This window comes from Asanoa hainanensis, assembly GCF_900188485.1.
Taxonomy (GTDB): domain Bacteria; phylum Actinomycetota; class Actinomycetes; order Mycobacteriales; family Micromonosporaceae; genus Asanoa; species Asanoa hainanensis.
On sequence record NZ_FZPH01000024.1, the window covers coordinates 1 to 96,253 of the forward strand.

The window sequence follows — 96,253 nt, forward strand, 5'->3', positions numbered from 1 at the left end:
CGTCGCGGAACGCTTGTGCGGATCTACACCGATAACAACCCGAGCCATGAACGACAACGCCCTTCCCCTGGAACCCGACAAAACAGGCCGATCGGCGGGAGGGCAACGCTACTTCGAGCCGGGCAGTCCCCTCTTGAGCCTCTCCACACCCCGGTGACCGGCAGGGTCCACGCCGGGAGAGAGCCACACCCCGCCATATGGGTGGGCAGCCAGAGACAGAGCACCCCTACCAGTCACCTCGACCAAGCCTGGCCGGGCCACGGTCGTAACACCATCCTCAACAAGTAGCCGGAGACCGGGCCGGGCCCTAGGGGGCCCGTCCCTGCCAGGCCCGCGGCTCGACCAGCCACACCCATGACAACCCCGAACACCCAAGATCTAGGGAATCAATCGCACCTGGAACAACAACCGTTTATGGCCGGGGTGCGCGATGCGCATCGCGCGCCGGGCGCGTGGGACCTGCGCGAGCACGCGCATAGCCCCTGCACCGCGGCCCGGTCCTGCGGCGACGGAAACACCCAGCCAAGCCAGGGGGATCCACATCAGCCCGCGACGCCCGCGGCCGGGGGTGGTGCGACCGCCGGGGCCGGTGAGACGGGTGCGGTCGGCCGTGACGGCGTCACCGTCGGGTCGTCGATGTCGAAGAAGCGCGGGCGGTCGTGGCGCCGGGTCAGCTGCAGGACCCGGACCAGGCGCCGGCGGCGGGCCGCGTGCGCCTCGCGGGCCAGGTCGTTGTGCACCTGGCGGGCCAGGCCCAGTCGCCGGCTCGCCGAAATCACGGCGTCCTCACGAGGCTCGTCCGGTGACAGCGCCACCGTGCGCAGCTGCCGGGTCAGGTCGTTCTCCGCCGCCTCGCGCTCGTCCGGCGCCGCGTCCAGGGCGATGCGGGCCGCCGAGTACAGCTCCGGCGCCTGGCGTTCCTCGGCCAGCACCGCGGCGGCGGCCGCGCGGCGCATGAGGTGGGCGTCGAGCGAGCGGGCGGCCGCGGCGGAACGCGCGTGCAGGCGGTCCACCCGCTGCGCCGTCCACGTCAGGTACGTGGCCAGCACCGCGACCACGGCGACCACGACTACGACCCACCACATTCTGCGCATCGTAGTGCGCGCACCTCGGCGGCGATCAGCTCACCGCCAGGACTGCCGTCAGCGGGGCTCCGACCACTCCACGTCGATGACCCGCCCGTCGGTGGCCTCGATCGCCGCCGCGTACACCTCGAGCACCCGCAGCGCCACCACCGGCCAGTCGTAACCGGCGACCGCCGACCGCGCCGACTCGACCAGCGCAGCCCGCGCGGCAGGCGCGTCCAGCAAAGAGCCCAGCGCCTCCTCCAGCGCCACGGCGTCACCGGTGGGAAACAGCCGACCCGCCCGGCCCCCGTCGAGCACCCGCCGGAACGCGTCGAGGTCGCTGGCCACGACCGGCGTACCCGCGGCCATCGCCTCGGTCAAAATCATCCCGAACGACTCGCCGCCGGTGTTCGGTGCGACGTAGACGTCGACGCTGCGCAGCATCCGGGTCTTGTCGGCCTCGGACACCAGCCCCAGATACGTGACCCGGTCGTGCAACGAGACAGGGATCCCCGACAGCAGCTCGTCGAGGTCACCCGGCCCCGCCACCAGCAGCCGCAGCCCCGGCCGCGCCGACGCCAACGACACGAACGCGTCCCGCAACACCGGGAAACCCTTGCGCTGCTCCGTGAACCGGCCGAGGAAACCCACCGCGCCACCGGCACCGGGCCAGCCTGGCAAAGGCGAAGCGGAGGCGAACCGCGCGACGTCCACGCCATTAGGAATCTCGACCGCGCCACCGTCAAGATGCTCGACCTGCACCTTGCGGGCGAGCTCGCTGACCGCGATCCGCGCGGTGATCCGCTCCAGCACCAGCCGCAGCGCACCCTGCGCCGCCGACAGCGCCCGCGAGCGGGTCATCGCCGTGTGGAACGTGGCGACCACCGGGCCCCGGCTGTTGAGCACCGCGAGCATCGACAGGCTCAGCGCCAGCGGCTCGTGCACGTGCAGCACGTCGAACTCGCCACGGTGCAGCCACCGCCGGACCCGCGCACCGGACACCGGGCCGAAGGCGATGCGCGCCACCGATCCGTTGTACGGGAAGGGAACCGCGCGACCGGCGGGCACCACGAACGGCGGGAGCGCGGCGTCCTCGTCCGCGGGCGCGAGCACGCTGACCTCGTGTCCCAGCCCGATCAACGCCTGCGCGAGGTCGAGGATGTGGTTCTGTACGCCGCCCGGCACGTCGAGGGAGTAGGGGCTCACGATGCCGATCCGCATCCTGCCCACCTCCTCAGACCTCCGGGGTCCGGGGCTCGTCCAACCAGACCCGCTGGAGCATGTGCCAGTCCTGGGGGTGCCGGGCGATCGCCGCCTCGAACATCGTGGCCATCCGTTGGGTCACGACGGCCACCCGTTCCCGCAACGTTCCCGTTTCCGGGCCGGGTATCTCGACCGGCGGGTTCACGTACCCCCGGGTCGACTCCTCGTCGTACCACACGTCGATCACCAGCAACGGCGCTCCCGTGCGGATCGCCAACAACGCGGGACCCGACGGCATTCGGGTACGCCCACCGAAGAACTCGACCTCGACGCCCCGCTTGGACAGGTCGCGGTCGGCCAGCAGCGGCACCGTCGCGCCTGCGCGCAGCCGGTCGACCAGCAGGTCGAACGGCGGTTGCTCGCCACCCGTGAGCGGGATGATCTCGAAGCCCATGCTGCGGCGGTATTCCACGAACTGCTCGTAGACCGACTCCGGCTTGAGCCGCTCCATCACCGTGGTCAGCTTCCAGCCCATCGCGGTGACCCAGGCGCCGGCGACGTCCCAGTTGCCCGAGTGGCTCAGCGCCATGATCACGCCGCCCTCTTCGAGCAGCTTCTTCAGCAGGTGCCAGTTGGCGACCCGGAAGTCGTCGAGGTGTTGCTGGTGCGTACGCGACGGCAGCCGGAACGCCTCACGCCAGTAGCGGGCGTACGAGCGCAGGCCGGCCCGTACCAACGCGTCGAGCTCGTCGTCCGGCATGTCGGGGCCGACCACGCGACGCAGGTTGGAGCGCAGCCGCTGCGTACCCTTGCCGTCTTTGCGATGTGCGTAGTCGGCGGCCGCGGTGAACAGCCCCCGCGCGGCGGGTTCGGGCATGCCACGGACGAGCTTCCAGCCGGCCGCGTAGCCGAGGTCGGCAAGGTTCACGACGGCGACTCGGCGCGGTCGGCGGCGTCGAGGACCTTGGCCTGCTTGTAGACGTACGCCAGGCGCTGCCCGACCGTGATCGTCGAGAGCGCGGCCAGGAACCAGACGGCCGCGGCGAAGCCCCACGCGACGCCGAAGCCGGCCAGCAGCCCGCCGACGCCGATGATGATCAGACGTTCGGCGCGCTCGGCGATGCCGACGTTGGCCGTCATGCCGAGACCCTCGGCCCGGGCCTTCACGTACGAAACGGCCGCGCCGAGAACCAGGCAGACGATGCCGCCGACGACGCCCCAGCGGTCTCCGCGCTCGGCCAGGATGTAGATCACCGTGCCGACGATCGCGCCGTCGGCGATGCGGTCCATGGTCGAGTCGAGCAGCGCGCCGAACCGGGTCGAGCCACCGGACAGCCGCGCCATCGTGCCGTCGACCAGGTCGACGAGGGCGAAGACGGTGACGACCAACGCACCGGCGACGAAATGCCCCGTCGCGCCCAGTCCGATGGCGGCGCCGACCACGCCGAGGGTCCCGGCGACCGTCACCTGGTTGGGTGTGACACCCCAAGCGATCAGTCGTCGGGCGATGGGTTCGATGACGTGGGCCATGGTGGCCCGCGCTGACACCTGGAAGATCTTCGCCATGGCGGTCCCACGATAACGGTGTGACGCCTCGGACGATACGGTGACCCGCTGTTCCCGGGCGGGTCGCCAGTCACTCGCTCACCTTTGGCGTCGGGCTTGTGTACAGCCGGTTGCGGGTGTGGGATCGAGAGATGACGTGAGCTAGCTCACCCAGGGAGGTCCCCATGGCTCAAAAGGGTCCGGAGAAGGGAGTCACCGGCCCCGCGCCGGTGGTGGACGAGCCCGGCAGGGTTCGCAACGTGGTGCTCGTCGGCCATTCAGGGTCGGGGAAGACGACCTTGGTCGAAGCACTGCTGGCCGCGACCGGCACGATCAGCCGTGCCGGCTCGGTGACCGAGGGCACCACGACCTGTGATCACGACCCGGCCGCGGTCAAACAGCAGCGGTCGGTCAGCCTCGCCGCGGCGCCGTTCATGCACAACGGCGTCAAAGTCAATCTGCTCGACAGCCCCGGGTACGCCGACTTCGTCGGTGAGCTCCGTGCCGGGCTGCGCGCCGCCGACGCGGCGCTGTTCGTGGTGCCGGCCGCCGACGGGATGGACGCGGCGACCGCGACGCTGTGGGAGGAATGCGCCAGCGTCGGCATGCCGCGCGCGGTGGCGGTCACCCGGCTCGACCACCAGCGCGCCGACTTCGACGAGACGGTCGCGCTCTGCCAGCGGGTGTTCGGCGACAACGTACTCCCGTTGTATCTGCCCATGCTCGGCGACGACGGCGTCTCGACCGTCGGCCTGATGGGTCTGATCACGCAGCGGGTCTTCGACTACAGCAAGGGTCACCCGCCCGAGGTGCGCGACCCCGATCCCGAGCACCTGCCCGCGATCGCCGAGGCACGCAACGAGCTCATCGAAGGGATCATCGCCGAGAGCGAGGACGAGACGCTCATGGAGCGTTACCTCTCCGGCGAGGAGATCGAGACCGAGGTGCTCATCAACGACCTCGAGACGGCGGTCGCCCGCGGCCACTTCTATCCGGTGATCCCGACCTGCGCCGAGAGCGGCGTGGGCATCGACTCGCTGCTCGAGATGCTGACGTCGGCGTTCCCGTCGCCGCTCGAGCACGACCTGCCGGTGGTCACCGGAATAGACGGTTCGCCGCGCCCGCCGCTGACCTGCGACCCGAACGGGCCGTTGGTGGCCGAGGTGGTCAAGACGACGATCGACCGGCACGTCGGCCGGGTCTCGCTGGTGCGGGTCTTCTCGGGCACGCTGCGTCCGGAGTCGGCCGTGCACATCTCCGGCCACGGCATGGAGCAGCGGGGCCACCCCGACCACGACTCCGACGAGCGGATCGCGCACATCTACTCGCCGCTCGGCTCGTCGCTGCGCGAGGTGCCGTCGTGCATCGCCGGCGACATCTGCGCGATCACCAAGTCGGGCAGTGCGGAGACCGGCGACACGATCTCGTCCAAGGAGAACCCGCTGCTGGTCGCGCCGTGGGAGATGCCGGAGCCGCTGCTGCCGGTCGCCGTCGTCGCGAAGACCCGCTCCGACGAGGACACGCTGGCCAAGAACCTCGGCCGGCTCGTCGCGGGCGACCCGACGATGCGCCTCGAGCGCAACGCCGAGACGCACCAGATGGTGCTGTGGTGCATGGGCGAGGCGCACGCCGACGTCGTCCTCGACCGGTTGCGGGGCGGTGGGGCCGAGATCGACACCGAGCCGGTACGCGTAGCGCTGCGCGAGACGTTCGTCACCGGCGCCAAGGGCCACGGGCGGCACGTCAAGCAGTCCGGCGGCCACGGGCAATACGCGGTGTGCGACATCGAGGTGGAGCCGCTGGAGCGCGGTGCGGGCTTCGAGTTCGCCGACAAGGTGGTGGGCGGCGCGGTGCCGCACAACTACATCCCGTCGGTGGAGAAGGGCGTCCGCACGCAGATGGAGCGGGGCATAATGGCCGGCTACCCGCTGGTCGACGTGCGGGTCACGCTCTTCGACGGCAAGGCGCACAGCGTCGACTCGTCCGACGCGGCGTTCCAGACGGCGGGGCAGATGGCGTTGAAGGACGCCGCCGAGAAGGGGCTCGTCTCGCTGCTGGAGCCGGTGGACGAGATCATCATCCGGATCCCGGATGCTTATGTGGGCGCGGTCATGTCGGACATGTCGTCCCGGCGTGGGCGGGTGCTGGGCACTGAGCCCGATGCGGCCGGCGGCGAGCGCACGCTGGTGCGGGCCGAGGTGCCGGCGACCGAGTTGGTGCGCTACGCGGTCGAGTTGCGGTCGATGACCTCCGGCGCGGGCACGTTCGGGCGCACGTTCGCCCGCTACGAGCCGATGCCCAGCCATCTCGCGGAGGCGGTGCGCAAGGAGCACGCCTGAGTGTTTGTTTCGCGGCGCGGCGGCCTCTCGGTCGCCGCGCCTTTTTGTCGGTGGTCCTTTCTAGACTCTGGGCGTGGAAGCAGCGGAGATCGGCCCCCGGCGGTTGCGCCAACAGCACCTGGCCGGGCCACCGTGCGCCGACCCGGTCACGGTGGTCCGGCGGCTCGGCTGCGTGCAGTCACAGGAATACGCGGTGGCCAAGTGGTCGCTCGCCCAACGCTGCGCGCCCGGCCTCGTCGACGCCGACCTCCAGCGCCTGTTGGACGACGGCACCATCCTGCGCACCCACATCCTGCGGCCGACGTGGCACTTCGTGCTGGGTGCGGACCTGGGGTGGATCCAGGCGGCGACCGCGCACCGGGTGCACGTCTTCAACCGCTACTACTACCGCCAGCACGGCTTCGACCCCGACACCGCCCCGGCCAGCGCCCGGGTGATCACGGATGCGCTGGCCGGCGGCAACCACCTGACCCGCAACGAGCTGGGCGCGGTCCTGGCGGCGGCGGGCTTCCCGGCGACGGGCAACAAGCTGGCCTACCTGGTGATGCTGGCGGAGCTGTCGGGCCTGATCGCCAACGGGGTGATGCGCGGCAAGCAACACACCTACGCCCTGGTGTCCGAGCGAGTGGCGGCGCCGGTCTCCCTGTCTCCGTCGGAGGGCCTGGCGGAGCTGACGCGGCGCTACTTCACCAGCCACGGCCCGGCGACGATCAAAGACTTCACCTGGTGGTCGAGCCTGACGGTGGCCGAGATCAAGCAGGGCATCGCCGCCTGCGGCGGCGCCCTGTCGAGCGAGGTCGTCGACGGCCGCACGCTCTATTTCGCGAGCGACGCCCCACCGCCGTCTCCCCCACCGGCAGCCGCGCTGCTGCAGGGCTACGACGAATACGTGGTGGCCTACAGCGACACGAAGTTCGCCTACAACCTGGCGGGCAACGCGCCGGCGCCCGGTCTCTACGCGGAGAACACGATGCTCCACCCGGTCGCCTTCGACGGCCAGGTCGGCGGCTTCTGGCGGCGCAAGGTCAAACCGAAAGGGATCGCCCTCGACATCGACCTGCTGATCGACCCGACAGCCCGCCAACGCAAAGCCCTGACCGAGGAGATCGACCGCTACGCGGCGTACGCGGGGGCGCCGGTGACCGTGACCTACGTCTGACCCGACCCACCGCCGCTCGCCCGGGGTGGGCACGGCCCGGGGGTGGGCACGGCCCGGGGGTGGGCACGGCTCGACGCCGGCGCGGCCCGACGCGGCGCGGCCCGACGCGGCGCGGTGTTGGGCGGAGGCGGCGCCTAGCATCGTCGCGATGACTACTTCTGAGATGCGACCTCGTGACGTCCGTGCCGACGAGGACCGCGTCGAGGAGGCGCTGCGGTTGCTCTCCAGGCCGCCGGTCGCGCTCGAGGTCGCCGCCAAGGGGCTTGGGCGGGGCGGTGGGGTCTATGCCTGGTGGGCCGCTCATTCGGTGTTCCCCGAGCTGGCCGGACCGCCGAACGTGAACGTCCCGTCGCTGCGGCTGCTCTACCTCGGTCGGGCGACCAACCTGCGGGGTCGGGTCCTGCGCAACCACCTCAGGCGCTCGGGCAGCTCGACACTGCGCCGCACGCTCGCCGGGCTGCTCGGGTCCGAGAGCTACCGGACGACCTGGACCGACCGCGTGGTCCTGGTCCCCGAGGACGAAACGCGGCTTACCGCGTGGATGCACGCGCACCTGCGCTTCACCTGGGCCGAGGACCCGGAGCCCGAGGCCGTCGAGGCGGTGCTCGTCCGCCGCTTCCACCCGCCGCTCAACGTGCACGGCGTCGACCCCGAGCACGTCCAGGCGGCGGTGGTCGCCGCCAAACACGCCTATAACACCAGCAGCCGCGATCCCTCACTCGGTACGTGAGGTCGTCGCGCATCCGCTCCAGCCTGGCGATCCGGTCGTCGAGGGCCGCGCGCCAGCATTCCGAAGCCCGCTCCCAGAACTCGCGGGTCGGTGGTTGGCCCTCCGGCAGGAAGGCGAGCACCTCCGCGACCTGGGCCAGCGGGATGCCGACCCGCTGCGAGGCGCGGATGAAGGCGATCCGGCGCAGCGTGGAGCGGTCGTACCGCCGCTGGTTGCCGCTCGTCCGTTGGCTGAAGATCAAGCCCTGGCGCTCGTAGAAGCGCAGCGCCGACTGCGGCACGCCACTGCGACCCGACAGGTCCCCGATGGTCAGCTGTTTCGTCGGTGGCACCCGACGAGACTAGCTTGACCTGAACAAATGTTGAGGTTCGAGGCTGAGGGCATGACCATCCTCGTGACCGGCGGCACGGGCAACATCGGCCGCCACCTCGTCGACCACCTGCACGCCGGCAAGACCGCGTTCCGGGTGCTGGCCCGGCGGCCCGCCGCGGCCAAAGCGCTCCTGCCGACGGGCACGGACGTACACCCCGGCGACCTCAACGACCCCGTCAGCCTCGCGGCCGCACTGACCGGCGTCGATCAGGTCTTCCTCCTCTGGCCGTCGCTGAGCCCGGACGGGATCGAGAACGTCGTCGCGGCCTTCGCCGACGCGGGCGTGCGCCACGTCGTCTACGTGTCCGCCATGCAGGTCACCGACGACAACCGCCGCACCATCGGCGTCTGGGGCCAGGTCGAGCAGGCCGTGGTCGACGCCGGCCTCGGCCATACCTTCCTGCGCGCCTCCGGGTTCGCCACCAACACGCTCGGCTGGGCGGCCTCGGTCCGGGCAGGCGAGCCGGTCCGGATCCCGTACCCGGAGGCACGTCGGTCCTTGATCCACGAGGCGGACATCGCCGCCGTCGCGGCGGTCGCCCTGGCCGGAGAGCAGCCTCGAGGGTCGTGCGTCCTCACCGGGCCGCGGGCGATCAGCCAGGCCGACCAGCTCGCCGCGATCGGGGCCGCGACCGGCCAACGCGTTCGCTACGCGGAACAGCCGCCCGACGAGGCGAGGGCCGCGATGGCGACCTGGGCCGAACCGGCCTGGGCAGAGCAGGCGGTGGCCTACTGGGCCTCGCTGGTCGACCGGCCAGAGCCCGTCACCCACACCGTCGAGGAGATCCTCGACAGACCCGCCCGCACCTTCCGGCAGTGGGCGGACGACCACGTCGACGACTTCCGCCCGCTACCCACCCGGCAGGTCGCCGAACGTTACGTACGGGCGTTCCGAGAGGGGCGGATGGACCGGGCCCTGCGGTTGGCGGCGCCCGACATCGTGCGGGTGGCACCGCTGGAGGGTCCCGAACGGCGCGGTCTCGACGACATCATGGCGCACAGCCAGCAGCTCACCACCGACCTGGAGATCCACGCGGTGACCGTCGACGGTCCGTTCCTCGGCCCCGACCGCTTCGCCGTGCGGTTCACGTTCGACGAGACCGACCGGCGCGACGGCCGGCGCCGCACGACGACCAAGATGTCGCTGTACACCGTCGCCGGCGGCGCCATCACCCGCGAGGAGGTGCACTACCTCACGGCGCCCGCGTGACGGTCAGATCCAGGCCCTTGGCCGGGTCGTACGTCCAGGACGCGCTCGTGCCGAACCACGTGCCCTCCTGGCGCCCGTCGCTCGGGCGCGTCGAGAACATGTCCTGCTTGACCGCCTCCGGAACGTTGAGCTGCTCCAGGATGCACTCCAGCGTGACCAGGTCGACCCCCACCTTGTCCTTGCTGCCGCGCATGTCGACGAGCAGGGTCGAGCCGTCGTCCTGCAGCTTGGTGCCGTTGCTGCTGGCGTCGCACACCGACTGCGCCGACTGGAGGGTGTTGACGTTCTCGGGTTCCTCGCCGGACGAGACGACGACCGCGACCAGGCCGATCAGCGCGAGGGCGACGATCGCGGCACCGCCGATGATCAGGGCGGCTCGGCGGGCCCTACGCGGCGACGACTCGGGTGCTTCGGTCTGCAGATACATGCGGCCTCCTCGGATCAGGGACGACCGAGCCCGGTCCCCACGATCCGGTCGCCTGTTCCGCGCAACGACCACCCGGCCTCGGGGTTACGCCACCGGCGCCAAGACCGTCAGGACGGTGCGGCCGCCAGGCCGGTGCAGCGCGACGCGACGCGGAGCTTGTCCTCGATCCGCTTCTTCGCGGCGCCGGAGACCAGCACCGGCTGGCCCGTGCCCGACACCGTCGCCGGGAGGAACCTGTTGGAGACCACGGCCCCGTCGCGCACCGTCAGCTTGAGCACGCCCGAGTCCGTGCTGTGCGAGTTGCCGTACCACAGGAAGTTGCCCAGTCCGTAATGGACGTAGGTCGAGCCGATCCAGCCGTCGGTGAGCAGCGTGTGCGCATGCGTGCCGAGCACGATGTCGGCGCCGTCGCGGGCCATCCGTTTCGCGAACGTCTTCATCTGGCCGCTCGGGCACGAGCTTCCCTCGACGCCCCAGTGCATGAAGACGATGACCAGGTCGGCCTGGGACCGCGCCGCCTTGACCGCCGCCGTCGCCCGTGCCGCGTCGAACGCCATCGCCACACCGGGCCGCGAAGCGGTCGGCTTCCACGACCCCGACAGCTCCGCCACCTGCGACATGCCGAGCACCGCGATCCGCACACCCTTGACCTCGGTGACCCACGGCGCGTACGCGTCATCGACGTTGCGACCCGCCCCGAAGATCGGATAGCTCGCCGAAGAAGCAGCCGACAGCGTGTCCAGCAGCCCGACCTGGCCGTAGTCCAGCGTGTGGTTGTTCGCCACCGACGCCGCGTCGATGCCGGCCGCCCGCAATGCCGCGAACGCGCTCTTCGGCGCCCGGAAGTGGAACCGCTTCGGCTCGGGCGTGCCCCGCCCGGTCACCGCGGTCTCCAGGTTGACGATCGTCAGGTCCGCGTCGGCCAGGGTCGAGCTGATCTTCCCGAACGCCGTGGCCGGCTCGTCGAGCAGCCCCAACGTACGGCCGGTGAAGTGCACGTCCCCCGCGAACGCGAGCGTGATCTCGGCGGGCGACGGAGCCACCGAAGTCGGTGCGGCCGAGGGAGCCGCCGACGACGGCCCGCCCCGCCAGCGCGCCCCGGCCGCCTCACCCCCACACCCGGCCAGCAGCGCACCGGCCGCGACCAGCACCAACGCCGCGCGAGTCCGCCTCATGACGAGAGGGTACGAGAAGGTCGCTCACTTTCCCGCCCCCGAACGGCCGGGACCCCACCTCAGCCGGCCGGCCAGGCCTCCGACAGGAGGTCGCGGGTGTCGGTGAGGAGCTCGGGCAGCACCTTGGTCTGCCCGACGATCGGCATGAAGTTGGCGTCGCCGCCGAACCGGGGCACCACGTGCTGGTGCAGGTGCGCGGCGATGCCGGCGCCGGCGACCGAGCCCTGGTTCAGGCCGATGTTGAAGCCGTGCGCGCCACTGACCCGGCGGATCGTGCGCATGGCGTCCTGGGTGAACGACGCCACCTCGGCGACCTCCTCGTCGGTGAGGTCGGTGTAGTCGGCGACGTGGCGATAAGGGCAGACGAGCAGGTGCCCCGGGTTGTACGGGTACAGGTTGAGCACCGCGTAGACCACCTTGCCGCGGGCCACCACCAGACTCTGATCCGGAGGCAGATGGGGTGCCCGGTCGAACGGGCACCCGTCATCCGCTTTGTCCCCGCCGCCCTTGATGTAGGCCATCCGGTGCGGCGTCCACAACCGCTCCAGGCCGTTGGGCTCGCCGGGGTTGCCCAACATCAGGCCGCCGACGGCGACACGTTGGTGCGCGAGCGGACCACCTCGACCACGTGCGCGACGGCTTCGGCCAGCGGCACCCCGTTGCGCTGCGACCCGTCCCGGTAGCGGAACGACACGGTCGAACCGGACACGTCGTCGTCACCGGCGATCGCCATGAACGGGATCTTCTGCTGCTGCGCCGTCCGGATCTTCTTCTGCATCCGGTCGTCCGACGTGTCGACCTCGGCCCGGATCCCCTCGGCCTTCAACGCGTCGACGAACGACCGCAGGTAGTCCGCATGGTCGTCGCGGATCGGGATGCCGACCACCTGCACCGGCGCCAGCCAGGCCGGGAACGCGCCCGCGTAGTGCTCGGTCAGGATGCCGAAGAACCGCTCGATCGAGCCGAACAGCGCCCGGTGGATCATCACCGGCTGCTGCCGGGTGCCGTCGGCCGCCTGGTATTCGAGCCCGAACCGCTTGGGCTGGTTGAAGTCGACCTGGATCGTCGACATCTGCCAGGTGCGGCCGATCGCGTCGCGCGCCTGCACCGAGATCTTCGGGCCGTAGAAGGCCGCGCCGCCCGGGTCGGCCACGAGCTCGAGCCCGGACTCGCGGGCCGCGGACTCGAGCTCGGCGGTCGCCTCGGCCCAGTCGGCCTCGTCACCGATGAACTTGGGCGAGTCGTCGCGGGTCGACAGCTCGAGATAGAAGTCCTCGATGCCGTAGTCACGCAGCAGGCCGAGCACGAACGCCAGCAGCGAGCGCAGCTCGCCCGGCATCTGCTCCTTGGTGCAGTAGATGTGCGAGTCGTCCATGGTCAGGCCGCGCACCCGGGTCAGCCCGTGCACGACGCCGGACTTCTCGTAGCGGTAGACCGTGCCGAACTCGAACAGCCGCAGCGGCAGCTCCCGGTAGGACCGCCCGCGCGCCTTGAACACCAGGTTGTGCATCGGGCAGTTCATCGGCTTCAGGAAGTATTCCGCGCCCTCGAGCTGCATGGGCGGGAACATCGTGTCCTTGTAGTACGGCAGGTGCCCCGAGGTCTCGAACAGGTGGCCCTTGGTGATGTGCGGCGAGTTGACGAACTGGTAGCCGGCGACCTCGTGCTGCTGCCGCGAGTAGTTCTCCAGCTCGCGCCGGATGATCCCGCCCTTGGGGTGGAACAGCGCGAGCCCCGAGCCGATCTCGTCAGGGAACGAGAAGAGGTCCAGGTCGGCGCCGAGCTTGCGGTGGTCGCGCCGGGCGGCCTCTTCGAGCAGCTTCAGGTACGCCTTCAGCGCGTCCCGGGTCGGCCACGCCGTCCCGTACACCCGCTGCAGTTGGGGATTCTTCTCGGAACCGCGCCAGTAGGCGGCGGCCGAGCGCATCAGCTTGAACGCGCCGATCAGCCGGGTGGTCGGCAGGTGTGGGCCACGGCACAGGTCGGACCAGCAGGTCTTGCCGCTCTCCGCGTCGACGTTGTCGTAGATCGTCAGCTCGCCGCCGCCGACCTCGACGGTCTCCTCGGAGTCGAGCTCACCGGTGCCCTTGATATCGACGAGCTGCAGCTTGTACGGCTCGTCGGCGAGCTCGGCCCGCGCCTCGTCGACCGAGGCGAACCGCCGGCGCCGGAAGCGCTGCCCGGCCTTGATGATCTCCTGCATGCGCTTCTCGAGCTTGGCCAGGTCGTCCGGCTGGAACGGCTTGGCGACGTCGAAGTCGTAGTAGAAGCCGTTGTCGATCGGCGGGCCGATGCCCAGCTTGGCCTCGGGAAACACGTCCTGCACGGCCTGCGCGAGGACGTGGGCGGTGGAGTGCCGCAGCACGTTGAGGCCGTCCGGCTCGTCCATGGCCACCGGGGTCACGGTCGCCTCGGCCTCGGGCGCCCAGTCAAGATCACGCAGCCGACCCTCGGCGTCGCGGACGACCACGATCGCCTTCGGGCCGTTCATCGGCAGGCCGGCCGCGGCAACCGCGTCGGCCGCCGTCGTCCCCGCGGCCACGACGACGGGGTCGGCCATTGCGGGGGTACGAGATGCGGACACGGCGGGTCTCCTCGGTCGGTAGGACGTTTGGGTAAATGCTAGTCATCACGCCTGGCAACGCTGCGCCCAGCCGGACCTGGGCGTTACATTCAGCTCGTGAGCCCGTCGGACATGATCGCCGCGCTGCAGCGCCGCTACCAGACGTTTTTCGCGACCGAGCCCGCCGTGCCGTTCGCGGTCGCCCCCGCGGGGGCGCAGGCACATGTGTTCGGCACGGGTGACCCCGTGTTCACCATCACCGTCAAGGACAACCGGGGTGCCAAGGCCCTCGCCGGCCTCGACCAGTTCGGTGTCGCCGTCGCCTACCTCCAGGGTTGGCTCGACGTCGACGGCGACCTGGCCGCCGCGCTGCGGATGCGCAAGTTCTTCAACGACTTCCACCCGATCGCCTTCCTGTCCCGGTTCACCCCGGGCGCGCTGCTGCACGGGCGGAAGGAGGACGACCGCCGGGCCATCTCGCAGCACTACGACGAGGACAGCGAGTTCTTCCTGACCTTCCTCGACGAGCGGCACCGCTGCTACACCGAGGGCGTGTTCGCCAGCGACGACGAGCCGCTCGAAGACGCGATGACCCGCAAGATGGACCTCGCGCTCGAGGCGATCGAGGTCAAGCCCGGCGACCGGGTGCTGGAGGTCGGCGGCGGCTGGGGCGCGTTCTCGGAGCACGCCGCCCGGCGGGGCATCGACGTGACGACCACGACGCTCGCGGCCGAGTCCGAGCGCTACCTCAAGGACCTGTTCGCCCGGGAGCAACTGCCAGTCAACGTGGTGCGGCAGCACATCTTCGGCTACCGGAGCGACCAGAAGTACGACGCGATCGTCAACATGGGCGTCACCGAGCACCTGCCCGACTACAAGACCACGCTGGCCAAGTACGCGGAGCTGCTCAAGCCGGGCGGCCGCGTCTACCTGGACGCCCTGGCGATGCGCCGCAAGCACGGCATCTCGACCTTCATGAAGAAGTACGTCTACCCGGGCAACTCGGCGCCGCTGCTGCTGCACCAATATCTGCGGCACGTGGCCCGCTCGCCGTTCGAGCTGGTCAGCCTGGACGACGACCGGCACAACTACTACCTGACCTGCCGCGAGTGGGCCAAGCGCCTCGACGAGCGCCGCGACGAGATCGTCGCCCGCTGGGGCGAGCCGCTCTACCGGCGGTTCCGGCTGTTCCTCTGGGGCTCGGCCGCCGGCTTCGACACCGGTCTGGTCCAGGCCTACCGCTGGGTCCTGAAGATGCCGGGCGCCCCGGCCTGACCTGTCGCCGCCCGCCCGCCGCGCTCAGCCGCGGCGGGCTCAGGCCGGTGGGCGGAGGCCGTCCAGGACGAAGCCGAGCAGCTTGTCGGCCATGTCCGGCGCCGACTCGGTTGCCATCACCACGCCGTGGGCGAGGCGCAGCACGTCGTCGGGCTCGACCTCCTTGCGGATCGCGCCGGCCTCCTGGGCGCGGACCAGCAGGTCGCCGATGGCGTTGCGCATCACGCCCTTGCACTCGACCAGGGTCGGCGAGCCCGTGCCCAGCATCTGCTTGACCGCGGTGCCGAGGCCTCGCTTGGCCTTGATGTAGTCGAACTCCATCCGCAGGAACTCGGCGAACGCCTCGCCGGGCGGGAACTCGGCCGAGAGGGCCCGGCCGCGCTCGGCCAGCCCCTCGATGTCGTGGCGGTAGACCTCCGCGAGCAGCGTCTCCCGGTCGGGGAAGTGGCGGTAGAGCGTGCCCGGGCCAACGCCGGCCCGGCGGGCGATGTCGTCGAGCGTGGCCTTCTCACCGTGCTCGGTGAAGGCCGCGCGGGCGGCGACCATGACCTTCTCGCGGTTGCGTCGCGCGTCGGCACGCAGCGGACGATCACCGTTCACCGCCACCGCACCCCCTGCTCACTGTGGGACAACACACTATTTCCGGAGACTGTCTCCGGATAGTGTTGCGAAATCGGAGACGTCCTCCATATGCTAGCTCAGAGCTAAGCGGAGAGTATCTCCGGTTGTCGCATCCCACTCTCGGGGGAAACACACCTTGTCCACGCAAACTGCTGTGCCCGCCGTCACGAGCGCGGGCACCGAGGCCCGCGCGCCGGGCCGCCTGGCGCTGCTCATCATCGTGAGCGCCCAACTAATGCTGATCGTCGACGGCACCGTCATGAACGTCGCGCTGCCCCACATCCAGGAGGGCCTGGGCTTCTCCACCGCCGGCCTGTCGTGGGTGATCAACGCGTACACGCTGACCTTCGGCGGTCTGCTCCTGCTCGGCGGCCGGGCCGGCGACATCCTCGGCCGGCGCCGGATGTTCGTCGTCGGCATCGCCCTGTTCACCGTCGCGTCCCTGGTCGGCGGCCTCGCCACCTCGGCCGCCTGGCTGCTGGCCGCCCGCGTCGCCCAGGGAGTCGGCGCCGCCCTGGCCGGGCCCAACACGATCGCCCTGATCTCCACCACGTTCACCGAGCCCCAGCGGCGGATCCGGGCGCTCGCCCTGCTCTCCGCCATGGCCAGCGCGGGCTTCGCGATCGGCCTGATCCTCGGCGGCGTACTCACCGACGTCCTGTCCTGGCGTTGGGTCCTGTTCATCAACGTGCCGTTCGGCATCGCCGCCGTGCTGCTCGCACCCCGGCACGTCCGGGAGCCGGAGCGGCACCCGGGCCGCCTCGAATGGCCCGCCGCGGCCACCGCGACGCTCGGCATCGGCGCGCTGGTCTACGGGTTCATCCACGCCTCGACCCACGGCTGGACCGCCGGCGAGACACTGGTCTCGCTCGCCCTGGGCGTGGTCCTGCTGGTCACGTTCCTGGCCATCCAGCTGCGGTCCGCCCAGCCGCTGGTCCCGCTGTCGCTGTTCAAGGACCGCAACCGGGCGGTCGGCTTCGTCGGGTTCCTGCTGGGCCCGGCGGCGATGATGTCGGCGTTCTACTTCCTGACCCAGTTCCTCCAGATCGTGCTCGGCTTCGGCCCGCTGAAGACCGGCCTCGCGTTCCTGCCGATGGCGGGGTCGATGTTCGCGATGACCCGGATCGTGCCGCGGCTCCTGCACCGCATCGGCCCGCGCCCGCTAGCCCTGACCGGCGCGCCGCTGATGATGGCCGGCCTGGCGTGGCTGACCCAACTCGACACCACCAGCGGGTACGCGGGATCGCTGCTCGGCCCCATGATCCTGCTCGGCCTCGGCGGCGGCCTGACCTTCGTACCGCTGACCCCGGTGATCATGGGTTCGGTGCAGCCGCGCGACGCGGGCGCCGCGGGCGGCGTGCTGCAGACCATGCAGCAGGTCGGCGCGACCCTGGGCCTCGCGGTGCTGATCGCGGTGTTCGGCGCGGCGGTGGGCCCACAGGGTGCCGCGGGCGCGACGGACGCGGTGAGCTTCGTACACGGCATGAACGCCGCGAACGTGGTCTCGGTGGTGATCGCGGCGGGGCTGGTCGTGGTGGCGCTGAGCTTCCGCTCGGTCCGCCGCCCGGCGCAACGCCAGCCGGAACCGGAAGTCATCGTCGAACCGGCCTAACCGCCGTCTTCGGAACAGGGCCTCGCTTCCGCGGGGCCCTGTTCCGTCCGAAGCGGCAGCCAGAAACGGACATCATCGCCGAACAGGCCTGGCCGCCGTTTCGGAGACAGGGCCTCGCCGGCGCGGGGCCCTGTCTCCGTCCGGAGCGCCAGCCATGAACCCGGCGTCGAATGGGCAATAGTCGGGCCATGGACGCAGCGGAGACCGACCGGGACCGGGTGGCCGACTGGCTCGAGGCCTACGAGCGGGTCTGGCGCACGCCGGGCACCGAGGCGCTGGCCGAGATCTTCACCGAGGACGCGCGCTACTCGCAGGGGCCGTACGAGGAGCCGGTCCTGGGCCTGGCGGCGATCGGGCGGATGTGGGAGCGGGCCCGGGAGGGCGCGGACGAGCCGTTCACGATGCGAGCGAGATCGTCGCGGTCGATGGCGACACCGCGGTCGTCCGCGTCGAGGTCCGCTATGCCGAGCCGCACCCGCACGAATACCGTGACCTGTGGGTCATGCGATTCGGAGCCGACGGCAAATGTCGGGAATACGAGGAATGGCCGTTCTCCCCAAAGGACCAGACGACTATGTCCGAATAAGACAGTTTAAGCCGGACTTTTCGGGCGGAGTGCGGTAGTTGACGGACAGTGCGGGCGTTCGCTGACTTGCCAAGGGCAGTAGGTTCTTCACGTGGCCACGGTCCTCCTGGTCGAAGACGACCATGTCGTACGCGGCGCCATGCTGCGGTCCCTCGCCGATCGCGGGCATGCGGTCCACGCGGTCGGCACCGCCCTCGACGCCCTCCGCCGGGTCGCGGCCGAGACGCCTGACCTGGTTGTGCTCGACCTCGGTCTGCCCGACCTCGACGGCGCCGACGCCCTCCGCATGCTCCGCGGCATCACCGACGTCCCGATCATCATCGCCACCGCACGCGACGACGAGCAGGGCATCGTCCGGCTGCTGCGCGCCGGCGCCGACGACTACATGGTCAAACCGTTTACCGGCGCCCATCTCGACGCCCGCATCACCACCGTGCTGCGCCGCGTCGGCCGGGCCAGCCGCACCGTCGCACCCGCTGTGCACGAGGTCGGCGGCCTGCGCGTCGACGTCGGCGAGCGCAGCGCCATGCTCGACGGCGAGGCGCTCGCGCTGACCCGCAAAGAGTTCGACCTGTTGGCCTACCTCGCGGCACGCCCGGGCCGGGTAGTCTCCCGCCGGGAGTTGTTGGAGGAGGTATGGCGCCAGCCGTCCGTCGGCGAGGATCAGACGATCGACGTTCATCTGTACTGGTTACGCCGCAAGCTGGGCGAGTCCGCGGCGAAGCCCCGCTACCTGCGCACCGTGCGGGGGGTCGGCTTCCGCCTGGTAGCCCCCGACTGAGGCCGACGCTGGCCGCGCTGGCGGCCGGCATGACGACGATCGTCGCGCTCGCGTTCCTCATCCCTCTGGGCATCGCCGTCCAGAAGGACAATCGGGAGGACGCGCTGTCCGACGCTGCCCGCCGCAGCGGCATCGTGGCCGGCGCCCTCGCGGTCACCACCGACCCGGCGCAGCTCAACGTCGCGATCGAGGCCGCCGGCGGCGGCATCCACGTGCACGGCATCGAGGCCGGCGCGAAGTCGCGGGCCGCGGGCGTCGACATCGAGCGCGCCTCGGCCGGTGTCGAGCCCGTCGTGGTCGACGTCGACGGTGGCGCGCTGCGCCTGGAACCGGTCAGGGTCGGCAACCGGATCGCGGTGATCGAGGTCTTCGTGGCCGACCCGGTGCTCTCGGGCGGTTCTGGCCAGACCTGGCTGCTGCTGTTCGGCATCGCGCTGGCCCTGGTCGTGACCACCGTGATCGTGGTCGACCGGCTGGCCGGTCGGGCGGTCGGCGCCGCCCGCGAACTGGCCGCGGCCGCGGTTGGCCTCGGCGACGGCGACCTGCTGACCAGGGTCAAGCCGAGCGGGCCGCGGGAGCTGGTCGAGGCCGGGTTCGCGTTCAACCGGATGGCCGAGCGGCTCAGCGTCACCCGCACCGACGAGTTCGAGCTGGTCGCCGACCTTTCGCACCGGCTGCGTACGCCGCTGACGGTGTTGCGCCTCGACGCCGACGCCCTGGACTCCGACGACACCAGCATCGGCTCGTTCAGTGAGGCCGAGCTCGACCGGCGGCGCACGATCCGCCGCATCCGCCAGGCGATCGTGACCCTCGAGGGCGAGATCGACGTCCTGATCAAAACGACCCGCAAGACCATCTCGCAGGACGCGGGCCCAGGCAGTTGTGACGCGAGCGAGGTCGTACGCGAGCGGATGGTCTTCTGGTCCCAGCTCGCCGACGACCAGAACCGCCCGCACCGCGTGGTCGGCGCGCACACCCGCATCCAGGTGCCGGTGCCCCGGGCGGAGCTCGCCGCGGCCCTCGACGCCGTGATCGGCAACGTGTTCCGCTACACCCCGCAGGCCACCGCGTTCGAGGTGGCGATCTCGCGCCGCGACGGCTACGTAGCGGTCCGCGTCGACGACGCCGGCCCGGGCATCGCCAACCCGGAGCGCGCGCTGCGCCGGGGAGCCAGCGACCGCGGCTCGACGGGCCTGGGCCTCGACATCGCGAAGCGGGTCACCCTGACGGCACACGGCTCGGTCAGCATCGACCAGGCCCAACTGGGCGGCGCCAGCGTCGTCATGCTGCTCCGCGACCCGGACGTCCCGGTGAAGCAGGTCAGCCGGTTCGGCCTGGTCGGCCGCCTGGCCCGCGAACCCGCCGCCCGCCGCCGCCAACGCCGCCGCCCCGACGACGACTAAGGGCTTCACGGATCGTGATGGCGCCGCTGCGAGGTCGCGACGGCGCCGCTTGATCGTCCGGACAAGCCCTGGTCCGCGACGGTTCATCGGACCGTCGGCCGGCGGGCTCTTCCGGAAACGATCGACCGGCGGCGATACTGGCGCGGTGAAGCCGACCTTCCGCCGGACCGCCGGCCTCTTGATCGCCGCCGTCATCTCGCTGCTGGCGTGGCCGTCTGCGGCCTCGGCGCACGGCGGCGCGAAGATCACGGTCAACCACGACGGGCGAGGGTCGGTCTGGGTCAACGTGACCTACGAGGACGGCCATCCGGCTGAGGGCTTCGTCGACGCGACGCTGACCGCCAAGGAAGCCGACGGTACGACCGTGGCCCCGGCCAAGATGGTCCAGTCGTCGGCGCCCGGCACGTTGGTCTACATGAGCACCCTCCCGGCCGGCCAGTGGGCCGTCACGGTCGAGTTCGGGCCGCCCATCGCCCGCACCTGTAACGCGGCGTTCCAGGTCGGCACCGCCAACAACACCCAGCAGACCAACTGCGACGCACCGACCCCGTTGGCGGCGTCGGCCCCCGCGGGCTCCGGCGACGACGGCGGCAACGGCACCGCGTGGCTGCTGATCACGATCGCGGCCGTCGGCGGCCTGGTCTGTGCGGTCCTCGCCCTCAAGTTCCGCGGCCGCCGCCAGTCCGACCGCGCCGGCACCCCCGCACCGCAGCGCAAGCAGAAAGCGACCGCACGGAAGTAGCACGCGTTGCCCGGCGCAAAGGCTCGCGCGAGCGCGCGCTCCCGAGCAGAAAGCGACCAGTAGCGAGGCACCTCGCTCCGCGAGCGAGCCCACGCCTAAGCCGTGGCCCTTTTCGTGCGTTTGCTCTGCATCCATATACGCATCCCTCCCGAGCCGGACTGATGCGTATATGGATGCAGAGCAAAGCGACCGCATTAGATGATCTTTAACCCGCAATTCGGGGCGACCGAATCCCGAAAAGCGCCGCTCCGAAAACAATTTTCATGACCCACCCAGCGGAACAGGAATTCCTCTTCCGCATCCGGCGCGGGCAGGCCGGGACATTGACCTGCCCGCTGGCGACCGTTAAACCGCCGGAGCGGCGTACGCGGTGATCTCGTCGGTGATTCGGGTCTTCTCCCCCGCCGGCAGGAAAGAGGCCTCCACCGCGGCCACCGCCAACCGGGCCACTCCGGCCGCGTCGAGGCCCAGGAGCCGGGCCGCCACCGCGTACTCGTCGTTCAGGGTCGTGCCGAACATCGGCGGGTCGTCCGAGTTGATGTTGACCGGGACGCCGGCCGCGACCAACACGGGCAGCGGGTGCTCGTCCAGCGACGCCACCGCCCGCGTGCGGACGTTCGACGTCGGGCTGATCTCCAGCGGGATCCCGTGATCGGCCAGGTAGGCCATCAGCGCGGGGTCCGCCGCGGCCGAGATGCCGTGGCCGATGCGCTCCGCGCCCAGCTCACGGATCGCGTCCCAGATCGTCTCCGGGCCCGTGGTCTCACCGGCGTGCGGCACCAGGTGCAAGCCGGCCGCCCGGGCCTTCTCGAAGTACGGCTTGAACTGGGGGCGCGGCACGCCCACCTCCGGGCCGCCCAGGCCGAACGAGACCAGGCCGTCGGGGCGCTCGTCGAGGGCGATCCGAAGCGTCTCCTCGGCCGCCTCGAGCCCGGCCTCGCCCGGGATGTCGAAGCACCAGCGCAGCACGATGCCGAGCTCCTTCTCGGCCGCCAGCCGGGCGTCCTCGATGGCGCCGCAGAACTCGGGCGCCGGCATGCCGCGCCGCACCGACGAGTACGGCGTCACGGTCAGCTCGGCATACCTGACCTGCTGGCGGGCCAGCTCGCGGGCCACCTCGTAGGTCAGGATCCGGACGTCCTCAGGCTCGCGGATCAGGTCGACCACGGACAGGTAGACCTCGATGAAGTGCCGGAAGTCCCGGAACTCGAAGTACGAGGCCAGCGCCTCGATGTCGGTCGGCACCGGGGTGCTGCCGGCGTGCCGGGCGGCCAGCTCGGACACGATCCGCGGCGAGGCCGAGCCCACGTGGTGAACGTGCAGCTCGACCTTGGGCAGGCCGGCGATGAACTCGGCTAGGTCGGTCAAGAGAGTGCTCCTTGGACGTGCGCCACCACGAAGACGCGGCGGAAGGGGAAGAAGGCGCGATCATGGCGGATCGGGTACGCCGCCGCCAGCCGCTCACCCAGCTCGGCCCGGTAGGCGGCCCAGCCGGCCTCGTCGGCACCGAACGCCGCCCGGATCGGGCGCAGCGCGGTGCCTTCGAGCCAGGCGAGCACCGGGTGGTCGGCGGAGTTGCCGGGGAGCAGGTGCACGTAGGTAGTTTCCCAGGCGTCGACCGCGCAGTTCGAGGTCAGAGCGGCCGCGTATTCCGTGGCGGTGGGCACAGCCATCCGCCGGGCCACCCCGCTCAGAACGGACGAGAAGCGCGACGAGGCGGCCAGGTCGTAGACCGCGTCGTGGGCCGGCGACGAGAAGTTGCCGGGCACCTGGAACGCCAGCCACGCACCGATCGGCAGCGCGCCCACCCACCGCCGCAGCAGCTCGAGGTGGTCGGGCACCCACTGCAGCGCGGCGTTGGAGACGATCACGTCGACGCCCGGCGAGGGCGTGAAATCCCGCAGGTCACCGACGCTGAAGTCAACCGGCTCCCCCAACCCCCGGGCCGACGCGATCATCTCCTCCGACGAGTCGATCCCCCGCACCAGCGCCGACGGCCAACGGGCGGCCAACGTCGCGGTCAGGGTGCCGGGACCGCAGCCCAGGTCGACGACCTGGCGCGGGGCCTCGGCGGGGATACGGGCGACCAGCTCGTGGAACGGACGCGAGCGTTCGTCACCGAAGCGGCCGTAAACGGCAGGGTCCCACATGTGCTGCCACCTTCCGGGCGAGCCAAACCGTACGTACGTCTTGTTAAGCCAAACACACAGCGGGACCGCCGGCAAGGCCCTTTAAACGTTCCAGATAGGGTTCCCCCGTGGAGTACCGCGAGTTCGGCCGGATCGGCCGCGACGTGTCCGTTGTGGGCCTGGGCGCCTGGCAGCTCGGCGCCGACTGGGGCGAGGTGAGCGCCGACGACGCGTTCGCGACCCTCGACGCCGCCGTCGACGCGGGCACCACCTTCATCGACACCGCTGACGTCTACGGCGACGGCCGCAGCGAGCAGCTCATCGGTCAGTTCCTGCGCCGGCGACCGGAACAGATCATGGTGGCCACCAAGATGGGCCGCCGCGTTCCGCAGGAGCGGGCCAACTACACCGCCGCCAACTTCAAGGCCTGGACCGACCGGTCGCGGGCCAACCTCGGCGTCGACCGGCTCGACCTGGTGCAGCTCCACTGCCCACCGACCGCCGTGTTCGAGGACGACGAGATCTTCGACGCGCTCGACGCGCTGGTCGAGAACGGCGCGATCGCCGCGTACGGCGTCAGCGTGGAGACCGTCGACCAGGCCCTCACCGCGATCGCCCGCCCCCACGTGGCCAGCGTGCAGATCATCCTGAACGCGTTCCGCCTCAAGCCGCTCGACGCGGTGCTGCCCGCCGCGCGACAAAATGGCGTCGGCATCATCGCCCGGGTCCCGCTGGCCAGCGGGCTGCTCTCCGGCCGCTACACCGCGACCACCACGTTCGCGGCCGACGACCACCGCAACTACAACCGCCACGGCGAGTCCTTCGACGTGGGCGAGACCTTCTCGGGTGTCGACTACGAGACCGGCCTGCGCGCCGTCGAGCGGCTCAGGCAGCTCGTCCCGGCGGGCATGACCATGGCCCAGTTCGCGCTGCGCTGGGTGATCGACCAGCCGGGCATGACGGTCGTGATCCCGGGCGCCCGGGGCCCCGAGCAGGCCCGCGCCAACCTGGCCACGGCCGCATTCGCGCCGCTCAGCGCGGAGGCCCTCGAAGGCGTACGAGAAACCTATGACGAGCTCATCCGGCCGGCTGTCCACGACCGGTGGTGACGCGGGCATGACGGGCTGGCTGCGGCTGACGCTCGGCCTGTTGGCCATCGTCGTCGGTTTGGTGTGGACGCTCCAGGGCCTCGGCACCCTGCGGGGCAGCGTGATGTCGGGTGACGACATCTGGGCGATCATCGGCCCGATCGTCACCGCCATCGGCCTCGCGGTGCTGGTGGTCGGCCTGCGGGCCCGCACCCGGGCGAAGCGGCGGTAGACAGCGTTGAGCCCCGCATACAGGGCAGGATGCGGGGCTCGTCACCGACCCGTGCGAACGGGTCGCTCACTCGGCCGGCGCGTGGCCGGCGCTACGTCTGTATGGGAAACGTCAGATGGGGCGGACCTGCTCGGCCTGCGGACCCTTCTGGCCCTGCGCGATCTCGAACTCCACCCGCTGGTTCTCCTCCAGCGTGCGGTAGCCGCTGGTCTGGATGGCCGAGAAGTGGACGAACACGTCAGCACCCCCGCCGTCAACGGTGATGAAGCCGAAGCCCTTGTCTGCGTTGAACCACTTCACGGTTCCCTGCGCCATGTGTATCTCCTTGTCGAAACTGGCGGCCGAACGCCGTGCGGCCGGTTGGCCGTTTTCGAGCAGCGGCGCCTGAGTCGGCCTCCATCTCAGCGAAGGAGGTCTCTCAACCCCGATGTCTCAGCAACAGCGGGGAACAGCAAACCACGTACCGAAAAACTCCGCATAGCCTACCCGACGAATTTCTCCGACATGTGATCTGCGGCGTCGGAGTTCGATACCGGAATGGATACATCCGGGCTACGGGCATCGACGTCTCGCCCTGCGAGCGCTAGGGCGACGAGTGCCCCGATTCCACACAACACGGCTGTGGCCAGGAAAATCTCCCGATACTCCTGACGTAGTGCCTCCCCGACCGCTTTTTGGTACGCGGCCATCCGCTCCGCTTGGGTCGCAGCGTCCACACCGAACCCGAGCGGCGGTACGAGGTCGCTGGTCAGCTCCTGGAAACGGTGCAGGCCCCACCCGGTCAAGGCGGCGATCCCGACCAGCATGCCGACCGTACGCGCGACGACCGCGGCCGCCGACGCGATTCCGTGTTGCGCACTGGGCACCGCGCGAAGAACGGCGGCGGACAACGGCGCGATGACCAATCCAAGGCCCAAGCCGGCGAGTACGAGGTCCGTGTCCATCCGGGGCAAGGGGCCGAACTTCGCGGCGGCGAGGTCCGCGGGCCAGTTCGCGATCAGCAGGTACGCCACCGCGGCGAGGGCGAGCCCGCCGAAGGTCACGAGGCGCTCGCCGAGCCGCCGCGTGAGCAGCCCGCCCAGCACCGCCCCGACCGGCAACGCGATCAGGAACCGGGTGAGCACCAGCGCGCCGTCGAGCCCGTCGCGGCCGAGCGCGGTCTGCGCCAGCAACTGCACGTCGACCAGCGTGACCATCAGCGCGGCACCGGCCAGCGTGTTGGCCACGAGCGCGGCGGTGAACGGGCGCAGCCGCGCACCGTCGGGGTCCAGCAGCCGGGTGCGGGCCCGCGACTCCCACCAGACGAAGACGGCCACCACCGCGGCCACCGCGCCGAGCGTCGGCCAGCCCCAGCTCGGCAGGACGCCCTGGTCCGGGTCGGGGTTGTAGAGCGCGACCACCAGCAGGCCCAACGCCAGCGCCAGCAGCAGCCCGCCGACCACGTCGACCGGTTGGCGCTCGCGGCGCTCGGCGGCCCGGCCCGGCAGCCCGAAGTGCACCGCGAGCGCGACGAGCGCGGCCAGCGGCAGGTTGATCCAGAAGACCCCGCGCCAGCCGGCGACCGCCGCGATGACGGCGCCGTAGAGCGGGCCCAGCACGCTGCCGAGCTCCTGTGCGGCGCCGACCAGGCCCAGGGCCAGCGGGCGCTGGCGGACCACCAGGTCGGCGGCCAGCGCCATGGTCACCGGCAGCAGCGCACCGCCGGCCAGCCCCTGCACCGCGCGGCCGATCGCCAGCACGGTCAGGCCCGGGGCGAGCGCGGCGACCAGCGAACCGACCGCGAACCCGGCCAGGCAGACCTGGATCACCAGGCGCCGGCCGTAGCGGTCGGACAGGCGTCCCAGCAGCGGCATGCCGGCGACGTAGCCCAGCAGGTAGCAGGTGACCACCGGGGTGATCCGCTCCAGCCGGTTCACCGGCACGTCGAGGTCTTTCATGATCTCGACCAGGATCGTCACGACGACGTACGCGTCGAGCGCCGCCAGCAGCACCGCCACCCCGCCCGCGGACAGGGCGAGGCGACTCCTAGACCGCGGGAACGTCGACATTGACCGGTTTGCCGAAGTCCGCGAATTTGATCAGAACGGTGCCCTTGCCCTCACCGGGCACGGCGAACCGGAGCTGCTTGACCAGCGGCTTGTCGACACCGATCCAGACCGTGCCGGTCACGTCGCCGCTGACGCCCGGCACGAGGCCGGCCATCGCGGAGCCCTTGAAGGTCGCGTCGACCACGTAGTGCTCGACACCGTCGATCGTCTCGCGGCCCTTGGTGTTGCCCTCGGCGGTGGCGAGCACCGCGCCGATCCCCTTCTCCGGGTTGAGGATGGCCGTCGGGTCGTAGACCATCGCCGCCTGGGCCAGCGGCAGCTTCTGCCAGCCGGCGGTCAGCCCCTTGACGTACAGGAAATCGTCCTTGGCGATGAACTGCAGCTCGATCGGCATGCCGACCTGCTCGATCGTCGCGGTGCCCTGCGCGGTGCCGGTGTCGTCGATCGCGCCCTTGGCGGAGCGGATCGGCAGCGCGCCGGTGTCGCCCTCGGTTGTGATGTCGAACGCGGCCGAGGTGACCGTGCGCATCTGCGTGGCCGCGTTCGCGAGCAGCGTCGAGGCCACGGGCAGGCTCGGGTCGCCGGCCCCCGCGTCCTTGTCGTCGCCGCAGGCGGCTATGGAGGCCAACGCCGTCAAGAGGACGGCGATGATGAATGTACGGGGAGGGCGCATACCGGGATGCTACTCATCCCGGTGCGACCACCTGCGCTAGTCGTGCGGCCAGTAGCCGGTGAACTTACGGACGCCGGTGGCACCCGCCCGGTCGATCGACGCGCGGATGACGGCGACGATCGCACCCTGGAGCGCGGCGGCGAACAGGATCTCGCCCCAGCCACGGTCCTCGTCGATCGGGTGCGGCGCCGTGCGGTGCATGGTCATCGACCAGACGCGCTGGAACACCATGCCGGACAGCGTGCCGGCCGCGAGCCCGAGCACGATCCCCGCCGGTTTGTAGTTGGCCTTGCTGATTCGCTTGTCCACCGTGGTCCCCCCGTAGACCCCCGTGCGGACGCCGGCGCTAGCGACGGCGTCTGCGCATCACCAACAGAATGACAGCGACAGCACTCGCGGCGACGCCGATCAGCGTGGCTACCGGCACCGGATTCGGGCGCAGGGCGGCCTGGCCCCCCGGCCGGCCGCCGTTGCTGCTCATCCTGGTCGCCGCGGTGCTCGCCTTGGCCCGGAACCGCTCCCGGGCCTGGGTCGCCGAGCTCTTCATCCGCGCCTTGACGTCGGCCTTGGCCGCCAGCAGTTGGACCGTCTCGCCGAGCTCGGCCCGGGTGCGGCGGATCTCCGCGCGCAGCACGGCCGGATCCGACGACGTGCTCCCGTTGCCGCTGCCGTTTGAAGCTGTCATCGCCCCGAACCCCCTGAGATGCGGCCCTGGCCGCTCTTGTGGTGCCCGTTGCCCCGGAAGCCGTCCTTGACCGTCTGGACGTCTGCCTTGAGCCCCTCGGTGACGTCGGTCGGCATCGGCGGCACCGCCCGCTGGACCTGGCCCTTGCCGACCAGCGCGAAGAGGCCGGCGAGGATCAGCAGGAACGCGCCGACGATCAACGCCGACAGCCAGAGCGGCAGCGCGATGTCGATGGCGATCACCGCGGTGGCGATCAGCACCGCGATGCCGAAGAAGGCCAGGCCGCCGGCGCCGCCGAAGAGCCCGATGCCGATGCCGGCATGCTTGCCCTTCTGCGTCAGCTCGGCCTTGGCCAGGGCCAGCTCGTCGCGGACCAACCGGGAAACCTGTTCGGTGGCACGCTGCACCAGCTCGGACGTCGACGGATCGGCGTCGGCACGGGGCGGTGCGGCGGCGTTGCGGGCGTCGACCATCGGGCCTCCTCTCACGCTTCTTACGTATGCCCTGTGCACACGCCGGTCAATCCTCGTGTCCGGAGCGTGTCACGAGTGCATGGCGGATACCTCCTGGAACGGACATATCGCCATGATCAGTGTCTCAGACCTTGCGGTACTTCGACTGGAAGAAGCAGAACACACCAAAAGCGGCAATTCCCAGGGCCATCAGGGTCAGCAGGACGGCCCCGTACGCCTGGCCGCGGAGTGTCTCCAGGGCGGCGTCGAGGCCGCGCGCCTTCTCCGGGTCGTAGTTGGCCGCGGCGACGACGAACAGCACGCCGGCGATCCCGTACGCCACGCCCTTGGCGCTGTAACCGGTCATGCCGAGCCGCATGGTGAGCTTGCGGGTCTGCGGCGACATCGCACCGGTCTTGAGGTGCCGGGCGAACGCCTTCTTCACCCCGTAGACGACCAGCCCGATGCCGAGCCCGGCCAGGGCCAGCCCGGCGATGATCACGACGGCCCGGCCGCCGCCGCTGGACAGCAGGCCTTCCGTCGTCTTCTGCTGGCTGTCGGCCGAGGAGGCGGGCTTGCCCTGGAAGACCTTCCAGGCGGTGTACGCGAAGTAGGCGTAGACGACCGTGCGGAACGCCGAGGCGATCCGTTCGAACACCCGCCGCTTGCCCTGCTCGTCGGTGTGCCCGATCAGCGCCTCGGAGAGCTGCCAGATCGCCATCGCGACCAGACCGACGCCGATCGCGATCACCAGGAACTTGCCCAGCGGCTGCTCGGCGAGCTTCATCATGGCCCCGGACTGGTCACCCTCGGCGGCGGGCTTCCCGAAGGCGATCTGCAGCGCCAACCAGGCGAACAGCAGGTGGACGATCCCGTACCCGATGAAGCCCGCTCGGGTCAGTGCTTCGAGTGCGGAGCTGTTGGCGGCTCGGGACGCTGTTGACTCTGCGCGGCTGACTGCTGACATGGCGGTCAATGTGCCCCGCCATGCCAGCCTCTCAAACGTCGTCAGCCGGGGTTGCGGGCGATCTGGACGGAAACCTCGCTGTCGGTGATGGACGACAGCGAGACCAACAGGCCACCCACGTCGACCGCCTGGCCGCCAGTGCTCAGCGAGATCTGCTCGCCGGCCACCTCGAGGGTGACGGTATTGGCGTCGGCCTGCACGAACTTGGCGTTCACACCGAGGATGCTGGCGTTGCCCTGGACACCCCGGTCGAAGGTGACGGTGCACTGGTCGAGGCCGCAGTTGGTGGATGCTCCTTCGGAGCTGCAGCCGGCGAGAAGGGCGCCGCCAAGGGCGAGCGCCGCGAGAAGGCTCACGGTCGTTCGTCGCGTAATCACCCGCCCAAGGGTACGGACCGGTGTCCACCCAGGAGCCGGCCGGCCGCCGCGCGCAGCGCTCCGAGCTCGCGCTCGGCCCACCCCTCGCCGATCGAGTCGGTACCGCGGAAGGCGGGCTTGTCGACCAGGTGGAAGTGCAGGTTGGTGATCAGCGCGCGCACGGTGAACCAGGGCAGCGCGGCGAGGTCTTCGGCTCCGAGCGGGCGCACGGTGCGATAGCCGGCCAGGAACGCCGGCCACCACGGTGTCGTGGCGACGCCGCGACGAGCAATACGATCAGCTCGCGGTCGGCCGGCTCCAGGACCGCCCGGAGCCGCTCCAGCACGGGGCCACGGTCCCCCGAACTCGCGTGCTTTCTGGTCGCTGATCGACCCGGAGTGCCCGCCGGGAGCCCACTCCCAGAGCACGTACGAGCGTTCCCCTTGAGCCGCGTCGCGCGTACCCGATAGGTTTCCATGTTTTGATCTCCCGCCTTGACCATCGGCACACCGCTCGACCGATTTCCACCCGGTAGACGTCGTTGACCAGGGTGCGGAGCAACACAGCACCCTTGACCCGCAGGTCGTACGCGTCGGACACGAGCGCCGCGACGGCGTCCGGGGCGAGCAGAGATCGCAGAGGGCGGGTCACGAGGTAGAACTGTATGCGTGGAAACCGAGGTCAGGGACAACCCCGACAAACACCGCTTCGAGCTCACGGCGGACGGCGAGCTGGCCGGCTTCTCCGCCTACCGGCTGCGCGAGGGCGCGATCACCTTCACACACACCGAGATCGAGCCGCGCTTCGAGGGCAAGGGCCTGGGCAGCAAGCTGGCCCGGGCGGTGCTCGACTCGGCGCGTGAGCGGGGGTTGCGGGTCTACGCGCAGTGCCCGTTCATCGCCGGCTACATCGACAAGCACCCCGAGTACCAGGACCTGCTGGCCACCGAATGACGATGCTGGCCATCCGCGCGGCCCGGCTGTTCGACGGGACCGGCACCACCACGGACCCCATCGTGTACGTCCGGGACGGCATCGTGGTCGGTGTCACCGCCGGCGGGACACCGCCCTCCGACGCCGAGGTGCTCGACCTCGGCCCGGTGACGCTGCTGCCGGGCCTGGTCGACGCGCACACCCACCTCGTGTTCGACGCTGGGCCGGACCCGGTCGGCCGGCTGCGCGCGGTGTCCGACGACGAGCTGCTGCGCGGCGCCCGGGAGGCGGCCACGCGGGCGCTGCACGCCGGCATCACGACGGTCCGCGACCTGGGCGACCGCGGCTATGTGACGCGGCGCCTGCGAGCGGAGTACGACCGCGCCCCACACACCGGCCCCCACGTGCTGTCGGCGGGCCCACCGATCACCAGCCCACGCGGCCACTGCTGGTGGCTGGGCGGTGAGACCTCGGGCGTCGACGGCATCCGTTCGGCGGTCGCCGCGCGCGCCGCGCACGGCGTCGACGTGATCAAGGTGCTGGCCACGGGCGGCGAGATCACCCCGGGCACTCGACCGTATCTTCCGCAGTTCTCCCCCGCCGAGCTGGCCGCGGCGGCGGACGAGGCACACCGGCACGGGTTGCCGGCGGCCGCACACGCCCACAGCGCGGAGGCGATCGCGGCGGCTGTCGACGCGGGTTTCGACACGGTCGAGCACGGCTCGTTCCTGACCGCCGACGGCGCCGCCCCCGACCACGAGGTCATCGCGAAGCTGGCCGCGAGCGGCACGATCGTCTCGGCCACGCTGGGCTACCTGCCGGGCGAGCCGGTGCCACCGCAGACGGCGAAGATCTCCGCGACCCTGACCTCGATCTTCACCGCTCAGCGCGACGCCGGGGTCCGGATGATCGTCACCAGCGACGCGGGCATCGGGCCGTCGAAACCGCACGACGTCCTCCCGTACGCGGCCGAGATGTTCCTGCTCTTCGGCGACCCGCCACCGGCGGCCCTGCGCGCGGTGACCTCGGACGCGGCAGCCGCGTGCGGTCTCGGTGCCACCAAGGGCCGGGTGGCGGCGGGTTACGACGCGGACCTGCTCGCCGTCGCCGGAGACCCGGCCAGCGACATCACCGCCCTGCGCGACGTCCGCGCGGTCTTCCGCGCGGGGGTGCGGGTCCGCTAAGGCTTGACGGCGCCGTAGAGGAAGACGTCGACCAGGTCTTCGACCGCGACCGTGCGCGGGCCGGCGGGTGCGCCGACCCGGGCCGGGAAGAGCAGGCCGAGGAACGCGTGCACGAGGGTCTCGACCGGGAGCCTCAGGCGGTCCCGGTCGGGCTCGATGACCTCCGCGATGGCGGCGAAGGTGACGCTGACCGAGCGCTCCCGGCCGCCGGGGACCGGCTCGCGGCGCGGGCCGGTGTGACCGGTGGCGTGCAGCGCACCGAGCACGGAACCGACCCGGGCGAAATGCGCGTCGAGCGCGTCGGCCGCGTCCACGAGACGGACCGCGAGCGGCTGGTCGAGCGGGATCGACCGAAGCTCCTGAAGCACGACGGTCGGATCGAGCGCGGCCGCGACCACCGCCTCGAGCACCGCCTGCTTGTCGTCGAAGACGCGGAAGATGGTCGCCTCGCCGATGCCGGCCGCCCGGGCGATCTGGGCGGTGGTCACCGCGGCCCCGTGCTCGGAAACCAACGGCAACGCGGCCCGGACCACGGTCTCGCGGCGTTGCTCGGGACTCATTCCGGGCGCGCGACGCCGGCTCTCGGTCTCGGTCATGCCCGAAACCCTAGCGGAGTGAGCACTCACTCCGCTAACCGGTTTCAGCCGCGGCCCGCCAACAGTTCGGCGGCGGCCAGGCCGCTCGAGCGGGTGGCGCCGTGCGTGGCCAGGTGGGTGGCGCCGACCACCGCGGCCGGAACCCCGAGCTCGACCACCACCGCGTCAGGCCGCAGCCCCAGCGCCGACCGCACCAGCGTGCCCATCCAGGCGTGCCGGTGGAGGTCCCGCACCACCAGCACGAGCGGTCGACCCGCGGCCGAAGCGACCACCGACGACGCCTCGGCGCCGTCCGAAGCGGTCAGCCGCACGGCGGTCGTGCCCGGCAACAGAGCCGCCAACGGCGCGGCGACCCCCCACGGCGTGTCCGTGCCCGCCGCCATGTTCGCCGGCGGGGACAGCTCGACCACGTGCGGCACCCCGCCCAGCGGCAACACGGGCGCGGCGCCCCCGACCTTCACCGCGCGCCGGGCGGCGGCCAGCCCGACCGGTGACCCGGCGGCGCCGTACCACAGTCCCGAAACAGCACCCGCCCGCGCCGTCGCGGCCCACGCCGCCAGGTGTTCGACCCGCTTCGCCGCCTCGATCAGGCGGTCCTCGGCCAGCCGGCCGGCGACCACCGCGCCGGCGATGGCCTGGCGCAGTCGCTCCGCGGTGGCCTCGTCGGCCAGCTCGCCGCCCACGCAGATCGCGTCGGCGCCCGCCGCCAGTGCGGCGATCACGCCGCCCTCGAAGCCGAAGCCGTCGACCACCGCGCGCATCTCCATGGCGTCGGTGATCACCGCGCCCTGGAAGCCGAGCTCGTCGCGCAGCAGTCCGGTGAGGACGGACCGGCTCAGCGTTGCCGGCAGGTGCGGGTCGACGGCCGGCACCAGCAGGTGGCCGGTCATCACCGCCTGGACGCCGGCGGCGATCGCGGCGCGGAACGGCGCCAGCTCGACCGCGTCGAGGCCCGCCCGGTCGCGCGGGATGTGCGGCAGGTCGTGGTGCGAGTCGACGGCCGTGTCGCCGTGGCCCGGGAAGTGCTTGGCGCAGGCGGCCACCCCGGCGGACTGCAGGCCCGTGACCCACGCCCCGGTGTGCCGCGCGACGAGGGCCGGGTCGGCGCCGAAGCTGCGTACACCGATCACCGGGTTGTCGGGGTTGTTGTTGACGTCGGCGTCCGGCGCGTAGTCGAGGTTGATGCCCACCGCGGCCAGTTCCCGGCCGAGGTCGCGGGCGACCTCCTCGGTGAGCGCCACGTCGTCGACCGCGCCCAGCGCCAGGTTGCCCGGCCGGGAGCTGCCGGTCCGCGACTCGAAGCGGGTGACGTCGCCGGCCTCCTCGTCGAGGGCGATCAGCAGGTCGGCCCGCTCCGCGCGCAGCGCCGCGGTCAACGCCGCGATCTGCTCCGGGTCGCGGACGTTGCGGGCGAACAGCGCCACACCGCCGAGCCCCTCCCCCAGCCACCGGCGCACCCAGTCGGGCGGCGTGGTGCCCACGAACCCTGGTTGCAGAACGGTCGCGGCCAGCCGCAGCAGTTCGCCGCCAGGCTCGGTCATGTGTGCTTACCCCCCCGCTTGGGCCATCACTGTCCGTGCCATGGTCACACCGCCCCCGGAAATAGTCAACAAACCTTCCAGTTGTTGGCGACGCTACAGTGCCGGCATGCGGTGGGCGGCGGACAACGTGAGTTGGTACGACATACCGGGTGTCCAGATCTTCGGGGCGATCTTCGGCATACTGATTGTCATCTATGCGATCCGGCGCATCTTCAAATAGCGTTTCGCGCCCACGCCGCCCGGGTATCGCCGCTCCGCGATGAGACCAACCTTCACCGCCCTGCGTCTGCGCCGGGCCGCCCGTACCCTCTTCGGCTGGAAGACCCTGCGTCCCGGCCAACTCGACGCGATGCGCGCGATCCTGCGCGGCCATGACGTGCTCGCCGTCATGCCCACCGGTGCCGGCAAGTCGGCGCTCTACCAGGTGCCGGCGACCCAGCTGCCCGGCCCGACCGTGGTGATCTCCCCGCTGCTCGCGTTGCAGCAGGACCAGATCGGCGGGCTGGAGCGACGCGGCGCGGCCCCGCTCAAGGCGGTACGCGTCTCGTCGGCCGAGACACCGAAGCAGCAACAGGCCGCGCTGGCCGCGTTGCGCGACGGCAGCGCCGAGTTCCTGTTCATCACGCCGGAACAGCTCGCCGACCCCGACCGGCTCGCCGAGGTCAAGGCGTGCAAGCCGTCGCTGGTCGCGGTCGACGAGGCGCACTGCATCTCGGCGTGGGGGCACGACTTCCGTCCCGACTACCTGGCGCTCGGCCACGTGATCCGGCAGCTCGGCCGCCCGCCCGTGGTGGCACTGACCGCGACCGCGTCGCCTCCGGTGCGTGACGACATCGTCGAACGACTCGGCCTGCGCAAGCCCAAGATCATGGTCACCGGGCTCGACCGGCACAACCTGTTCCTCGAAGCCGCGAACTGCCCGACCGAGGACTACCGCTGGCGCCGCCTCCAGGCGTTGCTCGCGGAGGGTGAGACCCCGGGCATCGTGTACGTGCCGACCCGGCGCGGTGCCGAGGAGCTGGCGACCCGGCTGCGGGCGGCCGGCCACGAGGCCGCGCACTACCACGGCGGCATGGCGACCGGCGCACGCGAGAAGCTGCACGAGGAGTTCCTCGCCGACAAGGTGCCGATCATGGTCGCCACGTCGGCGTTCGGCATGGGCATCGACAAGCCGAACATCCGCTGGGTGGCGCACGTCGCGCTGCCGGACTCGCCGGACAGCTACCTGCAGGAGATCGGCCGCGCCGGCCGCGACGGGCTGCCCGCGCGCACCCTGCTGCTCTGGCGCGCCGAGGACGAGGGTCTGCAGCGGTTCTTCACCGGTGCCCTGCCGGCGCTGGACGAGCTGCGGGACCTGGCCGCCGTGCTGCGCGCCGACGGGCCGTTCACCAAGACCGCGTTGCGGGAGCGCACCGGTTTCGGCGCCCGCAAGCTCGGCCAGCTCGTCGCCCTGCTGGAGCACGTCGGCGGCGCCGTCACCCGATCGGGCGGCAAGATCGGGACTCCACGGTACGCGCCGCAGCCCGCCGACGCCGCCGCGCTCGCGGTCGCCGAGGCCGAACGACAGCAGAACCTGTCCAAATCACGGACGGACATGATGCGCGGGTACGCGGAGGCGCGCGGCTGCCGGGGCCAGGCGCTGCTGGCGTACTTCGGCGAGAAGATGAACCACGTCTGCGGCCACTGCGACAACTGCGTGGCGGGCCGGGCCGTGGCGGACAACGGCGCCGTCGGCCCGTTCCCGGTGCACAGCACGGTCAAGCACGCCGAATGGGGCTCCGGGATGGTGATGGGCTACGAGGACGACAAGATGACGGTGCTGTTCGACGAGGTCGGGTACAAGACCCTGTCGGTGCCGGTCGTCTCGGAACAGGGGCTGCTGGTAGCCGACCCGCGTTGACTAGGCTCTGCGTTGACTGTTGGACGAAAGGTGCTCGACGTGACTGACCTTCCGGTGTTCACCGAGTTCGGCTTCACCGACTCCGAATGGGGGCTGCTCGTCGGCCTGCCGCAGTCGGTGCTGACCGCCGCCAGCGCGGCCGAACACGACGGCACCCGCCGCACCCTGGCCGAGAACGCGGCCGGCCTCGAGGCGATCTCCGAGGGCCGCGAGTCGCCGAGCAAGCTGGTCTCGGCCGTCGCGGCGGAGCTCGTCACCCGGGTCGGCGACCCGGAGAGCGGCGCGGAGCTGCCGGCCATCGAGCCGTCGGACCCGGCCGGCTACGCCACCGACGTGCTGGGCCGGGCGCGCGCCGCCGCGGAGCTGCTGACCGCCAAGGCCAGCGAGGGTGACACCGGCGCCTACAAGCACTGGCTGGTGACGATCGCCGAGCAGGTGGTCACCGCGGCACCCAGCGGCGGCATCCTCGGCATCGGCGGCGACGTGGTCACCGACACGGAGCGCGCCTTCCGCGACCGGCTCGCCACGGTCCTCAACGACTGAGGTGCTGGCCTACGCGGCCCACGGGCCGCTGGACGCGCCGGTCGTGTTGCTGGGCAGTTCCCTCGGCACGACCGGCGCGATGTGGGCGCCGCAGGTCGCCGCGCTTCGTGACCAGTTCCGGGTCGTCGCGTTCGACCATCGTGGACACGGCGGCTCACCGGTGCCGCCTGGTCCGTACACCATCGAAGACCTGGGCCACGACGTCGTCGCCCTGCTCGACGAGCTCGGCCTGGAACGGGTGCACTACGCCGGGCTGTCGCTCGGTGGCATGGTCGGGATGTGGCTGGCCGCGCACGCGCCGCAGCGGGTCGACCGGTTGGCGTTGCTGTGCACCGCCGCGCACCTGCCTCCGGCGACCGGCTGGCACGAGCGGGCCGCCACCGTGCGGGCCGCCGGGATGAGCGCGGTCGCGGACGCCGTTGTGGCGCGCTGGTTCACGCCCGCGTTCAACCCGACCGACGTGGCCGGCTTCACGAAGGCCCTGGTGGCGATCAACCCCGAAGGCTATGCCGGCTGTTGCGAGGCGATCGCGGCCATGGATCTGCGCCCGGTGCTGTCCCGGATCACCGCGCCGACCCTGGTGATCGCCGGCGAGGCCGACCCGGCCACGCCGCCGCCGCTCCTGCAGGCCATTGTGGACGCTGTGGGCGACGCCGAACTCGCCCTGCTGCCCGACGCGGCGCATCTGGCCAATGTGGAGCAGGCCGACCGGGTGACCGACCTGCTCCGGCGGCACTTCACAGCCGGGTGAACCGCACCGCGTCCGCGACGACGTAGCCGGTGCCGCTCGTCCACCGGCTCACCCCGACCTTGTTGCCGGCGCCGGCCGGGAGGGTGAAGACGCCCAGCGGCACCCACTGACCGCCGCCCGTACGCTGGTTGACCGTCACCGACTGGTTCCCGGTCGTCGTGGCCACGATGTACGGCGCCAGGTTGTTGTAGCCCGCGTCGGCCGGATACCAGACGTTGATCGCGTACGAGTCGGTGGCGGGCGTGGTCGCCGCGTACCAGGCGACGTCGCTCGACGACACCGGGCTCGCGAACCGGTAGTCGGCACCGAACCGCTGCGCCGAGAAGGCCGACGTGCCCCAGTTGGCGCTGGCGGTGAAGCCCGGCCCGGAGTTGTCGACGGTCGCGGTCCACTCCTCCCCCGGCGGCGGCCCCTGCGGCGGGCTCACGTCGAGGTAGTTGCGGTCGATCCGGATCGTCACGCCGCCCCAGGTCTCGGTGACCTCACCCGCGTACTGGTGCAGCCGTTGATGGTTGGCGTAGTAGTCGTCGGGGCAGTAACTGCCGGCGTCGGTGTCCGCGACCCCGTTCCACCAGGCGATCCAGAGCTGGTCGAGCCGGGTGTACGCGGTGTCGTTGTAGGCGTCGCAGACGTCGCGGATGCCGGAGGACCCGCTGGAGTACATGCCGGACAGGTAGCCGCGGACGTGCAGCCGCTCGGTCCAGCCGGACAGGAACGACAGCACGGCGGCCTTGCACGAGGCGGTCGACGGATAGTGCTCGATGTCGTTGTAGATCGTGCTGCCGGCCCCGATCCCCAACGCCTGGGCCGCACTGACGGCACTGTCGGCGGCGCTGCCACCCTGCGTGCGGGCGGTGGCCGGGTTGGCGGACATCTTCGGCGTACGCGTGCCGCACGGCGCCTGGTAGCCGAGCTCGATCGGAATCAACCGCCACCCGTTGGCGACCTGGTTGGCGACCCAGGTGGCGGTCAGGTTGGGCTGCGCACAGGACCGGCTGCCACCGCTGATGTAGATGCCGACGGCCCGGTACGGCGAACTGGCCCGCCAGGCGTTCATCGCGGCCTGCGACGGCGCGGCGCAGGTGTCGAACCCACGCCCGACAAACGTCCCGGGCTGCGGCGGCGTGGCCGCCAGGGCAACCCCGGACGCCGGCACGGTCAGCCATGCCACGGCGCCTAGAAGCAACCCGAGCATCCGTGCGACAGTCCCACGCATCAGCCGGCTCCCAGCCTCGAAGATTTCTTGCGTACCCACATCGCGACCTGAAATTTTCTACCATAAATTCACCAACGGCGATACGTGTACGCGGGAAGGCGGAGCGACGTGGCACTGCCCGAGTCGACCCAGGCGGCTACCGAGCGGCGCCACGATCGCTCTCTTCCTGTCCGAAATGGGCTTCTCGGCGGCCGCACCCCAGATCGCGTCGTTCCTGGTGATCGACCTGGGCGGCTCGCTCACCGCGGCCGGGCTGTTCTCTCTCACCAACCTGACGGCGCCGGTGGCCGGATACCTGGTCGGCGCGCGGTCGGACCGCACCGGCCGGCGCCTGGGCCTCTTCCGCGGCTGCGCCGTCGCGGGCTTCGTGGGCTGGACGGCGATCGCGTTCTCCACGCAGCTGTGGATGCCGTACGTCCTCGGCGCGGTCCTGCTCGCCTTCGCGGGTGCCGCCACCTCGCAACTGTTCGCCGCCATCCACGATGAGCTCACCGCACGCCCGGATCCCGGCAACGACGGCGTCGTGGCCATCGTGCGGATGGCCCTGACAGCCGGCTGGGTCGTCGGCCCCGTAGCCGGCGCCTTCCTCGCCGCCCAAACGTCGCCACGCACCATGCTCTTCGCGTCAGCGCTCGTCACCCTCGCCCAGGTGATCCCGCTGCGCACGCCGACCCGGAGCCGGACCTGCCACCAACCGCCGACGTCTACGTGGGCATGATCCCGGCCGACGGAGTGCAACTGCTGGTGCGGGCAAGGAAGCTCCTGGGCGCGGATTGGCGGTTCGGGGATCTGCGGGGCCTGCTGGCCACCCAACCGTTCCTAGCGGCGAGGTCAGCCCAGCTGTACGCGCTGCACCGCGACCTGGAACACACCCCAGAGCTACGCCCACACCTGCTCTACGCCACCGACCACGGCCTGAAAACGGTATGGCCGACAAACAGCCCAGAAAGCCGGTGACGTGACAGAACCACGGGGCACGATGCACGGCTGGATCTGGCGTGCGAATCTGGTGCCGTTCGCCGAGATGATCGCTGATCTCGTCAGATCTGGACTCGATGACGGCGCACTCACGGCCGGCGTGGAAAGCTCTGACGCCGACGACAGCTGGTTCGGGTTCGTTCTCGACGGGCGGCCCCGCGTGGAGATGCGCTTCGCTCGCACAGACGAGACAGTGCTGGTCGACGTGGAGTTGGACGGCATCGGCGAGCCGCTCGAGGTCAGGATCGGGCTGTTGCTGGACCTTTGTAACCGATACCGGCTGACACCCGACGCTGGCTGATCTCAGCCTCGCGCACCGCTGGATTCTGGCGGGCGTCGATTGCGTGAACAGCGGATTTCGTGTGATCCAACCGTCTGGCGGCCGTGTTGACCTTGGTCGCGGACGCGTGGTGGACTACCCGGGTCGGAGCTTGTTGCCAACACTATGCAATAGCCGGTCCGGCGCAATATGCTACCGGCGACCTTGCCGCCACGACCCGTGACCACGGTTGTCCGGTGGCTCGATCGCCTTGGGGAGGGGGGTCCATGAACGGTGTGGCGATGCACATCGCCAACGGCATCGTCAACGCGCAGGTGTCGGCGATCTTCGCCGCCATCGCCGCGGCGGCGCTGGCGATCTGTGTGTGGCGCGGACGCGCCGATCTCGACGACCGGCTGGCGCCGATGGCCGGCCTGGTAGCGGCGTTCATCTTCGCCGTGCAGATGCTCAACTTCCAGGTGCTCCCAGGCGTCTCCGGCCACCTGCTCGGCGGCACGCTCGCGGTGGTGCTGGTCGGCCCCTGGGTCGGCGCCCTCTGCGTCTCGACGGTGCTGATCATCCAGTGCCTGCTGTTCGCCGACGGCGGTCTGACCGCCCTCGGTCTCAACATCACCAACATGGCCGTGGTCGGCACGGCGGCCGGCTACCTGCTCGTCGCCGGTCTGCTGCGGGTGCTGCCCAAGACGCCGCGCGGCGTCGCGATTACCGCCTTCGTCGCCTCGGTGGTCAGCGTGGTCGTGGCGTCGCAGGCCTTCGTGCTCGAGTACGCGCTCGGCGGCACCACCGAGCTCAACCTGACCACCATCGCCGGCACGATGGCCGCTGCGCACGTCCTCATCGGCATCGGTGAGGGCCTGATCGCGGCGGTCACCGTCGCGACCGTGGCGCGGGTCCGACCCGACCTCGTGTACGCCCTGCGCCGGTTCCGCAAGACCGCGAGCCCGAGCCCGAAGCCGGCCGTGCCCGCCCCGGCTGTGGGAGGTGCGGCGTGAAGAAGCGTCTCGGTTGGTTCATCGCCGGCGGCCTGCTGGTCGCCGCCCTGCTGGCCGGCGTGGTCTCCAGCTTTGCCTCGTCGAGCCCCGACGGCCTGGACGCGGCCGCCCGCAAGGGCTGCACGTTCGACGCCGACGACAACATCACCGGCGGCACCTGCATGGTCCAGCAGGAGCAGGACCACCAGATGAAGGACAGCCCGCTGGCCGACTACGGCATCAAGGGCATCGACAACGAGTACCTGTCGACCGGCCTGTCCGGCATCCTCGGCGTCGCGGTCACCTTCGCCATCGGTGGGGGTGTCTTCTGGCTGGTCCGCCGGCGCGGCAACAACGGCGGCGACAACCAGGACAACGAGCACACCGAGGACCACGCGCCCTCGGGAGCGACGAGCGCCTGATGGGCGCCGGCCACGCTCACCCGCTCCACCTCGACCACGACAGCCGGGTCCACCGGCTGCCCGCCGAGGTGAAGATCGTGGCTACCCTGCTGTTCACGATCGTTGTGGTGATCACCCCCCGCGAGAAGTTCGTAGCCTTCGCCGGCTACCTCCTGCTTCTCGTGGGGGTGCTGGTCGTCGCCAAGGTCCCGCCCGGCTGGCTGGCCAAGCGGGCCACGATCGAGCTCCCGTTCGTACTCCTGGCGATCGCCCTGCCCTTCGCCGGGCACGGCGAACGCGTCCACTGGCTCGGCATGTCGTTGTCGGTCGACGGCCTCCACGGCGCCTGGAACATCTTCGCCAAGGGCACCCTGGGCGTGCTGGCCTCGCTGCTGCTGGCCGCCACCACCACCGCCCGCGACCTGCTGCTCGGCCTCGACCGGCTACGCTGCCCGCAGGTCTTCACCCAGATCGCGACCTTCATGCTCAGATACCTCGACATCCTCGCCGACGATGCCCGCCGGATGCGCGTCGCGCGCCTCTCCCGCGGCTATGACCCGCGCTTCCTGTGGCAGGTCAAGGCCTTCGCGGTCGGCGTGGGCGCGTTGTTCATCCGCTCCTACGAGCGCGGCGAGCGCGTCTACCTGGCCATGGTGGCCCGCGGCTACTCCGGTCGGCTGCCCCGCCCCGAAGGAACAGGAGCCACGACCGCCGATTGGGTACGCTCCGCGACTCTCCCGATCGCCGCCGGCGTGATCGCCCTCGTGGCGGTGCTGGCATGACCGCCTCGCTGACCATCGAAGATCTGCACTTCGCCTACCCCGACGGGCGGGAGGTGCTGCACGGTGTCGACCTCACGGTCGGCGAGGGCGAGCGGGTCGCGCTGCTGGGTCCCAACGGCGCCGGCAAGACCACGCTCGTGCTGCACATCAACGGGATCCTGCACGCCGGGTCCGGCTCGGGCGCGGGCACGGTCGACGTGGCCGGCCTGACCGTGAACCCCGCCGACCGGGCTGGCATCGCGGAGATCCGGCGCCGGGTCGGCATCGTGTTCCAGGACCCGGACGACCAGCTCTTCATGCCGACCGTCGCGGAGGACGTGGGCTTCGGCCCGGCCAACCTCGGGCTCAAGGGCGAGGAGCTCAAACAGCGGGTCGACGAGGCGCTCGCCGCGGTCGGCATGACGGAGCATCGGGACCAGGTGCCGCACCACCTGTCGTTCGGTCAGCGGCGCCGGGTCGCGGTCGCCACCGTGCTCGCGATGCGCCCGGAGATCCTGGTCCTCGACGAGCCGTCGTCCAACTTGGACCCGGCGAGCCGGCGCGAGCTCGCCGACATCCTGCGGGCCCTGCCGGTCACCGTGCTGATGGTCACGCACGACCTGCCGTACGCGCTGGAGCTCTGCCCCCGCTCGGTGATCCTCGACGGTGGCCGCATCGCGGCCGACGGCAAGACCGCGGACCTGCTCGGCGACGCCCACCTGATGCGCGGCCACCGCTTGGAGCTCCCGTTCGGCTTCGACCCGGCGTTCGCCGCCGCGCGGCTGCCGTCCACTTAGGAAACGGCTACCAGCGCTGGGTCTCGTTGCGGTGGCCGAGCGCGGCCCAGGCCTCGGACACCGTCTGGAACCGGACGCCGGTGGGGAGCCGGTCGATCTCGGCGAGCACGTCGTCCGGCGCCTCGTTGCGGCGCGCGTCCTGGCGCAGGCGGTCGCGGTCGCCCGGCAGCGCGGACCGGTTGATGTAGCGCCCGAACCGGCTGCGCAGCTCGACCTCCTCGGCCGTCATGCCCTGCGGCGCGCCCGAGCCGTCGTCGCCCTCCGGGACCAGGCTGGCCTCGGGCTCGCCGTCGCCGGGCGGTTCGCTCTCCCGGAACTCCTCGGCACGGCCGCCGGTGGTGCCCTTCACGATGCCGTCGACCTCGTGCGCGAGCTCGTCGTCGACCCGTGGACTGTGTTTTGCGTTGCCCCGCTCCATGCGTTCCGGGCTACCCGCGCGTCCGGCGGCTAAACCGGCCCGGCAGACCCAACCGTCCCAGCCGCCCCGTCAGTCGGCTGGCGTACGCGGTGGGAGCACCGGACCCTCGACCTTCTCCACACCGGCCTGGAGCGACCGCCCGCGCTGCACCTCGGCGTTGACCTCCACGCCGAACAGCACGGCGCAGTTGACCAGGTAGATCCACACCAGGAAGGCGATGACCGCGCCCAGGCTGCCGTACGTCTTGTTGTAGGAGCCGAAGTTGGCCACGTACAGGCCGAAGCCGAACGAGGCCAGGCCGGTCGCCAGCAGCGTGACGAAGCCGCCCACGGTCAGCCAGCGGAACCTCGGCTGCCGCACGTTGGGCGCGATCCAGAACAGCAGTGCGAGCAGCAGCATGGCGATCAGCACGAGCACCGGCCACTTCGCCACCGTCCAGGCCAGCTGGGGTGCCTCGCCCAGGCCCAGCCGTTCGCCGATCGCGGTCGTCACCGGGCCACTGACGATCAGCATGAGCGCGACCAGGGCCAGCAGCACCAACGCCGCCATGGTGAGCAGGATCTGCAGCGGGCGCAGCTTCCAGACCGGCCGGCCCTCCTCGACCCCGTAGATCGCGTTGGACGCCCGGGTGAAGCCGCCGACGTAGCCGGACGCCGACCAGACAGCGGTCAGCAGACCGAAGCTCAGCAGCACCCCGGCCGAGCTCTTCGCGCCGACCACCTCGCGGATCGCCGAGACCACGCCCTCGTTGTCGACCACCGACGCGGCACCCATGTCGCGCAGGAGGCCGACCACGGTGTCGACGGTGCGGTCGCCCTGTGACACCAGGTTGACCAGGGCGACCACCACGATCGCCGAGGGGAACAGGGCGAGCACCGTGTAGTAGGTCAGGCTCGCCGCCCAGTCCGAGCAGTTGTTGTCCATGAAGCCCTTGCCGGCGCGCATCAGCACGCCGCGCCACGTGCGCCAGTTGAGCTGCCGGAGCCGGCGGGGCAGCGCGGCGGGATCGACGTCGAGACCCGCCGTTGTAGCCATGCGTCCGCCTCTCTCGAACTGGGAGCACCGACGTCCGTACCCGGGGTGACTGTTCCACAAACGCTTCGACGCATGGGGCATGCGTGACCGGTGATGTTTAGCGATGTGCCGTTCGGGAAGCTCTGAGGCCTGGTGAGGCAGGAATCACGAGGCAAATCGTCGGGAACGCCGGACTTACGCGGGTACGCCGGTTCGGCGCGGGAGGATGAACGCATGCGCATCGCGATGATCTCCGAGCACGCGGACCCGTCCGACGGGGCGGCGAGCGGCGGACGCGGTGCCTTCGTGGGCGACCTGTCCGCCGCGCTCGCCGCGTCTGGGCACGAGGTCCGCGTCTACACCCGCCGGGTCTCGCCGGACGAGGCCGACGCGACCATGGACGGCGTCTCGGTGATCCGCGTGCCCGCCGGTCCCGCCCGGCCGCTGGACGACGCCGAGCTGCTTCCGTACACGAAGGACTTCTCCCGTTTCCTCGTCGACCGCTGGCGCGGCGACGGCTGGACCCCGGCGGTGGCCCACGCCCACTTCTGGACCAGCGGGCTGGCCGCGATCACCGCCGGCCGGCAGACCGGGGTCCCGATCGTGGAGTCCTACCACGAGCTGGCCACTGCGGCCCGGCGCGGAGACCCGTTCACGGGACCCCCGCAACGGATCGGCTACGAGCGGGTGCTCGGCCGCGCGGTCGACCGGGTCGTCGCGCAGAGCCAGGACGAGCTGCGCGAGCTGGTCCGGATGGGCGTACCGCGGTCCCGCCTGGTGCTGATCCCGGGCGGCGTCGACGACGAGCTGTTCCAGCCCGAGGGTCCGGCCCGCGACCGCGGTCCCCGCCGCCGGGTGCTCTCCGTGGGCGCGCTGACCGCCCGCAAGGGCCACCAGGACGTGATCTCCGCCCTCCGCCTGGTCCCCGACGCCGAGTGCGTCGTGGTCGGCGGGCCGCCGGCGGAGTCGCTGGACACCGACCCCGCCGCCCGCGAGCTGCGCGCGCTCGCCGACCGCTACGACGTGGGCGACCGGGTGCGGCTGGTCGGCCGGGTGCCGCGGCTGGAGATGCCGCTCTGGTACCGCTCCGCAGACCTGCTGGTCGCGGCCCCCTGGTACGAGCCGTTCGGCCTGAGCCCGCTGGAGGCGATGGCCTGCGGCGTCCCGGTGGTCGGCACCGCGGTCGGCGGCATCGCCGAGACGGTCGTGGAGGGTCTGACCGGCGACCTGGTCGCACCCCGCGACCCGCGCGCGCTCGGCACGGCCATCCGCCGGCTGCTGGGTGACCCGGTCCGCCACCTGGCTTACGCCACCGCGGCCATCGACCGCGCCCGCCAGGTCTACTCCTGGAAGCGGGTGGCAGCCCAGCTCTCGTCGGTCTACGCCGCCCTGTCCGGCCTGCACACCCGCCCCAGCGGCGCCGTCGCCTAGCTCGGCGGCGCGTCCGTCCACTCGGACGTCAGGTCGAAGGTGGACCCGTCCGCCGCGCTCAGGAAACCGCCGTCCGCCGTCACGACGACGTTGGTGCGGGTGACACGCGCCGTGGTCGGGTCGACGACCAGCCGGGCCGGCGGTTCACCGGCGAAGAAGGAGATCAGCAACCCCTCGTCCGTGTTCTCCACGTTCGGGTACGCGGCGAACGCGCGGAACGCGGCCGCCCGGACGGCCGGCGGCGCCGGCAGTTGCGAGACGAGCGAGACCAGGCTCTGGAGGACCGCACGTTCGCGCTGCTCCGCGGTCAGGACGCCGGCGCTGGTGCGCACGTCGGCCGCCGCGATGATCTCGTCGATCCGCGCGCTCAGCGCCTTTTCCTCGGTCGGCAGCGTCTGGATCGTCTCGAGGGTCACCGCCGCCCCGCCCAGCGAGAACGGGGCCACCGACGCTGCCTCGACAATCTTCACGGGGCCCGGTCTCGTGCCCGGGGTGGCCGGGGCGGAATCCTCGGTCCGGTAGGTGAACCACGTCCGGCCGTCGCGCGCCGTCCAGGTCTCGTACAGCCCACCGTCGGACGACCGGACGTTGACGTGCCAGTACGCGCCGGTGCCTTCCGGCGTCCTCGCCGCGGTCGTCGCGGCGGCGAGGAGGATCTGTTCGGCCGATGTCACCGGTCGCGGGCCGCCGCCGATCGCGATCGCCGCCACGGCGACCGCCGCGCAGACCGCCAACCCTGACACGAGGTAGGCGAGCGGCCGAAGGCGCAGCCGGGCCGAATGTTCCGATGTGGACAGATTGGTCAACAGTGCCTCCCGGAGTTGCTGGTGGCGGTCGCCCGGCAGGTCCCGCTCCGCCGGCCGGGGAAGCAGCCGAGCCAGTTCGTCCCGTACGTCGTTCATCGCGTTTCCTCCGCAGCGAGCCGGACCGCGATCGTGCGGTCAGCAACTACCTGTCCGGAACCGAGCAGCGGTTCCTGAAGCCGTTTGCGCGCCCGCGACAGCCGCGATCGCACCGTGCCCAGCGGCACCCCCAGGGCCTGCGCGGCCTCCGCGTAGTCGAGCCCCGCGAACACGCACAGCGCCAACACCTCCCGCTCGGGCGCGCGCAACGCGCTCAAGGCGGCCCGCAGGGCGGTGATCCGCTCCTGGTCGGCGAGGCGGTCGGTGACCTCCTCGGCGAGGTCGGGGACGGCCCGCGGTGCCGGCAGCCGGGCGAGGGCGACGTCGTAGCGGCGCGCGGCCCGGCGCACGTTCCGCGCCACGTTGGTGGCGATCCCCAGCAGCCAGGGCCGCAACGATCCGTCCCCGTCCCCGTCGACCCGGTCGCGCAGCCGCCACGCCTCCAGGAAGGTCAGCGAGACCACCTCCTCGGCCACCGACCAGGACCCCGTCAGGCGGAAGCCGTGGTTGTAGACCGAACGGGCGTGCTCGTCGAACAGTTCCCGGAACGCGTCCGGGTCTCCCGCACGGACCCGCGCCCGTGTGCTCATCTCCACATTCTCTGACTGTCCGGAAGTGCCGCCCGGGTTCCGTACCGTGGAGAGGTGCCTGACTTCGGCCGTGACCTCAGCTTCGGATCGTTCCTGGTCCCCGACGCCGCTTCGCCGCTGCTCGCCACCGCGCGCGAGATCGAACAGCGCGGCCTGGACTGGATCGGCGTGCAGGACCACCCCTACCAGCGACGGTACGTCGACACGTTCACGCTGATGAGCGCGATAGCGGCCGCCACGACACGGGTCGGCGTCTTCCCCGATGTCGCCAACCTGCCCCTGCGCCCACCGGCGATCATGGCGAAGACGGCGGCCAGCATCGACCTCCTCAGCGGCGGCCGGTTCGAGCTCGGCTTGGGCGCGGGCGCGTTCTGGGATGCGATCGAGGCGTACGGGGGCTCGCGCCGTTCGCCGGGTGAGTCGCTGGACGCCCTGGAGGAGGCGATCGCCGTGATCCGCCTGGTCTGGAGCGGCCAACGCAACCTCCGCTTCGAGGGCCGGCACTACCGTCTGGCCGGCGCGCACTCGGGCCCGGTGCCGGCACACGACATCGGAATCTGGCTGGGCGTGTACGGCCCGCGCGCGCTGTCCCTGGCCGGCCGGCTCGCCGACGGCTGGGTGCCGTCGCTGCGCGAGGAGATCACGCCGCTCGCGACGGCGTCGACGCGGCTGGACGAGGCGGCGGCCGCAGCGGGCCGGAACCCGGCGGACATCCGCCGGTTGCTGAACGTCAACGGCCAGATCACCGACGGGGCACGCGAAGGCTTGCTACGCGGGCCGGTCGACCAGTGGGTGGACGAGCTCACAGACCTGGCCGTGGGCTACGGCTTTGACACGTTCCTGTTCTGGGGCGAGGGCCCGGACCAACTACCCCGCTTCGCGGAAGAGGTGGTCCCAGCGGTCCGCGCCCAGGTCACCACCGAACGCGCCGGCTAGGTTCGCCCGTGCCGAGCGATGCGGGGGATCGACGGGTTGCAGTGGAGCGAGGAGCTGGTACTCCGGCGTCGCCGTCCCGCTCGGGGACCTCGTTCCGGGCGACGGGCCGAGGCGTTGGTAGGTGACCGTACCTGTGGCCGGCGCGACTCCACGGCCGAGGCACTGCCTGTCGACTCTATCGGTGGGTTTTCGCGACGAGCGCGAGTCACCAAGTTGGGCAGGCGAGTTCCTAGGCGTCCATTTTCGTGCCTTCCTGGGGTCGAGCGTCAAGTCGGGCTCGGCTCCGTGGACGGCGCCGACGAAGCGGTCGTGATCTACCCTCTGCTATTTCAGGTGCTCGTGGCATTTTGTCGATCAAATTCCTGGTGCTGCGGAAATGTGGCCAGCCGCCCGCACATGCCGTACCCGCGCGTCGGTGGGGCGGTCAGCACGGTCAGCCGGCCGTCGTGCAGGTGGTGGACGTCGCCCGCGGCAAGGTGGTCGAGTTGGTCGCCCGTCGCGGTCGTGGCGGCCAGCGGGCCGTCACGCCAGCGCTCGCGCCAGCCCGGCAAGCCGTCGCCCACCAGAGCCGCGGCCCGCGCGTAGAACTCCGCGAGCGCTTGCGGTCCGCCGGACCGCAGCCGCAGGAAGCCGTCTACCGCCAGGTCCTTCCGCCGCCGCGCGCCCCCGGCTGGGTCGTCGGCCTGCAGCGTGGCGGACGCGCGATAGCGCGCCCCGTCGGTCAGGTGCTCCGGTGGGAAGGTCAGCACCGCGTCGCCGGCCTCCGGTAGGCCCGCGTTCTGCATCACCACCAGGATCCGCAGGTTGCCGTCGTTGACCAGGCGGTGCACCACACCCGGCGCGAACCAGGCGACCGTTCCCGGGGTCAGGGGTGTCTCGGCGAAGCCGTCGGCGCCCAGCGTCTGCAGCCAGCCGCGGCCCTCCAGGACCACGTAGCCCTCGGTGCAGACCAGGTGGACGTGTGCCGAACCGCCCGGTAGGCCGTCCGGGCCCGGCCAGTCGTAGACGGTCAGGTCGGTGACGGCCGTGCCGCCGGGGAACGTGGTCATGCGGCCAGCCGGGCGCACGTCTTGTGGTCCAGGTCGCCGTCCGCAACCACTACCCGGTAATGCAACACCAGCGTCTCGTCCGGAGCCACCGTGCGCACCGCGGCGAACGCCGCCGGGCACAGCACCGCGTAGACCTCGCTGCGGACGAACCATGGTGTCGGGCCCGTCAGGTCCGCCATCAGCAGCGTCGCCCGCTCGCCGTCGCCGTCGTGGCGGCCGGTGAAGGCCATCCACGGTGCGCGGGCTCCGTTGAGCTCGTCCGTGCCTTCCGCGTCCGGGATTCGGACCGTGCCGCCGCTGAAGCTGCGTGGGCCCCGCCAGAACAGGCCGCTGTACGCCGCCCCTGGACGGCCCTCGGTCGACGGACTGCCGATCGCCACGTCCGAGACGCCGACGTTGCGCAGCGACGTCATCACGTCGAGCTGCCAGGCACCGTCCGAAGGCAGCACGCTGACGTCGAGCGTGCGCTCCTCCGCGAACACCACCCGGCCGTCCGCCGCCAGCCAGGTCAGCTCCTCGGTGACACCCGCCGCGGACAGTCGCGTGAAGCGGTCGTGTCGCTGCGTTCCGTTGTTCGGGAGCTGGGCATAGCCGCCGTACGCACGCAGGTACGTCGGCCCGCCCCAGAAGTTGTCGGTTCCCACGTTGGCCAGCGCCAGCGACAGCCCCTTGTGCCACACGTGGTCGTGCGGGCGGTACAGGCTGACCGGCCGGCCGTCCAGAGTCCAAAGAGGATGGAAGTACGGTCGCGGCGACTCGAGCTGGTCGTCCCACGGCCGGTAGACGTAGCGGAACAGCTCCCGGTCGCACCAGTTTACCCGCAGCGAACGGTCGTGCTCGTGGGTCAACGCCAACCCCGTCCGGCCAGGCTCGGTGATGGTCATGCCACCTCCTGACGCGCGATAAGCCGCCACGGCGGGCCGCCGCCCCGCATCTCGTCGTAGAACGGTGATCCCGGCCCCAGCTCGGAAGGGCCGACCGGGCGGCCGGTGAACGCCGACGCGTAGATCGCCGCCACCAGCTCCATCGTCCGCCGGGCCTCGGCCAGCGTGACCGGCGGTCGTGAGCCGGACGAGAGCGCGTCGAGCACCGCCGCGAACTGGGCCCGGTGTCCGCTCGGCACCCCGCGCTCGCCGCCGTGCCACGCGCCGAGCACCGCCTCCTCGTGGCCCGGCGCCGCGGTCACCCGCCAGGCGTCCTCGCCGTACCCGTAGAGGTGGGTGAGCTCGACGGTGGCCCGCGTGAAGTCGAACCGCAGGTAGCTCTGCTCCCGTGGGGAGAGCACGCTGTTGACCACACTGGCCACGCAGCCGTCGGCGAAGCTCACGTGGGCCAGCGACAGGTCTTCGGTGTCGACGTCGCGGGCCTGCCGGCGGGCCACGGCGCTGACCTGGGTCCAGTCGCCCAGCACCGACAGCAGCAGGTCCATCTGGTGGATGCCGTGTCCCATCGTCGGACCGCCGCCCTCGGTGTCCCAGCTGCCGCGCCACGGCACGTCGAAGTACTCCTGCGGCCGGTACCAGGTGGTCTGGGAGAGGGCGAGCAGCGGGCGGCCGAGCACCCCGGACCGGTAGAGGGACGCCAGCCGGCGCGCGCCGGAGCCGAAGCGGTGTTGGAACACCGTCGCCACGTGCCGTCCACTGTGGTCGGCCGCCGCCGTCAGCTCGGCGAACTGGCGCAGCGTCAGCGTCGGTGGCTTCTCGACCAGGACGTGCGCACCGTACGCCAGCGCGGTGCGGGCCGCGTCGAGGTGCGCGCCCGGCGGCGTGCATACGTGCACCAGGTCGGGTCGCGTCGCCCGCAACACCCGGGCCAGGTCCGTGCCGGCGTGCGGGATGCCGTGCGCCTGGCAGAACGAGCGGGCCCGCACCCCGTCGACGTCGACGCCGGCGACCAGTTCGACCCGGTCGCCGAGGCCCCGCAGGGCCTCGGCGTGGATGCCGGCGATGCTGCCGGTGCCAACCAGCGCGACCCGCACGCTCATCGGATGCCGGACTTCTGGAGCTGGTGGCAGCTCATCGGGATCTCCTTGTCAGCGAGCCGTATCCCGGGGAGGCCGGAACGGTTCGAGAAGGTTTCCGATAAATATCGAAACTCTTCCGGAATATTTCCCACACGCTAACGAGTGACAGCGGCGTACGTCAATGGAGTGCAGTGGCGTGGTCGCCGGTCAGCGGGACTCGGTGCGGCGCAGGCCGCCGAACCACTGCGCGGCGGCGATCTCCTGGGCCACGGCCTGGTCTCGGGCGGGATCGCCGCTGGCCACATGGCTGGCGATGGCCTGGTTTCCACCGTGGACGATGATCTGTCCGGCGGTGGGACGGTCCAGGTCGGCCGCCGCGTGGCCGGCCCGCTGCTCGGCGAGCAGCCACGCCTGCGCGAGGTCGACGAACTTGTCGAGCTGCGCCGTCCAGTGCTCGCGCACCGCCCGGTCGTAGCCGGAGACCTCGGTGATCGCACCGAGAACGTGTGCGCGTTCCCGGTAATACCGGATCACCTCGACGAAGGTGTCGGCCAGCCCGGCCAGCCCGCGCGGGTCACCCGGGTGCCAGCGGTCCACAATCTCGTACGCGCCCTGCCCGAGAGTGGTCGCCATCCCGATCAGGAGCGCGTTCTTCTCGCCGAAGTAGAGGTAGAGCGTGGAGCGGGCGACGGCGGCCTCGTTCGCGATCTGCTGCGTCGTCAGGTCGGTGAAGCGGTGACCCTGCCGCAGCAGCCGGTCGACGGCGGCGACGACCGCGGCCTCGACGGTCCTGCGGCGCTCCTGCACCTGGTCATGGTAAGTCGGCGCGTGGGTAGTGTTGCCGTCGGACGCTGCGTCCGAATGCCTCATTAAGCGTTAAACGGGAGGAACCTAATGAGCGCGACACTGCTTCTGGTCCACGGCGGCCACCACGGCGCCTGGGTCTGGGAAAAGCTCCAGAAGGAGCTCGCCGAGCTGGGCTGGGCGACCGAGACCGTCGACCTGCCCAGCGCGGTCCAGGACACCTCGACACCCGAGCCACTGCCCGGCGTGTACGACGACGCGCGGGTGATCCGCGCCGCGATCGACGCCATCGACGGCCCGGTGGTGGTGGTCGCCCACTCGTACGCCGGTGTCCCGGTCACCGAGGCGACCGCCGGCGCCGCCAACGTGCGGCACCTCGTCTACGTCGCCGCCTACGTGCCCGACATCGGCGAGAGCATGTTCGGCGCGCACGGCGTCCCGACCCCGGCGACGCTGGCCGGACTGCGCCCGGCCGCGAACCCCGACCTGAACCTGCCGGGCGCGTTCTACGACGGCGACCTCGACAACCCCGACACCGCCGCGGCGATCGCCCGGCTCGTGCCACAGACGGTCCGGGGCGACTTCGAGACCGTGACGCGCGCCGGCTGGCACACCATCCCCAGCACGTACGTGGTCCCGGAGAACGACATCTCGCTCACCGCGACCGTCGCCGAGGTGATGGCCGCCCGCACCGGCGCGGTGCACCGCGTCCCGGGCCACCACGCGCCGTTCTACTCGAACCCGAAGGAGTTCGCGGCGCTGCTGACCCGGATCGCCGGTGAAGGCTAGGCCTGCGGGATCTTCCGCAGCTCGCGCAGGGTGTACTTGGCCACGGCCTCGACCATCTTGATGCCGGCCGTCTGGGTCTCGTGGTGACCGGAGAGCACCGCCACGAGCCAGTCGCGGCCGGGCTCGACGAGCCGGCCGATCGTGTTGACCTGCCAGAGGCCGTTGTCGGCCGAGATGTTGTCCCACCCGTTCTTGACGTACGTCGCCGTCGTATCCGGTCCGGCGGCGGCCGGGACACCCCAGTCCTGGTCCTCTTCCACCTGGCTCATCAGGTCGAAGAGGTACGCGCGGCCGGCCTCGTCCAGCGGACCGGCCTCGTCGGTGAGGGTGGTGAGCAGCCGGACCTGGTCGGCGGCGGTGGTCATCGCCATCCCCCAGTGCACGCTGGGGGTGGTCTCCTTCATGCCGAAGGTCTTGTTGGCCGCCGTCAGCCCCGACTTGCCGCCGATCTTGGTGAACAGCGAGGTCGCGGCGTCGTTGTCGCTCGCCGTGATCATCTTCTCGGCCTTGTAGCGGTCGCTGTCGGTGATCTTCTTGCCCTGCTGCTTCGCCCGCAGCAACAGCGCCGCCAGGATGTCTACCTTGACGATGCTGGCCGACTGGAACCGGGTCTTGCCGACGGTCAGCGCGACGTCCGACGTGCGGTCCCGCACCGCGACCGTGATGTGGCCGTTGCCGTTGTCCGCCACGTAGGACGCCACCTTCGCGGTGGTCAGGGCCACGTAGTCGGGGGTCGGACTGGGCGTGGGCGACGGCGATCCGCTGGCCAGGCGCGCCGGGTCGGCCGCCTTGGCGTTCATGCGCCACACCGCGCCGGCCCCGGCCGCGCCGCCGCCCGTGACGGCCAGCACTCCGAGGGCGAGAACCGCGCGGCGGGACGCCCGGCTGTTCGACGCGCTCATCGGGGAACCCGCTTGCAGACCATCGGGTCGCTGTCCGAGACGAGGAAATGCGTGGCCTTGGCGAAGCCGCCGTCCCGCAGCGGCCCGAAGACGCTGAAGTAGATGCGGCTGTTCTCCGGCATCAGGTCCGGCGAGATGACCAGGGCTACCTCCCTGGGCGACCCGTCCTCAAAGTTGATCTGCTCGGTCCGCATGACCTGCTCGGCCTTCGGCAGTTCGGTCCTCGTGGGGAAGCAGACACCGCGCGTCTGGACGACGGCGGGCACACCGGCGTCCGCCAGCGCCCTCTGCAGCGCGACGGGATCCAGGATCTGCTTGTAGTGCAGGGTCAGCTTCACGGTCTTGTCCTGCTGCTGCACCAGGGTGAACGCCTCCGGCGCCAGGGTCGTCTTGGCGGTGGGCGACGGCTCGGACCGGTCGGTCGACGCCGGCAGCGTCAGCGCGAACGCCACCAGGGCCGCCGCGCCGCCACCGGCGGCCAGCTTCACCAGGGCGCTCCTGCGCCGCCGCGCCCGGCCGCGGCGCTCGATGGCCTCGATCGGACGATCCATCCGTACGCCGGACAGGGTCTGTTTGACCGCGTCCAGCACGTCGTCGTCGTTCATGACGGAACCCCCTGACTGGCAACAGGAACGAACTGCGCCCGCAGGGTCGCGGTCGCACGGGACAGGTGGACCGCCACGGTCTTGGCGGAGATGCCCAGAACGGCGGCCACGGCGTTGGTGTCGAGGTCAAGGAAGATGCGCAACACGACCACCTCCCGTTGCCGCTGCGGCAGCCGGCGCACCGCGGCCAGCAGCCCGTCGTGCATGCCGGCCGAGTCGTCGGCGGCCTCCGCCTGGTCGTGACCCTCGAGGGCCACCTCCCGCCGGCGCCGCCGCCACCACGACACGTGGATGTTGAGGGCGGTGCGCACCACCCACGCCGCCGGCGCCGGATGCCGACTCACCTTGTGCCACGAGGCCCAGGCCCGTGCGAACGCCTCAGCGACCAGGTCCTCGGCCAGCGCACGGTTGCGCGTGCTGAACAGCACGGCACGCAGGCAGTTGTCCCTGGAACGCTGGTAGAAGTCCGCGAACTCCTCCCGGTCCCGATCCACACCCGCTTTACGCACCCCGTGCCCCGTTCCATTTACCGCAGACCGGAGAAATCTTCGCAGCCGCGGGTTCGAGGCCGACGGCAGGGCAGCTGACCAGGCGGGATGCCGGGTAGATGTTGCCTATGTCACGCATCACCGATGCCCCGGCCGGTACCCTCGGCCCGTGTCCTCGCGGCAAGGCCCCACTCTGCGTGAGCTGTGTGTCCAGGCGCTGTCATCGGTGGAGCACGGCTACGACCTGCTCGCGCCGAAGTTCGACCACACGCCGTTCCGCACGCCCGACAGCATCCTGCGGGCGACGACCGACGCCCTGGCCGAGCTAGGGCCGTTCGAGCGCGGGCTGGACGTGTGCTGCGGCACCGGTGCGGGCCTGGGCGTGCTCCGGGCGTTGTGCCGAAGGTCCACGGGTGTCGACTTCAGCACCGGCATGCTGGCGCAGGCGCGCGCCGCCTACCCGGACGCCACGTGGGTACGGGCGGACGCCCGGGCCATGCCGTTCGCCGAGGGCTTCGACCTCGCCGTCACCTTCGGCGCGATGGGCCATTTCCTGCCTGCCGAACGGCCGGCCCTCTTCGACGGCGTCTACCGTGCGCTGCGACCCGGCGGGCTGTTCGCCTTCCCCGTCGGTGCCATGCCGCCGCCGACCTCGGTCGCGTACTGGGGCACGCTCGGGTTCGACCTGGCCATGCGGGTCCGCAACGCCGTGTGGCGCCCGCCGTTCGTCATGTACTACCGCACCAACCAACGGCCCGCGGTCCTCGCCGACCTGACCATGGCCGGCTTCAGTGCGAGCACCGTCGCGTTGCCGGACGGCGGCATCACGTACCAGCTCGTCCTCGCGCGCAAGCCGGTCACACCTTCGCGATCATCTTGATCTCGACCAGCTGACCCGAGTCGGTGGCGGCGCGGCATGCGGCTTAAGTCCGATTCGGAGCGACTACGCTGGCGGCGATCCAGCGACCGGTCTCGGGGGAGCCTGCATGCGCTTCGGACGCACCATCGTGGCCGTGGTCGGTCTGGCCGCGCTCGTAGCGACACCGGCCTCCGCGGTGCTGGCCCCGCCCGACGCCCCCGGGCCGCCGACCGTCACCAGCGCTGACATCCGGTTCGCCCGGCCGCCGCTGGCGCTGCGTTACGGCACCGCGCGGGAGGCCGGCCTGACGCCCCGATACGTGGACCGGATCCACGACACCATCGCCGCGTACCTGGAGCCCTCCCCTACGCACCCGATGTATCCCGGTGCGGTGGCGCTCGCCGGGCGCGGTGGCGTCATCGTCGCGCACGACGCCGTCGGGTTCGCGCTGCGCTACGCCGACGCGAAGCCCACCGAGCTACCCCGCGACCGGTGGATCCCGATGCGGCGGGACACCATCTTCGACGTCGCCTCGATGACCAAGCTGTTCACCGCGATCGCGGCCGTGCAACTGGTCGAGTCGGGCCGGCTGTCGCTGGACGCGCGGGTGGTCCGCTACCTGCCGGCGTTCGCCGCGCACGGCAAGTCCGACATCACCATCCGCAACCTGCTGACCCACACGTCGGGACTGCCGGCCGACCCGGACGCGTCGCTGTGCGCCTACGACACCGACGCGGAACGCTGGGCCGCCGTCCTGGGCATCAAGCCCGCCAACCCGCCGAACACCGTCTTCCTGTACGCGGACACGAACATGATGGTGCTCGGCAAGGTGATCGAGACGATCACGCGGCAGCGCCTCGACCGGGTCGTCGCGGAGCGGATCACCGGGCCGCTGCGGATGCGGGAGACCATGTTCAACCCGCCGGCCCGGCTCAGGTCGCGGATCGCCGCCGAGGAGTACCAGCCCGGCCGCGGCATCGTGTGGGGCAGCGTGCACGACGAGAACGCGTACTGCCTCGGCGGTGTCTCCGGGCACGCCGGCGTCTTCGCCACCGCGCGCGACCTCGCGACGCTGGCCCAGGCGCTGCTCAACGGCGGCCGCTACGGCGACGCACGGATCCTGTCGGAGCGCTCGACCCGGTCCTTGTTCACCGACTACAACGGCGCCTTCCCCACCCACGCGCACGGCCTGGGCTTCGAGCTCGACCAGCGGCGCTACATGGGCGCCCTCAGCTCGCCGGTGACCGCGGGCCACACCGGGTTCACCGGCACCTCGATCGTGATCGACCCGCTGGCGCACTCGTTCGCCATCCTGCTGACCAACCGCGTGCACCCGACCCGGGAATGGGGCAACAACAACCCGTCCCGCGCCGCGGTCGGCACCGACCTCGCGCTGGCCCTGCCCGTGCGCCCGACCCAGGGCACCACCGCGTGGTTCACCGGCACCGCCGACGACACGACGGCCACGCTGACGATCCCGGCGCGGGTGCCGCGCGAGGGTGCCCGGGCCTCGTTCGACCTCTGGTACGACACGGCGCCGCCGGACGCGGGTGCCCTCGAGGCGTCCAAGGACGGCGGGCGGACGTGGCGGCTCGTGCCGTCGCTGCTGCGCGCGCCGGGCTATCGCTGGTCGACCGACGGGACGTCCGCCGGGTTCCAGGGCCGCCGTTGGCTGACGGCCGTCGCCCCGCTGCCAGCCGGGACGACCCACCTGCGCTGGCGCTCGACCACGGCGGCGGCACCGCACGGCCGCGGGATCTACGTCGACGCGGTCCGGGTGGTCGCACCCTCGGGCACGATCTTCGACGACCGCCGCCCGGCCGACGCGGCCCGCTTCCGCGCCACCGGCTGGACACCTAGCCGCGACTGAGTAACGTCGCGCGGATGACCGTGAGCGTGCGACCCGCCGACGAGGCGAGCTGGGACGACCTCCAGTTGGTGTTCGGCACCCGCGGCGATCCCGCCAACTGCCAGTGCCAGTGGTTCAAGGCCCGGGACGTCTGGGCGATCCCCAAGCCCGAGCGCGTGGACCGGCTGCGGTCCCAGACCCATGGCAGCGGGACGACCAGCGGCCTGCTGGCCTACCTCGACGGCGAACCGGCGGGCTGGTGCGCGGTCGAGCCGCGGACGGCGTACGAGCGGCTGTTGCGGGCGAGGGTGCCGTGGGCCGGCCGGAAGGACGAGGACAAGGCCGACCCGGACGTGTGGGCGGTGACCTGTTTCGTCACCCGGGCCGGCTACCGGCGCCGCGGGGTCAGCGCGGCGCTGGCCCGCGCGGCCGTCGACCATGCCCGTAGCCACGGCGCGCGGGCCGTCGAGGGCTACCCGATCCGGCTGGAGCCGGGTCAGACCGGCGGCGGGGAGCTCTTCGTCGGCACGCACAGCGTGTTCGCGGCCGCGGGTTTCACGGAGGTCAGCCGGCCGACTCCGCGACGGGTCGTGATGCGGCTCGACCTCTAGGCGAGGTGCGGGTCGCGGCGCCGTAGAAGACGATCAGCAGGATCGACAGGACGACCAGGCACGGGCCCAGCGCGCCCGCGCCGTACTCGCTCATCAGGATGCCGATGCCGGCCGGGATGAGGGAGCCGCCGAGGCCCGCGCCGCCGATCTGCATGCCGATCGCGCGGTCCGCGTGTGCCTGGCCGACCCGGTCGGCCGTGGTCAGGGTGAGCAGCGGGAAGACCGGCGCGGCGGCGAAGCCGATCACGGCGAGGCCGAGCACCGTCACGGCGGCGTGCAGCGGGAGCGCCACCAGCAGCGAGCCGGCCGCCATCCCGAACAGGCTGCCCACCAGGATCTTCGTAGGGTCGAACCGCTCCGAGGCCACACCCTGCACGACCCGGCCGACGAACAGCATGCCCCAGTACAGCGACACGCACAGGCCGGCGACCGCGGCGCTGACCCCGCGCGACTCGGTGAGCAGCAGGAACGCCCACAGGCCCGCGCCGGCCTCGACCGCGACGTAGACCGCGAAGGCCAGCACGCCGAGCCAGACGGCGGGCAGGGCCAGCGTCTCGCGGGTGCGTACCTTCGTGGCCGGCTTGACCGCCACCGCGGTGGCGACGGCGTCACCGGGCGAGACCGCCGCCACCTCGGCGACGGGCTCGCGCGCGACCTCACCGTGCCGGACCCAGCGACGGACCGTCAGGAAGAACGCCAGCGCCAGGCAGGCCTGCGCCGACGCGACGATGCCGTACCCCCAGCGCCACCCCAGCCCGCCGCTGATCACCGCCGTCATGATCAGCGGGCCGATCGCGACGCCGAGACCAAAGAACGCGTGCAGCCAGTTCATGTGCTTGGCACCGAACGCCGCCGCCGCGTACGCGTTGAGTCCCGAGTCGATCGCACCACCGCCGAAACCGGCGAGCAGGGCGAACGGCACCATCACCGCGTACGCCGGGGAGAAGGCGTAGCCGGCCAGCGCGGCGCTGGCGGCCGCGGTGCTGAACGCCAGCAGCCAGCCGACGCCGACGCGGGCGATGGTGAACCCGGCCGCCACGCTGGAGATGAAGTAGCCGGTGGTGGACGCGATCAGCAGCAGGCCGACCGCCTCGGTGGCGACCTTGAAGTCGCCCGCGATCGACGGCCAGGCCACACCGAGCAGGCCGTCGGGCAGGCCGAGGCTGATGAACGCGAAGTACGACAGGATCAGCAGCGAGAGGCGGATCGGTCGCACGGAGGGGGATGCCACGGGGCCGACTATAAGGACGAGAGCGCTCTCCGCGCGCGGTCAGCCTCGGTCGAGCACGAACCGCGACACCCCGGCGGCCAGGTCGACGTCGTAGCGGTCGGTGGCCGTTGACCAGTCCGCGCCCTCGATGACCGTATTGCCCGGTATCCCGGTGCGGGCCGCGCCGTCGACCACCACGCTGCCGGCGCCACCACCGACCCGCACCCGGACCGGGGCGCTGTCGACCAGGCGCACCTGGAAGTCGCCGGCGCCACCGGTCATCCGCACCGGCACCGTCCCGCGCGGCGCGGGCAGCGTGAGCTCGATCCGGCCGACCCCGGCGACGAACTCGACCCCGGACACGTCGCCGCCGCGCAGGTCGATCCGCTCGTCCTCGGCGCCGCCACCGAGTCGCAGGTGCCAGCGCACCGCGCGGTGCAGCGTGACCTCGACGGCGGCCGGGCCGGGCTGCCCGGTGCCCTCGGTCAGCAGGCGCAGGTCGGCACCGTCGCGCTCGATCCAGGGCGCGATCCGGGCGTCGTCGGGCGTGCGTACCCGGTAAAGGTCGTCGCCCAGGTCCGCGACCCGCACGGTCACCGAGGTGACGCCGCTGTCGAGCGCGAAGGTGGCCGCGTCGAGGCCGTCGCGCGAGTCGCGCACGGTGTGGTGCGGACCCGCCGACCCGGCCCGGGCCGGTTCGTAGGCCCAGTGCGGTCGCGGCCGCGCGGGGCCCGGCGCGGCACAGGCCGCGAGCAACAGCGCCAGCAGGGGTACGACGGCCCGTGCCATCCGAGTCATGGATGTCTGCTTACCGGGCGCCGCCGGAGGGCGCACCGCTTGATCGGCGTTAGGGTCCAACCCGGACAGGTCAGTCAAAGTCGCCCGAACGGCCGACTGGCTCATCCGGGCCCGCCGGGCAGACTTGCGGGAATGCGCGAGACGACCCCCAGCATCCTCACGGTCAGCCAGCGCCGGTTCGCCTGGCTCGCGTTCCTGGCGATCGCCGTTCAGGCACCGATCTCCGCCCACCTGCTGCACGACGACTCCTGGCTGCTCAGCATCCTCGTCGGGATGATGATCGGGACCCTGATCCTGGTCGATGACGCGCAGCGGCGCCAGCCGGTCCCCGACAACGCGGAATGACGACCGGCCGGCGCCCGCGCTCTAGGCGTCCTTGCCGTCGCGCTGCTTGATCACCTGGGTTTCCGCCGGCTCGATCACCTGCGTCTCGGTCGGCTCGTCGGCCGCCGGAGGCTGCGCACCCGCGACCGGCAGGCCCCGCGCCGGGGTCGGCTCGCTCATCCCGGGCACGATGTGCACCTCCTCGGGGCGCGGGATCACCTGGGTCTGCTCGGCCTCGGTGCTGATCACCGTGGTCTCGGCCCGATCGACGTCGACCGGCGCCGGTGCCGGTGCGGCCGCCTCGCGCCGCGTGGCCTCGGCCCGCGCCGCCTCGACCCGGGCCGCCTCGGCGCGGGACCGCTCGGCCTCGGCCGCCTCGTCGACCCGCCGCTGCTCGGCCGCCGCCTTCTCGGCCTGGTAGGCCCGCGCCCGCTCACGGATCACCGCGGACTCCGCGGCCACCCGGTCGAGCCAGCGCTCCCACCGCCCCTGCATCGGCCGGACCAGTCCGCCGCCGACGCCGACGATCAGGATGCCGGCGACCGTGGCGAGCACGGCGACCAGCACCGGCTGGGTCACGGTCGTGGCGATGCCGACCTGGTTGAGCGCGGCGATCACGCCCAGGCCGACGATGAAGACCCAGACCACGGTCGCGATCAAGCGGCCGTACGAGAGTCCGCCGAGCGCGCCACCGATCAGGTCGCGCACCGCGCTGGCGATCGCCGTCGCCACCACCAGGATGACGATCGCGATGAACGCCTTCGGCAGCCAGCCGACCACCGCGGAGATCAGGTCGCTGATCGGGTTGGGCCCCCAGATCCCGAAGGCCAGCTGGAGGGCGAACAGCAGGATCGCGTAGTAGGCGAGCCGGGCCAGGATGTCGCTGGCGTCGTACCGGGACCTGTCGAGCCGCTCCCCGATCCCGGAGCGCCGCACGGCCTTGTCGAAGCCGACCCGGGTCAGCAGCGCGTCGACCAGCTTGCGGACCACGCGGGCGATCAGGTAGCCGACCAGCAGGATCGCCAGGAAGGCCAGCGCCTTCGGCACGAAGAGCAGCACAGAGCGCCACATGTCGGTGAGTGCGTCACCGATGTCCATGTCAGACCTTCCGTCGGGGTGGATGTCAGCGGACGGCATTACCCGTACGCGGCGCCCGGCAATCCCCGGGACCGCTCCCAACCGCCGGCGAGCCGCTGCGGCGCGCGACGGTTACGCTGCTGGCATGTCAGGCTCCGGACCGTCGTCGCTGCCGGGTGCCGCGACCGACGGCTGGGACCCGGGGCTGCTCGCGGTGGTCGACCTGGTGTTCGGCTCACCGGTGGCGATGGCGTTCCTGCACGGTGACCGGCTGCGGCTGATCTACAACGACGCGTACGGCCAGCTCCTCGGCGACCGCCACCCGGACGCCTACGGCGCACCCGCAGCCGAAGTGTTCGGCGCCGTCTGGGCCGGCCCGGCCGGCGCGGCGGTCCGCGAGGCCCTGCACACCGGGTTCGGTCCCCGCGACCCGGAGTGGCCGGCCGCCGACGACCCCGAGCCCGACCCCGCCCTGCCGAGCCGCGGGCTGTCCGCGGTGCGCGACGGCACCGGCCGGATCGCCGGCGTGCTGGTCGTCGCGGTCGAGCCGGTCCCGGTCGCGCACCGGCTCCAGGGGCTCAGCGAGCTCGCCGAGTCCCTCGCGGGCACGCTCACGCTCGACGAGGTGGCCCGGGTCGCGCTGGGCTACGGCCTGTCCTTCCCCGACGTGCACCAGGTGGCGTTCGGGGTCGACGACGGCGACGACTGGCGGGTGGTCCGCCGGGTCCGCGGCGAGGTGCTCGACGACGCCGACGAGCGGCTGCCGCCGGTCTGGCGGCGGATCCCGGCCGACTCGGTGTCGCCGTTGGCGGTCGCGGCCGGGGCCGGGCTCGCCCGGTTCACCGCCGACGGGCACCCGCTGCGCGAGTCCGCGCTGGACCGGCACGACGAGAAGGTCCGCGCGCTCGGCGCCCTTCCGCTGCGCACGCCCTCGCTGCGCGGTGCGCTGACGGTCGGCCGCCACGACCAGTACCCGTGGTCGCCGGCCGAGCGGGCACTGCTGACGGCGGCCGCGAAGCTGGTCGCCCAGGCCGCCGAGCGGGCCCGCCGGTTCGAGAACCAGCACGGCACCGCGCAACTGCTCCAGCGCAGCATGCTGCCCGAGAACCTGCCCGACGACCCCCGGTTCCGGCTCGCGGCCCGCTACGACCCCGGCGTCGACGGCAACGCGGCCGGCGGCGACTTCTACGACGCGTTCGCCCTGCCCGGCGGCCGGCTCGCGGTGGTGCTCGGCGACGTGGCCGGGCACGACGTGCGCGCGGCCGCTCTGATGGGCCAGGTGCGGGCGGCGCTGCGGGCGCTGGCCCTCACCGATCCGGAGCCGACCAGCGTGCTCACCGGCCTCGACCGGCTGGTCGCCAGCCTGGGCGAGGAGGCGCGCACCGACGAGCTGTTCGTGACGGTGACGTACGCGGTGCTCGAGCGCGACGGCATCCTCACGGTGGCCACCGCCGGGCATCCGCCGCCGCTGGTCCGGCATGCCGGCGGCGGAGCCGACTATCTCGACGTGCCGGTCGGCACGCCGCTCGGGCTGGGCGGCGCGCGCCGGTCGGCGGTGTCCCGGCTGGCACCGGGCGACACGCTGCTGCTCTTCAGCGACGGCGTGGTCGAGCGCCGCGGCCTCGACCTCGGCGCCGGGCTGGAGAAGGTCGCCGCCAGCGTGGGCGCCGCCAACGGTGGTGACCCGCGCAGCCTGTGCGCCGTCGCCTGCGCGGCCGTCGGCGGGACGACCGACGACGACGTCGCCGTGCTGGCGGTCGAGCACGCCACCGCGCCGAGCCGCTCGGCCGGCATGGAGATCCCGGCCGAGCCGACGGCACCGGGCCGGGTCCGGCACTGGATGTCGGCGCAGCTAGCCGCCTGGAACGTGCCCGAGCAGGTGATCGGCGCCGCGGTGCTGTGCGCCAGCGAGCTGGCCACCAACGCGTTGCTGCACGCCGGCACGGCCGCGCGGGTGCAGGTCGACCTGAGCGCCGAGCGGCTGCTGGTCGCGGTCTCCGACACGGGCACCCGCGGCGCGGTCACCCGGGCCCACGCCGAGACACTGAGCAGCCGCGGTCGCGGGCTCGGGCTGATCGAGGAGCTGAGTGACGCGTGGGGCACCGACCCGGCGGTACGCGGCTCGACGGTCTGGTTCGAGATCGGAATCCGTGCATCGAACGGAGCCTGACGGGGTAACTGCCCCGCATGGGCCCACCGGTAGGGGTTTTGTTCGATGTCGACGGCACTTTGGTCGACAGCACGTATCTGCACGCGGTCACGTGGTGGGAAGGCTTTCGGGCCGGCGGGCACGACGTGCCGATAGCGCAGATCCACCGCGCCGTCGGGATGGGCGCCGACCGCCTGCTCGACCATCTGCTCGGGGTGGAGCGTGACCGGTCCCAGGACGAGCTGGTCCGGGCGGTGCATGCCGAGCGGTACGCGCCGTACCTGTCCCAGCTGCGCCCGCTGCCAGGGGCGGCCAAGCTGCTGCGGGCCTGCCACGAGCGCGGGCAACGGGTGGCGCTCGCGTCCTCGGCGACACCCGAGGAGCTGACCGCGATGCGCCGCGCGCTGTCCGTCGACGACGTGCTCGACGGCGCGACCTCGTCGGGTGACGCGCAACGGACCAAGCCCGAGCCGGACATCATCGAGGCCGCGTTGCGCCTCGTGGGCCTGTCGATCGCCCAGGCCGTGTACGTCGGCGACTCCATCTGGGACATCGCCGCGTGCGCCAAGCTCGGCGTGCCGTGCGTGGCGCTCACCTGCGGTGGCACGTCCCGGGCCGAGCTGGCCGGCGCCGGTGCGGTGGCCGTCTACGAGGACCCCGCCGACCTGCTCACCCACCTCGACGACTCGCCGCTGACCAAGGCGTGAGCGCGTCCGACGCCGCGTTCGCGATCCTCGGTGTCGGCGCGTTGCTGGCCGGGGTGCTGCCCCGGGCGCTGGAGCGCCGTCCGCTGTCGATGCCGATCGCGTTCCTCCTGCTCGGCATGATCGTCTTCGCGCTGCCGGTGCTGCCCGGCCCCGATCCGATCCGGCATCCGGTGCTGGCCACCCACCTGACCGAGGTCGGCGTGATCGTGGCGCTGATGGGCGCGGGGCTGAAGATCGACCGCCCGCTCGGCTGGCGCCGCTGGTCGTCGACCTGGCGGCTGCTGGCCATCGCGATGCCGGTCACCATTGCCGCGGTCGCGCTGTTCGGCTGGTGGTGGGCCGGGCTGGTGCCGGCCACCGCGCTGCTGTTGGGCGCCGCGCTCGCGCCGACCGACCCGGTGCTCGCCGCCGACGTGCAGGTCGGCGAGCCGACCGACGAGGAGGACTCCGAGGACGAGGTGCGCTTCGCGCTCACCTCGGAGGCCGGGCTCAACGACGGATTGGCGTTCCCCTTCGTGTACGCGGCCATCCTCATCGCCGAGCACGGCGTGGCTCCCGGCGGCTGGCTGGCCGAGTGGCTGAGCGTGGACGTGCTCTACAAAGGACTGGTCGGGGTGGCCGGCGGGCTGCTGGTCGGCAAGCTGCTGGGCAAGCTGTTCTTCCGGGCCAGGTCCGAGACGCTCCGGCTGGCCCGGCACTCGGAGGGCTTCCTGGCCCTGGCGGCGACCTTTCTCGCGTACGGCGTGGTCGAGGTGGCCGGCGGCTACGGCTTCCTCGCGGTGTTCGTCGCCGCGCGCGCGATCCGGTCGGCGGAGCGCTCGCACGAGTACCACCAGGTGCTGCACGACTTCGCCGAACAGGTCGAGCGGCTGCTGACCGTCCTGTTGCTCCTGCTCTTCGGCGGCGCCCTGGTGTCGGGGCTGCTGGCCCCGCTGACCTGGCCGGCCGCGATGGTCGCGCTGGCGCTGGTGTTCCTGGTGCGGCCGCTGGTCGGCTGGCTGTCCCTGCGCGGTGCGCCCGGGCGGCCGGCCGAGCACTGGGTGATCGCGGCCTTCGGCATCCGCGGCATCGGCTCGTTCTACTACCTCGCGTACGCCACCTCGCACGCCGACTTCCCCGGCGAACCGCTGCTCTGGGCCACGGCCGGGCTGGCCGTGGTGGTGTCGGTGGTCGTGCACGGGATCGCCGCCACGCCGGTGATGGCGCTGCTCGATCGCGCGGGCGAGCGATCGTCTGACGCTTTCCAGCGGTGATCGTCCGCTTTCGTGCTCTAATCACCGCAGATGTCGATACGGGGGTTTTGGCATGATTTCATCGTTCAACCGGCGCGCCGCGCTCGGGCTGGGCACCTTGGCGACCGCGGGGGCCGTCATCGGCCGGCAGGCGCCCGCGGCGGCTGAGCCGGACGCGATCGACGGCGCGGCGCTGGTCGAGGCGACGCCGCAGGAGGCGGCCGCCAAGGTGGGCCAGGTCTACCAGCGGGAGATCGCGGTCGCGAAGGGCAACTGGCACTCGCTGATCACGGTGGCGTCGACCCGCGAGGTCGTCGCGGTCGCCGACCAGGTCGACACCGTGGTCGAGGCGTACAGCGTCAACAAGCTCGCGGTCGCGATCGCGGTGCTCGACAAGGTCGACCGCAAGCTGCTCTCGCTCACCCAGCGGGTCAACGTGACCTCGGGAATCGTGGCCGCGGGTGGCGACGGGATCTTCCGCCTCGACGGCGCGTACCCGAGCTCGGTCACCCTCGGCCACGTGCTCGCCGCGCTGCTGACCGTCTCCGACGACACGGCGTCCCGGCTCTGCGGCCTGGTCGCGCCGGCCGCGGAGATCAACCAGATCCTGCGCAAGAAGGGCTTCGTCCGCACCCAGGTGCAGCCGGTGGGCAACCCGAACCAGTTCTACCTGGGCCGCACCACGCCGCGGGAGATGCACACGCTGCTGCGCAAGCTGGTCGCGGGCAAGCTGCTCTCTGCGGCGTCGACCCGGGTGATGCTGTCCCGGCTGCGCTCGCCGATCGCGTTCACGGACGGCATCCGCCGCGAGATGTCCTCATTGGAGCGGGGACGGATCGCCACCAAGGCCGGCTGGTTCGGCGACGGCCGCCACGAGGCCGGCATCATCTTCAGCAAGCTCGGCCGGCCGGTGCTGACGTACTCCATCTTCGCCAACGGGCAGTCGGGCGCCGGAAACTTCGGCGCCACCCACCCGGCGGTCCGCGCCCGGGCACGGATGGGACGCGCGTTCCTGGACACGGTCAACACCCTGCCCGGCGACCCAGAGGTACGCATCGAAGGCTTCGATTATTACGAGCCGTCGAACGGCGCCTAGCGATTGTCGAGGGGCACCATGCGAAACGCTTTCGTGGTTGGATCGAGCGGTCTGTCCAACGGGGAGGGTTTCGCATGGGTTCGTCACTCAACCGCCGCACCGCACTCGGGCTCGGCACGCTGGCCACGGCCGGGGCTGTCTTCGGCGCCCCGGCCGCCGCTTCGGCGGCTGTCTCGTCCGGCGCCGCTGGCGCCGAGCCCACTCCATTGAAGGCCGCGGGCAAGGCCGGCCGGGTCTACCGCAAGGAGAGCGCCGCCGCCGGGGGCAACTGGCAGGCCTACGTCACGGTCGCCGGGTCGAGCGAGGTCGCGGTCGACGACGAGAGCGACACGGTGCTCGAGGCCTACAGCGTCAACAAGATCGCGGTGGCGGTCGCGGTGCTCGACAAGGTCGACCGCGGCCTGCTCGCCCTCGACCAGCGCGTCGACGTGACGGCCGCGATCGTGGTGCCGGGCGGCGACGGCATCTTCAGCCTGGACGGGGCGTACCCGAGCTCGGTCACGATCGGCCACGCGCTCGCCGCGCTGCTGACCGTCTCCGACGACACCGCGGTCCGGCTGTGCGGCCTGGTCGCCCCGGCCCTTGAGATCAACGAGATCCTGGTCGCCAAGGGCTTCCCGAACACCCAGGTGCAGCCGGTGGCCAACCCCAACCGGTTCTTCCTCGGCCGGTCCACCCCGCGCGAGACGCACGACCTGCTGCGCGCGCTGGTCGCGGGCACGCTGCTGTCCCCCGCCTCGACGGCCGCGATCCTGGCCAAGCTGCGGGCACCGATCGCCTTCACCGACGGCATCCGCCGGGTGATGTCGTCCGACGAGCGGCTGCGGGTCGCCACCAAGGCCGGCTGGTTCGACAACGCCCGGCACGAGGCCGGCATCATCTTCGACCGGGCCGGCGCGCCGGTGCTGACGTACGCCCTGTTCGCCGACGGCCAGTCCGGCGCCGAGGACTTCGGCGCCACCCACCCGGCCGTCCAGGCCCGGGCGAAGATGGGCCGCGCGTTCATCGACACGATCGATACCCTCACGGGCGACACCGCGCGGATCGCCCGCGCTCCGCGCTACCAGCCGTCCAACGGCGGCTAAAGGCGGTGCAGCGCCACCTCGGTCAGCGCCCCGGCCGCGATCTCGGCGGTCATGAAGGTGTGGTGCGGCTGCCGGCGCCGGTCGGTGGGTGAGCCCGGGTTGAGCAGCCGCAGGCCGGTCGGCGCCACGGTGTCCCACGGGATGTGGGAGTGGCCGAAGACCAGCACGTCGGTGTCCGGGAAGCGCGCGGCACAGCGCGCCTCCCGGCCCGGCGCGGCACCGGTCTCGTGCACGACGGCCAACCGCAGGCCGTCGAGGTCGGCCCGGGCCACCTCGGGCAGCCGGGCGCGCAACGCCGGGCCGTCGTTGTTGCCATAGACGGCGACCAGGCGGCGGGACCGCGCTTCGAGGCGGTCCAACAGGTCGACGTCGACCCAGTCGCCGGCGTGCACCACCACGTCGGCCTCGTCCACCATCATCCATAGTGGAGCCGGCAGGTCTCTGGCCCGCTTGGGCAGGTGGGTGTCGGACATGATGACGACCAGCATCCTTCGTACGCTATCGCCTTTGTCGCGGTGCGGTTGGTGCTCGGCTGTGTCATGGTCGATAGGTGAGCACCAATGAGTACGCCCGGCCCGAGGCGCCCGTGCACTGGGTGGCCGACGGCATGCCGCGGGTCGAGGTGGCCAACCAGTTCCTCGCCCAGCTCGACCACGCGGGCGGCACACCCGACCAGGTCGTGCTGACCCTTGGGCAGGCGGTCGACGCGGGCACCCCGCCGACCGTGCTGTCGGCCCATCCGATCGGACGCTACGGCCTCACGCCGGCCCGCCTCGACGAGCTGATCATGGTGTTGCTCAACGCCCGCCAGGAGCTGCTCGGCCTCACGGACCCGGTCGAGCCGGCGCCCGCCGAGCCCGTCACCAGCCAGGTCGTCCCGATCGGCCCCCGGATGGCCAAGCCCGGCTGAAACCCGGTCGCGGGCGGGGCCGGCGGCGGCTAGCGTCCCGGCCGTGACCCGCCTCGCCCGCCTGGTGCTCGTCGACGCCCACGGCACGCCGCTCGGCGTGCTGCCGCCGTATCCGGTGCCGGTGCCCTGGTGGCAGGAGTCGGCCGACGTCGTCGACGGCGCCCGGGTGCACTTCGGCCTCGACGTGACGATCCTGCGCCTGCTCAGCGCCGACCGGCCGGCGATGCCCGGTGGCACGGTCACCTACCTGGCCGAGTGCGCGGCCGCCCCGGCCGTGGCGGTGTCGCTGGCCGAGGCCGGCGTCGACCCCGCCACCGTGACCGCGCCGCAGCCCCACCGCGCGCCCTACGCCGAGCCCGGCGGCCCGGCCCGGAGCATCGCCTGGGCGCGGGACCGGCTGACCGAGCGGGGCTGGACCGGCGTCACCGCCCACCAGCACCGCACCTGGAACCTGTCCGCGATCTGGCGGCTCGACGCCGACGGCGGACGCCGGGCCTGGCTCAAACAGGTGCCGCCGTTCTTCGCCCACGAGGGGGCGGTGCTGCGCTGGTTGGCCGGCGCCGCGCCGGGTCGGGCGCCGGAGCTGCTCGCCGCCGGTCCCGACGGCCGGCTGCTGCTGGGCCACGTGCCCGGCGACGACTGGTACGAGGCCGATCTCGCCGGCCGGCACCGGATCGGCGCGACCGCGCACGGCCTCCAGCTCGCCGCGATGTCCGATGTCGACACCCTGGTCGCGGCCGGCGTGCCCGACCGGCGCGACGCCCGGCTCGCGCAGTGGATCCGGTCGACGCTGGCGCCCCACCGGCCGGCCGTCGACGAGGTGCTCCCCGACCTCGACGAACGGCTCGCCGCCGCCCGGGGTTGCGGCCTGCCCGACACGCTGGTGCACGGCGACCTGCACCCGGGCAACACGCGCGTGGCCGGGGCCGGCGACCCCGTGGTGATCGACTGGGGCGACTCGTTCGTCGGCAACCCGGTGTTCGACATCCTGCGGCTGAGCGAGCGCGTCGACGACGACGCGGCCGCCGGGCTGCGCGCGGCGTGGGCGGCGCGCTGGCGGGCGGCCGTGCCGGGCTGCGACCCCGAGACGGCGATCGCGGTGCTGCGGCCCGTCGCGGAGGTGCGATCGGCAGCCGTGTACGCGGATTTCCTGGCGAACATCGAGCCGGCCGAACATCCGTACCACATCGCCGACGTGCCCCGGTGCCTGGAAGCCGCCCGGCGGCCTACCGTAGGTGCATGACCGACGCCACCGCGCTGCGGGCCCGTCTGGTCGACGTGCTGCGCGAGGACGGTGGGCTCACCCGCGACGACCTGGCCCGGGCGTTCGCGACCGTGCCCCGCGAGGTGTTCCTCGCCGAGGGCTTCCACGACGGTGACGCGGGCCTGCTGCGGCCGGGCGACGCGGACTTCCTCGCCGGCGCCTACCGCAACGACGCGCTGGTGACCAAGCTCGACAACGGACGCCCGGTCAGCTCGTCGAGCCAGCCGTCGCTGATGGCCCTGATGATCGAGGAGCTCGGCGTCACCGCCGGCATGCGGGTCCTGGAGATCGGCGCGGGCACCGGCTACAACGCGGCGCTGATGTCCGCCGTCGGCGCCGACGTGACCAGCGTCGACGTGCAGCCCGACGTCGCCGCGCGGGCGGCGGCCGCGCTGGCCGCGGCGGGCGTGACCGGCGCCCGGGTGCGGGTCGGCGACGGCTACCTCGGCGAGCCGGCCGGTGCGCCGTACGACCGGGTCATGGTCACGGTCGGCGTCACCGGCGTCTCGCCGCACTGGCTGGCGCAGCTCGTGCCGGGCGGGCTGATGGTCGCGCCGGTCACGCACGCCGGCAACAACCCCGTGCTGCGCGTCTGGTCGGAGCCGGCCGACGGCCGGGCGGCACCCGGCTGGCCGGCGCGGGCCGACATCTGGGCGGACGGCGTCTGCGGTGCGGGCTTCATGGCGGCGTCCGGCCCGCTCGGCGCGCACTACCCGTGGGCGCACCCGGCTCCGGTCCGCGGGCCGGTGGAGCTCGTGCCGTCGTTGCGGCTGCCCGCCCGCTGGAGCACACCGCTGACGGGCCTGCGCTACCACGACCTGTGGTTCGCGGTCGGGGCCTGGGATCGCCGCACGACCGGTGCCCCGTTCGACGGTGGCACGGGCTGTGTGCTGCTCGACGAGACCCGGGCCGGCGGCGCGGCGATCCGGGCCGACGGCGGGATCGGGGCGGCCGGGCCGCACGCCGAGGAGTACGCGACCGACGCCGGCATCCTCGTCGACCGCTGGGTCGACGCCGGCATGCCCGCGATCCAGCAGTGGCGGGCGGCGATGGTGCTGGCCGGCGACCCGGAGGCCCCGATCTACGTGCCTCGGGAGTGGTCGCTCTAGAAGGTGCCGCGGAGGCGGTGCTTGAGGGGGCGGCCGTCGGGGTCGTAGAGCAGGCGGTAGAGCGGCACGGCCCAGAGGCGGGTGCGGCGCGGCAGCCGTTCCGGTGTGTGCGGGCGCAGCCGGCCGGGTGGGCGTGGGCCGGTGCGACCGGCTCGGTGCCATGCCTCCAACGCCTCGGCCGACTCCGTCAGCGCGGCCACCGCCGCGGCCGGGTCGACCAGTTCGTCACCGCCGCCGTCGAGGTGCTCGCCCATCAGGCGCAGCCGCAGGTCGCGGGCGTAGACGCGGGCGCCGTCGCCGAGACCGCCCGGGTCCAGCGGCGCGCGCGGGTCGCGGGTCTCGTCGAGCACGGCACACGAGAGCTCGCTGTCGTGCGTCCACGAGCGACGGTTGAAGTTGTCGGAGCCCACGCTGGCCCAGACGTCGTCGACCACGCAGACCTTCGCGTGCACGTACACCGGAGTGCCTTCGTGGTTCTCCACGTCGAAGACGTGCACACGGTCGTGCGCCGCCTCCCGGCAGAGCCGCAGCGCGAGCTCGCGGCCGACCTGGTTGGGCGGCAGGGCCAGCCGGCCGTCGATGTCGGGATGGCGCGGGACGACGGCGACCAGGTGCAGGTCCGGGTTCGCCTCCAGGGCCTCGGCGAACAGCGTGGCGACCTCGGTGGACCAGAGGTACTGGTCCTCCAGGTAGATCAGCCGGCGGGCCCGGCGGACTGCCTTGAGGTAGCCGCGGGCCACCGTGCGCTCGCCGTCCGGGGCGAACGGGTAGCGGGGCCGGACCGCCGGGTAGGTGCGCAACACCTGCACGGCGTGCGGTCCGGCGGGCGGCGCGGCCGGCGGGCGATCCGGCAGCGGGTCCGCGGACAGGTCGGCGTGCCTCACCCGGTCGCGCAGATAGGCCAGCGGGTTCTCGGTGTCCAGCGACGTCGGGTCCTGCCAGCGCTCGCGGAACACCTGGTCCAGCACGTCGACGACCGGGCCGCGCAGCTTGAGCTGCACGTCGTGCCAGGGCGGGCGCTTGCCGTACGCGCCGGCCATGGCGATGGGTTGTGGGTCGCCGAGGTGATTGCCGTCGTCGCGGCGGCTGTGGCAGAGGTCGATGCCACCGGCGTACGCGACGTCGCCGGTCGGGTCCCCGGGACGGCGGAGCACCACCATCTTCTGGTGGTGCGAGCCGCCCCGGCGGACCCGCTGGTCCAGCAGGACCTCGCCGCCGGCCTCCTGGACGCGCTCGCCGAGGTGCCGGTTCTCCTCCTCGCTGTACTGGAGCTTGTCCAGATGCGAGCGCCACATCAGGCCTTTGACGACCACGCCCCGCTCGGCCGCCCGGGCGAAGAGCTCGGCGACCGTGGGGCCGTCCGGCAGGAGCCGCTCGTCCGGGTCACCCCGCCAGTCGGTGAACAGCAGGTGGTCGCCCTTGACCAGCGCGTCGACGCTCCGGACGAGGTCGGCGAAGTAGCTGGCGCCGTGCACCAGCGGCTCGCACCGGTTGCCTTCGCTCCAGGTGGGTAGGTCTGAGGCGGGATTGCCGCGCTCCGCCCTGGTGAGAAACCAGTCCGCTATCCGCATCCATGGGGCATTTCCCAGAACGCCCGGCGGTCACACCTGCCCGGGTGGGGTCGACACGTTGACACAGAACCGCCACCCGTGGCGTGAAACCGTGATTTCTCTCCGTAACGGCGCGCCTACCGTCATTGTCGAAGGACGGCAGGTAAGGAGGCCCCGATGAGCAGTGAGATCATCCCGGAGTCGGAAAGCCGTACGCGGGAGTCCAACTCCGAACAGGGGCTCCTCCTCGCCATCCTGATAATGGTCATCCTGGGCGTGATCGCCATCTTCGTGGTGACCGCCTAGGGCTGGTCTCCCTCACCGCCGGCGTGCGGGACGCGCGCCGCGGGGATGACGCCCAGGCGGCCGGCCTGGTAGTCCTCGAACGCCTTGACCAGTTCCGCGCGGGTGTTCATGACGAACGGGCCGTAGTGCGCGACGGGCTCGCGGATCGGCCGGCCGCCCATGATGTAGAGGTCCAGGGCCGGCGTGTGCGAGTCCTGCTGGAGGTCGGCGGTGATCCGCAGCGCGTCGCCCGCGCCGTGGACGGCGAGCTGGCCCGTGTGCATCGGGCGCTTGTCGGCGCCGACGGTGCCCTTGCCGCCCAGCACGTACACCAAGGCGTTGAACTCCGGGTTCCACGGCAGGTCGACCTCGGCGCCGGGCTGGACCGTCAGGTGCGCGATGGTGATCGGCGTGAAGGTGGTGCCCGGGCCGGTCTGGCCGGCGATCTCACCGGCGATGACGCGGATCAGCGCGCCACCGTCCGGAGTGGTCAGCAGGCCCGACTCCTTGCCGCGGATGTCCTGGTAGCGCGGCGGGTCCATCTTGTTGGCCCGGGGCAGGTTGACCCAGAGCTGGAGCCCGTGGAACAGGCCGCCGCTCATCACCAGGTGCTCCGGCGGCGCCTCGATGTGCAGCAGGCCGCTGCCCGCGGTCATCCACTGGGTGTCGCCGTTGGTGATGGTGCCGCCGCCGCCGTTGGAGTCCTGGTGGTCGAAGATCCCGTCGATGATGTACGTGACGGTCTCGAAGCCGCGGTGGGGGTGCCAGGGGGTGCCCTTCGGCTCGCCCGGCGCGTAGTCGACCTCGCCCATCTGGTCGAGGTGGATGAACGGGTCGAGGTCGGTCAGCGGCACACCCGCGAAGGCGCGGCGCACCGGGAAGCCCTCACCCTCGAACCCACTCGGCGCGGTGGTCAGCGACCTGACCGGGCGGATCGTGGTGGTGGCCGGGTCGAGGCGGGGCAGGCGGGGCAGGACGAGGACGTCGTCGACGGTGACAGCGGGCATCGGGTCTCTCCTAGCGGACTCGGTCGCGGGCGGCGCTCAGCCGCTCGTCGATGCGGGTGAAGATCTTGGTGAGCGCGGCGAGGTCGGCGGCGTCGAGGTCCTCGATGAAATGCCTCCGGACAGAGCCGAGGTGCCCGGGAGCGGCGGCGCGCAACGCCGCCAACCCGACCTCGGTGAGCACGGCCTCGCTGCCGCGCCGGTCGTCCGGGCAGGGCTCGCGGGTGACCAGCCCCCGCTTCTCCATCGTGCCGATCTGGTACGTGAGCCGGCTCGGCGCGAAGATCAGCTTGGTGGCCAGGTCACCCATCCGAAGCCGCCGCCCGGGCGCCTCGGCGAGCTGCACCAACACGTTGTAGTCGGCGAGCGTGAGGTCGCTCGCCTTCCGCAGGTCGTCCTCGATCGTGATGAGCAGCCGCTGGCTGGACTCGACGACCGCACGCCAGGCGGCCAGCTCCTCCGGACTCAACTTCTCGTCGCTCATCACACCTCCAAGGTACCTGTTCTTTCAAATCTGAACAACTTCGGTGAGGCCCGTGTTGTTCCCAGGTAGCGTGGGTGACGTGGATGACCTTGATCTGGCGGACTGGCGCGAACGGGTGGCTCGCCTCTACCTCTCCGACGTCGACCTGGCCGGCTTCCGCGCCGGGCGTGACGCGCTGTTCGCCGAGCACCCGCAGTCGCCGATCCCGGCCGACGAGCGGCCGGCGTTCCACGGCCTGCCGCATTTCCCGGCCAACCCCGACGCGGTCGCCGAAGCACCGGTCCGACCGGCGACCGGCGGCCTGACCATCGACACGGGCGGGCCGGACGGCGCCGTCCACTACCGCCGGGTGGGCATCGCGGACACGCCGTGGGGCCCGCTGACGCTGTTCTGGATCGAGGCGTACGGTGGCGGCCTGTTCCTGCCGTTCCGCGACGGCACGGCCGGCCCGCGCACCTACGGAGCCGGCCGCTACCTGACGGACACGGTCAAGGGCACCTTCGGCCGCGGCGTCACCTTGCTCGGCCCCGACCGGGTCCGCCTGGACTTCAACTACGCCTACAACCCGTCATGCGCGTACGACGACCGCTGGGCCTGCCCCCTCGCTCCCGAGGAGAACCGGGTGTCGGCCCCCATCGAGGCAGGCGAGCTGAACTACCACAGCTAGCGGAGACGCTGTACTCCTTTGGCGGACCTACCCAGTGTTCGCGGCCGCAGGTGTCGCCGTCGGTCCGAGGCCGCAGCGCTACGCCACGGCCGAGAACCGGGCGTCCGAGACTGTCTCGCAGTCGTCCGCAAAAATGATCTCCATCGAGATCTGCTCGCCGGCCAGCACCCGAGTCAGCCAAAGCCTCGCGTCATCCCACATCTTCGTGAACGGCAGGTCATCGACCTCGAACCACTGCGGAACGATCTCGTCGGACTCTTCCGGTCGGCCACTGAATCGATCCGCCACAAACACCGAGACGATCTGATTCCACTTCGGCCGGGCCGGGAAGCGGAACGTCACGGTGCCGCCGACCCGCAGGTCTTCGACCTCGACCCGGACCCCGGACTCCTCGGCAACTTCCCGGACCGCAGCCTCGGCCGCTGTTTCGCCGGGCTCCACGTGACCGCCCAACCCGACAATGCGGCCTGTGCCGAATCCGATCTTCTTCAACCCGAGCAGAACCTCTGCCCGGAGGGTGGCCCGGACCTCGTTACGAAGCACAGGCACATCGGTGTCATGGTCATCGCGCAAGTATCGACGAGCCTTCGCCGCTACCCAACACACCTGTCGTGTTCAACAAATCCCTGGTCTACAACCCGTCATGCGCGTACGACCACCGCTGGGCCTGCCCTCTCGCCCCCGATCGAGGCCGGGAAACTCAACTACCACTGACCCAACGGCGACCGTAAGCCCACGTATGGCGCGTGCCCGAGGCGACTAGTCGCGCATGAACCGCTCCCGCGCTCCAGGTCTCCCGGTCGGACGGTCACCAGCGCGTGGAAGCGGTCGGAGCTCAGGTTCAGCTCTGCCGGCACGTCGCGGTGTACGCGGCCGCGCAGGATGATCTCGCATCCGTCCATCCCGCCGGTCGTCGCCGAGAGGACGGTGAACCCCGAGGCGAGGAAACGCTCGTAGAGCCGCACCAGAACCGGCGGAAGGTTGGACACGTCGGCCACGGTCTCCGCATATCGGATGATGTCGAAACCGCTCCGGAGGAGGACCGCGTGATCACGCTCGCTGACGTCCGCGCCGTGGCTACCGCGTATCCCGATGTCGTGGAGAAGGCGCATTTTCGGTTGCCGGGGTTTCGGGTGGCGGATCGGCTGTTCGTGCATCTCGAGAAGGGTGACGCGCACGCGATCGTGTGCGTCGGGCCCGAGGAGGCCGCCCAGGCCGCCGCCGACCAACCGGATGTGTACGAGGTGGTCACCCGTGAGCACGGCCGGATCTTCGTCGGGCTGCGGGTCGACCTGGCCCAGGTCACCGAAGCGCGGATGGCCGAGCTGATCGGCCACGCCTGGCGTCACCGGGCGCCGAAGCGGTTGGTCGCCAGCTACGACAAGCGCTAGAGACCGTCTACTGTGTCGCCGTGACCGACCTGGCGATCAATCTCGTGGCGAGTGCCCTCGCCGCTGTGGCGGCCTGGCTGGTGCAGCGGGCCGTGTCCTATCGGCGACTGGCCCGGATGCGGGGGTTCTTCGGGCTGCACAAGGGTGCGCCGAGCCTGTTGATCGCCGGCCGGCACTGGTCGTCGCCCAAGGTGTCCAGTGTGCATCGCAGCGACATGGGTGCCATCGTCGAGCTCGGGGCGATCGTCAAGGAGTGCGGCGCCGTGGCCGATCTCGTGCCGGCCGCGGAGGCTCCCAAGGAGCTCGGCAAGGTCACCGAGTTCTGCATCGGCGGCCCGGAGAGCAACCCGCGGACCGGCGCGCACCTGGCGGCGCTGATGCCGGGCGTCCGGGTGACGACCTTCGAGGACGCCGACGAGACCGTGCCGATCTTCGTCGGCACCGACCGGTACGACCGCCTGCCGCACGAGCAGGCCCACGTGCTGCTCGCCCGGGCGCTGCCCACCACGCACCCGATCTTCCTGCTCGTCGGGCAGACGGCGCTGAGCAACCTGGCGGCCGCCCGCTACCTCGCCGCGCATCACCGCGAGCTCCAGCGCCAGTACGGGGACAAGGCCCCGTTCTGCCTGGTGCTCAAGATCCGCCAGCCCGGTGCGTACGGTCCGGACCTGGTGGAACTGGTCGCCGACGGCACGGCGGCGGCGTTCGACGGCAGCGCCGCGCCACCGGCCTTACCAAGGCCGCGCCGGGAATGGTGGGTGAGAGGGCGCCGCCCGTGACCGGGGCGGCGCCACAAGCTCAGCTCGCGCCGCTGGCCTGCCAGTTCATCCGGGTCAGGAGCTGGCGGGCCGCCTCGGAGTGCTCGGCGTCGACCATCACCGCGTACTCGGTGGCCTGCAGCGAGCTACGCGAGGTGAAGTCGCGCTGGCCCCGGGTCATGCCGTGGGCGAGGGCACCGAACAGCGCGCCCCAGAAGGCGCCGATGGCCAGCGCGGAGAACACGACGGCGAACCAGTTGGCGTCCGTGAAGATGCCGAACAGCAGGCCGATGAACAGGCCGAACCAGGCACCGCTGCCGGCGCCGGCGAGCGCGGCCCGGCCCGTGGTCAGCCGGCCCAGCACGTTCTCCACCAGGCGCAGCCCGCTCCCGACGATGGCCGTGGTCTCCACCGGGAACTGGTTGTCCGACAGGTAGTCGATGGCCCGCTGCGCCGCGGCGTAGTCGGTGTAGGTCGCGACGGTCACCGTCGGCCGGTTCGGGCCCTGGTCGACGACCGGGGCCCCACCGAACATGCCGCCGCCGAGGCCGGCGCCCGGGACCGGAGCGCCGGAGCCGGCGGGTGCCGTTGGTACGCCGCCGGGCCCGGGCGGGATGTTGCCGGCCGGCGTCGAAGGTTGGGTCATGGTTCCTCCTCGGTCGCGTACCACTTCCCCGATCTTCGACCGGATAACCGTCGCCGTCCGTCAAATGACCGAACAGACCCGATCACCGAACCGCCACTGTGTCGGCTGTACGAACGTGCCGGTGTACGTGCCCTGGAAGCCGATCGTGACCGAGCCACCGGCCGGCAGGTTGGTGTTCCAGGACAGCGGCCGGGCGGTGAGCGTGCTGCCGGACTGGGTCCAGGTGGCGCTCCAGCCCTGGGTCAGCCGGGCGTCGCCGCCCAGCGTCGTGCTCAGCGACCAGTTGCTCACGGCCGCGCCGCCGTTGGTGATGGTCAACTCGGCGGTGAATCCGCCCGTCCAGACGTTGAACCGCTGCCGGACCGTGCAGGCCCCGGAAGCGGGCGGCGTGGTCGGGTTGGTGGTGGGCGGCGTGGTCGTCGGCGGCACCGTCGTGGGCGGCGTCGTGGTGGGCGGGTTCCACGGCCCGGCCGCGATGGCCAGGTCATAGGCCCGCTGCGGCACGAACTGACCGGCACCCGCGATGCAACCGTCGGCCTCGCCGGGCAGCTTGACCCAGAGGAAGGCGGCGATCGCCGAGTCGTTGGTCTGGGTCGTGCTCGGCACGCCGATCGCCCGCCCGGCCGGGTCGCACCACTCGGAGCCGAGCGGCCCGTTGCCGTTGCGGCTGGTGTCGACCACGGCCTTGAGCGCCGGCGCGCCGATCGCCGCCAGCACCGCCTTCGCGTACGGGACGGCCTCGCTGTTGGCCCGGTAGTTGGACACGTTGACCGAGATGCCGTCGGCGCTGTTGACGATGTCGGCGGCGACCGCCCGGGACGCGGCCTCGGAGGCCGACAGCCAGGCGGAGTGCCCGACGTCGAAGTAGACCTTGGCCTGGGAGGAGCCGGCCTTGAGCCGCTTGCCCGCGTACGCCATGGAAGCCCGGGTCTCGGCCTGCTGCGACGCGTTCTGGCAGTTGGTCATCAGCGGCAGCACGTCGGGCTCGAGCACGATCGTGGCCGGCCGGCCCGCGAGCCCGGCGGCGACCTCGTCCACCCACGCCCGGTAGGCCGCGTGCGACGGCGCGCCGCCGGAGCTGGCACCGCCGCAGTCGCGGTTCGGGATGTCGTACACGACCATGATCGGGATCTTGCCCGCCGCCGCGGCCGCGCCGACGTAGGCGCTGACCTGGGCGCGGACCGTGGAGGTGTTGGTCGTGGTGAACCACCGCGCCTGCGGCACCTCGGCGATGCGCGAGCGGATCACCGCCGCCCGGCTGTCGGAGGGGTTCGCCGCGACCCACTGGGCGGCGTTGGTGTCCGGGTCGACGTAGAAGGCGGAGTCGACCGCGGCGGCACGGCCGGGCGCGACCAGCGCGGTCAGGGCGACGGCGACGGCCGCCGCGCCGGCGAACGCCGCGCCGACGACGGATCTGCGGTGCATGGCGGTTCTCCTTGGCGTGAGGCAATAGAGGACCGTCAGTGGAAGCGCTCCCAGCGAGGTTACGGCACGGGACCCTGCCCGGGCAACCGGACCGTGAAGGTCGAGCCCCGCCCGACGACGCTGGCGGCGGTGACCGTGCCGCCGTGCGCCTCGACGAGCTTGCGGACGATGGCCAGCCCGAGGCCGCTGCCCCCGCTGCGCCGGCTCCGGGACTTCTCCGCACGCCAGAAGCGGTCAAAGACCCGGGGCAGGTCCTCCGCGCCGATCCCGACGCCGGTGTCGGCCACGGCGATGACCACCTCGGGCCCGGCCACCTGGGCGCGCACCGTCACCGAACCGCCCGGTGGCGTGTGCCGCACCGCGTTGGCGACCAGGTTCCCGACGATCTGCCGGAGCCGCACCGGGTCCGCGAACAGCTCCGGGTCGCCGTCGACCTGCAGGGAGACGCCCGGGTACGTCGCCGCCACCTGCCCGAGCAGGTCGGCGAGGTAGACGTGCTCGGCGTGCAGCCGCAGCGCGCCGGCATCAGCCTGGGCCAGGTCCTGCAGGTCGTCGATCACGTGCTGGAGCAGGGTCGCCTCCTCCAGCAGCGAGGCGAGCAGCCGCCGGTCGGGCACGACCAGCCCGTCCTCGGCGGCTTCCAGCCAGCCGCGGATGTTGCTGACGGGGGTACGCATCTCGTGCGCGACATCGCTGACCATCGCCCGGCGCAGCTGTTCCAGGCGCGCCCGCCGCTCCGCCATGTCGTTGAAGGCCTCGGACAGCCGGGCGATCTCGTCCCGGCCGGTGACCCGCACCCGGGCTGCGCCGTCGCCGTCGCGCATCCGTTTCGCCGCGGCGGTCAACGCGTGCAGCGGCCGGGTGAGCCGGATGCCGGCGAGCGCCGTGACGACGATGGTCACCACCAGCACGAGGCCGGCGACGAGCACGATCCGGGCCCGGTTGGCCGGCGACAGGTCGAACCGGGCCGAGGGACGGCCGCCCGGGTCGGCGACGTAGAGCGTCGCGGCCGGGGCCACGAACGGGAGCAGCTGTTCGCGCCGGCTGCTGCCGATGCACGCGTTGACCGCCCGGTTCTCCTCCTGCTCCCGCTGCGACAGGCCCGGGCTGGCGACGGCGGCCGAGTCCCGCCAGGCCCAGGTGTGGTCCGCCGCGACCCGCACGGCGGGCACCTGGCGCCGGGCCAGGCAGGTGTTCACCAGGGCGTTGAGCTGGCCGAGCGCCTTGGCCTCGGTGGCCGTGGGCGCAGCCAGGTCGGCCCGGGAGTCCAGGCAGAGGATGTCGTCGGGCTGGTTGGGGCCTTCGGCCTCGATGCGCGGCCGCCCGGTCGGGGTGTCGACCACCGACGCCTCGAGCTTCCCGCGCCCGCGCAGGCAGGTGACCGCCACGTCGGCCTTGGCCCGGAGCGCGGCGCGTTCGTCGGGCGGCAACAGGTAGGGCCCGGCCGCGCGCGGGTCGATCCGGTCGGCGCCGGCCGTCCCGCCGTCGAGGGCGGCGTCCACGGACAGCGCGTCGATGGTCGCCGAGGGCTTCGCGGGCAACTGACCCGCTGAGGGCGCCGAGTCGGCGATCGGCGCGCCCGACCCGGTGGTCAGCACGACCCGCCGGCCGACCTCCTGCGCGAGCGGCCCCAGGGTGTCCCGCACCCCGGTCCAGTCCGGGTGGGTCGCCGCGTAGCCGAGCAGCGTGTCGTAGATCCGGGCGTCGTCGGCGATCGTCTGGCCCTGCTCCTGCCGGATCGCGCCGGTGGTCGTCCGCACCGCCAGCCAGGCGGTCGCCGCGATCGACGCGAGCGCCACCAGGACGGCCAGCGCGAGCAGGCGCAACAGCAGGCTGCGGCGCAGCGGGACCTCACGGGGCACGGTCGACCAGCTTGTAGCCGACGCCGTACACGGTGACCAGACGGCTGGGCTTGCGCGGGTTGGGCTCGATCTTCTTGCGGAGGTTCATCACGTGTACGTCGACCGTGCGGCTGGTGATGAAGCGGTCGAACCCGTGCAGCCGGGTCAGCAGCTGGTCCCGCGTGAACACCCGGCCGGGCTGCGCGGCCATCGCCTCGAGCAGCGAGAACTCGCCGGGCGTGCAGTCGACCGGCCAGCCGTCGCAGGTCACCTCGTGCCGGACCGGGTCGACGCCCAGGCCGCCCACCCGGTGCACCGGGTCCGCCGCGGTCCGCTGGCCGCGCCGCAGCAGGGTGCGGACGCGGGCGACCAGCTCGCGCGGGCTGTACGGCTTGGTCATGTAGTCGTCGGCGCCCAGTTCCAGGCCGAGCAGCAGGTCGTCCTCGGTCGACCGGGCCGTCAGCATCAGCACCGGCACGTCGGACTCCTGCCGGAGGATGCGGCAGACCTCGAGCCCGTCGATCCGCGGCATCATCACGTCGAGGACGACCAGGGCGGGCGGATGCCGGCGGATCTCCTCCAGCGCGGCGCGACCGTCGGCGACCACGACGACCGTGTGCCCGTCCCGCTCCAGGTAGCGGCGGGCGAGCTCGGCCTGTTTCGCGTCGTCCTCGGCCACCACCACATGAGCGCGCACGGCGGCGACTCTACGTCGGCCCGGCACCCCGCTGAACTGCGACTACAGGATGGCCATCGGTTCCTCACAGGTTTCTGACAGTCGTCCGCGACCGTCGCCGCATGACCAGATCCACCAGCCTCCTGGCGGTCGCCGTCCTGCTCGCCGCCGCCCTCGCCGGATGCGGCGGAACCTCGACGACCGACACCGGCAGCGGCCAGGTCGCCTCGTTGACCACGCCGGACGTGACCGCCTCCGCCACCGGCGCCGCGACCGACGGCGGGCGGCCGCAACTGCGCCTCGACTCGACGGACGAGGAGGAGAACGCGCTCTGGCAGGCGTACAACGTCTGTCTGTTCGAGCACGGGGTGAAGAAGAACGAAGGCCGGTCGGCGGGCGCCGCCGGTGACGGGACCGGGCTCTCGCTCGACCAGAGCGGGGAGCCGAAGGCGGCGTACGTGGCCTGCCAGAACAAGCTGCCGCTGCAGCCGCCGGAGCTCGACCGGGACAAGAACCCGAACTACGTGAGCCAGTGGAACGACTACGTGCAGTGCCTGCGCAAGCGCGGAGCGAACATCCACTCGCTGCCCGACGGCTCCGGCTGGACCTGGGACGACGACGTGAACACCGCCGGCCCGGGCCTCGACGAGGACGAGCTGCCCAAGGCGGAGAAGGACTGCACGATGGAGATCTTCGGTGGCAAGAAGTAAGGCCGTGATCATCGCCGTCGTCGTGGTGGCGCTCGGGGTGGCGGCTGGCACGACGCTGGCGCTGCGGGGTGGCGCGAAGGCCGCGGAGGCCGGCGCTCCCCCGCCACCCCTCGCGACGACGAAGGTGACCCGCACCGACCTCTCGGACACCCAGACGCTCGGCGGCACGCTCGGCTTCGGCCCGGAGCGGGTGGTCAAGGGCGCCGGGACGGGCATCGTCACCAAGCTGCCGCGGGTCGGCGACACCGTCGGCCGCGGCAAGCCGCTCTACTGGGTCGACGACCGGCCCGTCCCGGTGCTGTTCGGGGGCACGCCGCTGTTCCGCACGATCGACAAGGCCGGGCTGACCGGGAGCGACGTGCGGGTCGTCGCGGACAACCTCGCGGCGCTGGGCTACGCGACCGGGGTGAAGCCGGCCAAGGACGGCAAGGTGGAGTCGGGCCCGAAACTGCTCGCCGCGATCAAGAAATGGCAGGAGTCGCTCGGGCTCGAACCCACGGGGAGGATCGGCGTCGGTCAGGCGGTCGTGCTGCCGGGTCCGGTCCGGGTGAGCACCGTCAAGGCCCTGCCGGGCGACGACGTCGCGACCGAGCTCGTGGCGGTGACCGAGCGGACGAAGCTGGTCACCGTGCCGGTCAGCGCCGGCGACGCCAACGGCATCAAGGTGGGCGCGGCGGTGCGGGTGCTGCTGCCCGACGGCAAGGAGATCCCGGCCCGGGTCGGCTCCGTGTCCCGCACGGTCAAGGGCGGCGGCGACAGCGGCGCGGGCGAGACGACGGCGCCGACGGTGGACATCCTCGTCGCGCCGGACCAGGCCAAGGATGTGGCGGCCCTCGACGCGGCCGAGGTGCGGGTCGAGTTCACCAGCACCACCCACAAGGGCGTGCTGGCCGTGCCGGTGGACGCGCTCGTCGCGCTCCGCGAGGGCGGGCACGCCCTGCAGCTTCCCGGCGGCGGGTTGGTCGCCGTGGAGACCGGCATGTTCGCCCGCGGCCTGGTCGAGATCAGCGGCGCCGGGGTCGCCGAGGGCCTCGAGGTCGTGACGGCGTCGTGAGCGAACCGGTGCTGAGCGTGGACCGCGTCAGCAAGCGCTACCCGGGCGGTGTGACCGCGCTCGACGAGGTGTCGCTGACGATCCACGCCGGCGAGCTGCTGGCCATCGTGGGGCCGTCCGGGTCCGGCAAGTCGACCCTGCTGCACATCATGGGCACCCTCGACCTGCCGACCAGCGGACGGGTACGCGTCGCGGGACACGACGTCACCAGCCTCCCGGACCGTCGCCTGTCGGCGCTGCGGGGGCGCTGGCTCGGCTTCGTCTTCCAGCAGTTCCACCTCAACCCCGGGGCGGACGCGGTCGAGAACGTGGCCACCGGGCTGCTCTACGCGGGCGTGCCCCGCCGGCGGCGGCGCGCGCTGGCGGTCGAGGCGTTGGGCCGGGTCGGGCTGGGGCACCGGGTGGACCACCTGCCGCACCAGCTCTCCGGTGGCGAACGCCAGCGGGTGGCCATCGCCCGCGCCCTGGTCAACGACCCGGCGCTGGTGCTGGCCGACGAGCCGACAGGAGCGCTGGACACCGCCACCGGCGAGGCCGTGCTGACGCTGCTGCGCGGCCTGCACGCCGAGGGCACGACGATCGCCGTCATCACCCACGACCGGGAGATCGCCGCCAGGCTGCCCCGCCGGGTGGAGATCCGCGACGGCCGGATCGTGGTCGACACCGGGAGCGTGCGGTGAACGCGGCGAACCGGCCGCCGGCCCCGGTCCGGCTGGCCCCGGCCGACGTGCTGCGGCTCGGCCTGCTCGGCCTGACCGCCCGCCGCATGCGGGCCGTGCTGTCGGCGCTCGGCATCTCGATCGGCATCGCCACGATGGTGGTCGTGGCCGGCATCCCGGCCTCCAGCCAGCGGGACCTCGCCGACCAGCTCGCCGCGCTGGGCACCAACCTGCTGCGCGTGCAGCCGGTGCCGGACCAGAAGCCGCCGGTCCTGCTGCCGGAGAACTCGGTGGCCATGGTCGAGCGGATCGGTCCGGTGCTCGCGACCAGTGCCGTGGCCAACACGCACGCCGTGGTGCGTCGCAACGACCTGGTCGACCCGCACGACACCTCCGGGCTCACCGTGCTGGCCGCCCGCGGCGACCTGCTGGAGACCGTCAACGGGAAGGTCCGCTCCGGCCGGTTCCTCGGCGCCGACGAGCAGTTCCCGACGGTGGTGCTCGGCTACGTCGCGGCGAGCCGGCTCGGCATCGCCCTCACCGCGGGCCAGCCACTGCCCCAGGTCACCATCGACGACCACTGGTTCTCGGTGGTCGGCGTGCTGGACCCGATGCCGCTCGCGCCCGACCTGGAACGGTCGGCGCTGGTCGGCTGGGAACCGGCCCGCGGCGTGCTCGGCTTCGACGGCCACCCCACGGTCGTCTACGTGCGGGCCCGCGAGGACGCGCTGAACGACGTCCGCGGCGTGCTGCCCGCGACCCTCGACCCGCAGTTGCCGGGCCTGGTCCAGGTCAGCCGCCCGTCCGACGCGCTGGCCGCCAAGCAGGCCACCGAGACGGCCTTCGCCGGGCTCTTCCTCGGCCTGGCCGGGGTGGCCCTGCTGGTCGGCGGGGTCGGCGTCGCGAACACCATGCTCATCTCGGTGCTGGAACGGCGGCGCGAGATCGGGTTACGGCGGGCGCTCGGCGCCAACCGGGGACAGATCCGGGCGCAGTTCCTCACGGAGTCGGTGCTGCTCTCCCTCGCGGGCGGGGCCACCGGCACGGTGCTGGGCGTGCTGGCGACCGTCGGGTACGCGTCGTACCAGGGCTGGCCGGCCGTGGTCCCGGTGGTGTCGGTCGCGATCGGCATCGGCGCCGCCCTGCTGGTCGGCGTGGCGGCCGGGGTCTACCCGGCGGTCCGCGCCGCCCGGCTCACCCCGACGGAGGCACTGGCGACCAGCTAGCACGGAGCTGGTCGAGGATGCCGTCGTCGAGGTGGCCGTGCAGGCGTAGGCGGGCCATGCCGCCGTCCGGGTGGATGTCCAGGCGCACGTGGGTGACCGGGTCCGTGCGGAGCTCGAAGCGGTGCCGGGTGTCCGGGCGCAGCGGGGTGTGTGGCAGCAGCTCGCGCCAGGCGCTCTCGTCGGCCGGGTCGGCCTTGCGGTCGTCGACCCCGCGCAGGGTGGCCGCGCCCGGTGCGTTGCCCTTGAAGTGTGAGGTGTCCAGCTCCGCGAGGCGGATCCGGCCGGGCGCCGCGAGCCGCACGACGACCCAGTCGTTGCCGGCGTCGCGGCGCCGCCGGGTCTCCCAGCCCTCGCCCATCGTGCGGGCCAGGCCCGGCTCGATGAGCTGGTTCGGCGAGCCGTAGAACAGGTCGCTGCAGCCCACCACCCGGCCACCGTTGTCGACCGCGGCCAGGTCGAGCCAGCCGTCCGGGAAGCGGATCGGATCCGGCACGACCTCGCCGTGCACCCGTAGCCGGGCCACTCCCCCGTCGGGATGGATCACCAGCTTGACGTGCGTCACGATCCCGTCGGCCGAGACGTCGAACGGGTTGGCCGTGTCGCCGGCCAGCGGCGAGCGGGGCACCAGCGGCACCCAGTCGGCCTCCGCCAACGCGTCCGGACCAGGGTGGCCGTCGAGCCGGCACCCGAGGACCGAGGCCTCGGGCGGGAAGTTGCCCGTGAAGTGCGAGGTGTCGACCACGACGCCGCGCACCCGGCCGGCCGCGCCCAGCCGGACGATCGCCCAGTCCTCACCGGGCGAGCGCCGGCGGCGGGTCTCCCAACCGTCGTACACCTGGCCCTTGGGGCCGAACGTGCGCGGCGTGAAACCCGGCGGCTCCGGGGTGACCAGGTTGTCCGCGGCGGCGAACAGCTCGTCGTTGGTGTCGATCACGCCACCGCCGAGGCGCCGGGACGCGAGGTCCGGCAGGGCCAGCCAGGCGGCGGTCATCGGGCCGGCTCCAGCAGGTCGGCGGAGCGGGTGAGCAGCCGGCCGCGCGGCGGGTCGCCCGGTGTCACCTTCCGGCCGCCGAGCCACACCCGGCGGACCACACCGGTCAACTGCCGGCCGGCGTACGGCGTGACCGGATGCCGGTGGTGCAGCCCGTCCGGCCGCACGGTGAACGTGGCATCGGGGTCGAAGGCGATCAGGTCGGCGTCGGCACCGGGCGCGATCCGTCCCTTGTGGTGCAGGCCGACCAGGTCGGCGGGGCCGCTGCTCATCCAGCGCACCACGTCGGCGAGGTCGTGCCCGCGGGCCGCAGCGCTGGTCCAGACCAGCGGCAGGCCGAGCTGCAGGGAGGCGATGCCGCCCCAGGCCGCGGCGAAGTCGCCGGTCTCCGGGTGCTTGAGGGTCGGCGTCGACGGCGAGTGGTCGGACACCACGATGTCGAGCCCGCCGGCCGCGAGCGCCGCCCAGAGCCGGTCGCGGTTGGCCGAGCCGCGGATCGGCGGGCAGCACTTGTACTCGGTCGCGCCGTCGGGCACCTCGGCCGCGTCCAGCGTCAGATAGTGCGGGCACGTCTCCGCCGTCACCCGCACGCCGCGGGCCCGGCCGGCCTCGACCGCCGCCGCCGCGTCGGCGTCGGAGACGTGCAGGACGTGCACCCGCGACCCGGTGGCTTCGGCTGCGTCCAGCGCCGCGCCGACCGCCGCGCACTCGGCCGCGCCGGGCCGGGAGCGCTCGAAGTCCGCGTAGACCCGGGACGGCGGCGAGACCGCAAGCCGGGAAGGGTCCTCGGCGTGCACCAGGAACAGCGCGTCCACGACGGCCATCGCGGCGCGTAGCTCGGCCGGGGTCACCGGCGGGAACTCCGGCACGCCGGAGTCGGCCAGGAAGGCCTTGAAGCCGAACACCCCGGCCGCGTGCAGGGCGGGCAGGTCGCCGGCGTTGCCCGGGATCGCGCCGCCCCAGAAGCCCACGTCGACGTGGCACTGCCCGGCGGCCGCCGCCTGCTTCTCGGCCAGCGCCGCCGCCGTTACGGTCGGCGGCAGCGAGTTGAGCGGCATGTCGATAATCGTGGTGACACCGCCGGCCAGCGCGGCCCGGGTGGCGGTGGCGAAGCCCTCCCACTCGGTGCGGCCCGGCTCGTTGACGTGCACGTGGGTGTCGACCAGGCCCGGCATCAGCACCAGGTCGCCGAGGTCGAGGTCGGCGCGCGGCCGGCCGGGCAGCACGGCGGCGATCCGCCCGTCGCGCGCCTCGACACCGGCCGGGTCCACCGAGCCGTCCGGCAGGACCACCCTCGACGATCGGATCACGAAACCCACAGCGCCTCCAGGTCCGGACGGGCGAACGGCACCTCGGGCGGGTCCAGGGCGCCGCAGTCCAGGCCGCGCAACAGGAAGCCGGCCAGGGCCCGCGCCGTCGCCGGCTCGTCCAGGATCCCAGAGGACCGGCGATCCAGGTAGGCACTCAGCCGCTCGACCGCCGGGCCCGACCCACCCCGGAAGAACGCGTAGGTGGCCGCGAACCGGGTCGGCAGCTGCGCGGGGTGCAGGTCCCAGCCCTGGTAGAAGCCACGGGCGAGGGAGCGCAGCACCAGAGCGTGGTGGAGCTGCCAGGCGGCCTGGATGCCGGGGCCGACCGGCAGGACGTTGCACGAGCCGTCGGACAGCCGCACCCCGGTGCCGGCCACCGCCACCTGCATCACCGCCTTGGCGTGGTCGGCGGCCGGGTGGGCCAGGCTCTGCTCGGCGGCGGCCACGCCGAGCGCCGCGCTGTAGTCGTAGGTGCCGTAGTGCAGCCCGACGAGCCGGCCCTGGGCGGCGCCGGCCAGCCGGGACACGGTCGCGGTGCCGTCCGGGCCGAGCACCGCCAGTGGCGTCTCCACCTGGGCCTCGAACAGCAGCGACCGCGCCGGCAGGCCGTGGGCGAGCTCCAACTGGTCGCAGAGCCGGGCCATCGCCGCCACCTGGGCCGGCGCGCTCACCTTCGGCACGGTCACCACGAAGCCGGGCGGCAGGGCACCGTCCACGGCGGACAGAAACAGGTCCAGTGTGCGTACGCCCCGCCGGCGGGTGCCCTCCTCGAGCGACTTGATCCGCAGGCCGACGAACGGCGGTGCCGGGGCGAGCGAGAGCAGGGCGGCACCGGCGGCGGCCGCGGCGGCGTCCTCGACGTCGGCACCTCGGTCGCCGTAGCCGTCCTCGAAGTCGATCCGCAGGTCCTCGACCGGCTCGCGGGTCAGCTTGGCCACGACGCGGTCCCGCAGCTCCTCGGGGAACGGCAGCGCCGAGGACGCGTCCAGGGCGGCGAGGGCCTCGGCGCCCCACGTCGCGACGACGGAGGGACCGAACCTGTCGGCGGGTACGTACACCGTGTGCACCGGCTGCCGCCCGGTGACCGCGGCCCGGGGTCGGGCCCGCAGCACCGCGTCGACCGGGGCGAGGTGCGCGTCGAGGTCCCGGTAGACCGACTCCGGCAGCGTCATGGGGCCAGCGCGATGTGGTCCGGCCGCACCGGCACGCGGGTCAGGGCCAGCCCGGTCGCCGCGCGGATGGCCGCCACCACCGCCGGCGTCGAGGAGATCGTCGGTGGCTCGCCCACCCCGCGCAGGCCGTAGGGAGCGTCCGGGTCACCGCGTTCCAGCACGTCGACCTCCATCGGTGGCATGTCCAGGATCGTCGGGATCAGGTAGTCGGTGAAGGACGGGTTCCGGATCACCCCGTCGACCACCTGGATCTCCTCCATCACCGCGAGCCCGAGCCCCTGCGCCGTGCCGCCCTGGATCTGGCCGACCACGGCCTGCGGGTTGACCGCCTTGCCGACGTCCTGCGCGGTGGCGATCTCGACCACCCGGACCAGGCCCAGCTCGGTGTCGACGTCGACGACCGCACGGTGGGCGGCGAACGCGTACTGCACGTGCGCGTCTCCCTGGCCGGTCTCCGGGTCCAGCGGCCTGGTCGGCTTGTGCCGCCACTCCACGATCTCCTCGACGTCGCCTTCGCCGAGCAGGTCGACCAGCGACGCCACCACCGAGCCGTCGGACGCGACCACCTTGCCGTCGACCAGCGAGAGGGCATCGGTGCGGCCGACCCGGGCCAGCACCGTGGCGCGCACGGCCTGACAGGCGGCCCGGACGGCACCACCGGTCATGTACGTCTGCCGGGACGCCGACGACGACCCGGCGCTGCCCACCGAGGTGTCGGCGGTGGCCACCGTGACCCGGCTGACGCCGAGCTCCGTGCGGGCGATCTGCGCCTGCACGGTGACCAGCCCCTGGCCGACCTCGGCGGCGGCGGTGTGCACGAGCACGGCGGGCTCGCCGCCGAGCACGGACAGCCGCACCCGGGCGGTCGAGAAGTCGTCGAAGCCCTCGGAGAAGCAGACGTTCTTGATGCCGATGGCGTAGCCGACGCCGCGCACCACGGCCTCGCCCCGGGTCGTGTTGGCCACGCCACCGGGCCGCTCGCGCGGGTCACCGGTGGCCGCCGGCGGCAACGGCCGGTCGCGCACCAGCGCGAGCAGCTCGTCCACCGGCGCCGGGCCGGACACGATCTGGCCGGTCGGCATCACCGAGCCGGTCGTCATCGCGTTGCGGCGGCGGACCTCCACCGGGTCGACCCCGATGGCGGCGGCCAGCTTGTCCATCTGCGACTCGTACGCGAAGCAGGCCTGCACCGCTCCGAAGCCGCGCATCGCGCCGCAGGGCGGGTTGTTCGTGTAGACGCCGTACGCGTCGACCACCACGGTCGGCACGTCGTAGGGCCCGACGCCGAGGGTGGCCGCGTTGGCGACGACGGCCGGGGTCGACGAGGTGTACGCGCCGCCGTCGAGCACGATCCGCGCCTTGACGTAGACGAGCTTGCCGGACCGGTCGGCGCCGTGCTCGTATTCCAATCGCGCCGGATGCCGGTGCACGTGGCCGAAGAACGACTCCTCCCGGCCGTACACCATCTTGACGGGCTTGCCCGTGTGCAGGGCGAGCAGGCTGGCGTGCACCTGCATCGAGAGGTCCTCGCGGGCGCCGAAGGCACCGCCGACTCCGGCGAGGCGCAGCCGCACCAGCTCCGGCGGCAGGCCCAGGCAGGCGGCCACCTGCTTCTGGTCGACGTGCAGCCACTGGGTGGCGACGAACAGGTCGACGCCGCCGTCCTCGGCCGGCACCGCGAGACCGGACTCGGGGCCGAGGAACGCCTGGTCCTGCATGCCGACCTCGTACGTGCCGGTGACCACCACGTCGGCGGTCAGCGCGTCGCCCCCGGCCGAGGCGAACCGGTGCACGGGCACGTGCCGGACCAGGTCGCCGCGGGACAGCGCCTCCTCCGGGTCGGTGACCGGGGCGCGCACGGCATATTCCACCTTGATCCGGGCGGCCGCGCGGCGGGCCGTCTCCGGGTGGTCGGCGGCCACGAGGGCCACCGGCTCGCCCTCGTAGCGCACCTCGTCGACGGCGAGCACCGGCTGGTCGACGACCTCGAGCCCGTAGCGCTTGGCGCCCGGCACGTCGTCGGCGGTCAGCACCGCGTAGACGCCGGGCACGGCCAGCGCCCCGGTGATGTCGATGGCCCGGACCTCGGCGCTCGGGTGCGGCGAGCGGACGGTCGCACCCCAGAGCATCTCGTCGGCCCACAGGTCGGACGAGTAGGCGAACTCGCCGGACACCTTGAGGATGCCGTCGGGCCGGGGTGCCGAGGTGCCGACGCCGTCCGCGACGGTGGTCGGCTCGCGGGTCAGGGTGCTCATCGGGCCCTCCGCATCAGCGCACGGTGGGCGCGGCGGGTGCGCCGGGTCAGGTCACGGTCGTCGGCGGTACGCAGCTCCCCGTACTCCACGATGGTCCGCCCGCCGACCGTGAGCAGCTCCAACGTGGCGGGCGGGCCGAAGACCAGCGCCGTGACCGGGTCGTCGATGCCGGCGTGCCCGAGGTCGTCGAGCCGCCACAGCGCGAGGTCCGCCAGCTTGCCCGGCTCGATGGAGCCCAGCTCGCCCTCCCGGCCGAGGCAGCGCGCGCCGCCCATCGTGCCCAGCCGCAGCGCCTCGCGGGCGGTCAGCCCGGTCGGCCCGCCGCGCAGCCGGGCGGTGTAGAGCGCCTGGCGCAGCTCGGCGCCGAGCTGGTTGGCCTCCTGCGAGGCCGCGCCGTCGACGCCGAGCCCGACCGGCACGCCGGCGTCGATCAGCTCGCGCACCCGGGCCATGCCGGCGCCGAGCCGGGCGTTGGAGCTCGGGCAGTGCGCGACGGCGGTGCCGGTCGCGGCCAGCTTGGCGATCGCGGGGTCGTCGAGGTGCACCGCGTGGGCCAGCCAGACGTCGTCGCCGAGCCAGCCGAGCCGCTCGGCGTACTCCACCGGGGTGCAGTCGAACTGCGCGCGGCAGAAGTCGGTCTCGTCGGCGGTCTCGGCCAGGTGGGTGTGCAGCCGCACGCCGTGCCGCCGGGCCAGTGCGGCCGCCTCCTCCATCAGCCGGCCGGTGACCGAGAACGGCGAGCAGGGCGCGACCGCGATCCGCAGCATCGAGTCGGGCGCCGGGTCGTGGTAGCGGGTGATCGCCTCTTCCGTGGCGGCGAGCGCCTCGTCGGTCTTCTCCACCACCTCGTCGGGCGGCAGCCCGCCGGCCGAGCGGCCGAGGTCCATCGAGCCCCGGGTCGGGTGGAACCGCAGGCCGACCTCCTGCGCCGCAGCGACCTGGGCGGCCATCAGGTCACCGGCCTCGCCCGGGTAGACGTAGTGGTGGTCGGTGCTGGTGGTGCAGCCCGACAGGGCCAGCCAGCCGAGGCCGGCCGCGGTGGTCGCCGAGACGATCTCGGCGTCGATCCCGGCCCAGATCGGGTAGAGCGTGGTCAGCCACTCGAAGAGGGTGCCGTCCTGGGCCAGCCCGCGGGTCGCCCACTGGTAGAGGTGGTGGTGGGTGTTGACCAGGCCGGGGGTGAGCAGGCAGCCGGTGCCGTCGATCCGGCGGATCGAGGCGAACCGGCCGGCGTGGCCGTCGCCGACCTCGGCGATCCGCCCGTCGTCGCCGATCACCACGTGCCCGTCGGAGTATTCGGTGCCGGCGGCGTCGACCGTGGCGATCGCGCAGTTCTCGATGAGGATCATGACGTCGCCGCCAACCGGACGGCTTCCATGATCTTCTCGTAGCCGGTGCACCGGCACAGGTTGCCGGCCAGCGCCTCGCGGATGTCCGGGTCGGTCGGAGCGGGGTCGCGGGCCAGCAGGTCGTGCACCGCCACGATCAGCCCGGGGGTGCAGAAGCCGCACTGGACGGCGCCGGTCGCGAGGAAGGCCCGCTGGACGCGGTCGAGCTGCTCCTCACCCGAGCCCGTTGCGAGCCCCTCGACGGTGGTGATCGTGCGGCCGTCGGCCTGGCCGGCCGCGACCAGGCAGGAGCAGACCGGCAGGCCGTCGAGGTAGACCGTGCAGGAACCGCACTCGCCCTGTTCGCAGGCGTTCTTCGCGCCGGGCAGGCCGAGCCGCTCGCGGAGCACGTAGAGCAGGCTCTCGCCCGGCCAGACGTCGTCGGCCTGGCGCGTCTCGCCGTTGACCACACAGGTGACTCTCATGCGGCACCTCCCAGATCGGTCCAGGCCCAGGCCAGCGTCCGGCGGGCCAGCACGGCGAGCGCGTGCCGCCGGTAGTCCGCGCTACCGCGCACGTCGTCGATCGGCCGTGCGGCCGCGCCGACCAGGTCGCCGAACCGGTTCGCCATCGCCGCCGGCACCGGGCCGCGGGTCTCCCACGGCAGCTCGGCGGCGAGGAAGTCGGCCGCCTCGGTCGCCCGCAGCGGGGTCGGGCCGGCCGAGCCGATCCCGGTGCCGACCGCGTGGGTCTCCGGGTCCAGGGACAGCGCGAACGAGCAGACCGCGATCACCATCGCGTTGCGGGTGCCGACCTTGGCGAACTGCTCGGCGCCGGGCCGCGCCGGCACCAGGAAGGCGGCGATCAGCTCGTCGGGCGTCTTCACCGACCGCTTGGGCCCGACGAAGTACTCGGTGACCGGCACCCGGCGGGTGCCCCGGGTGGACGCGAGCTCGACCAGCGCGCCGGCGGCCAGCAGCGCCGGGTGGGCGTCGCCGGCCGGCGAGGCGGAGCCCAGGTTGCCGCCGACCGTGGCCCGGTTGCGGATCTGCGGCGACCCGACGGTGCGGGACGCCAGCGCGAGCCCCGGCACCCGCCCGGCCAGCTCGTCGATCAGCCGCCGGTACGTGACGCCCGCGCCGATCCGCAGCAGGTCGCCGTCGGTCCCCCAGTCGTCGAGCGTCGGGACCCGGGTCAGGTCGAGCAGCGCGGCCGGGCGGGACCGGTCGAAGTTGAGGTCGACCATCACGTCGGTGCCACCGGCGATCGGCACCGCGTCGGGATGGGCCGCCTTGGCGGCCAGGGCCTCGGCCCAGTCGGACGGTCGCAGGAACTCCATGCTCACCACGCTTCCGGCGCCGGCGGCGCGTCGTCGCGCAGCACGGTGCCCTCGATCAGCCCGTACGGGCGGTCGGTGGCGACGTACACCTCGTTGTCGTTGCCGAGCCCGAACGGCGCCAGGTCGACCAGGAAATGGTGCTTGTTCGGCAGGGTCAGCCGAATCTCGGCCAGCTCCTTCTGCTGCTCCAGGGCCCGGCTGCCCATCGCGTAGAGGGTCTGCTGCAGCGAGTAGCTGTAGGTGTCGACGAACGCGGCCACCAGCGCGTCGCGTACCCCCTGGAAAGAGGAACCCCACGACGGGCCGTCGCCGATCGCGGACCAGCGCCACCGGGCGGCGACCTCGGTCGCCAGGATCCGGTCAGTGGTCTCCGGCAGCGTGGTGTAGCCGTCGCGCACGTAGCCGTGGAACTCGGAGTCCGTGGTGTTCGCGACGACCAGGCCCGCCAGCCCGCTGACCACGTGGGACGCGTCGGCGGTCACGGTGACGCTCGCGTGGCGGGTCGGGCCGCCGTCATGGGAGAACGAGTGCGGACCGAGCCGCGACCAGGGGTGCTCCACCAGATCGACCCTGGCCCAGTGGATGGCCGGCTGGGTGTCGACGAAATGCCGCGCGAGTAACAGACCGAACGCCTCGGGCTCGTCGACGCCGTAGCGCTTCGCGAACGCGTACACCGTGTTCTTCTGGGTGTCGGTGGGCAGCACGCCGCTGTTGTCGCCGCTGTGCGCGGGGGCCAGGTCGCCGGCCAGCGCCACGCTGACGGTGAGGTCGCGCAGGTCGTGCCGCGGCCCGTCGCGGACCACCCGGACGAGGCGGACCTCGGCCTTGCCGTAGCGGTTGTCGCCCAGGGTGATCGCCATGGCGTCAGCTCCCCCGGTACGTCGTGTAGCCGTGCCGGTTGAGCAGCAGCGGCACGTGGTGGTGCTGGGCCGGCTCGCTGACCCGGAAGCCGATGACGACCTCGGGGAAGAACGTCGGGTCGTCGAGGTAGCCGGCGACATCGAAGACCAGCCGGTAGTCGCCGGCCGCCCAGCCCTCGGCCGGCACCCAGTCGCGCAGCCGGCCGTCGTCGTCGGTGCGCCCCTTGGCCAGGGTCTCGGCGCCGCGCTCGAGCTTGACCGCGACGCCCGCCGCGGGCTTGCCGCGACCGAGGTCGAGCACGTGCGTCGACAGCGGCGCCGTCGCGTCGGTGACCAGCCGCTCCAGCCGCAGCAAAGCGATCTTGCGAAGCTCCTCCTGGACGACCCGGTGCTCGGTCTCGTCGTCGTTGTCGAGCCGGTGCCGCACCGCGTCGAGGATCTCGGCCTGCGACTTGCCCGTGGCGAAGATCAGGAAGACGTGGTCGAACCGGCGCTCGTAGTCGAGGTTGGCCCGCTTGAGCGCGGTGCGGGTGTCGGCGTCGGCGGCCACGCCGGACTGCTCCTGCCGGGACCAGGACGACTCCCGGTCGTCGCCCGCCGGCCGCTCGCCGATCCGCGGGTGCGCGGAGATCGCCAGGGAGACGTCGGACCAGGTGAGCCGGCGCAGCGCGGCGTCGGCGGCAGTCAGCAGGGCGGCGCGATCCGGGTACGGGCGACCGGCGGCGACCGCCTCCGCCCAGCTCGGCACCGCACAGCAGGCGAACAGCTCACGCTCGGCTTCCGCGGGCGTGAGTCGGTTGAACCGGTCGACGTCGCCGATGACGTCCCCCTTAAAGACGGATACCGAATGACTACTCCAGCGAGCGCCCCCGATCAAGGGTTCGGCGGCGTATCCAGGTCGGTGTCGTCGGCGATGTCGCCGCAGGGCACCACGGTGAGCGCGGTGTCGTGGGCGCGCAGGTAGGCGCGGGCGCCCGCGTCGCCGGTGGCGGTGTCGGCGACCCCGGCCCAGTGGTCGCGGCCCAGGACGACCGGGTGGCCGCGCCGGTCGGCGTAGCCGCCCATGGCCAGGGTGGCCGGGCCGGCGCCGGCGATGACCCGGGCGACGGCGGCCGGCGTGATGCCCGGCATGTCGACCAGCAGCACGGCGGCGGCGGTGGCATCGGTGGCGTCGAGGGCGGCCAGGCCGGCGCGCAGCGACGAGCCCATGCCGGTCTCCCAGTCGGGGTTGTCGACGAGCACCGCGTCGCCGAGGTCGGCCCGCGCGCGGACCTGGTCGGCGACCGCGCCGACGACGACGTAGACCGGGTCGAGCCCGCCCGCGCGGGCGGTGGCGACGGCCCGCTCGACGAGCAACATGCCGTCCAGGCGGACGAGCGCCTTGGGTCCGCCGTAGCGCCGGCCGGCTCCGGCGGCGAGTACGAGCCCGGCTGTCATGCCTCGGAACCCTAGTCGTTAGAGGGAAAACGTCGAACGTTACACCCCGATATGCCCCCTTCGCGTGCTATATACATCGGCCTTTCGGCTAGCTTTTCGCTGGCCGATCAGGCTACGGTGAGTGCCGAACGGTTAGTACGTGCTCCACAGCAAACATCAACACACTGCACATAACGGAGGTCCCCCCATGACCGTGCAGACCGCGGAGAAGGTCGGCGCAACCCGCACAGGCACGCTCAACGACAGCGCGACCGAGTTGCTCGCCGCCCTGGCCGCCCTGCCGGCCGACCACCCGTCCCGGGCCGCGTTGCGCGACCGCACCATCGAGGCCTGGCTCCCCCTGGCCAACCACCTCGCCCACCGCTACAGCGGCCGCGGCGAACCCACCGACGACCTCCTCCAGACCGCGGCGGTCGGCCTCATCAAGGCGGTCGACAAGTTCGACCCGTCGCGTGGCGTCGACTTCGCGGGCTACGCGATCCCGACCATCATCGGCGAGCTCAAGCGCCACTTCCGCGACCGCACCTGGGACATCCGCGTGCCGCGGCGGTTGCAGGAGCTGCGGCTGGCGATCTCGGAGGCCAACAGCTCGCTGCTGCAGACGCTGGGCCGCTCGCCGACGGTGGCGGACGTCGCCGCGCACCTCAAGATCTCCGAGGAAGAGGTCCTGGAGGGCCTGGAGGGCGCCCGGGCGTACAACGCGGTGTCGCTCTCGACGCCGAC

General features: G+C 72.2%; 106 protein-coding genes. 48 read left to right on the forward strand and 58 right to left on the reverse strand.

Annotation, left to right across the window (positions count from 1 at the left end):
- Positions 1 to 542: 542 nt before the first annotated feature.
- Genes CHC05_RS36635 through pgsA form a run of 4 tightly spaced genes read right to left on the reverse strand, consistent with a single transcriptional unit; the run spans position 543 to position 3,836 of the window.
- Complete coding sequence (locus tag CHC05_RS36635) at positions 543 to 1,085, reverse strand: hypothetical protein (RefSeq protein WP_245871401.1); 543 nt, start codon at positions 1,083 to 1,085, stop codon at positions 543 to 545.
- Between the two features lie 57 nt (positions 1,086 to 1,142).
- On the reverse strand, positions 1,143 to 2,288 hold the full coding sequence (locus CHC05_RS36640) for a glycosyltransferase family 4 protein (RefSeq protein ID WP_089255243.1): 1,146 nt from the start codon (positions 2,286 to 2,288) through the stop codon (positions 1,143 to 1,145).
- A 13-nt stretch (positions 2,289 to 2,301) separates the two neighbouring features.
- The gene (locus CHC05_RS36645; RefSeq protein ID WP_089255244.1) at positions 2,302 to 3,198 is read right to left on the reverse strand and encodes a phosphatidylinositol mannoside acyltransferase; all 897 of its coding nucleotides are present in this window, start codon (positions 3,196 to 3,198) and stop codon (positions 2,302 to 2,304) included.
- Positions 3,195 to 3,836 carry a phosphatidylinositol phosphate synthase gene (gene pgsA / locus CHC05_RS36650; protein WP_089255245.1) on the reverse strand — a complete coding sequence of 214 codons (642 nt, stop codon included), beginning with the start codon at positions 3,834 to 3,836 and terminating at the stop codon, positions 3,195 to 3,197. Before pgsA ends, CHC05_RS36645 begins: the two co-directional genes overlap by 4 nt.
- A gap of 164 nt (positions 3,837 to 4,000) precedes the next feature.
- Here pgsA and CHC05_RS36655 point away from each other — a divergent pair, with 164 nt between their 5' ends.
- The 3 genes from CHC05_RS36655 (at position 4,001) to CHC05_RS36665 (ending at position 8,043) form a co-directional block, all read left to right on the forward strand.
- Entirely contained in the window at positions 4,001 to 6,154 is a 2,154-nt protein-coding gene (locus tag CHC05_RS36655) for an elongation factor G-like protein EF-G2 (RefSeq protein ID WP_089255246.1), read from the forward strand.
- Positions 6,155 to 6,227: 73 nt separating this feature from the next.
- Complete coding sequence (locus tag CHC05_RS36660) at positions 6,228 to 7,313, forward strand: winged helix DNA-binding domain-containing protein (RefSeq protein ID WP_179266543.1); 1,086 nt, start codon at positions 6,228 to 6,230, stop codon at positions 7,311 to 7,313.
- A gap of 148 nt (positions 7,314 to 7,461) precedes the next feature.
- Entirely contained in the window at positions 7,462 to 8,043 is a 582-nt protein-coding gene (locus CHC05_RS36665; RefSeq protein ID WP_089255248.1) for a GIY-YIG nuclease family protein, read from the forward strand.
- Here the strand turns inward: CHC05_RS36665 and soxR are convergent.
- Positions 7,943 to 8,374, reverse strand: a complete 432-nt coding sequence (soxR, locus tag CHC05_RS36670; protein WP_089255249.1) for a redox-sensitive transcriptional activator SoxR — start codon at positions 8,372 to 8,374, stop codon at positions 7,943 to 7,945. The genes CHC05_RS36665 and soxR overlap by 101 nt on opposite strands.
- A gap of 51 nt (positions 8,375 to 8,425) precedes the next feature.
- Here soxR and CHC05_RS36675 point away from each other — a divergent pair, with 51 nt between their 5' ends.
- A complete protein-coding gene (locus CHC05_RS36675) occupies positions 8,426 to 9,625 on the forward strand; it encodes an NAD(P)H-binding protein (RefSeq protein WP_089255250.1) in 1,200 nt (399 codons plus the stop codon).
- On the opposite strand, the gene CHC05_RS36680 is transcribed toward CHC05_RS36675, so the two are convergent.
- The 4 genes from CHC05_RS36680 to thrS form a co-directional block, all read right to left on the reverse strand.
- The gene (locus tag CHC05_RS36680; RefSeq protein ID WP_089255251.1) at positions 9,609 to 10,052 is read right to left on the reverse strand and encodes a hypothetical protein; all 444 of its coding nucleotides are present in this window, start codon (positions 10,050 to 10,052) and stop codon (positions 9,609 to 9,611) included. The genes CHC05_RS36675 and CHC05_RS36680 overlap by 17 nt on opposite strands.
- 107 nt (positions 10,053 to 10,159) lie before the next feature.
- Positions 10,160 to 11,227, reverse strand: coding sequence for a CapA family protein (locus tag CHC05_RS36685; RefSeq protein WP_089255252.1), 1,068 nt, complete (start codon positions 11,225 to 11,227; stop codon positions 10,160 to 10,162).
- Positions 11,228 to 11,286: 59 nt separating this feature from the next.
- The gene (locus CHC05_RS36690; protein ID WP_089255253.1) at positions 11,287 to 11,805 is read right to left on the reverse strand and encodes an HIT family protein; all 519 of its coding nucleotides are present in this window, start codon (positions 11,803 to 11,805) and stop codon (positions 11,287 to 11,289) included.
- Positions 11,805 to 13,787 carry a threonine--tRNA ligase gene (gene thrS / locus CHC05_RS36695; protein WP_218824798.1) on the reverse strand — a complete coding sequence of 661 codons (1,983 nt, stop codon included), beginning with the start codon at positions 13,785 to 13,787 and terminating at the stop codon, positions 11,805 to 11,807. The genes CHC05_RS36690 and thrS overlap by 1 nt, the downstream gene beginning before the upstream one ends.
- Before the next feature lie 120 nt (positions 13,788 to 13,907).
- Here thrS and CHC05_RS36700 point away from each other — a divergent pair, with 120 nt between their 5' ends.
- A complete protein-coding gene (locus CHC05_RS36700; protein WP_245871402.1) occupies positions 13,908 to 15,065 on the forward strand; it encodes a class I SAM-dependent methyltransferase in 1,158 nt (385 codons plus the stop codon).
- 39 nt (positions 15,066 to 15,104) lie between these two features.
- On the opposite strand, the gene CHC05_RS36705 is transcribed toward CHC05_RS36700, so the two are convergent.
- Positions 15,105 to 15,665: a TetR/AcrR family transcriptional regulator gene (locus CHC05_RS36705; protein WP_089255256.1), complete on the reverse strand. Its 561-nt coding sequence runs from the start codon at positions 15,663 to 15,665 to the stop codon at positions 15,105 to 15,107.
- A 175-nt stretch (positions 15,666 to 15,840) separates the two neighbouring features.
- Here CHC05_RS36705 and CHC05_RS36710 point away from each other — a divergent pair, with 175 nt between their 5' ends.
- From CHC05_RS36710 to CHC05_RS36730, 5 genes are all read left to right on the forward strand, one after another.
- Positions 15,841 to 17,298 (forward strand): MFS transporter, encoded by a 1,458-nt coding sequence (locus CHC05_RS36710; RefSeq protein WP_218824795.1) that lies wholly within the window; start codon positions 15,841 to 15,843, stop codon positions 17,296 to 17,298.
- 188 nt (positions 17,299 to 17,486) lie between these two features.
- Entirely contained in the window at positions 17,487 to 17,894 is a 408-nt protein-coding gene (locus CHC05_RS36715) for a hypothetical protein (protein ID WP_245871403.1), read from the forward strand.
- Between the two features lie 81 nt (positions 17,895 to 17,975).
- Entirely contained in the window at positions 17,976 to 18,665 is a 690-nt protein-coding gene (locus CHC05_RS36720) for a response regulator transcription factor (protein ID WP_089255257.1), read from the forward strand.
- 29 nt (positions 18,666 to 18,694) lie between these two features.
- Positions 18,695 to 20,068: a HAMP domain-containing sensor histidine kinase gene (locus CHC05_RS36725; RefSeq protein ID WP_089255258.1), complete on the forward strand. Its 1,374-nt coding sequence runs from the start codon at positions 18,695 to 18,697 to the stop codon at positions 20,066 to 20,068.
- A 145-nt stretch (positions 20,069 to 20,213) separates the two neighbouring features.
- Complete coding sequence (locus tag CHC05_RS36730) at positions 20,214 to 20,810, forward strand: hypothetical protein (RefSeq protein WP_089255259.1); 597 nt, start codon at positions 20,214 to 20,216, stop codon at positions 20,808 to 20,810.
- Between the two features lie 345 nt (positions 20,811 to 21,155).
- On the opposite strand, the gene CHC05_RS36735 is transcribed toward CHC05_RS36730, so the two are convergent.
- Entirely contained in the window at positions 21,156 to 22,178 is a 1,023-nt protein-coding gene (locus CHC05_RS36735; protein ID WP_089255260.1) for an adenosine deaminase, read from the reverse strand.
- Positions 22,175 to 22,960 carry a trans-aconitate 2-methyltransferase gene (locus tag CHC05_RS36740; RefSeq protein ID WP_089255261.1) on the reverse strand — a complete coding sequence of 262 codons (786 nt, stop codon included), beginning with the start codon at positions 22,958 to 22,960 and terminating at the stop codon, positions 22,175 to 22,177. Before CHC05_RS36740 ends, CHC05_RS36735 begins: the two co-directional genes overlap by 4 nt.
- Positions 22,961 to 23,067: 107 nt before the next feature.
- Here CHC05_RS36740 and CHC05_RS36745 point away from each other — a divergent pair, with 107 nt between their 5' ends.
- Together CHC05_RS36745 and CHC05_RS36750 are read left to right on the forward strand one after the other, a co-directional pair.
- Positions 23,068 to 24,048, forward strand: coding sequence for an aldo/keto reductase (locus tag CHC05_RS36745; RefSeq protein ID WP_089255262.1), 981 nt, complete (start codon positions 23,068 to 23,070; stop codon positions 24,046 to 24,048).
- Positions 24,008 to 24,259 (forward strand): hypothetical protein, encoded by a 252-nt coding sequence (locus tag CHC05_RS36750; protein WP_342745722.1) that lies wholly within the window; start codon positions 24,008 to 24,010, stop codon positions 24,257 to 24,259. The genes CHC05_RS36745 and CHC05_RS36750 overlap by 41 nt, the downstream gene beginning before the upstream one ends.
- A 111-nt stretch (positions 24,260 to 24,370) precedes the next feature.
- Here the strand turns inward: CHC05_RS36750 and CHC05_RS36755 are convergent, their stop codons facing one another.
- The 9 genes from CHC05_RS36755 to CHC05_RS36795 all read right to left on the reverse strand — a co-directional run bounded on the left by CHC05_RS36755 (position 24,371) and on the right by CHC05_RS36795 (position 29,670).
- Positions 24,371 to 24,574: a cold-shock protein gene (locus CHC05_RS36755; RefSeq protein WP_007075740.1), complete on the reverse strand. Its 204-nt coding sequence runs from the start codon at positions 24,572 to 24,574 to the stop codon at positions 24,371 to 24,373.
- A gap of 167 nt (positions 24,575 to 24,741) precedes the next feature.
- A complete protein-coding gene (locus CHC05_RS36760; RefSeq protein ID WP_089255264.1) occupies positions 24,742 to 26,307 on the reverse strand; it encodes an MFS transporter in 1,566 nt (521 codons plus the stop codon).
- Positions 26,285 to 26,980 (reverse strand): LppX_LprAFG lipoprotein, encoded by a 696-nt coding sequence (locus CHC05_RS36765; protein WP_089255265.1) that lies wholly within the window; start codon positions 26,978 to 26,980, stop codon positions 26,285 to 26,287. The genes CHC05_RS36760 and CHC05_RS36765 overlap by 23 nt, the downstream gene beginning before the upstream one ends.
- A gap of 36 nt (positions 26,981 to 27,016) precedes the next feature.
- Complete coding sequence (locus CHC05_RS36770; protein WP_089255266.1) at positions 27,017 to 27,289, reverse strand: DUF4235 domain-containing protein; 273 nt, start codon at positions 27,287 to 27,289, stop codon at positions 27,017 to 27,019.
- Positions 27,290 to 27,326: 37 nt separating this feature from the next.
- Positions 27,327 to 27,665, reverse strand: coding sequence for a DUF3618 domain-containing protein (locus CHC05_RS36775; RefSeq protein ID WP_089255267.1), 339 nt, complete (start codon positions 27,663 to 27,665; stop codon positions 27,327 to 27,329).
- Positions 27,662 to 28,138, reverse strand: a complete 477-nt coding sequence (locus tag CHC05_RS36780; RefSeq protein ID WP_089255268.1) for a phage holin family protein — start codon at positions 28,136 to 28,138, stop codon at positions 27,662 to 27,664. Before CHC05_RS36780 ends, CHC05_RS36775 begins: the two co-directional genes overlap by 4 nt.
- 124 nt (positions 28,139 to 28,262) lie before the next feature.
- The gene (locus CHC05_RS36785; RefSeq protein ID WP_089255332.1) at positions 28,263 to 29,084 is read right to left on the reverse strand and encodes a DUF1206 domain-containing protein; all 822 of its coding nucleotides are present in this window, start codon (positions 29,082 to 29,084) and stop codon (positions 28,263 to 28,265) included.
- Between the two features lie 41 nt (positions 29,085 to 29,125).
- The gene (locus CHC05_RS36790) at positions 29,126 to 29,461 is read right to left on the reverse strand and encodes a hypothetical protein (protein WP_089255269.1); all 336 of its coding nucleotides are present in this window, start codon (positions 29,459 to 29,461) and stop codon (positions 29,126 to 29,128) included.
- Complete coding sequence (locus CHC05_RS36795) at positions 29,458 to 29,670, reverse strand: hypothetical protein (RefSeq protein ID WP_089255270.1); 213 nt, start codon at positions 29,668 to 29,670, stop codon at positions 29,458 to 29,460. The genes CHC05_RS36790 and CHC05_RS36795 overlap by 4 nt, the downstream gene beginning before the upstream one ends.
- A gap of 438 nt (positions 29,671 to 30,108) precedes the next feature.
- Here CHC05_RS36795 and CHC05_RS36800 point away from each other — a divergent pair, with 438 nt between their 5' ends.
- Both CHC05_RS36800 and CHC05_RS36805 read left to right on the forward strand, forming a co-directional pair.
- Positions 30,109 to 30,393, forward strand: coding sequence for a GNAT family N-acetyltransferase (locus CHC05_RS36800; protein WP_089255271.1), 285 nt, complete (start codon positions 30,109 to 30,111; stop codon positions 30,391 to 30,393).
- Positions 30,394 to 30,395: 2 nt separating this feature from the next.
- Positions 30,396 to 31,556: an amidohydrolase family protein gene (locus tag CHC05_RS36805; RefSeq protein WP_089255333.1), complete on the forward strand. Its 1,161-nt coding sequence runs from the start codon at positions 30,396 to 30,398 to the stop codon at positions 31,554 to 31,556.
- Here the strand turns inward: CHC05_RS36805 and CHC05_RS36810 are convergent.
- Together CHC05_RS36810 and CHC05_RS36815 are read right to left on the reverse strand one after the other, a co-directional pair.
- Complete coding sequence (locus CHC05_RS36810; RefSeq protein WP_089255272.1) at positions 31,553 to 32,152, reverse strand: TetR/AcrR family transcriptional regulator; 600 nt, start codon at positions 32,150 to 32,152, stop codon at positions 31,553 to 31,555. The genes CHC05_RS36805 and CHC05_RS36810 overlap by 4 nt on opposite strands.
- A 44-nt stretch (positions 32,153 to 32,196) precedes the next feature.
- A complete protein-coding gene (locus tag CHC05_RS36815) occupies positions 32,197 to 33,693 on the reverse strand; it encodes a glycoside hydrolase family 3 N-terminal domain-containing protein (protein ID WP_089255273.1) in 1,497 nt (498 codons plus the stop codon).
- Positions 33,694 to 33,952: 259 nt separating this feature from the next.
- On the opposite strand from CHC05_RS36815, the gene CHC05_RS36820 reads away from it, so the two are divergent.
- Genes CHC05_RS36820 through pcaD form a run of 3 tightly spaced genes read left to right on the forward strand, consistent with a single transcriptional unit; the run spans position 33,953 to position 36,887 of the window.
- A complete protein-coding gene (locus CHC05_RS36820) occupies positions 33,953 to 35,593 on the forward strand; it encodes a RecQ family ATP-dependent DNA helicase (protein ID WP_089255274.1) in 1,641 nt (546 codons plus the stop codon).
- 39 nt (positions 35,594 to 35,632) lie between these two features.
- Entirely contained in the window at positions 35,633 to 36,136 is a 504-nt protein-coding gene (locus tag CHC05_RS36825) for a hypothetical protein (protein ID WP_089255334.1), read from the forward strand.
- Position 36,137: 1 nt separating this feature from the next.
- Entirely contained in the window at positions 36,138 to 36,887 is a 750-nt protein-coding gene (pcaD, locus tag CHC05_RS36830) for a 3-oxoadipate enol-lactonase (RefSeq protein WP_245871405.1), read from the forward strand.
- On the opposite strand, the gene CHC05_RS36835 is transcribed toward pcaD, so the two are convergent.
- A complete protein-coding gene (locus CHC05_RS36835) occupies positions 36,874 to 38,103 on the reverse strand; it encodes a glycoside hydrolase domain-containing protein (protein ID WP_089255275.1) in 1,230 nt (409 codons plus the stop codon). The two genes, pcaD and CHC05_RS36835, sit on opposite strands and share 14 nt — an antisense overlap.
- Here CHC05_RS36835 and CHC05_RS36840 point away from each other — a divergent pair.
- From CHC05_RS36840 to CHC05_RS36870, 7 genes are all read left to right on the forward strand, one after another.
- Positions 38,012 to 38,821 (forward strand): MFS transporter, encoded by an 810-nt coding sequence (locus CHC05_RS36840; protein ID WP_281257795.1) that lies wholly within the window; start codon positions 38,012 to 38,014, stop codon positions 38,819 to 38,821. The two genes, CHC05_RS36835 and CHC05_RS36840, sit on opposite strands and share 92 nt — an antisense overlap.
- Positions 38,812 to 39,060 (forward strand): hypothetical protein, encoded by a 249-nt coding sequence (locus tag CHC05_RS42190; RefSeq protein WP_089255277.1) that lies wholly within the window; start codon positions 38,812 to 38,814, stop codon positions 39,058 to 39,060. The genes CHC05_RS36840 and CHC05_RS42190 overlap by 10 nt, the downstream gene beginning before the upstream one ends.
- 22 nt (positions 39,061 to 39,082) lie before the next feature.
- Complete coding sequence (locus tag CHC05_RS36850) at positions 39,083 to 39,382, forward strand: hypothetical protein (RefSeq protein WP_089255278.1); 300 nt, start codon at positions 39,083 to 39,085, stop codon at positions 39,380 to 39,382.
- Positions 39,383 to 39,627: 245 nt separating this feature from the next.
- Positions 39,628 to 40,353: an energy-coupling factor ABC transporter permease gene (locus tag CHC05_RS36855; RefSeq protein ID WP_089255279.1), complete on the forward strand. Its 726-nt coding sequence runs from the start codon at positions 39,628 to 39,630 to the stop codon at positions 40,351 to 40,353.
- Positions 40,350 to 40,754 carry a PDGLE domain-containing protein gene (locus tag CHC05_RS36860; RefSeq protein WP_089255280.1) on the forward strand — a complete coding sequence of 135 codons (405 nt, stop codon included), beginning with the start codon at positions 40,350 to 40,352 and terminating at the stop codon, positions 40,752 to 40,754. Before CHC05_RS36855 ends, CHC05_RS36860 begins: the two co-directional genes overlap by 4 nt.
- Entirely contained in the window at positions 40,754 to 41,515 is a 762-nt protein-coding gene (cbiQ, locus tag CHC05_RS36865; protein WP_089255281.1) for a cobalt ECF transporter T component CbiQ, read from the forward strand. Before CHC05_RS36860 ends, cbiQ begins: the two co-directional genes overlap by 1 nt.
- Complete coding sequence (locus CHC05_RS36870; RefSeq protein ID WP_089255282.1) at positions 41,512 to 42,291, forward strand: energy-coupling factor ABC transporter ATP-binding protein; 780 nt, start codon at positions 41,512 to 41,514, stop codon at positions 42,289 to 42,291. The genes cbiQ and CHC05_RS36870 overlap by 4 nt, the downstream gene beginning before the upstream one ends.
- Before the next feature lie 7 nt (positions 42,292 to 42,298).
- Here the strand turns inward: CHC05_RS36870 and CHC05_RS36875 are convergent, their stop codons facing one another.
- Both CHC05_RS36875 and CHC05_RS36880 read right to left on the reverse strand, forming a co-directional pair.
- On the reverse strand, positions 42,299 to 42,709 hold the full coding sequence (locus tag CHC05_RS36875; protein ID WP_089255283.1) for a DUF2795 domain-containing protein: 411 nt from the start codon (positions 42,707 to 42,709) through the stop codon (positions 42,299 to 42,301).
- 69 nt (positions 42,710 to 42,778) lie between these two features.
- Positions 42,779 to 43,744, reverse strand: a complete 966-nt coding sequence (locus CHC05_RS36880) for a YihY/virulence factor BrkB family protein (RefSeq protein WP_089255284.1) — start codon at positions 43,742 to 43,744, stop codon at positions 42,779 to 42,781.
- Between the two features lie 213 nt (positions 43,745 to 43,957).
- Between CHC05_RS36880 and CHC05_RS36885 the strand changes: the two genes are divergently transcribed.
- Positions 43,958 to 45,154 (forward strand): glycosyltransferase, encoded by a 1,197-nt coding sequence (locus CHC05_RS36885; protein ID WP_089255285.1) that lies wholly within the window; start codon positions 43,958 to 43,960, stop codon positions 45,152 to 45,154.
- On the opposite strand, the gene CHC05_RS36890 is transcribed toward CHC05_RS36885, so the two are convergent.
- The gene (locus CHC05_RS36890) at positions 45,151 to 46,056 is read right to left on the reverse strand and encodes a hypothetical protein (protein ID WP_089255286.1); all 906 of its coding nucleotides are present in this window, start codon (positions 46,054 to 46,056) and stop codon (positions 45,151 to 45,153) included. The genes CHC05_RS36885 and CHC05_RS36890 overlap by 4 nt on opposite strands.
- Positions 46,053 to 46,646: an RNA polymerase sigma factor gene (locus CHC05_RS36895; RefSeq protein ID WP_089255287.1), complete on the reverse strand. Its 594-nt coding sequence runs from the start codon at positions 46,644 to 46,646 to the stop codon at positions 46,053 to 46,055. Before CHC05_RS36895 ends, CHC05_RS36890 begins: the two co-directional genes overlap by 4 nt.
- A gap of 54 nt (positions 46,647 to 46,700) precedes the next feature.
- Between CHC05_RS36895 and CHC05_RS36900 the strand changes: the two genes are divergently transcribed.
- Positions 46,701 to 47,582: an LLM class flavin-dependent oxidoreductase gene (locus tag CHC05_RS36900; protein WP_089255288.1), complete on the forward strand. Its 882-nt coding sequence runs from the start codon at positions 46,701 to 46,703 to the stop codon at positions 47,580 to 47,582.
- A 329-nt stretch (positions 47,583 to 47,911) separates the two neighbouring features.
- On the opposite strand, the gene CHC05_RS36905 is transcribed toward CHC05_RS36900, so the two are convergent.
- The 4 genes from CHC05_RS36905 to CHC05_RS36920 all read right to left on the reverse strand — a co-directional run bounded on the left by CHC05_RS36905 (position 47,912) and on the right by CHC05_RS36920 (position 51,401).
- Complete coding sequence (locus CHC05_RS36905; RefSeq protein WP_089255336.1) at positions 47,912 to 48,631, reverse strand: cupin domain-containing protein; 720 nt, start codon at positions 48,629 to 48,631, stop codon at positions 47,912 to 47,914.
- Positions 48,628 to 49,515, reverse strand: a complete 888-nt coding sequence (locus CHC05_RS36910; protein ID WP_089255289.1) for a DUF6807 domain-containing protein — start codon at positions 49,513 to 49,515, stop codon at positions 48,628 to 48,630. Before CHC05_RS36910 ends, CHC05_RS36905 begins: the two co-directional genes overlap by 4 nt.
- Positions 49,512 to 50,615 carry a Gfo/Idh/MocA family protein gene (locus CHC05_RS36915; RefSeq protein WP_089255290.1) on the reverse strand — a complete coding sequence of 368 codons (1,104 nt, stop codon included), beginning with the start codon at positions 50,613 to 50,615 and terminating at the stop codon, positions 49,512 to 49,514. Before CHC05_RS36915 ends, CHC05_RS36910 begins: the two co-directional genes overlap by 4 nt.
- A gap of 186 nt (positions 50,616 to 50,801) precedes the next feature.
- Positions 50,802 to 51,401 (reverse strand): TetR/AcrR family transcriptional regulator, encoded by a 600-nt coding sequence (locus CHC05_RS36920; RefSeq protein ID WP_179266544.1) that lies wholly within the window; start codon positions 51,399 to 51,401, stop codon positions 50,802 to 50,804.
- Positions 51,402 to 51,488: 87 nt separating this feature from the next.
- On the opposite strand from CHC05_RS36920, the gene CHC05_RS36925 reads away from it, so the two are divergent.
- Positions 51,489 to 52,187: an alpha/beta fold hydrolase gene (locus tag CHC05_RS36925; protein ID WP_089255292.1), complete on the forward strand. Its 699-nt coding sequence runs from the start codon at positions 51,489 to 51,491 to the stop codon at positions 52,185 to 52,187.
- Here CHC05_RS36925 and CHC05_RS36930 read toward each other — a convergent pair.
- From CHC05_RS36930 to CHC05_RS36940, 3 genes are read right to left on the reverse strand one after another with little or no spacing between them, the layout of a single operon-like run.
- Positions 52,184 to 53,089, reverse strand: coding sequence for a serine hydrolase (locus CHC05_RS36930; RefSeq protein WP_089255293.1), 906 nt, complete (start codon positions 53,087 to 53,089; stop codon positions 52,184 to 52,186). The two genes, CHC05_RS36925 and CHC05_RS36930, sit on opposite strands and share 4 nt — an antisense overlap.
- Positions 53,086 to 53,694 (reverse strand): hypothetical protein, encoded by a 609-nt coding sequence (locus CHC05_RS36935; protein ID WP_089255294.1) that lies wholly within the window; start codon positions 53,692 to 53,694, stop codon positions 53,086 to 53,088. Before CHC05_RS36935 ends, CHC05_RS36930 begins: the two co-directional genes overlap by 4 nt.
- Positions 53,691 to 54,188, reverse strand: coding sequence for a SigE family RNA polymerase sigma factor (locus CHC05_RS36940; protein ID WP_245871406.1), 498 nt, complete (start codon positions 54,186 to 54,188; stop codon positions 53,691 to 53,693). Before CHC05_RS36940 ends, CHC05_RS36935 begins: the two co-directional genes overlap by 4 nt.
- A gap of 163 nt (positions 54,189 to 54,351) precedes the next feature.
- Between CHC05_RS36940 and CHC05_RS36945 the strand changes: the two genes are divergently transcribed.
- From CHC05_RS36945 to CHC05_RS36955, 3 genes are all read left to right on the forward strand, one after another.
- The gene (locus CHC05_RS36945; RefSeq protein ID WP_089255296.1) at positions 54,352 to 55,062 is read left to right on the forward strand and encodes a class I SAM-dependent DNA methyltransferase; all 711 of its coding nucleotides are present in this window, start codon (positions 54,352 to 54,354) and stop codon (positions 55,060 to 55,062) included.
- 106 nt (positions 55,063 to 55,168) lie between these two features.
- The gene (locus tag CHC05_RS36950; protein ID WP_245871408.1) at positions 55,169 to 56,911 is read left to right on the forward strand and encodes a serine hydrolase domain-containing protein; all 1,743 of its coding nucleotides are present in this window, start codon (positions 55,169 to 55,171) and stop codon (positions 56,909 to 56,911) included.
- A 14-nt stretch (positions 56,912 to 56,925) separates the two neighbouring features.
- Complete coding sequence (locus tag CHC05_RS36955) at positions 56,926 to 57,501, forward strand: GNAT family N-acetyltransferase (RefSeq protein ID WP_089255297.1); 576 nt, start codon at positions 56,926 to 56,928, stop codon at positions 57,499 to 57,501.
- On the opposite strand, the gene CHC05_RS36960 is transcribed toward CHC05_RS36955, so the two are convergent.
- Together CHC05_RS36960 and CHC05_RS36965 are read right to left on the reverse strand one after the other, a co-directional pair.
- Entirely contained in the window at positions 57,455 to 58,732 is a 1,278-nt protein-coding gene (locus CHC05_RS36960) for an MFS transporter (protein ID WP_179266545.1), read from the reverse strand. The two genes, CHC05_RS36955 and CHC05_RS36960, sit on opposite strands and share 47 nt — an antisense overlap.
- Positions 58,733 to 58,771: 39 nt before the next feature.
- On the reverse strand, positions 58,772 to 59,509 hold the full coding sequence (locus CHC05_RS36965) for a hypothetical protein (protein ID WP_144022937.1): 738 nt from the start codon (positions 59,507 to 59,509) through the stop codon (positions 58,772 to 58,774).
- A 132-nt stretch (positions 59,510 to 59,641) separates the two neighbouring features.
- Between CHC05_RS36965 and CHC05_RS36970 the strand changes: the two genes are divergently transcribed.
- Positions 59,642 to 59,854: a hypothetical protein gene (locus tag CHC05_RS36970; protein ID WP_089255300.1), complete on the forward strand. Its 213-nt coding sequence runs from the start codon at positions 59,642 to 59,644 to the stop codon at positions 59,852 to 59,854.
- Positions 59,855 to 59,875: 21 nt separating this feature from the next.
- On the opposite strand, the gene CHC05_RS36975 is transcribed toward CHC05_RS36970, so the two are convergent.
- On the reverse strand, positions 59,876 to 60,931 hold the full coding sequence (locus CHC05_RS36975; protein ID WP_425426901.1) for a mechanosensitive ion channel family protein: 1,056 nt from the start codon (positions 60,929 to 60,931) through the stop codon (positions 59,876 to 59,878).
- A gap of 124 nt (positions 60,932 to 61,055) precedes the next feature.
- On the opposite strand from CHC05_RS36975, the gene CHC05_RS36980 reads away from it, so the two are divergent.
- The 5 genes from CHC05_RS36980 to CHC05_RS37000 all read left to right on the forward strand — a co-directional run bounded on the left by CHC05_RS36980 (position 61,056) and on the right by CHC05_RS37000 (position 67,179).
- A complete protein-coding gene (locus tag CHC05_RS36980; protein ID WP_089255301.1) occupies positions 61,056 to 63,080 on the forward strand; it encodes an ATP-binding SpoIIE family protein phosphatase in 2,025 nt (674 codons plus the stop codon).
- A gap of 38 nt (positions 63,081 to 63,118) precedes the next feature.
- Positions 63,119 to 63,766 carry an HAD family hydrolase gene (locus CHC05_RS36985; RefSeq protein ID WP_245871413.1) on the forward strand — a complete coding sequence of 216 codons (648 nt, stop codon included), beginning with the start codon at positions 63,119 to 63,121 and terminating at the stop codon, positions 63,764 to 63,766.
- Entirely contained in the window at positions 63,763 to 65,019 is a 1,257-nt protein-coding gene (locus CHC05_RS36990; RefSeq protein WP_089255303.1) for a cation:proton antiporter, read from the forward strand. The genes CHC05_RS36985 and CHC05_RS36990 overlap by 4 nt, the downstream gene beginning before the upstream one ends.
- A 52-nt stretch (positions 65,020 to 65,071) precedes the next feature.
- Positions 65,072 to 66,094 carry a serine hydrolase gene (locus CHC05_RS36995; RefSeq protein ID WP_089255304.1) on the forward strand — a complete coding sequence of 341 codons (1,023 nt, stop codon included), beginning with the start codon at positions 65,072 to 65,074 and terminating at the stop codon, positions 66,092 to 66,094.
- 74 nt (positions 66,095 to 66,168) lie between these two features.
- Positions 66,169 to 67,179 (forward strand): serine hydrolase, encoded by a 1,011-nt coding sequence (locus CHC05_RS37000; RefSeq protein ID WP_089255305.1) that lies wholly within the window; start codon positions 66,169 to 66,171, stop codon positions 67,177 to 67,179.
- Here CHC05_RS37000 and CHC05_RS37005 read toward each other — a convergent pair.
- Entirely contained in the window at positions 67,176 to 67,667 is a 492-nt protein-coding gene (locus CHC05_RS37005) for a metallophosphoesterase family protein (RefSeq protein WP_089255306.1), read from the reverse strand. The two genes, CHC05_RS37000 and CHC05_RS37005, sit on opposite strands and share 4 nt — an antisense overlap.
- Before the next feature lie 62 nt (positions 67,668 to 67,729).
- On the opposite strand from CHC05_RS37005, the gene CHC05_RS37010 reads away from it, so the two are divergent.
- The 3 genes from CHC05_RS37010 to CHC05_RS37020 are packed head-to-tail and all read left to right on the forward strand — an operon-like array spanning position 67,730 to position 70,462.
- Positions 67,730 to 68,089 carry a hypothetical protein gene (locus CHC05_RS37010; RefSeq protein ID WP_089255307.1) on the forward strand — a complete coding sequence of 120 codons (360 nt, stop codon included), beginning with the start codon at positions 67,730 to 67,732 and terminating at the stop codon, positions 68,087 to 68,089.
- Between the two features lie 43 nt (positions 68,090 to 68,132).
- Entirely contained in the window at positions 68,133 to 69,332 is a 1,200-nt protein-coding gene (locus CHC05_RS37015; protein WP_089255308.1) for an aminoglycoside phosphotransferase family protein, read from the forward strand.
- The gene (locus CHC05_RS37020) at positions 69,329 to 70,462 is read left to right on the forward strand and encodes a methyltransferase domain-containing protein (RefSeq protein ID WP_089255309.1); all 1,134 of its coding nucleotides are present in this window, start codon (positions 69,329 to 69,331) and stop codon (positions 70,460 to 70,462) included. The genes CHC05_RS37015 and CHC05_RS37020 overlap by 4 nt, the downstream gene beginning before the upstream one ends.
- Here CHC05_RS37020 and CHC05_RS37025 read toward each other — a convergent pair.
- Positions 70,459 to 72,033 (reverse strand): phospholipase D family protein, encoded by a 1,575-nt coding sequence (locus tag CHC05_RS37025; protein ID WP_089255310.1) that lies wholly within the window; start codon positions 72,031 to 72,033, stop codon positions 70,459 to 70,461. The genes CHC05_RS37020 and CHC05_RS37025 overlap by 4 nt on opposite strands.
- A gap of 156 nt (positions 72,034 to 72,189) precedes the next feature.
- Here CHC05_RS37025 and CHC05_RS43210 point away from each other — a divergent pair, with 156 nt between their 5' ends.
- Entirely contained in the window at positions 72,190 to 72,318 is a 129-nt protein-coding gene (locus CHC05_RS43210) for a hypothetical protein (protein ID WP_275414364.1), read from the forward strand.
- Here CHC05_RS43210 and CHC05_RS37030 read toward each other — a convergent pair.
- Both CHC05_RS37030 and CHC05_RS37035 read right to left on the reverse strand, forming a co-directional pair.
- Positions 72,315 to 73,304, reverse strand: a complete 990-nt coding sequence (locus CHC05_RS37030) for a pirin family protein (protein ID WP_089255311.1) — start codon at positions 73,302 to 73,304, stop codon at positions 72,315 to 72,317. The two genes, CHC05_RS43210 and CHC05_RS37030, sit on opposite strands and share 4 nt — an antisense overlap.
- A 10-nt stretch (positions 73,305 to 73,314) precedes the next feature.
- Complete coding sequence (locus CHC05_RS37035; protein ID WP_089255312.1) at positions 73,315 to 73,785, reverse strand: MarR family winged helix-turn-helix transcriptional regulator; 471 nt, start codon at positions 73,783 to 73,785, stop codon at positions 73,315 to 73,317.
- 79 nt (positions 73,786 to 73,864) lie between these two features.
- On the opposite strand from CHC05_RS37035, the gene CHC05_RS37040 reads away from it, so the two are divergent.
- The gene (locus tag CHC05_RS37040) at positions 73,865 to 74,452 is read left to right on the forward strand and encodes a DUF1684 domain-containing protein (RefSeq protein WP_089255339.1); all 588 of its coding nucleotides are present in this window, start codon (positions 73,865 to 73,867) and stop codon (positions 74,450 to 74,452) included.
- Positions 74,453 to 74,530: 78 nt separating this feature from the next.
- Here CHC05_RS37040 and CHC05_RS37045 read toward each other — a convergent pair whose 3' ends face one another.
- Complete coding sequence (locus CHC05_RS37045; RefSeq protein WP_218824796.1) at positions 74,531 to 74,995, reverse strand: 8-oxo-dGTP diphosphatase; 465 nt, start codon at positions 74,993 to 74,995, stop codon at positions 74,531 to 74,533.
- 161 nt (positions 74,996 to 75,156) lie between these two features.
- Positions 75,157 to 75,441, reverse strand: a complete 285-nt coding sequence (locus tag CHC05_RS41885; RefSeq protein ID WP_179266546.1) for a hypothetical protein — start codon at positions 75,439 to 75,441, stop codon at positions 75,157 to 75,159.
- 57 nt (positions 75,442 to 75,498) lie between these two features.
- Here CHC05_RS41885 and CHC05_RS41890 point away from each other — a divergent pair, with 57 nt between their 5' ends.
- On the forward strand, positions 75,499 to 75,843 hold the full coding sequence (locus tag CHC05_RS41890; RefSeq protein ID WP_179266547.1) for an MmcQ/YjbR family DNA-binding protein: 345 nt from the start codon (positions 75,499 to 75,501) through the stop codon (positions 75,841 to 75,843).
- Between the two features lie 20 nt (positions 75,844 to 75,863).
- A complete protein-coding gene (locus tag CHC05_RS37055) occupies positions 75,864 to 76,622 on the forward strand; it encodes a hypothetical protein (RefSeq protein ID WP_089255314.1) in 759 nt (252 codons plus the stop codon).
- A gap of 19 nt (positions 76,623 to 76,641) precedes the next feature.
- Here CHC05_RS37055 and CHC05_RS37060 read toward each other — a convergent pair whose 3' ends face one another.
- Genes CHC05_RS37060 through CHC05_RS37075 form a run of 4 tightly spaced genes read right to left on the reverse strand, consistent with a single transcriptional unit; the run spans position 76,642 to position 81,210 of the window.
- Complete coding sequence (locus tag CHC05_RS37060) at positions 76,642 to 77,247, reverse strand: general stress protein (protein WP_089255315.1); 606 nt, start codon at positions 77,245 to 77,247, stop codon at positions 76,642 to 76,644.
- A gap of 60 nt (positions 77,248 to 77,307) precedes the next feature.
- Entirely contained in the window at positions 77,308 to 78,672 is a 1,365-nt protein-coding gene (locus tag CHC05_RS37065; protein WP_089255316.1) for a glycoside hydrolase family 6 protein, read from the reverse strand.
- A gap of 59 nt (positions 78,673 to 78,731) precedes the next feature.
- Positions 78,732 to 80,534: a sensor histidine kinase gene (locus CHC05_RS37070; protein WP_245871414.1), complete on the reverse strand. Its 1,803-nt coding sequence runs from the start codon at positions 80,532 to 80,534 to the stop codon at positions 78,732 to 78,734.
- On the reverse strand, positions 80,524 to 81,210 hold the full coding sequence (locus tag CHC05_RS37075; RefSeq protein ID WP_179266548.1) for a response regulator transcription factor: 687 nt from the start codon (positions 81,208 to 81,210) through the stop codon (positions 80,524 to 80,526). Before CHC05_RS37075 ends, CHC05_RS37070 begins: the two co-directional genes overlap by 11 nt.
- A 101-nt stretch (positions 81,211 to 81,311) precedes the next feature.
- Between CHC05_RS37075 and CHC05_RS37080 the strand changes: the two genes are divergently transcribed.
- From CHC05_RS37080 to CHC05_RS37095, 4 genes are read left to right on the forward strand one after another with little or no spacing between them, the layout of a single operon-like run.
- Complete coding sequence (locus CHC05_RS37080) at positions 81,312 to 81,899, forward strand: hypothetical protein (RefSeq protein ID WP_089255318.1); 588 nt, start codon at positions 81,312 to 81,314, stop codon at positions 81,897 to 81,899.
- Positions 81,886 to 82,953 carry a peptidoglycan-binding protein gene (locus CHC05_RS42895; RefSeq protein WP_245871416.1) on the forward strand — a complete coding sequence of 356 codons (1,068 nt, stop codon included), beginning with the start codon at positions 81,886 to 81,888 and terminating at the stop codon, positions 82,951 to 82,953. The genes CHC05_RS37080 and CHC05_RS42895 overlap by 14 nt, the downstream gene beginning before the upstream one ends.
- Entirely contained in the window at positions 82,950 to 83,633 is a 684-nt protein-coding gene (locus CHC05_RS42900; protein ID WP_089255320.1) for an ABC transporter ATP-binding protein, read from the forward strand. The genes CHC05_RS42895 and CHC05_RS42900 overlap by 4 nt, the downstream gene beginning before the upstream one ends.
- Positions 83,630 to 84,838 (forward strand): ABC transporter permease, encoded by a 1,209-nt coding sequence (locus tag CHC05_RS37095; protein ID WP_245871417.1) that lies wholly within the window; start codon positions 83,630 to 83,632, stop codon positions 84,836 to 84,838. Before CHC05_RS42900 ends, CHC05_RS37095 begins: the two co-directional genes overlap by 4 nt.
- On the opposite strand, the gene alc is transcribed toward CHC05_RS37095, so the two are convergent.
- Genes alc through CHC05_RS37145 form a run of 10 tightly spaced genes read right to left on the reverse strand, consistent with a single transcriptional unit; the run spans position 84,807 to position 95,530 of the window.
- Positions 84,807 to 85,829: an allantoicase gene (gene alc / locus CHC05_RS37100; RefSeq protein ID WP_089255321.1), complete on the reverse strand. Its 1,023-nt coding sequence runs from the start codon at positions 85,827 to 85,829 to the stop codon at positions 84,807 to 84,809. The genes CHC05_RS37095 and alc overlap by 32 nt on opposite strands.
- A complete protein-coding gene (gene allB / locus CHC05_RS37105; RefSeq protein ID WP_089255322.1) occupies positions 85,826 to 87,148 on the reverse strand; it encodes an allantoinase AllB in 1,323 nt (440 codons plus the stop codon). The genes alc and allB overlap by 4 nt, the downstream gene beginning before the upstream one ends.
- Complete coding sequence (locus CHC05_RS37110; RefSeq protein WP_089255323.1) at positions 87,136 to 88,311, reverse strand: DUF6986 family protein; 1,176 nt, start codon at positions 88,309 to 88,311, stop codon at positions 87,136 to 87,138. Before CHC05_RS37110 ends, allB begins: the two co-directional genes overlap by 13 nt.
- Positions 88,308 to 90,566 (reverse strand): xanthine dehydrogenase subunit D, encoded by a 2,259-nt coding sequence (gene pucD / locus CHC05_RS37115; protein WP_089255324.1) that lies wholly within the window; start codon positions 90,564 to 90,566, stop codon positions 88,308 to 88,310. The genes CHC05_RS37110 and pucD overlap by 4 nt, the downstream gene beginning before the upstream one ends.
- Complete coding sequence (locus CHC05_RS37120) at positions 90,563 to 91,915, reverse strand: 8-oxoguanine deaminase (RefSeq protein WP_089255325.1); 1,353 nt, start codon at positions 91,913 to 91,915, stop codon at positions 90,563 to 90,565. Before CHC05_RS37120 ends, pucD begins: the two co-directional genes overlap by 4 nt.
- Positions 91,912 to 92,379: a (2Fe-2S)-binding protein gene (locus tag CHC05_RS37125; RefSeq protein ID WP_089255326.1), complete on the reverse strand. Its 468-nt coding sequence runs from the start codon at positions 92,377 to 92,379 to the stop codon at positions 91,912 to 91,914. The genes CHC05_RS37120 and CHC05_RS37125 overlap by 4 nt, the downstream gene beginning before the upstream one ends.
- Positions 92,376 to 93,233, reverse strand: coding sequence for an FAD binding domain-containing protein (locus tag CHC05_RS37130; protein ID WP_089255327.1), 858 nt, complete (start codon positions 93,231 to 93,233; stop codon positions 92,376 to 92,378). The genes CHC05_RS37125 and CHC05_RS37130 overlap by 4 nt, the downstream gene beginning before the upstream one ends.
- 2 nt (positions 93,234 to 93,235) lie before the next feature.
- Positions 93,236 to 94,093 carry a factor-independent urate hydroxylase gene (gene pucL / locus CHC05_RS37135; protein WP_089255328.1) on the reverse strand — a complete coding sequence of 286 codons (858 nt, stop codon included), beginning with the start codon at positions 94,091 to 94,093 and terminating at the stop codon, positions 93,236 to 93,238.
- A gap of 4 nt (positions 94,094 to 94,097) precedes the next feature.
- Positions 94,098 to 94,970, reverse strand: coding sequence for a 2-oxo-4-hydroxy-4-carboxy-5-ureidoimidazoline decarboxylase (gene uraD / locus CHC05_RS37140; protein ID WP_089255329.1), 873 nt, complete (start codon positions 94,968 to 94,970; stop codon positions 94,098 to 94,100).
- Positions 94,967 to 95,530: a nucleotidyltransferase family protein gene (locus CHC05_RS37145; RefSeq protein WP_089255330.1), complete on the reverse strand. Its 564-nt coding sequence runs from the start codon at positions 95,528 to 95,530 to the stop codon at positions 94,967 to 94,969. The genes uraD and CHC05_RS37145 overlap by 4 nt, the downstream gene beginning before the upstream one ends.
- Positions 95,531 to 95,717: 187 nt before the next feature.
- On the opposite strand from CHC05_RS37145, the gene CHC05_RS37150 reads away from it, so the two are divergent.
- Positions 95,718 to 96,253, forward strand: a 536-nt coding sequence (locus CHC05_RS37150) for a sigma-70 family RNA polymerase sigma factor (protein WP_144022938.1), incomplete at its 3' end; no start/stop codon positions are given.

Coding starts and splice junctions, on each gene's coding strand:
- CHC05_RS36870 (WP_089255282.1), top strand. CDS start 41,512: ATGACCGCCTCGCTGACCATCGAAGATCTGCACTTCGCCTACCCCGAC.
- CHC05_RS36895 (WP_089255287.1), bottom strand. CDS start 46,646: ATGAGCACACGGGCGCGGGTCCGTGCGGGAGACCCGGACGCGTTCCGG.
- CHC05_RS36910 (WP_089255289.1), bottom strand. CDS start 49,515: ATGACCATCACCGAGCCTGGCCGGACGGGGTTGGCGTTGACCCACGAG.
- CHC05_RS37005 (WP_089255306.1), bottom strand. CDS start 67,667: ATGCTGGTCGTCATCATGTCCGACACCCACCTGCCCAAGCGGGCCAGA.
- CHC05_RS36890 (WP_089255286.1), bottom strand. CDS start 46,056: ATGAACGACGTACGGGACGAACTGGCTCGGCTGCTTCCCCGGCCGGCG.
- CHC05_RS36850 (WP_089255278.1), top strand. CDS start 39,083: ATGCACGGCTGGATCTGGCGTGCGAATCTGGTGCCGTTCGCCGAGATG.
- CHC05_RS36715 (WP_245871403.1), top strand. CDS start 17,487: ATGGACGCAGCGGAGACCGACCGGGACCGGGTGGCCGACTGGCTCGAG.
- CHC05_RS37000 (WP_089255305.1), top strand. CDS start 66,169: ATGGGTTCGTCACTCAACCGCCGCACCGCACTCGGGCTCGGCACGCTG.
- CHC05_RS37030 (WP_089255311.1), bottom strand. CDS start 73,304: ATGCCCGCTGTCACCGTCGACGACGTCCTCGTCCTGCCCCGCCTGCCC.
- CHC05_RS36740 (WP_089255261.1), bottom strand. CDS start 22,960: ATGTGGGACCCTGCCGTTTACGGCCGCTTCGGTGACGAACGCTCGCGT.
- CHC05_RS36750 (WP_342745722.1), top strand. CDS start 24,008: ATGACGAGCTCATCCGGCCGGCTGTCCACGACCGGTGGTGACGCGGGC.
- CHC05_RS36835 (WP_089255275.1), bottom strand. CDS start 38,103: ATGCGTGGGACTGTCGCACGGATGCTCGGGTTGCTTCTAGGCGCCGTG.
- pgsA (WP_089255245.1), bottom strand. CDS start 3,836: ATGGCGAAGATCTTCCAGGTGTCAGCGCGGGCCACCATGGCCCACGTC.
- CHC05_RS36970 (WP_089255300.1), top strand. CDS start 59,642: ATGCGCGAGACGACCCCCAGCATCCTCACGGTCAGCCAGCGCCGGTTC.
- CHC05_RS37145 (WP_089255330.1), bottom strand. CDS start 95,530: ATGACAGCCGGGCTCGTACTCGCCGCCGGAGCCGGCCGGCGCTACGGC.
- CHC05_RS36975 (WP_425426901.1), bottom strand. CDS start 60,931: ATGGACATCGGTGACGCACTCACCGACATGTGGCGCTCTGTGCTGCTC.
- CHC05_RS36980 (WP_089255301.1), top strand. CDS start 61,056: ATGTCAGGCTCCGGACCGTCGTCGCTGCCGGGTGCCGCGACCGACGGC.
- CHC05_RS36805 (WP_089255333.1), top strand. CDS start 30,396: ATGCTGGCCATCCGCGCGGCCCGGCTGTTCGACGGGACCGGCACCACC.
- CHC05_RS36675 (WP_089255250.1), top strand. CDS start 8,426: ATGACCATCCTCGTGACCGGCGGCACGGGCAACATCGGCCGCCACCTC.
- CHC05_RS36685 (WP_089255252.1), bottom strand. CDS start 11,227: ATGAGGCGGACTCGCGCGGCGTTGGTGCTGGTCGCGGCCGGTGCGCTG.
- CHC05_RS36815 (WP_089255273.1), bottom strand. CDS start 33,693: ATGACCGAGCCTGGCGGCGAACTGCTGCGGCTGGCCGCGACCGTTCTG.
- CHC05_RS36820 (WP_089255274.1), top strand. CDS start 33,953: ATGAGACCAACCTTCACCGCCCTGCGTCTGCGCCGGGCCGCCCGTACC.
- CHC05_RS37130 (WP_089255327.1), bottom strand. CDS start 93,233: ATGGAGTTCCTGCGACCGTCCGACTGGGCCGAGGCCCTGGCCGCCAAG.
- CHC05_RS36775 (WP_089255267.1), bottom strand. CDS start 27,665: ATGACAGCTTCAAACGGCAGCGGCAACGGGAGCACGTCGTCGGATCCG.
- alc (WP_089255321.1), bottom strand. CDS start 85,829: ATGACCGCCGCCTGGCTGGCCCTGCCGGACCTCGCGTCCCGGCGCCTC.
- CHC05_RS37125 (WP_089255326.1), bottom strand. CDS start 92,379: ATGAGAGTCACCTGTGTGGTCAACGGCGAGACGCGCCAGGCCGACGAC.
- CHC05_RS36955 (WP_089255297.1), top strand. CDS start 56,926: ATGACCGTGAGCGTGCGACCCGCCGACGAGGCGAGCTGGGACGACCTC.
- pucD (WP_089255324.1), bottom strand. CDS start 90,566: ATGAGCACCCTGACCCGCGAGCCGACCACCGTCGCGGACGGCGTCGGC.
- CHC05_RS36635 (WP_245871401.1), bottom strand. CDS start 1,085: ATGTGGTGGGTCGTAGTCGTGGTCGCCGTGGTCGCGGTGCTGGCCACG.
- thrS (WP_218824798.1), bottom strand. CDS start 13,787: ATGGCCGACCCCGTCGTCGTGGCCGCGGGGACGACGGCGGCCGACGCG.
- CHC05_RS36930 (WP_089255293.1), bottom strand. CDS start 53,089: ATGAGCGCGTCGAACAGCCGGGCGTCCCGCCGCGCGGTTCTCGCCCTC.
- CHC05_RS36925 (WP_089255292.1), top strand. CDS start 51,489: ATGAGCGCGACACTGCTTCTGGTCCACGGCGGCCACCACGGCGCCTGG.
- CHC05_RS36690 (WP_089255253.1), bottom strand. CDS start 11,805: ATGTTGGGCAACCCCGGCGAGCCCAACGGCCTGGAGCGGTTGTGGACG.
- CHC05_RS36640 (WP_089255243.1), bottom strand. CDS start 2,288: ATGCGGATCGGCATCGTGAGCCCCTACTCCCTCGACGTGCCGGGCGGC.
- CHC05_RS36855 (WP_089255279.1), top strand. CDS start 39,628: ATGAACGGTGTGGCGATGCACATCGCCAACGGCATCGTCAACGCGCAG.
- CHC05_RS36765 (WP_089255265.1), bottom strand. CDS start 26,980: ATGCGCCCTCCCCGTACATTCATCATCGCCGTCCTCTTGACGGCGTTG.
- CHC05_RS36810 (WP_089255272.1), bottom strand. CDS start 32,152: ATGACCGAGACCGAGAGCCGGCGTCGCGCGCCCGGAATGAGTCCCGAG.
- CHC05_RS37020 (WP_089255309.1), top strand. CDS start 69,329: ATGACCGACGCCACCGCGCTGCGGGCCCGTCTGGTCGACGTGCTGCGC.
- CHC05_RS36725 (WP_089255258.1), top strand. CDS start 18,695: ATGACGACGATCGTCGCGCTCGCGTTCCTCATCCCTCTGGGCATCGCC.
- CHC05_RS36885 (WP_089255285.1), top strand. CDS start 43,958: ATGCGCATCGCGATGATCTCCGAGCACGCGGACCCGTCCGACGGGGCG.
- CHC05_RS36760 (WP_089255264.1), bottom strand. CDS start 26,307: ATGTCGACGTTCCCGCGGTCTAGGAGTCGCCTCGCCCTGTCCGCGGGC.
- CHC05_RS36950 (WP_245871408.1), top strand. CDS start 55,169: ATGCGCTTCGGACGCACCATCGTGGCCGTGGTCGGTCTGGCCGCGCTC.
- CHC05_RS36915 (WP_089255290.1), bottom strand. CDS start 50,615: ATGAGCGTGCGGGTCGCGCTGGTTGGCACCGGCAGCATCGCCGGCATC.
- CHC05_RS36655 (WP_089255246.1), top strand. CDS start 4,001: ATGGCTCAAAAGGGTCCGGAGAAGGGAGTCACCGGCCCCGCGCCGGTG.
- CHC05_RS36665 (WP_089255248.1), top strand. CDS start 7,462: ATGACTACTTCTGAGATGCGACCTCGTGACGTCCGTGCCGACGAGGAC.
- CHC05_RS36965 (WP_144022937.1), bottom strand. CDS start 59,509: ATGACTCGGATGGCACGGGCCGTCGTACCCCTGCTGGCGCTGTTGCTC.
- CHC05_RS37110 (WP_089255323.1), bottom strand. CDS start 88,311: ATGACGCTGCCGGAGTCGGTCTACCGGGACCTCGACGCGCACCTCGCC.
- CHC05_RS37035 (WP_089255312.1), bottom strand. CDS start 73,785: ATGAGCGACGAGAAGTTGAGTCCGGAGGAGCTGGCCGCCTGGCGTGCG.
- CHC05_RS36680 (WP_089255251.1), bottom strand. CDS start 10,052: ATGTATCTGCAGACCGAAGCACCCGAGTCGTCGCCGCGTAGGGCCCGC.
- CHC05_RS43210 (WP_275414364.1), top strand. CDS start 72,190: ATGAGCAGTGAGATCATCCCGGAGTCGGAAAGCCGTACGCGGGAGTCC.
- cbiQ (WP_089255281.1), top strand. CDS start 40,754: ATGGGCGCCGGCCACGCTCACCCGCTCCACCTCGACCACGACAGCCGG.
- CHC05_RS37060 (WP_089255315.1), bottom strand. CDS start 77,247: ATGACCCAACCTTCGACGCCGGCCGGCAACATCCCGCCCGGGCCCGGC.
- CHC05_RS37080 (WP_089255318.1), top strand. CDS start 81,312: ATGACCAGATCCACCAGCCTCCTGGCGGTCGCCGTCCTGCTCGCCGCC.
- CHC05_RS36935 (WP_089255294.1), bottom strand. CDS start 53,694: ATGAACGACGACGACGTGCTGGACGCGGTCAAACAGACCCTGTCCGGC.
- CHC05_RS37120 (WP_089255325.1), bottom strand. CDS start 91,915: ATGATCCTCATCGAGAACTGCGCGATCGCCACGGTCGACGCCGCCGGC.
- CHC05_RS36780 (WP_089255268.1), bottom strand. CDS start 28,138: ATGGTCGACGCCCGCAACGCCGCCGCACCGCCCCGTGCCGACGCCGAT.
- pucL (WP_089255328.1), bottom strand. CDS start 94,093: ATGGCGATCACCCTGGGCGACAACCGCTACGGCAAGGCCGAGGTCCGC.
- CHC05_RS36880 (WP_089255284.1), bottom strand. CDS start 43,744: ATGGCTACAACGGCGGGTCTCGACGTCGATCCCGCCGCGCTGCCCCGC.
- CHC05_RS36755 (WP_007075740.1), bottom strand. CDS start 24,574: ATGGCGCAGGGAACCGTGAAGTGGTTCAACGCAGACAAGGGCTTCGGC.
- CHC05_RS37025 (WP_089255310.1), bottom strand. CDS start 72,033: ATGCGGATAGCGGACTGGTTTCTCACCAGGGCGGAGCGCGGCAATCCC.
- CHC05_RS36905 (WP_089255336.1), bottom strand. CDS start 48,631: ATGACCACGTTCCCCGGCGGCACGGCCGTCACCGACCTGACCGTCTAC.
- CHC05_RS37065 (WP_089255316.1), bottom strand. CDS start 78,672: ATGCACCGCAGATCCGTCGTCGGCGCGGCGTTCGCCGGCGCGGCGGCC.
- CHC05_RS36875 (WP_089255283.1), bottom strand. CDS start 42,709: ATGGAGCGGGGCAACGCAAAACACAGTCCACGGGTCGACGACGAGCTC.
- CHC05_RS36785 (WP_089255332.1), bottom strand. CDS start 29,084: ATGTCAGCAGTCAGCCGCGCAGAGTCAACAGCGTCCCGAGCCGCCAAC.
- CHC05_RS36995 (WP_089255304.1), top strand. CDS start 65,072: ATGATTTCATCGTTCAACCGGCGCGCCGCGCTCGGGCTGGGCACCTTG.